This is a genomic window from Bordetella genomosp. 5 (assembly GCF_002261475.1).
GTDB lineage: Bacteria > Pseudomonadota > Gammaproteobacteria > Burkholderiales > Burkholderiaceae_B > Bordetella.
Map to the genome: position 1 here is coordinate 57,672 of NZ_NEVN01000002.1, position 111,695 is coordinate 169,366.

At 68.4% G+C, this 111,695-nt stretch carries 103 protein-coding genes and 3 pseudogenes (2 of these 106 cut by a window edge); 72 read left to right on the top strand and 34 right to left on the bottom strand.

Going from position 1 to position 111,695, the window contains the following annotated elements:
* The 4 genes from CEK29_RS03805 to CEK29_RS03820 form a co-directional block, all read left to right on the top strand.
* On the top strand, positions 1-1,044 hold the 3' end of the coding sequence (locus tag CEK29_RS03805) for a TonB-dependent siderophore receptor (protein ID WP_094857569.1). 1,068 nt of this gene lie to the left of the window's left edge; 1,044 of the gene's 2,112 nt are visible here — the last part of the coding sequence; the start codon falls outside the window, past its left edge; it ends in the stop codon at positions 1,042-1,044.
* A 292-nt stretch (positions 1,045-1,336) separates the two neighbouring features.
* The gene (locus tag CEK29_RS03810; protein ID WP_094803748.1) at positions 1,337-2,749 is read left to right on the top strand and encodes an APC family permease; all 1,413 of its coding nucleotides are present in this window, start codon (positions 1,337-1,339) and stop codon (positions 2,747-2,749) included.
* Positions 2,750-2,820: 71 nt separating this feature from the next.
* Entirely contained in the window at positions 2,821-3,657 is an 837-nt protein-coding gene (gene nadE / locus CEK29_RS03815) for an ammonia-dependent NAD(+) synthetase (protein WP_094857374.1), read from the top strand.
* A gap of 212 nt (positions 3,658-3,869) precedes the next feature.
* Positions 3,870-4,940 carry a LacI family DNA-binding transcriptional regulator gene (locus CEK29_RS03820; RefSeq protein WP_094857375.1) on the top strand — a complete coding sequence of 357 codons (1,071 nt, stop codon included), beginning with the start codon at positions 3,870-3,872 and terminating at the stop codon, positions 4,938-4,940.
* A gap of 10 nt (positions 4,941-4,950) precedes the next feature.
* Here the strand turns inward: CEK29_RS03820 and CEK29_RS03825 are convergent, their stop codons facing one another.
* The 4 genes from CEK29_RS03825 to CEK29_RS03840 form a co-directional block, all read right to left on the bottom strand.
* On the bottom strand, positions 4,951-6,024 hold the full coding sequence (locus CEK29_RS03825; RefSeq protein WP_094857376.1) for a lactonase family protein: 1,074 nt from the start codon (positions 6,022-6,024) through the stop codon (positions 4,951-4,953).
* A 115-nt stretch (positions 6,025-6,139) separates the two neighbouring features.
* The gene (locus tag CEK29_RS03830) at positions 6,140-6,622 is read right to left on the bottom strand and encodes a GlcG/HbpS family heme-binding protein (protein WP_094803740.1); all 483 of its coding nucleotides are present in this window, start codon (positions 6,620-6,622) and stop codon (positions 6,140-6,142) included.
* 88 nt (positions 6,623-6,710) lie between these two features.
* Positions 6,711-7,355 carry a response regulator transcription factor gene (locus tag CEK29_RS03835; RefSeq protein WP_432759258.1) on the bottom strand — a complete coding sequence of 215 codons (645 nt, stop codon included), beginning with the start codon at positions 7,353-7,355 and terminating at the stop codon, positions 6,711-6,713.
* The gene (locus CEK29_RS03840; protein WP_255176066.1) at positions 7,352-8,791 is read right to left on the bottom strand and encodes a sensor histidine kinase; all 1,440 of its coding nucleotides are present in this window, start codon (positions 8,789-8,791) and stop codon (positions 7,352-7,354) included. Before CEK29_RS03840 ends, CEK29_RS03835 begins: the two co-directional genes overlap by 4 nt.
* Positions 8,792-8,928: 137 nt before the next feature.
* Between CEK29_RS03840 and CEK29_RS03845 the strand changes: the two genes are divergently transcribed.
* From CEK29_RS03845 to CEK29_RS03865, 5 genes are all read left to right on the top strand, one after another.
* Entirely contained in the window at positions 8,929-9,330 is a 402-nt protein-coding gene (locus CEK29_RS03845) for a hypothetical protein (RefSeq protein ID WP_094803736.1), read from the top strand.
* A 140-nt stretch (positions 9,331-9,470) separates the two neighbouring features.
* A complete protein-coding gene (locus CEK29_RS03850) occupies positions 9,471-10,715 on the top strand; it encodes a Zn-dependent hydrolase (protein WP_094857378.1) in 1,245 nt (414 codons plus the stop codon).
* 59 nt (positions 10,716-10,774) lie between these two features.
* On the top strand, positions 10,775-11,725 hold the full coding sequence (locus tag CEK29_RS03855; RefSeq protein ID WP_217903859.1) for a LysR family transcriptional regulator: 951 nt from the start codon (positions 10,775-10,777) through the stop codon (positions 11,723-11,725).
* 355 nt (positions 11,726-12,080) lie between these two features.
* A complete protein-coding gene (locus CEK29_RS03860) occupies positions 12,081-12,551 on the top strand; it encodes a tripartite tricarboxylate transporter TctB family protein (protein WP_094803730.1) in 471 nt (156 codons plus the stop codon).
* A 3-nt stretch (positions 12,552-12,554) separates the two neighbouring features.
* Positions 12,555-14,084, top strand: a complete 1,530-nt coding sequence (locus CEK29_RS03865; RefSeq protein ID WP_094803728.1) for a tripartite tricarboxylate transporter permease — start codon at positions 12,555-12,557, stop codon at positions 14,082-14,084.
* 129 nt (positions 14,085-14,213) lie between these two features.
* Here CEK29_RS03865 and CEK29_RS23780 read toward each other — a convergent pair whose 3' ends face one another.
* Complete coding sequence (locus CEK29_RS23780; RefSeq protein ID WP_176456831.1) at positions 14,214-14,366, bottom strand: hypothetical protein; 153 nt, start codon at positions 14,364-14,366, stop codon at positions 14,214-14,216.
* Positions 14,367-14,695: 329 nt separating this feature from the next.
* On the opposite strand from CEK29_RS23780, the gene CEK29_RS03870 reads away from it, so the two are divergent.
* Together CEK29_RS03870 and CEK29_RS03875 are read left to right on the top strand one after the other, a co-directional pair.
* Positions 14,696-15,394, top strand: coding sequence for a LysE family translocator (locus CEK29_RS03870; RefSeq protein WP_094857380.1), 699 nt, complete (start codon positions 14,696-14,698; stop codon positions 15,392-15,394).
* 179 nt (positions 15,395-15,573) lie between these two features.
* Positions 15,574-16,761, top strand: coding sequence for a Fic family protein (locus CEK29_RS03875; protein WP_255176067.1), 1,188 nt, complete (start codon positions 15,574-15,576; stop codon positions 16,759-16,761).
* Positions 16,762-16,931: 170 nt separating this feature from the next.
* On the opposite strand, the gene hutG is transcribed toward CEK29_RS03875, so the two are convergent.
* Both hutG and CEK29_RS03885 read right to left on the bottom strand, forming a co-directional pair.
* Positions 16,932-17,726 (bottom strand): N-formylglutamate deformylase, encoded by a 795-nt coding sequence (gene hutG, locus CEK29_RS03880; RefSeq protein WP_094803724.1) that lies wholly within the window; start codon positions 17,724-17,726, stop codon positions 16,932-16,934.
* A 198-nt stretch (positions 17,727-17,924) separates the two neighbouring features.
* Positions 17,925-19,925, bottom strand: coding sequence for a BCCT family transporter (locus tag CEK29_RS03885; protein ID WP_094857381.1), 2,001 nt, complete (start codon positions 19,923-19,925; stop codon positions 17,925-17,927).
* Positions 19,926-20,151: 226 nt separating this feature from the next.
* Here CEK29_RS03885 and CEK29_RS03890 point away from each other — a divergent pair, with 226 nt between their 5' ends.
* Positions 20,152-20,457: a putative signal transducing protein gene (locus CEK29_RS03890; protein ID WP_094803720.1), complete on the top strand. Its 306-nt coding sequence runs from the start codon at positions 20,152-20,154 to the stop codon at positions 20,455-20,457.
* Positions 20,458-20,612: 155 nt separating this feature from the next.
* Here CEK29_RS03890 and CEK29_RS03895 read toward each other — a convergent pair whose 3' ends face one another.
* Positions 20,613-21,767 carry a metallophosphoesterase gene (locus CEK29_RS03895; RefSeq protein ID WP_094857382.1) on the bottom strand — a complete coding sequence of 385 codons (1,155 nt, stop codon included), beginning with the start codon at positions 21,765-21,767 and terminating at the stop codon, positions 20,613-20,615.
* A gap of 318 nt (positions 21,768-22,085) precedes the next feature.
* On the opposite strand from CEK29_RS03895, the gene CEK29_RS03900 reads away from it, so the two are divergent.
* The 4 genes and pseudogenes from CEK29_RS03900 to CEK29_RS03915 all read left to right on the top strand — a co-directional run.
* Positions 22,086-22,418: a YciI family protein gene (locus CEK29_RS03900; protein ID WP_094857383.1), complete on the top strand. Its 333-nt coding sequence runs from the start codon at positions 22,086-22,088 to the stop codon at positions 22,416-22,418.
* Positions 22,419-22,568: 150 nt separating this feature from the next.
* A pseudogene (locus CEK29_RS03905) lies at positions 22,569-22,928 on the top strand (YciI family protein); the annotation flags it as partial.
* A 270-nt stretch (positions 22,929-23,198) separates the two neighbouring features.
* Positions 23,199-23,609, top strand: a complete 411-nt coding sequence (locus CEK29_RS03910) for a VOC family protein (protein ID WP_094857385.1) — start codon at positions 23,199-23,201, stop codon at positions 23,607-23,609.
* 2 nt (positions 23,610-23,611) lie between these two features.
* Positions 23,612-24,868: pseudogene (locus CEK29_RS03915) on the top strand (RNA polymerase sigma factor); the annotation flags it as partial.
* 208 nt (positions 24,869-25,076) lie between these two features.
* On the opposite strand, the gene CEK29_RS03920 reads toward CEK29_RS03915, so the two are convergent.
* The 3 genes from CEK29_RS03920 to CEK29_RS03930 form a co-directional block, all read right to left on the bottom strand.
* A complete protein-coding gene (locus CEK29_RS03920) occupies positions 25,077-26,312 on the bottom strand; it encodes a D-alanyl-D-alanine carboxypeptidase family protein (RefSeq protein WP_094857387.1) in 1,236 nt (411 codons plus the stop codon).
* Positions 26,313-26,441: 129 nt separating this feature from the next.
* Entirely contained in the window at positions 26,442-28,022 is a 1,581-nt protein-coding gene (locus CEK29_RS03925; RefSeq protein ID WP_094857388.1) for a phospholipase D family protein, read from the bottom strand.
* A gap of 41 nt (positions 28,023-28,063) precedes the next feature.
* The gene (locus tag CEK29_RS03930; RefSeq protein ID WP_094857389.1) at positions 28,064-29,077 is read right to left on the bottom strand and encodes a hypothetical protein; all 1,014 of its coding nucleotides are present in this window, start codon (positions 29,075-29,077) and stop codon (positions 28,064-28,066) included.
* Between the two features lie 185 nt (positions 29,078-29,262).
* Here CEK29_RS03930 and CEK29_RS03935 point away from each other — a divergent pair, with 185 nt between their 5' ends.
* From CEK29_RS03935 to CEK29_RS03950, 4 genes are read left to right on the top strand one after another with little or no spacing between them, the layout of a single operon-like run.
* A complete protein-coding gene (locus CEK29_RS03935) occupies positions 29,263-29,739 on the top strand; it encodes a MarR family winged helix-turn-helix transcriptional regulator (RefSeq protein ID WP_094803702.1) in 477 nt (158 codons plus the stop codon).
* Positions 29,736-31,781 (top strand): FUSC family protein, encoded by a 2,046-nt coding sequence (locus tag CEK29_RS03940; protein WP_094857390.1) that lies wholly within the window; start codon positions 29,736-29,738, stop codon positions 31,779-31,781. The genes CEK29_RS03935 and CEK29_RS03940 overlap by 4 nt, the downstream gene beginning before the upstream one ends.
* A gap of 52 nt (positions 31,782-31,833) precedes the next feature.
* Positions 31,834-32,397 (top strand): helix-turn-helix domain-containing protein, encoded by a 564-nt coding sequence (locus CEK29_RS03945; RefSeq protein WP_094803698.1) that lies wholly within the window; start codon positions 31,834-31,836, stop codon positions 32,395-32,397.
* An 8-nt stretch (positions 32,398-32,405) separates the two neighbouring features.
* Positions 32,406-32,936 carry a GNAT family N-acetyltransferase gene (locus CEK29_RS03950; protein WP_094857391.1) on the top strand — a complete coding sequence of 177 codons (531 nt, stop codon included), beginning with the start codon at positions 32,406-32,408 and terminating at the stop codon, positions 32,934-32,936.
* Between the two features lie 13 nt (positions 32,937-32,949).
* On the opposite strand, the gene CEK29_RS03955 is transcribed toward CEK29_RS03950, so the two are convergent.
* Positions 32,950-33,336, bottom strand: a complete 387-nt coding sequence (locus tag CEK29_RS03955; RefSeq protein ID WP_249279191.1) for a hypothetical protein — start codon at positions 33,334-33,336, stop codon at positions 32,950-32,952.
* Positions 33,337-33,596: 260 nt separating this feature from the next.
* On the opposite strand from CEK29_RS03955, the gene CEK29_RS03960 reads away from it, so the two are divergent.
* A complete protein-coding gene (locus CEK29_RS03960; protein ID WP_094803694.1) occupies positions 33,597-34,502 on the top strand; it encodes a motility protein A in 906 nt (301 codons plus the stop codon).
* Positions 34,499-35,635 carry an OmpA family protein gene (locus CEK29_RS03965; RefSeq protein ID WP_141218301.1) on the top strand — a complete coding sequence of 379 codons (1,137 nt, stop codon included), beginning with the start codon at positions 34,499-34,501 and terminating at the stop codon, positions 35,633-35,635. Before CEK29_RS03960 ends, CEK29_RS03965 begins: the two co-directional genes overlap by 4 nt.
* A gap of 76 nt (positions 35,636-35,711) precedes the next feature.
* On the opposite strand, the gene CEK29_RS03970 is transcribed toward CEK29_RS03965, so the two are convergent.
* Entirely contained in the window at positions 35,712-36,341 is a 630-nt protein-coding gene (locus tag CEK29_RS03970) for a glutathione S-transferase family protein (protein ID WP_094857392.1), read from the bottom strand.
* Between the two features lie 284 nt (positions 36,342-36,625).
* Here CEK29_RS03970 and CEK29_RS03975 point away from each other — a divergent pair, with 284 nt between their 5' ends.
* Positions 36,626-37,231 (top strand): DUF4142 domain-containing protein, encoded by a 606-nt coding sequence (locus tag CEK29_RS03975; RefSeq protein WP_255176068.1) that lies wholly within the window; start codon positions 36,626-36,628, stop codon positions 37,229-37,231.
* Positions 37,232-37,359: 128 nt separating this feature from the next.
* Here CEK29_RS03975 and CEK29_RS03980 read toward each other — a convergent pair whose 3' ends face one another.
* Positions 37,360-38,238: an MBL fold metallo-hydrolase gene (locus CEK29_RS03980; protein ID WP_094857393.1), complete on the bottom strand. Its 879-nt coding sequence runs from the start codon at positions 38,236-38,238 to the stop codon at positions 37,360-37,362.
* A gap of 142 nt (positions 38,239-38,380) precedes the next feature.
* Entirely contained in the window at positions 38,381-38,584 is a 204-nt protein-coding gene (locus CEK29_RS23785; RefSeq protein WP_170948562.1) for a DUF3606 domain-containing protein, read from the bottom strand.
* A gap of 142 nt (positions 38,585-38,726) precedes the next feature.
* Here CEK29_RS23785 and galE point away from each other — a divergent pair, with 142 nt between their 5' ends.
* The 7 genes from galE (at position 38,727) to CEK29_RS23795 (ending at position 47,374) form a co-directional block, all read left to right on the top strand.
* A complete protein-coding gene (gene galE, locus CEK29_RS03990; protein WP_094857395.1) occupies positions 38,727-39,848 on the top strand; it encodes a UDP-glucose 4-epimerase GalE in 1,122 nt (373 codons plus the stop codon).
* Positions 39,845-42,202, top strand: coding sequence for a UDP-galactopyranose mutase (gene glf / locus CEK29_RS24175; protein WP_217903860.1), 2,358 nt, complete (start codon positions 39,845-39,847; stop codon positions 42,200-42,202). Before galE ends, glf begins: the two co-directional genes overlap by 4 nt.
* An 8-nt stretch (positions 42,203-42,210) precedes the next feature.
* The gene (locus tag CEK29_RS23790; protein ID WP_217903861.1) at positions 42,211-43,431 is read left to right on the top strand and encodes a beta-glucosidase; all 1,221 of its coding nucleotides are present in this window, start codon (positions 42,211-42,213) and stop codon (positions 43,429-43,431) included.
* A gap of 3 nt (positions 43,432-43,434) precedes the next feature.
* Complete coding sequence (locus CEK29_RS04005; protein WP_094857396.1) at positions 43,435-45,237, top strand: ABC transporter ATP-binding protein; 1,803 nt, start codon at positions 43,435-43,437, stop codon at positions 45,235-45,237.
* Positions 45,238-45,384: 147 nt separating this feature from the next.
* Positions 45,385-46,284, top strand: a complete 900-nt coding sequence (locus CEK29_RS04010) for a GntR family transcriptional regulator (RefSeq protein ID WP_094857397.1) — start codon at positions 45,385-45,387, stop codon at positions 46,282-46,284.
* A gap of 14 nt (positions 46,285-46,298) precedes the next feature.
* On the top strand, positions 46,299-47,048 hold the full coding sequence (locus tag CEK29_RS04015; protein WP_094857398.1) for an ABC transporter substrate-binding protein: 750 nt from the start codon (positions 46,299-46,301) through the stop codon (positions 47,046-47,048).
* 104 nt (positions 47,049-47,152) lie between these two features.
* Positions 47,153-47,374 (top strand): hypothetical protein, encoded by a 222-nt coding sequence (locus CEK29_RS23795; RefSeq protein ID WP_176456827.1) that lies wholly within the window; start codon positions 47,153-47,155, stop codon positions 47,372-47,374.
* A gap of 85 nt (positions 47,375-47,459) precedes the next feature.
* On the opposite strand, the gene CEK29_RS04025 is transcribed toward CEK29_RS23795, so the two are convergent.
* Positions 47,460-47,936 (bottom strand): Lrp/AsnC family transcriptional regulator, encoded by a 477-nt coding sequence (locus CEK29_RS04025; RefSeq protein WP_432759257.1) that lies wholly within the window; start codon positions 47,934-47,936, stop codon positions 47,460-47,462.
* 144 nt (positions 47,937-48,080) lie between these two features.
* Here CEK29_RS04025 and CEK29_RS04030 point away from each other — a divergent pair, with 144 nt between their 5' ends.
* The 4 genes from CEK29_RS04030 to CEK29_RS04045 all read left to right on the top strand — a co-directional run bounded on the left by CEK29_RS04030 (position 48,081) and on the right by CEK29_RS04045 (position 52,521).
* Positions 48,081-48,713: a LysE family translocator gene (locus CEK29_RS04030; protein ID WP_094803674.1), complete on the top strand. Its 633-nt coding sequence runs from the start codon at positions 48,081-48,083 to the stop codon at positions 48,711-48,713.
* A gap of 387 nt (positions 48,714-49,100) precedes the next feature.
* Positions 49,101-50,438 carry an MFS transporter gene (locus CEK29_RS04035; protein ID WP_176456832.1) on the top strand — a complete coding sequence of 446 codons (1,338 nt, stop codon included), beginning with the start codon at positions 49,101-49,103 and terminating at the stop codon, positions 50,436-50,438.
* 20 nt (positions 50,439-50,458) lie between these two features.
* Entirely contained in the window at positions 50,459-51,478 is a 1,020-nt protein-coding gene (locus CEK29_RS04040; protein ID WP_094803670.1) for a histone deacetylase family protein, read from the top strand.
* 125 nt (positions 51,479-51,603) lie between these two features.
* Positions 51,604-52,521, top strand: coding sequence for a LysR family transcriptional regulator (locus tag CEK29_RS04045; protein ID WP_170948569.1), 918 nt, complete (start codon positions 51,604-51,606; stop codon positions 52,519-52,521).
* Between the two features lie 58 nt (positions 52,522-52,579).
* Here the strand turns inward: CEK29_RS04045 and CEK29_RS04050 are convergent, their stop codons facing one another.
* On the bottom strand, positions 52,580-53,329 hold the full coding sequence (locus CEK29_RS04050) for a hypothetical protein (RefSeq protein ID WP_141217967.1): 750 nt from the start codon (positions 53,327-53,329) through the stop codon (positions 52,580-52,582).
* A 173-nt stretch (positions 53,330-53,502) separates the two neighbouring features.
* Here CEK29_RS04050 and CEK29_RS04055 point away from each other — a divergent pair, with 173 nt between their 5' ends.
* From CEK29_RS04055 to CEK29_RS04075, 5 genes are all read left to right on the top strand, one after another.
* The gene (locus CEK29_RS04055) at positions 53,503-55,119 is read left to right on the top strand and encodes an EAL domain-containing protein (protein WP_094803664.1); all 1,617 of its coding nucleotides are present in this window, start codon (positions 53,503-53,505) and stop codon (positions 55,117-55,119) included.
* 438 nt (positions 55,120-55,557) lie between these two features.
* A complete protein-coding gene (locus CEK29_RS04060; protein WP_094857400.1) occupies positions 55,558-56,166 on the top strand; it encodes a glutathione S-transferase in 609 nt (202 codons plus the stop codon).
* Positions 56,167-56,351: 185 nt separating this feature from the next.
* Positions 56,352-57,029 carry a CsgG/HfaB family protein gene (locus CEK29_RS04065; protein ID WP_094803660.1) on the top strand — a complete coding sequence of 226 codons (678 nt, stop codon included), beginning with the start codon at positions 56,352-56,354 and terminating at the stop codon, positions 57,027-57,029.
* Positions 57,030-57,039: 10 nt separating this feature from the next.
* Positions 57,040-57,513 carry a DUF4810 domain-containing protein gene (locus CEK29_RS04070; protein ID WP_094857401.1) on the top strand — a complete coding sequence of 158 codons (474 nt, stop codon included), beginning with the start codon at positions 57,040-57,042 and terminating at the stop codon, positions 57,511-57,513.
* A 10-nt stretch (positions 57,514-57,523) separates the two neighbouring features.
* Positions 57,524-58,177, top strand: coding sequence for a DUF799 domain-containing protein (locus CEK29_RS04075; RefSeq protein WP_094857402.1), 654 nt, complete (start codon positions 57,524-57,526; stop codon positions 58,175-58,177).
* Between the two features lie 109 nt (positions 58,178-58,286).
* On the opposite strand, the gene CEK29_RS04080 is transcribed toward CEK29_RS04075, so the two are convergent.
* Both CEK29_RS04080 and CEK29_RS04085 read right to left on the bottom strand, forming a co-directional pair.
* On the bottom strand, positions 58,287-59,345 hold the full coding sequence (locus tag CEK29_RS04080; RefSeq protein WP_094857403.1) for an NAD(P)H-dependent flavin oxidoreductase: 1,059 nt from the start codon (positions 59,343-59,345) through the stop codon (positions 58,287-58,289).
* 158 nt (positions 59,346-59,503) lie between these two features.
* A pseudogene (locus tag CEK29_RS04085) lies at positions 59,504-60,367 on the bottom strand (LysR family transcriptional regulator); the annotation flags it as partial.
* A gap of 222 nt (positions 60,368-60,589) precedes the next feature.
* Between CEK29_RS04085 and CEK29_RS04090 the strand changes: the two are divergent.
* Positions 60,590-61,540: an adenosine deaminase gene (locus CEK29_RS04090; protein WP_094803650.1), complete on the top strand. Its 951-nt coding sequence runs from the start codon at positions 60,590-60,592 to the stop codon at positions 61,538-61,540.
* A 16-nt stretch (positions 61,541-61,556) separates the two neighbouring features.
* Here the strand turns inward: CEK29_RS04090 and CEK29_RS04095 are convergent, their stop codons facing one another.
* The 3 genes from CEK29_RS04095 to CEK29_RS04105 are packed head-to-tail and all read right to left on the bottom strand — an operon-like array spanning position 61,557 to position 64,619.
* A complete protein-coding gene (locus tag CEK29_RS04095; RefSeq protein WP_094857405.1) occupies positions 61,557-62,747 on the bottom strand; it encodes a CaiB/BaiF CoA transferase family protein in 1,191 nt (396 codons plus the stop codon).
* Positions 62,744-63,619 carry an HpcH/HpaI aldolase/citrate lyase family protein gene (locus tag CEK29_RS04100; protein WP_094857406.1) on the bottom strand — a complete coding sequence of 292 codons (876 nt, stop codon included), beginning with the start codon at positions 63,617-63,619 and terminating at the stop codon, positions 62,744-62,746. Before CEK29_RS04100 ends, CEK29_RS04095 begins: the two co-directional genes overlap by 4 nt.
* 10 nt (positions 63,620-63,629) lie before the next feature.
* The gene (locus tag CEK29_RS04105; RefSeq protein WP_094857407.1) at positions 63,630-64,619 is read right to left on the bottom strand and encodes a tripartite tricarboxylate transporter substrate binding protein; all 990 of its coding nucleotides are present in this window, start codon (positions 64,617-64,619) and stop codon (positions 63,630-63,632) included.
* A 133-nt stretch (positions 64,620-64,752) separates the two neighbouring features.
* Between CEK29_RS04105 and CEK29_RS04110 the strand changes: the two genes are divergently transcribed.
* Positions 64,753-65,625 (top strand): LysR family transcriptional regulator, encoded by an 873-nt coding sequence (locus tag CEK29_RS04110; RefSeq protein WP_094803642.1) that lies wholly within the window; start codon positions 64,753-64,755, stop codon positions 65,623-65,625.
* A 46-nt stretch (positions 65,626-65,671) separates the two neighbouring features.
* Here the strand turns inward: CEK29_RS04110 and CEK29_RS04115 are convergent, their stop codons facing one another.
* A complete protein-coding gene (locus tag CEK29_RS04115) occupies positions 65,672-66,187 on the bottom strand; it encodes a cupin domain-containing protein (protein ID WP_094803640.1) in 516 nt (171 codons plus the stop codon).
* Positions 66,188-66,386: 199 nt separating this feature from the next.
* On the opposite strand from CEK29_RS04115, the gene CEK29_RS04120 reads away from it, so the two are divergent.
* The gene (locus CEK29_RS04120; RefSeq protein ID WP_094803638.1) at positions 66,387-67,889 is read left to right on the top strand and encodes an ABC transporter substrate-binding protein; all 1,503 of its coding nucleotides are present in this window, start codon (positions 66,387-66,389) and stop codon (positions 67,887-67,889) included.
* A gap of 20 nt (positions 67,890-67,909) precedes the next feature.
* Positions 67,910-69,709 (top strand): gamma-glutamyltransferase family protein, encoded by a 1,800-nt coding sequence (locus CEK29_RS04125; RefSeq protein WP_094803929.1) that lies wholly within the window; start codon positions 67,910-67,912, stop codon positions 69,707-69,709.
* Positions 69,710-69,819: 110 nt separating this feature from the next.
* On the opposite strand, the gene CEK29_RS04130 is transcribed toward CEK29_RS04125, so the two are convergent.
* Positions 69,820-70,539, bottom strand: a complete 720-nt coding sequence (locus tag CEK29_RS04130) for a helix-turn-helix domain-containing protein (protein WP_094803636.1) — start codon at positions 70,537-70,539, stop codon at positions 69,820-69,822.
* A gap of 132 nt (positions 70,540-70,671) precedes the next feature.
* Entirely contained in the window at positions 70,672-71,352 is a 681-nt protein-coding gene (gene ytfE / locus CEK29_RS04135) for an iron-sulfur cluster repair protein YtfE (RefSeq protein ID WP_094857408.1), read from the bottom strand.
* A gap of 189 nt (positions 71,353-71,541) precedes the next feature.
* On the opposite strand from ytfE, the gene norR reads away from it, so the two are divergent.
* The 4 genes from norR (at position 71,542) to CEK29_RS04155 (ending at position 77,207) form a co-directional block, all read left to right on the top strand.
* The gene (gene norR, locus CEK29_RS04140; protein WP_094857409.1) at positions 71,542-73,092 is read left to right on the top strand and encodes a nitric oxide reductase transcriptional regulator NorR; all 1,551 of its coding nucleotides are present in this window, start codon (positions 71,542-71,544) and stop codon (positions 73,090-73,092) included.
* 114 nt (positions 73,093-73,206) lie between these two features.
* A complete protein-coding gene (locus CEK29_RS04145; RefSeq protein ID WP_094803630.1) occupies positions 73,207-73,749 on the top strand; it encodes a sigma-70 family RNA polymerase sigma factor in 543 nt (180 codons plus the stop codon).
* Positions 73,746-74,699: a FecR domain-containing protein gene (locus tag CEK29_RS04150; protein WP_094857410.1), complete on the top strand. Its 954-nt coding sequence runs from the start codon at positions 73,746-73,748 to the stop codon at positions 74,697-74,699. Before CEK29_RS04145 ends, CEK29_RS04150 begins: the two co-directional genes overlap by 4 nt.
* Positions 74,700-74,801: 102 nt before the next feature.
* A complete protein-coding gene (locus CEK29_RS04155; RefSeq protein WP_094857411.1) occupies positions 74,802-77,207 on the top strand; it encodes a TonB-dependent receptor in 2,406 nt (801 codons plus the stop codon).
* A gap of 93 nt (positions 77,208-77,300) precedes the next feature.
* Here CEK29_RS04155 and CEK29_RS04160 read toward each other — a convergent pair whose 3' ends face one another.
* A complete protein-coding gene (locus CEK29_RS04160) occupies positions 77,301-77,747 on the bottom strand; it encodes a GNAT family N-acetyltransferase (protein WP_217903862.1) in 447 nt (148 codons plus the stop codon).
* A gap of 200 nt (positions 77,748-77,947) precedes the next feature.
* Between CEK29_RS04160 and CEK29_RS04165 the strand changes: the two genes are divergently transcribed.
* Positions 77,948-78,259 carry a hypothetical protein gene (locus tag CEK29_RS04165; RefSeq protein WP_094857412.1) on the top strand — a complete coding sequence of 104 codons (312 nt, stop codon included), beginning with the start codon at positions 77,948-77,950 and terminating at the stop codon, positions 78,257-78,259.
* A gap of 100 nt (positions 78,260-78,359) precedes the next feature.
* Here the strand turns inward: CEK29_RS04165 and CEK29_RS04170 are convergent, their stop codons facing one another.
* Positions 78,360-79,265 (bottom strand): LysR family transcriptional regulator, encoded by a 906-nt coding sequence (locus CEK29_RS04170; protein ID WP_094857413.1) that lies wholly within the window; start codon positions 79,263-79,265, stop codon positions 78,360-78,362.
* Positions 79,266-79,432: 167 nt separating this feature from the next.
* Between CEK29_RS04170 and CEK29_RS04175 the strand changes: the two genes are divergently transcribed.
* The 4 genes from CEK29_RS04175 to CEK29_RS04190 all read left to right on the top strand — a co-directional run bounded on the left by CEK29_RS04175 (position 79,433) and on the right by CEK29_RS04190 (position 81,479).
* Positions 79,433-79,837, top strand: coding sequence for a CidA/LrgA family protein (locus CEK29_RS04175; protein ID WP_094803618.1), 405 nt, complete (start codon positions 79,433-79,435; stop codon positions 79,835-79,837).
* Positions 79,827-80,519: an LrgB family protein gene (locus CEK29_RS04180; protein WP_094857414.1), complete on the top strand. Its 693-nt coding sequence runs from the start codon at positions 79,827-79,829 to the stop codon at positions 80,517-80,519. Before CEK29_RS04175 ends, CEK29_RS04180 begins: the two co-directional genes overlap by 11 nt.
* Before the next feature lie 94 nt (positions 80,520-80,613).
* Positions 80,614-81,168 (top strand): hypothetical protein, encoded by a 555-nt coding sequence (locus tag CEK29_RS04185; RefSeq protein WP_094857415.1) that lies wholly within the window; start codon positions 80,614-80,616, stop codon positions 81,166-81,168.
* A gap of 95 nt (positions 81,169-81,263) precedes the next feature.
* Entirely contained in the window at positions 81,264-81,479 is a 216-nt protein-coding gene (locus CEK29_RS04190) for a hypothetical protein (protein ID WP_094857416.1), read from the top strand.
* 3 nt (positions 81,480-81,482) lie between these two features.
* Here CEK29_RS04190 and CEK29_RS04195 read toward each other — a convergent pair whose 3' ends face one another.
* Complete coding sequence (locus CEK29_RS04195) at positions 81,483-82,220, bottom strand: ArsR/SmtB family transcription factor (RefSeq protein ID WP_094857417.1); 738 nt, start codon at positions 82,218-82,220, stop codon at positions 81,483-81,485.
* 78 nt (positions 82,221-82,298) lie between these two features.
* On the opposite strand from CEK29_RS04195, the gene CEK29_RS04200 reads away from it, so the two are divergent.
* The 12 genes from CEK29_RS04200 to CEK29_RS04255 all read left to right on the top strand — a co-directional run bounded on the left by CEK29_RS04200 (position 82,299) and on the right by CEK29_RS04255 (position 95,541).
* The gene (locus CEK29_RS04200) at positions 82,299-83,591 is read left to right on the top strand and encodes an MFS transporter (protein WP_094857418.1); all 1,293 of its coding nucleotides are present in this window, start codon (positions 82,299-82,301) and stop codon (positions 83,589-83,591) included.
* Between the two features lie 93 nt (positions 83,592-83,684).
* A complete protein-coding gene (locus tag CEK29_RS04205) occupies positions 83,685-84,377 on the top strand; it encodes an HAD family hydrolase (protein WP_094857574.1) in 693 nt (230 codons plus the stop codon).
* Between the two features lie 256 nt (positions 84,378-84,633).
* Positions 84,634-85,836 carry an ATP-binding protein gene (locus CEK29_RS04210; protein ID WP_094803607.1) on the top strand — a complete coding sequence of 401 codons (1,203 nt, stop codon included), beginning with the start codon at positions 84,634-84,636 and terminating at the stop codon, positions 85,834-85,836.
* 5 nt (positions 85,837-85,841) lie between these two features.
* A complete protein-coding gene (locus CEK29_RS04215; RefSeq protein WP_094857419.1) occupies positions 85,842-86,393 on the top strand; it encodes a response regulator transcription factor in 552 nt (183 codons plus the stop codon).
* A gap of 264 nt (positions 86,394-86,657) precedes the next feature.
* Positions 86,658-87,569, top strand: coding sequence for a ubiquinol oxidase subunit II (gene cyoA, locus CEK29_RS04220; RefSeq protein WP_094803603.1), 912 nt, complete (start codon positions 86,658-86,660; stop codon positions 87,567-87,569).
* Between the two features lie 3 nt (positions 87,570-87,572).
* Positions 87,573-89,549 (top strand): cytochrome o ubiquinol oxidase subunit I, encoded by a 1,977-nt coding sequence (cyoB, locus tag CEK29_RS04225; protein WP_094803601.1) that lies wholly within the window; start codon positions 87,573-87,575, stop codon positions 89,547-89,549.
* A gap of 6 nt (positions 89,550-89,555) precedes the next feature.
* Complete coding sequence (gene cyoC / locus CEK29_RS04230; protein WP_094803599.1) at positions 89,556-90,173, top strand: cytochrome o ubiquinol oxidase subunit III; 618 nt, start codon at positions 89,556-89,558, stop codon at positions 90,171-90,173.
* Positions 90,173-90,523 (top strand): cytochrome o ubiquinol oxidase subunit IV, encoded by a 351-nt coding sequence (cyoD, locus tag CEK29_RS04235; RefSeq protein ID WP_094803597.1) that lies wholly within the window; start codon positions 90,173-90,175, stop codon positions 90,521-90,523. The genes cyoC and cyoD overlap by 1 nt, the downstream gene beginning before the upstream one ends.
* 147 nt (positions 90,524-90,670) lie before the next feature.
* Entirely contained in the window at positions 90,671-91,570 is a 900-nt protein-coding gene (locus CEK29_RS04240; protein WP_255176069.1) for a DUF2325 domain-containing protein, read from the top strand.
* 134 nt (positions 91,571-91,704) lie between these two features.
* Positions 91,705-92,589: a pirin family protein gene (locus CEK29_RS04245; protein ID WP_094803595.1), complete on the top strand. Its 885-nt coding sequence runs from the start codon at positions 91,705-91,707 to the stop codon at positions 92,587-92,589.
* Between the two features lie 506 nt (positions 92,590-93,095).
* Positions 93,096-94,478, top strand: a complete 1,383-nt coding sequence (locus CEK29_RS04250; RefSeq protein WP_094857420.1) for a methyl-accepting chemotaxis protein — start codon at positions 93,096-93,098, stop codon at positions 94,476-94,478.
* A 343-nt stretch (positions 94,479-94,821) separates the two neighbouring features.
* Positions 94,822-95,541, top strand: a complete 720-nt coding sequence (locus CEK29_RS04255; protein ID WP_440588304.1) for a peptidoglycan DD-metalloendopeptidase family protein — start codon at positions 94,822-94,824, stop codon at positions 95,539-95,541.
* A gap of 28 nt (positions 95,542-95,569) precedes the next feature.
* Here CEK29_RS04255 and CEK29_RS04260 read toward each other — a convergent pair whose 3' ends face one another.
* Positions 95,570-96,043: a CopD family protein gene (locus CEK29_RS04260; RefSeq protein ID WP_094803589.1), complete on the bottom strand. Its 474-nt coding sequence runs from the start codon at positions 96,041-96,043 to the stop codon at positions 95,570-95,572.
* Between the two features lie 166 nt (positions 96,044-96,209).
* On the opposite strand from CEK29_RS04260, the gene CEK29_RS04265 reads away from it, so the two are divergent.
* From CEK29_RS04265 to CEK29_RS23800, 3 genes are all read left to right on the top strand, one after another.
* A complete protein-coding gene (locus CEK29_RS04265) occupies positions 96,210-96,692 on the top strand; it encodes a YajQ family cyclic di-GMP-binding protein (RefSeq protein ID WP_094803587.1) in 483 nt (160 codons plus the stop codon).
* Between the two features lie 158 nt (positions 96,693-96,850).
* Complete coding sequence (locus CEK29_RS04270; protein WP_094857421.1) at positions 96,851-97,930, top strand: DUF1963 domain-containing protein; 1,080 nt, start codon at positions 96,851-96,853, stop codon at positions 97,928-97,930.
* 104 nt (positions 97,931-98,034) lie between these two features.
* Positions 98,035-98,553 (top strand): anti-virulence regulator CigR family protein, encoded by a 519-nt coding sequence (locus CEK29_RS23800; protein ID WP_255176070.1) that lies wholly within the window; start codon positions 98,035-98,037, stop codon positions 98,551-98,553.
* Between the two features lie 12 nt (positions 98,554-98,565).
* On the opposite strand, the gene urtE is transcribed toward CEK29_RS23800, so the two are convergent.
* The 5 genes from urtE to urtA all read right to left on the bottom strand — a co-directional run bounded on the left by urtE (position 98,566) and on the right by urtA (position 104,230).
* The gene (urtE, locus tag CEK29_RS04285) at positions 98,566-99,264 is read right to left on the bottom strand and encodes an urea ABC transporter ATP-binding subunit UrtE (protein ID WP_094803581.1); all 699 of its coding nucleotides are present in this window, start codon (positions 99,262-99,264) and stop codon (positions 98,566-98,568) included.
* Between the two features lies 1 nt (position 99,265).
* Positions 99,266-100,108: an urea ABC transporter ATP-binding protein UrtD gene (gene urtD / locus CEK29_RS04290; protein ID WP_094803579.1), complete on the bottom strand. Its 843-nt coding sequence runs from the start codon at positions 100,106-100,108 to the stop codon at positions 99,266-99,268.
* Complete coding sequence (urtC, locus tag CEK29_RS04295) at positions 100,105-101,169, bottom strand: urea ABC transporter permease subunit UrtC (RefSeq protein WP_440588305.1); 1,065 nt, start codon at positions 101,167-101,169, stop codon at positions 100,105-100,107. Before urtC ends, urtD begins: the two co-directional genes overlap by 4 nt.
* Before the next feature lie 113 nt (positions 101,170-101,282).
* The gene (gene urtB / locus CEK29_RS04300; protein ID WP_094857577.1) at positions 101,283-102,878 is read right to left on the bottom strand and encodes an urea ABC transporter permease subunit UrtB; all 1,596 of its coding nucleotides are present in this window, start codon (positions 102,876-102,878) and stop codon (positions 101,283-101,285) included.
* A gap of 98 nt (positions 102,879-102,976) precedes the next feature.
* Positions 102,977-104,230 (bottom strand): urea ABC transporter substrate-binding protein, encoded by a 1,254-nt coding sequence (gene urtA, locus CEK29_RS04305; protein ID WP_094857425.1) that lies wholly within the window; start codon positions 104,228-104,230, stop codon positions 102,977-102,979.
* Positions 104,231-104,619: 389 nt separating this feature from the next.
* On the opposite strand from urtA, the gene atzF reads away from it, so the two are divergent.
* The 5 genes from atzF to CEK29_RS04330 all read left to right on the top strand — a co-directional run.
* Positions 104,620-106,467 (top strand): allophanate hydrolase, encoded by a 1,848-nt coding sequence (atzF, locus tag CEK29_RS04310; protein WP_094857426.1) that lies wholly within the window; start codon positions 104,620-104,622, stop codon positions 106,465-106,467.
* Positions 106,468-106,484: 17 nt separating this feature from the next.
* The gene (gene uca / locus CEK29_RS04315) at positions 106,485-110,123 is read left to right on the top strand and encodes an urea carboxylase (RefSeq protein WP_094857427.1); all 3,639 of its coding nucleotides are present in this window, start codon (positions 106,485-106,487) and stop codon (positions 110,121-110,123) included.
* Entirely contained in the window at positions 110,123-110,866 is a 744-nt protein-coding gene (locus CEK29_RS04320; protein ID WP_094803570.1) for a GntR family transcriptional regulator, read from the top strand. Before uca ends, CEK29_RS04320 begins: the two co-directional genes overlap by 1 nt.
* Before the next feature lie 170 nt (positions 110,867-111,036).
* On the top strand, positions 111,037-111,405 hold the full coding sequence (locus CEK29_RS04325; RefSeq protein ID WP_094803568.1) for a COG4315 family predicted lipoprotein: 369 nt from the start codon (positions 111,037-111,039) through the stop codon (positions 111,403-111,405).
* Positions 111,406-111,420: 15 nt separating this feature from the next.
* Positions 111,421-111,695, top strand: partial view of an RNA polymerase sigma factor gene (locus tag CEK29_RS04330; protein ID WP_094803566.1) — the 5' end (the start) only. Its footprint extends 295 nt past the window's final position; the window shows 275 of its 570 coding nt (coding positions 1-275); the start codon lies at positions 111,421-111,423; its stop codon lies off the right edge, out of view.

The following is a 111,695-nucleotide window of genomic DNA, read 5'->3' on the forward strand; positions in this document are numbered from 1 at the left end:
GGCAAGTTCGCGACCGGCGCGCTCACGCACGACGTCGTGCTCGGCGCCAGCTGGCAGAAACAGAAGAACGATTACTCGTCGAACGGCTTCTACGGCCTGGTCGGCAGCGGCAACCTGCATCGCCAGAATCCCTACGACTACTACGGCGTCGACGATATGCATCTGTATCGCGCCGCCGAGATCACCCAGAAGTCGGTGTTCGCCAGCGACACCATCGACCTCACGCACGGCTGGTCGTTCCTGGGCGGGGCGCGGCTGACGAACTACACGCAGCGCGGCTTCGGCGTCGATGGTGCGACCACGCAGGATTACGAGAAGAACGGCGTGGTCACGCCGACCCTGGCGCTGATGTACAAGGTCACGCCGCGCACCATGGTCTATGGCAGCTACATCGAGTCGCTCGAGCCCGGCACGGTGGTCGGCAATTTCTACGCCAACCAGGGCGAGGTGACCAAGCCGCTCAAAAGCCGTCAGTACGAGCTCGGGATCAAGACCGATCAGGATGGCTGGGCCGCCACCGCGGCGCTGTTCCGCATCGAGAAGAAGGCGGAGATCGATCAGGAGACGGGGGCGGCGCTGCCCACGCTCGTCCAGGACGGCAAATCGATTTACCAGGGCCTGGAACTCGGCGCCTCCACGCGGCTGGGCACGAACTGGAATCTGGGCGGCAGCCTGATGCTGCTGGACTCGGAGTACAAGCGCGCGGCGGCCAACGTGGGCAATCGGGTGGCGGGCGCGCCGAAGTTCATCGCCGCGGCCCAGGTGGCCTACAGCGTGCCCCAGGTGCAGGGTCTCAAGCTGCGCGCCGACGTGAAGTACACCGGCGCCACCATGCTCGACGCCGGCAACGACGTCGAGGTGGACAACTACACGCTGGTGAACATCGGCGCGACCTACGACACGCGGATCGCCGGCTACGACACCACCTGGCGCGCCGGCATCAACAACCTGTTCGACAAAAAGTACTGGCTATATCAATCGGCCAACTACGTGAAGGCGGGCGATCCGCGCACGTATATGGTCAGCGCCACGCTGCGCTTCTGAGCACCCGCGTCCGGCTTGATCCCGGCGAGCACGCGGCGTATGGTGAACAGGCAGTTGGCGCAGGAAGAATGGCCGGGTGCTCGCAGGTTTGCGACCACGCGCCAACGCCTTTTTGCGCGTTGGCGCAAGCGCTGCCCGGGCTGCCGCCACAAGCGGTAGCACTTCCAATGCCCGGCCAACAACTTAGACAGACTGTTGCATTCGCATTTGTAACTCAGCAACGCTTACCCCATAGACTTTTCCCACAGACCGCATCCAAGCGGTCGATACCAGGTTTCAGTGGAGAAGCGAAATGGCACATAACAACTCAATACAGACCGCCGCCCCTGCCAGCGGCGACGCGCCGCTCAAGCGCGTGATGGGACCCAAACTGCTGTTGCTGTTCATCGTGGGCGACATTCTCGGTACCGGCGTGTATGCGCTCACGGGCCAGGTGGCCGCCGAGGTCGGTGGCGCGGCCTGGCTGCCGTTTCTGGTGGCCTTCGGCGTGGCGCTGCTGACGGCGCTGTCGTACCTCGAGCTGGTCACGAAGTATCCCAAGGCCGCCGGCGCCGCGCTCTACGTGCACAAGGCGTTCGGCGTGCACTTCCTCACGTTCATCGTGTGTTTCACCGTCATGTGTTCGGGCCTGACCTCCGCGGCCACGGCGTCGCAGGCGTTCGCGGCCAATCTCTTTGCCGCCTTCGGCATGGAAGCCGAGAAGTGGTGGATCACCTTGGGCGCGCTCGGCTTCATGACGCTGGTGATGCTGATCAACTTCCGCGGCGCTTCCGAGAGCGTGAAGGCCAACGTGGTGCTCACGGTCATCGAGCTCACCGGTCTACTCATGGTGATCGTGCTGGGCTTCTACGCCATGTCGAACGGCCAGGCCGATTTCTCGCGCGTCGTGGCCTTCGAGACGCCCGAAGACAAGAGCGTGTTCCTGGCCGTGACCTCGGCCACCGCGCTGGCCTTCTTCGCCATGGTCGGGTTCGAAGACTCGGTCAACATGGCGGAAGAGACGCACGAACCCAACCGCATCTTCCCCAAAGTGATGCTGACGGGTCTGGGCATCACCGCGGTGATCTATGTGCTGGTGTCGATCTGCGCCGTGGCGCTGGTGCCGGTGGGCGAGCTGGCCAAGACCTCGACCCCGCTGGTGCTGGTGGTCAAGACCGCCGCGCCGGGCCTGCCCACCGAGTACATCATGCCGGTGATCTCGATGTTCGCCGTGGCCAACTCCGCGCTCATCAACATGATGATGGCGAGCCGTCTGCTCTACGGCATGTCGCGTCAGGGCGTACTGCCGTCGTTCCTCGCGCACGTGCACAAGCGCAACCAGACGCCCTGGACCGCCATCCTGTTCACCACCGCGATGGCCTTCGCGCTCATCATTCTGGTGTCGCTGAGCGACTCCGAAGCCATCCGCGCGCTGGGTGGCACGACGGCGCTGCTGCTGCTCGGCGTGTTCGCCTTCGTGAACGTGGCGGTGCTGGTGCTGCGCCGCCAGACCGTCAAGCACGAGCATTTCCGTATCAACCGTGCCGTGCCCATCGCGGGCGCCGCGTTCTGCCTGTTCCTGGTGCTCCCGGTCACTGGCCGCGACGTGATCCAGTATCAGGTGGCGGGCTGGCTGCTGCTGTTGGGCGTGGTACTTTGGGGTGTCACCTGGCTGGCCCACCGCAACAAGAAGATGCGGCTCGATCCGGCCGAAATCGAAACCTGAGAGGCGGCGCCGCCGCACTGACCGACGATGGCGTGGCGCAGGCCGCGCCATCGCGTTTTCCGGAGCAAGGCATGACACTGCAAGCGCAACAACATCAGATCGGCGCCGAGCTCGGCGTCGCCGCGCACTTCGACCCGGCCACCGAGATCGAGCGGCGCGTGGCCTTCCTGGCGGACTATCTCGTCAACACCGGCCTGCGCGCCTACGTGCTCGGCATCAGCGGCGGCGTGGATTCGCTGGTGGCCGGCCGGCTGGCGCAGCTCGCCGTGCAGCGGGTGCGCGAACGCGGCCACGACGCGACATTCATCGCGGTGCGTCTGCCCTATGGCAATCAGCGTGACGAGGCCGAGGCCGCGCGCGCGCTCGAATTCATTGCGCCCGACGAGTCGCTGCGCGTGGACATCGCGGGTCCGGTGGATGCGCAGCGCGAGGCATTGCGGGCCGCCGGCCTGCAATACCGCGACGAGGCCCAGGAAGACTTCGTGATCGGCAACGTCAAGGCGCGCCAGCGCATGATCGTGCAGTACGCGATCGCCGGCGCGCGGGGCGGCATCGTGATCGGCACCGACCACGCGGCCGAGGCGCTGATGGGCTTCTTCACGAAGTTCGGCGACGGAGCGGCCGACGTCGTGCCGCTCTCGGGACTCACCAAGCGCCGCGTGCGCGCGGTGGGCGCGGCGCTCGGCGCGCCCCAGGACCTCGTCATGAAGGTCCCGACCGCCGACCTCGAAACCCTCTCCCCGGGCCGCCCCGACGAAGACGCGTTCGGCATCACCTATGCCCAGATCGACGACTTCCTCGAAGGCAACGCGGTCGAGCAGGACGTGGCCGAACGGCTGGTTCAGGTCTACGCGAACACGGCGCACAAGCGCGCGCTGCCGGTGGCCCCGGCGTCGGATCCCGTCTGATCGGGCGCGCGGCGGCGGCTGCGGCGACGAGCGTCGCCGGGCCGCGGCAGGCCGCGCGCGGCCGACCCGATCCGCGCGACACGCGGACGATGCGCCGCGCGGCCGCACCGTGGCCATTTGCACGGTCCGCGCTGTAGTCGATTGCGCGCGCAACTGTTAGACTGCGGCCCCATCGGGGCGTCCGCAGCGGCGCCCGCTTCCTTTTGCACGAGATGAAAAACAGCAGAGGTAGTGGCTCCGTGACGGTCGACCACGTGGCCGCGCATGCGGGCGTGTCGATCAAGACGGTATCGCGCGTACTCAACAACGAAGCCAACATCAGCGCCAGGACGCGCGAACGGGTGCAGGCCTCGATGGCCGAGCTCAAGTATCACCCCAACCCTTCGGCACGACGCCTGGCGAGCAAGCGCTCGGACCTCATCGTGCTGCTCTACGACGATCCCAACGACAGCCATCTGGTGCAGCTGCAGCACGGCGCGCTCGATGCGTGCCGCCGCAGCTTCCACAGCCTGTTGCTGCATCCCGTCGATTATCGCTCGCCGACCCTGGCCGACGATGTGCTGCAGCTGGTGCGCCAACGTGCCTGCGCCGGCCTCGTGCTGACGGCGCCCGTATGCGATGTGCCGGCACTGGTGCGCGCGCTCGACGCGAGCGATGTGCCGTTCGCGCGGCTCGCACCCTTTACGCCGAGCGCCCGTGGCCACGCCGTGCGTGCGCCGGACCGCCTCGCCGCGCAGGCCATGACCGCGCATCTGCTCGGGCTGGGCCACCGGCGCATCGGCTTCGTGCGGGGCCACACCGACCATGGCGTCATGCACGAAAGGCTTCATGGCTATCGCGATGCGTTGGACGACGCGGGCGTGGCGGCGGACGAGTCCCTGATCGAGGCGGGGTCGAACACCTTCGAGTCCGGGGTGCAGGCCGGCCGCCGGCTGCTGGCCCGGGCGGCACGGCCCAGCGCCATTTTCGCGAGCAACGACGAGATGGCGGCGGGCGTGCTGTACGCCGCGCACGCGCTGGGCATCGACGTGCCCGCGGCGCTGTCCGTGGCGGGTTGCGACGACACGCCGATATCGCGCCAGACCTGGCCCGCGCTCTCGAGCGTGCGGCTGCCGGTGCGCGAAATGGCGCGCGCGGCCGTGGAGCAGCTCGTCGCGCGGGGCGCGCCGGTGCCGGCGGCCCGGCTCGACTACGCGCTGGTGCCGCGCGAATCCACCGCGCCCGCGGCGGCGCGGCGCTCGAGCCCGCCGGCCAGGACGTTCGCCGACGCGCTCGACGCTTAGGCTCGGGCGCTCAGCGCGAGGCGGGCAAGGGGCAGAGGCAGGCGGGCGAGGCCAGGTCGAGGCTTGCGCCCGCGCGCAGCTCGCCCTCGGCCCCCACCGCATGGACGACGATGCGATCGTCGTCCTGCAAGCCCGCCAGCAGAAACCGGCCATCCGGCGTGAGGGCGATATCGCGGGGCGTGCGGCCACCGGCGTCGTACCAGCGCGGCGCACCCGGCAGGCCGTCCTTGTCCAGAGGCCAGCACACGATCGTGTCGGCGCCCCGCACGCTGGCGTAGAGCCAGCGGCCGCCGGGGTGCAGACGCAGCGCGGCCGCCAGCGCCGATCCCTGCGCTGGTGCGGCGCCGTTCTTCCTGTCATTCGTGCCCGGCAAGGCCGGCACCGAGGCCAGCGCCTGTGCGCTCTCGCCGGCGAGGTCGTGCACCGCCAGGGTATTGTCCAGCTCGTTGATCACGTACAGCCGGGTTCCGTTCACGACCGCATGCCGCGGCCCGGCGCCGGGCGTCACCGCATACGCACGGCGCGGTGCGCCGTCGCCGTCGAGCGCGTGATGCGTGACGCGATCCGCGCCCAGATCGCAGGCCACGATGCCATCGCCCGCCGGGATCGCGCAATGCAGATGCGCCGCCTCCTGGCGGCTGCGTTCGGGGCCGCTGCCCAGCGCCTGATACTGCCAGGCGGGGCCGGCGGGCATGCCGTCAGCGTCGAGCCGCAGGCACAGCAGCTCGCCCGAGCCGTAATGCGAAATGCACAGCCGCCGCGCGGGGGCATGCAGCGAGACATGGCAGGGATCGGCGCCCGCCAGCGGCAAGCGTTGCAGCAGACGGGGCGCCGCTGCGCCGGCGTCGAGCGCATAGACGCCGAGTTCGGCGTCGCGGGCGCGTTCGCTCACGGCATAGAGCCGCGTGCCGGTGGGGTCGGCGCAGAGATAGGACGGGTTGGCGAGGCTGCCCTCGTGGCCGAGCGCGTGGGGCACGCCGTCACTGTCGATGGCGATCAGATGAATGCCGAGCCCGTGTCCCGCCACATGGGCGAGGTGCTGGGTATAGGTGCCCACGGCGAGGCGATGCGTGGCGGTCGTCATGGCGTCTCCGGAAGGGTCCGCGCGCGCCGCCTGCGGCAGCCGGGGCGGGGCGCACGATACGAGTGTGCCCCTTCAGCATGCCGCATGCCATAGCCCCGCGGGGCGGGCCGCCCGATTACTTGAAGCGCGCGGCGTTGTCCTGCAGCGCGGTATCGGCGCATTGCGCGTCGAAATGTCCGCCCGGGGCACCGGCCACGCCGATCGCGCCGATCACCGCGTCGCCCGCCTTGACCGGCACGCCGCCGCCCAGCAACAGGAAGCCGGGAATGTCGGTGAGGTTGGCCGCGCCGGGGTTCTTCTGCGCGTTCTCCATCATGGCGAGCGTGGGCGCCTTGGCCGAGGCCGAGGTGAACGCCTTGGCGCGGCTGGCTTCCACGGTGTGCGAGCCCGCGTTGTCTGCGCGCGACAGCGCCTTCAGCACGCCGGCGCGGTCCACCACCGCGGCGCTGACGTTGTAGCCCTTGGCCTGGCAGGCAGCGACGGCGGCGTCGGCAATGTGGCGGGCGTCTTCGAGCGAGATGTTTTTCTCGGTGAGTACGGCGGCGTGAGCGGTGCCGGAGAGCGCCAGGGCGGCGAGCAACAGAGAGCGTTTGAGCATGGAATTCGTCCTTGAAGAAAGAGATTCCAGCTTAGGCAAGCGGCCTCGAGGCCGGTATTCGCCCGGCTACGGATGGGCCTCCGTAGCGCTACGGAGGCGGCGCGGCGCCGTCGTCCAGCAAGAGCGCATATTGCCGGATCAGATGCGCCAGCGTGCTCACCTCGAGCTTGCCGAACACATTGGCGCGATAGGTCTCGACCGTGCGCGGCGAGAGCGCGAGGGCGCGCGCGATTTCCTTGTTGGCCCAGCCCTGCACGACATGCCGCGCCACCTCGTGCTCGCGGGACGAGAGGCGCTCGAGCCGTGCGCGCGCGGCCTGTGTCACGGCGGCGCGCTCGCGGCTGGCGACGTGGCCGCGCACGGCGGCCTGCACCGCATCCAGAAAGACGTCGTCGTCGACCGGCTTCTGCAGGAACTCGATCGCGCCGCCCTTGAACGCCCGGCGGCAGAGATCGACGTTGGCATGGCCGGTGAGCATGACCACGGGCAGATCGCAGTGCTCGGCCAGCCGTGCCAGCACATCGAGGCCGCTGATGCCCGGCATGCGGATATCGAGCACGACGCAGCCGATCGCCTGTGTCAGCGGCTGGGCCAGGAACGCCAGCGGATCCGCGTGGCTGCTGCTGCGCAGACCGACGCTGCGCAGCAGCAGCGCGAGCGCGTCGCGTACCGCGTCATCGTCGTCCACCAGATACACGACCGGGGCGAGGGGAGGGCTGGTATCGGGAATCAAGCGGCGCGCTCCAGGGGCAGGCTGAGTGTGAAGCAGGCGCCGCCTTCGGGCAGATTGCGGGCCTGCATGCGGCCGTCCATCGAGCCCGCGAGCGTGTCGCACAGGGTCAGCCCGAGGCCCATGCCGCTGTCGCGCGTGGTGTAGAAGGGCTCGAACAGGTGCGGCAGATGCTCCGGCGCGATGCCCGGACCGTTGTCGCTCACGCTGAAGTGGTAGTAGCCGTTTTCGCTGTGACCTCGGACGCGGATCCGGCGCGGCCCCGGCACGGCGGCGAGCGCGGTCAGGGCGTTGTTGACCAGGTTGTGCAGGATCTGCTCGACCGCCACCGGATCGCCGAGCGGCCGCGCGGCCGGGCTGTCGTTGGTCCAGTTCAGGGCCACTTCGTGCCGCGCCAGCTCGGGCTCGCTCAGAAAGCACAGGCTGGCCACGAGCGCGTCGGGCGCCAGCGGCACCCGCGTGGCGGCGTTGCCCGGGCCCACCATCGCGCGCAGGCGCTCGATGATGTCGGCCGCGCGCCGGGCCTGCTGCGCGCTCGCCCGCAGCGCCTGACGCACGGCGGGCAGTTCGTCGGGATCGTCGAGCAGGCGCTCGGCGGCGCGGTTCTGCGCCAGGATGGCCGTGAGCGGCTGGTTCAGCTCGTGCGCGATGCCGGCCGCCATTTCGCCCAGCGTGTTCAGCCGGGCCAGCGCGGCCATGCGGGCCTGTTCGGCCTGGCGCCGCGCCTGGCGCCGGCTGTGCTGCCAGTAGCGCGCGGCCGCCACGATGAGCCCGCTGGCGCCGAGCCAGACCGCCCATTCGAACCACGGCCAGTCGGCGGGCGCGAGGCGCCGCTGCGCCTGCATCAGGAAGGGCTGACTGGCCGAGCCCAGCGGCTTGCTCACCTGCAGCAGCGGCCCGATCGAGGAGGGCGCGCCGGGAGCGGTGTACAGCACCAGATCCGGTTCGTGCACGTCGAGCGTGAGGCGGCCCAGGGCGGGCGCGACGTCGGCGGTGGGCAACAGCCGGCGGGCGTCGATCCGCATGCTCCAGGACGACGGGGCCACCAGCCAATACTGCGCCGCGTCGATCGGCAAGGTCACGGCATGGCCGCGGGCGCGGGCTTGTGCCAGGGCCTGCCTCAGCCCGTCGGGCTCGGGCTCGCTGCCCTGCCAGCCTTGCGGCGAGAGCCAGCCGAGCGCCAGCAGCTCGGCGAGCGCCGGTTGCAGGCTCGGCAGGAGGCGGTCGGGCGCGGGCGGATGCGAGAGCGCCGCGAGGGTCGCGAGCACGGCCTCGTGCTGCACGGCTTTCTGGCTGAGCAGGCGATGGGCGATGCTGGCACCCTGGGCGAAGCGGTCGCGCTGCGCCACGTAGTCCTGGCGCGCCAGCCACAGGATGCCGGCCAGGTAGAGCAGCGCCCACGCACCGGCCGTGCGCCAGCGGATAGAGGGGAGGGTCACGATGGGGCCATTATCGCAGGCCCATCCCGCCGGGCGCCTCCGTAGCGCTACGGAGGCGGCTTGGATAAATGTGGGCCCACCCCTACACTTTGTGTTTTGGACGGCGCGTCCGTCCTCGCCTTCTTTGCATGCCGACCATGGATCTGCCGTTTCCGATACGCCAGGAGTGTCCGCCCGGCGCCTGTGATTGCGAGCGCGAGCGGCTGCTGGCCGAGCCCGGCGCCGACCTGCGCATCCTGCGGCTCACGCGCGACGAAGAAAAGCGGCTGATCCAGCGCATCGAGGCCGCCGATTCGCTCAGCGAGCTGCGCCGTCTGGGCGGCAAGATGGAAGCGCTGCTCGGCCTGGTGGTGCGCTTCGCGCCCGGGCCCAACGAAGTGCGCACGGTGCGCGGCATCGTGATCGACGTCGAGGCCTGTCCGGGCCTGTGCCGCAAGACCCGCCAGACCATCCCGGCGGCGATCCGCCGCTGCCTCGATGCGCGCCCCGAAATCGTCTACGAACTGCTCAACGAACACGATCTGCTGCGCGACGCCTGAGGCGCGCATGTGCTGCCGGTATGGCCTATGTGAAATATAGGCATGGCCTATTGGTGAATGGCACGTCCCACCCCTAGAATGCCCTGCACAGGCCGGGCATCTGTCCCGGCACGACAACCAGGAATACAAGGGGTTTTGCCATGACGCTGTCCGCCACCACGCGCATCAACATGCCGCGCTATCTCGAAACGCTCGACACCTCGTCGGGCATCGGCGTGGGGCGCGAAAACGGCCTGGCCCGCCTGGCCCTCACCGACGCCGACCGCGACATGCGCGATCAGTTCGTGCAATGGTGCCGCGATGCCGGCCTGACCGTGCGGGTGGACGCCGTGGGCAACATCTTCGGCCGCCGCGAAGGCCGCGAGGACCTGCCGCCCGTGATGATCGGCAGCCACCTCGACACCCAGGCCAACGGCGGACGCTTCGACGGCATCGTGGGCGTGCTGGGCGCGCTCGAAGTGGTGCGCACGCTCAACGATCTGGGCATCACCACGCGCCGCCCGATCGAGATCGTCGACTGGACCAACGAAGAGGGCAGCCGTTTCTCGCCGCCGATGATGGCCTCGGGCTGCTTCGTGGGCGCCTACGAGCTCGACTGGGCCTACGCGCGCCGCTCCGACGATGGCCCGACCTTCGGCGAAGAGCTCGAGCGCATCGGCTACAAGGGCGACACCCCGGTCGGTCAGTGCGACGTCGACGCCTATTTCGAACTGCACATCGAGCAGGGCGATCTGCTGGGCAAGGCCAACAAGCAGGTCGGCGTGGTCACGCATGGCTATAGCTCGCACGGCGTGCTGGTCGAGTTTCGCGGCGAGACCGCGCATGCCGGCCCCTGGCCGATGGCCAAGCGCCGCAACGCCCTGGTGGCCGCCGCGCGCATGCTGACCGAGGTGGACGACATCGGCTGGGAGTTCGTCGGTACGGGCGGCAAGGCCACGGCCTCGCGTCTCGTCGCCTGGCCCAACAAGGCGGGCATTCTGTCCGACTGGGCGGAGGCCATCGGCGACGTGCGCCACGAAAGCCCCGAGGCGGCCGAGGCGATGCGCGACAAGATGCTGCGCGGCGTGGCGCAGGCGGCCGCCAAGACGGGCTGCGACTATCGCATCCTCGACCAGTGGCAGTGGGGCGGCTACATCTTCGACGACGCCATGGTGGGCATCGTGCGCGACAAGGTGCAGGCGCTGGGTTACAGCACCGCGGATCTGCCCAGCCAGGCCGGCCACGACGCGTATTTCATGGCGCAGAAATTCCCCACCGCCATGATCTTCACGCCCTGCCGCGATGGCATCACGCACAACAACAACGAACTGGCGACGGCCGAGGACATCGAACCGGGTCTGAACGTGCTGCTGCACGCCGTGGTCGAGCGCGCGGACCGGGCTTGAGCGGCACGCGCGGTGGTCTAATGGCGGGCAGGCGCGGCCAGTCTGGCGGCGCCGCTTCTTTGCCCGCCACCATGGATCCCACGCTCAATTCACTCGACTGGAACCTGCTGCGCACGTTCTTCGTGATCGTGGAGGCGCGCAGCCTCACGCAGGCCGCGCACGAGCTGGGCATCCGGCAGCCCTCGGTCACGCAGGCACTCAAGCGGCTCGAAGAGAGCCTGGGCTGCACGCTCATCGTGCGCGGCAGCCGGCGCTTCGAGCTCACGCGCCACGGCGAAATTCTCTATCGCGAGTGCGAGGTCATGATGCGCAGCGCGGCGCGCATCGGCGAGAAGCTCGCCGGCGCGCAGGGCGACATCACCGGCCTCTTGAAGCTGATGTTCATCACGGCGGTTCAGTACGAGCCGCTGGACCAGGCGCTCGCCCGCTTTCGTCAGCGCCACCCGTCGGTCAACATCGAGATCGAGATCGTCAGCAGTCCGCAGGCGATCCGCGCTGTGTCGCAGCGCATCGCGCCGCTGGCGCTCTGCCTGCTGGCGCAACCGATCGCGGGGCTGCGCTGCCGCTTCCTCATGCGCGAGGAGTTTGGCATCTATTGCGGTCCGACCCATCCGTGGTTCGGCCGCGACGACATCACCCTGGAACAGCTGCGCCAGGAGCCGCTGGTCGCATTCTCCGCGAGCAAGAAGGGCGGCGTCATGGAGCCGCTGCTCGCCCTGGGCGACGGCGCGGGCCTGGCGCGCCGCATCACCGGCAGCAGCACCGACATCGGTGCGGTGCTGCGCATGATCGTCGCCGGCGTCGGCATCGGCGTGCTGCCGTGCGCGGCCGCCGCGGCCGACGAGCAGGCCGGGCGCCTGTGGCGCTTCTCGCCGGCGGAACTGGCGCTGGGCGCCGACCTCTATCTCATCACGCATCCGGCACTCGTGCCGGAGCCCGCCGAAGCGCGCTTTCTCGAGATTTTCGACGACTGCATCGCCGCCGCGGCGGGCGACCCCCACAGCGGCTGAGCGCGCCGATCAGCATGCGCTGCGCACAGCGCGCGGCGCGTAAAAAGAGCCTCTCAGAAAGTGTGCTACGCGCGCACGCCGTCGTGCGCGTGTCCGCACGCGCAGTCGCGCGCGCGCCTGTGCGCTATACCGATGGTTGTGCATGCAACCAAATTGAAAGCTTTGTATTTCGGTGCGCGTGAGGACTCAGGGATTTCCCCATTTTTCGGCCTTTTTTGTTTCTGTACGCCGTTTTTCTGCATCAGTGAAAGGCGATCGCAAGTTTGAGTTCTTAGACTGCCGCTTCAGTCGAAAGTCAGCTTCGCTTAAGACCTGCGTCAGATAGAAGCATCGCCAAAACAAGGAGATTCGGGGTATGCAGCCGGAAAAGGACGTCGTAAGACGCGAGTGGTGGGCCGGAGGGGCCATGGTCGTGCTGGGAGTGGCCGCGCTGGCCCAGGCAATGACCTACGAACTGGGTTCGCTGGCGCGCATGGGGCCGGGGCTGTTCCCCGCCATCCTCGGCGTGGTGCTGATCCTGCTGGGCGCGCTGATCGCCAAGCTGGCGACGTCGCCGTTGAACGCCGATGACGATCACGAGCCCGAGTCGGCGCCCGACTGGCGCGGCTGGGGTTGCATCGTGGGCGGCCTGCTCGCCTTCATCCTGGTGGGCAAGTACGGTGGCCTCGTGCCCGCCACGCTTGTCCTGGTATTCGTGTCCGCCCTGGGCGATCGTCAGCAGACGCTCAAAGGCGCTGCGATTCTGTCGGTCGCCGTCACCCTGATCGGCGTGGTCGTGTTCTCTTGGGGCTTGCAGCTGCAATTCCCGCTGTTCCGTTGGGGTTGAAGCATGGAAATCCTCAATAACCTGATGCATGGTTTCTCGGTCGCGTTCGCGCTCGAGAACCTGATGTGGGCCGCCTTCGGCGTGTTCATGGGCAACCTGATCGGCGTGCTGCCCGGCATGGGCGTGCTGGCCGCGATCTCGATCCTGCTGCCCCTCACCTACACGATGACCCCCACCGCCGCGCTGGTGATGCTCTCGGGCATCTACTACGGCTCGCAGTATGGCGGCGGCATCACCTCGATCATGCTGAACCTGCCGGGCACCGCCTCGCACGCCGTGGCGTGTCTGGACGGCAATCCGCTGGCACGCAATGGCAAGGCGGGCTCGGCCCTGTTCATGCTGATGTTCTCGTCGTTCTGCGGCGCGTCGGTCGGCATCCTGGCCATGATCCTGTTCTCGCCCATGCTGGTGGAAGTCGCCTTCCGCTTCGGCCCGGCCGAGTATTTCTCGATGATGGTGCTGGGCCTGCTGGCCGGTGCCACGCTGGCCAAGGGTTCCGCCGTCAAGGGCGTGGCCATGGTGGTGGTGGGTCTGCTGCTGGGCGTGGTTGGTACGGACGTCAACACCGGCACGATGCGCTTTCACTTCGGTATCCTCGAGCTTTCGGACGGCCTGCAGATCGTGGCGCTGGCGATGGGTCTGTTCGGTGTGGCCGACTTCCTGCGCAACATCAACAAGGTGGGTGGCGACAGCCGCGTGACCGGCACCAAGATCAGCATGAAGTCGATGCGGCCCGAGGCTGGCGACATCAAGCAATCGCGTGGCGCGCTGGTGCGCGGCACGGGTATCGGCGCGGCGTTCGGCATCCTGCCGGGCACGGGTCCGACGATCGCGTCGTTCATCTCCTACGCCGTCGAAAAGAAGGTCGCGAAAGAGCCGCGTCGCTTCGGCCGTGGCGCCATCGAAGGCATCGCCGGCCCCGAGGCCGCCACGAGCGCCTCGACGCAGACGAGCTTCATCCCCACGATGAGCCTGGGTATCCCGGGTGACCCCGTGATGGCCCTGATGCTGGGCGCGCTGATCATTCACGGCATTCAACCCGGTCCGCAGATGATGCTCGAGCATGCCGACATGTTCTGGGGCTTGATCGCGAGCTTCTGGGTCGGCAACGTCCTGCTCCTGCTGCTCAACCTCCCGCTCATCGGTATGTGGGTGCGCATGCTGACCGTGCCGTTCCGTGTCCTGTACCCGGCCGCGCTGTTCTTTGTCTGCGTCGGCGTCTACAGCACGAACAACAACTTGTTCGACGTGGGCATGGTGACCTTGTTCGGCGTGGCGGGCTACCTGCTCATGCGTTTGAAGTTCGAACCCGCGCCGCTGTTGCTGGGCTTCGTGCTCGGCCCCATGGTCGAAGAGAACTTCCGTCGTGCACTGCTGCTGTCGCGTGGTGAGATGTCGGTGTTCGTGACGCGGCCGATCAGCCTGGGCTTCATCCTGGCCTGCGTGGCGCTGATCGCGCTGCTGGTGGTGAGCGCGATGCGTCAACGCGCCAAGCGCGCCGAGATGCCTCAGCCGGCTTCGCACACGAGCTGATCCGCATCCGCTCCAACAAAAAGGCCGCGCCTCGCGAGAGGTGCGGCCTTTTTGTCTGGCTGCTGCGCGCTGCGCGAGACGCTCGGGGTCTTGCCGGCGGTATGACCGTGCGCAGTGCCCAACCCGGGCTCAGCCCGCGGCGCTGCGGTATTCGGCCGCGTCGAAGCGGACCTCGGGCGCGCGCTCGGCCGCCTCGCGGGACGCGTCGGCATCCGCCGGCGGCGCCGATACGCCAAGCAGGGACAACTCGGCGCGGACAAGACCTTCGATGAAACTGGACATGGATTTCCTCCTTGGGATGCGGGATCCCGAATCAATATTGCGTGAGCCGCCGGGCCCGGGGCGCGCGGTGGCAATGAACGTCCATGGTCCGCCCGGCGCGCCCGGGCCGTCCATTCGTTTGTCTCAATGGCGGCGATAGGCGAAAAACCCCTGTCGCGGACAGGGTCTGCGCTGGGCGCGCATGTCGCGTCCCGCAGCCGCGCACCGTGCCTCCGATCCGGGCCGTCATCGCCCGCAGCGGCATCGTCCTGGTGCCGCTGGCCCCGCCGTGCAGCACGCGGCGTCCTGTTCTAGACTGGCATCCCTCGATTCCGCATTGATGGCATCACATGGATTGGAATACCTGGCTGCTCTACGCGCTGGCGGTGTCCGGGCTGTCGCTCACCCCGGGGCCCAACAGCCTGCTCGTCATCGCGCACGGCGCGCTGCACGGGCGCGGCCCGACCCGCTGGACCATCGCGGGCGGAGCGGTGGGCTTCACCGGGCTGATCGCGCTGGCCATGGCCGGCATCGGCGCGCTGCTGCAGACCTCGCCGGGCGCGCTGACCGCGCTCAAGTTCGCGGGCGGCGCCTATCTGGTGTGGCTGGGCGTGCAGCTGTGGCGCGCGCCGCCGTTGGCGCTGGGGGCCGCGGTGCCGGCGCCCGACGCATCGGCGCCCGACGCATCGGCGCCAAGACCTTCCGATCCCGCCGCCTTGCGGGAGGGCCAGCCGGCCGCCCGGGCCAACGCGCCGAGTTCTCGCGCGCTGCTGTTCCGCCAGGGCCTGTTCGCGGCCGTCTCCAATCCCAAGGTGCTGCTGTTCTACGGCGCCTTCCTGCCGCAATTCATCTCGCCCGCGCGCAGCCTGTGGCTGCAGTTCGCCGTGATGGCGCTGACCTTCGTCGTGGCCGAGTGCGCCGTGGAATACGGCCTGGCGAGCCTGTCGCATCGCATCCGCCCCTGGCTGGAGCGCTCCGGCCGGCGCTTCAATCAAGTGTGCGGCGTGCTGTTCGCCGTGATTGGCGCCGCGTTGCCGTTCGCGCATTGAGGGCGTGTGCCAACAGGCGATCCTTCTGTTGTGCGTGCGAGGCAAATGCGTCGCCCCTCCCTAGCTTTGCAACCGGCATGCGATCCGGTCCGGTTTCTTCGTTTTTTTCGAAGAAGTTAATGATTTAAAAGAGAAAAGTCGAGCTCTCTATCCGGCATAGGTTCCGGTAGACTTCAGTCATGGACACGACGACCATGGGGCCGATGGTCCCCGATGAGACATGCCGGCTGCTTGACGATGACACTTTGCTACTTGTGGCAGAGGCTAATCGGCTGGCGAGCCGCCTGCATCCGATCTTACGAGACTCGATCGGTGATCTCGTACGCTCGATGAACTGCTATTACTCTAACTTGATAGAAGGGCACGACACGCATCCGCGCGACATCGACAGGGCCCTCGCCAACGATTTTTCCAATGAACCGAAAAAGCGGGACCTCCAGAAGGAAGCGGTCGCGCATATCCACGTTCAACGGCTGATTGATACGGGACAGGATCCCGACGCGTGGCCGGCGTCCGCGGCTTATGCTTCTTGGTTGCATGAAAAGTTTTGCTCGCGGCTACCGCCGGAGATGTTGTTCGTCGCCGATGACAGAACCGGGGCGCGTCTCGAGATTGTTCCCGGCCAATGGCGCAAGCGAGACGTCCAGGTCGGGCGGCACATTCCTCCTGCTGCCGCGGATATTCCACGTTTCATGTCGTACTTTGATAAAGCCTATGCATCGCCGCCGCTAAGCAGGTTCCGGCAAGTTCAAACTGTCGGTGCGGTTCATCATCGTTTCCTATGGATCCATCCATTCCTTGACGGTAATGGCAGGGTCGCGCGGCTGATGTCACACGCGTTGTTTAAGCGGCTGGGGGTTGGGACCAGTCTCTGGTCGGTGGCGAGGGGATTGGCGCGTGACGAGGAACGATACAAAGCGTTGCTTGCTCAGGCGGATCGACCTCGCCAAGGCGATCTAGATGGGCGGGGCAACCTGACTCAGCGCGGACTGATCGATTTCTGCGAATTCTTTCTTGATCGTTCTATTGATCAAATCCGATTCATGAGTGGTTTGCTCGAACCGGCGACGTTGCTTGCACGTATGGAAATCCATGTGGAGGAAGAGGTGCGAGCGAAGCGGCTGCTCCGTGGCAGCTTTTCCGTGCTGCGCGAAGCCGTTATGAGTGGCGAGGTCGAGCGCTCGAAGATTCCAGCGCTTACCGGCTACGAAGAACGCGGTGCGCGTAATGTCACTGCGAGGCTGGTTGATCGGGGCATGCTGTCTGCGGTCAGCCACCGTGCGCCACTGCGGTTGGCATTTTCCGCAGAAGTGGTGGAACGCTGGTTTCCAAACCTTTATCCCACCGGCGCGGGATCACGAAAATAATGGGGAAACCGGTCGAGCTCAGCGCCGGTTTTCGTCCATGTCATCTCATTTAACGGCGAGGGTGAAGCCCACGCTGCGATTAGCGAAGGCGCCACCGAAGGTCCGCCATGAGCCTGATCGCATGCGCCGCAGACCGCGTGTTAGCAATGTTGAGATTTTCGGCGCGGCTGTCAGCCTAGCGCGTCGAGCGCTGCCTTCACCATGCGGCCCACCAGGGGCTGCACGCGGCTTGCCAGGTCTTCGCGATAGCCGAAGGGATACGTTTCGTCCATGTAGGTGGACTGGCACATCTCGAGCTGGATCGCATGCACGCCCTGTTCGGGCGCGCCGTAGTGGCGCGTGATGTAGCCGCCCTTGAAACGGCCGTTGACCGCCCAGGTGTAATCGGCGTTGGCTTCGAGCTCGCGCTGCACGGCCTGCTGCGCGGCGAGCGCGCAGGTCTTGCCGTCGGACGTGCCGATGTTCAGGTCGGGCAGCTTGCCGTCGAACAGGCGCGGCAGCACGCTGGCGATGGAGTGCGCTTCCCAGAGCAGCACGCGGCCATGCTCGGCCTTGATGCGGGCGATCTCGCGCGTGAGCTGGTCGTGGTAGGGCTGCCAGTAAGTGGCGAGCCGTTCGGCCTGCGCGGCCGCGTCCGGCGCGGCGCCGTCGAGATACAGCGGTTCGCCGCGAAACGAGGCCGCCGGGCACAGGCCCGTCTTGGTCTGGCCCGGGTAGAGCGACTCGTCGTCGGGCGGGCGATTGAGGTCGATGACGTAACGCGAGTAGCGCGCGCCCAGCACCGAGGCGCCGAGCGCGTCGGCGAAGGCGTACAGACGGTCGAGATGCCAGTCGGTGTCGGCCACCGTGTGGGCGATGGGCGTCATGCTTGCGCGCAGGTCCGCCGGAATCTCCTGGCCCAGATGCGGGATCGAGATGAGCAGCGGCGCGCTGCCGCGCTTGAAATGGAAAGGCGTATCGGTCATGGTGCAACGGCCGCGCACCCGTGAGGGCGCGCGTTTTCAAGGCAGGTTCGGAGAGGGAATTGTAGCGAGGTGCGGCCGGCTAGGTGGGGCCGCCTAGGTGCGGCCGGCTAGGTGGGGCCGCCCAGGTGCGGCCGGCCAGGTGGGGCCGCCGACGCGTGGGTCGCGGCCGGCGGACCGGCCGGCGACCCGCGCGCCCGATCAGGAGGATCCGCCCGGCGAGCTTGCGCGGGAGGAACCGTAGGTGAGCGACAGATAGTGGCGATGACGCTCATACTGGTCGAGGATGTCGCCGATCACCTCGTCGCGGCTCCAGCCCATGATGTCGTAGTCCTGGCCGCCTTCGCCCAGATGCACCTCGGCGCGGAAGTAACGCCGGTCTTCTTCGTCGCGCGCTTCTTCCGGCGTGAGGCTGGGCCGGACTTCGGCCATCGGATACACCGTGTAGGAGAAGTCCAGATGCTCGCCGTGGCCCACGCGGAAGGTCAGCTGGCCCTCCGCGCCGTCTTCGAGCGCGGTCACATAGCCCTCGCGGGCCAGCGCGGCCGCCACGTCGTCCATCGCAGGACGCACCACGTCGCTGATGTAGCGCTGCACGTGCGCGCGCTTGGGCATCATGATCATGTTGCGCAGACGGCGCTGCCAGGGCTCGGCGCTGGCGCCGGCCGGCGGGCGGCTGACGGTGCGGTAGCGCAGGCCGCGCTTGGTGGTGTCATGATTGAGCGCGCGGAACAAGCCCCACAGCGATATCAGGATCACGACCGAGAATGGCAGCGCGCTCGCGACGGTGGCTGTCTGAAGCGCCTTCAGCCCGTCTGCCAGCAGCAGCGCGATCGCGACCAGGCCCATCAGGATCGACCAGAACACCCGTTGCCATACCGGTGCGTCGTCGGCGCCGCCGGAGGCCAGCATGTCCACCACCAGCGCCCCGGTGTCGGCCGAGGTGACGAAGAACACCAGCACCATCAGCACCGCGAAGCCCGACATCACGCGCGCCCACGGGAACTGCTCGAGGAACACGAAGAGCGCGAGCGTGGAGTCGTTCTTCACGGCCTCGCCCAGCTCCGTCGCCCCGTTGAAGAGGATGTGATAGATGGCCGTGTCGCCGAAGATCGTCATCCACAGCAGCGTGAAGCCGGTAGGGATGAGCAGCATGCCGCCCACGAACTGGCGAATCGTGCGGCCGCGCGAGATGCGCGCGATGAACACGCCGACGAACGGCGACCACGCGATCCACCAGCCCCAGTAGAACAGCGTCCAGCCGCCGATCCAGTCGGTGGGGTTGTAGGCATACAGATTGAACGTGCGCGACACCAGACCCGACAGGTACACGCCGATGTTCTCGACGAAGGTCTGCAACAGGAAGATGGTGGGGCCCACCACCGCCACGAAGGTCAGCAGCAGCACGGCCAGCAACATGTTGCCTTCCGACAGATAGCGGATGCCCTTGTCGAGACCGCTCGCGGCCGACAGGGTGGCGAGGCCGCAGGCCAGCACGATCAGGCCGATCTGCACCAGGATGCTGTTGGGCACGTCGAACAGATAGTTGAGCCCGGCATTCATCTGCGCCACGCCCAGACCGAGCGACGTGGCCACCCCGAGCACCGTGCCGATCACGGCGAAGATGTCGACCGCATGGCCGATCGGGCCATGGATGCGATCGCCCAGCAAAGGATAAAAGGCCGAGCGCAGCGTGAGCGGCAGCCCATGGCGATAACCGAAGTAGGCGAGCACCAGCGCCACGCTGGCGTAGATCGCCCAGCCATGCAGGCCCCAATGGAAGAAGGTGATGGACAGCGCATCGCGCGCGGCCTCGGGCGTGCCGCCCGCGCCGAAGGGCGGATCCAGGAAGTGCATGACCGGCTCGGCCACGCCGAAGAACATCAGGCCGATGCCCATGCCGGCCGCGAACAGCATCGAGTACCAGGTGAGGTCGCGGTAATCGGGCTCGCTGTGGTCGGGACCGAGCTTGATGTCGCCGAAGCGGCTGAACGTGACGTACAGCATGCACAGCAGCACGATCGCCACCGCCAGCATGTAGAACCAGCTGGCGTTCGTGAAAATCCAGTCCTGCATGGCGCCGAACAGGCTCTGGGCCGCGCCGGGAGCGGTCGCGGCGAAGATGACCAGCGCCACGATGAAGGCGCCGGAGGTGTAGAACACCGGTTTGTTGACCTGCATTCGGAACTTGCTTTTATTCATTGTTTCTCCAGCCGGTGCACGCGCCCGGGGCGGGGCGGGCCCACTATTAATACCTGAGTGTGCCGCAGCCCGCAAACATCGGGGGGGTGTTTCAGGGCCGTGCCGTGCGGGTTCGGGCGCCTGCCGGGGCCGCGTGCACGCAGGCGAGGCAGTCGCGGCGGCCGGGGCTTGCCAGCACGGCGCGGGCAGGCCAACATCGCGGTGTCGATGCCGGGAAGGAGCCCTCATGATCAAGCTTGCGCGCGCGCCCAGCCTGCTGCTGGCGCAGCATTGGGTCAACCTGCTCGAACAGGCCCGCATCCCCTGCGAGCTGCACAACCAGTATCTGCAGGGCGCGCTGGGCGACATCCCGGTCGATCAATGCGGCCCGGAGGTGTGGATCGAGCGCGAACGCGACCTGCCCGAGGCGCAGGCGCTGATCCAGGGCGGTGCGCCGCCCGGCAGCCAGCCGTGGCACTGCACCGAATGCGGCGAGCCCCTCGAGGCGCAGTTCACCTTGTGCTGGCAGTGCGGCAGCCCGCGGCCAGGCTGATCTTCACGGATGGTTACGCGCCGCGGCAGCCCGAAGTCGGCAGCCCGAAGCCCGCAGCCCGCAGCCCGAGGTCTGAAGCTCCGCGCCCGAAGTCCGGGGTCCGCAGCCCGAGCTCAGCAGCTCCAAGCCAGCTCAGCCGGCGCAGCCCCTGCCGCTCAGGCGCGGCGCAGGCGCAACCGCGTGATCTCGGACGGCGCGCCCAGGCGCTTGGGCGGTCCCCAGTAGCCCGTGCCGCGGCTGATATACAGCCACATGCGCCCATGACGATGCAGGCCGGCCACATACGGCTGTTGCAGCCGAACGAAGAACCGCCAGGGCAGGAACTGCCCGCCATGCGTATGGCCGGATAGTTGCAGGTCGTAACCGGCCGGCTCGGCCGCGGCCGCGCTGCGTGGCTGGTGCGCGAGCAGGATGCGCAGGCTGCCCGCGGGCGCGTCCGCGACGGCCCGCACCGGGTTGCTGCGCTGATGCGGATCGAAGGCGCCCGCGCTGTAGTCGGTGACGCCTGCCAGCGCGATGCCGGCCTCGCCGGTGCGCAGCATCACGTGTTCGTTCTGCAGCACGTTCAGGCCGATGCGGCGGAACTCGGTCACCCACTGCGCGGCGCCCGAATAGTATTCGTGGTTGCCGGTCACCAGGAACACGCCCTGACGTGCCCGCAAGCGGCCGAGCGGGGCGGTGTGTTCGCGCAGTTGCGCCACGTTGCCATCGACCACGTCGCCGGTGATCGCGATCAGGTCGGGCGCGAGCGCATTGCTGGCTTCGACGATGGCGTCGACGTAGCCGCGCTTGATCGTGGGTCCGACATGAATGTCGCTCAGTTGCACGATGGTGTAGCCCTCGAGGGCGGGCGGCAGGTCGGCGATCGGAATATCGACGTCCACGACCGGTGCGCGCCGGCGTGCGTTCCAGAAGCCGACGGCGCTCGCCAGCAGCGCGAACGCCGGCACCGCGATGGCACTCGCCGCGCGCAGCGGCGCCCAGGGGAGGGTGAGGCCCCCCAGCGAGGCGAGCCAGAGCACCAGCAGCACCGCGTCGCGCAGCACCGTGAGCACGAAGAGCGACGAGAAGAATCCCATGGCCGTGAGCCCGGCCCATGCCAGGCGGTCGCCCCAGGGCTGGCGCCCGGAGGAGCGGCTCAGCATGCCGAGCGGGATGAGCACGCAGCTCGCCACGAGCAGCAGCGCTGCCGCCAGACCGCCCGCCAGCGGCAGGCCCGCGTCGGGAATCAGCCGCAGGCCGACATAGACATGGGCCAGCACGCCGAGCGTGATGAAACGGATGAAAAAGGACGACTGTCGCAGAGCCAAGGCGAATCTCTCTTGAGGGGCGTCCCGCGATGATACGGTGCCCCCACGCTGCGCGGTGCTTCGCCCGCTTGCTGCCCCCCGAGGGGGCGCGCCCACCTCGGGGCGGCCCAGCGGCGGGCGGGTGCCCCCACGCTGCGCGGTGCTTCGCCCGCTTGCTGCCCCCCGAGGGGGCCGCCCACCTCGGGGCGGCCCAGCGGCGGGCGGGTGCCCCCACGCTGCGCGGTGCTTCGCACGCTTGCTGCCCCCACACTTCACACACTTCGCTCCTATACTGGCGCGATTCGTGGTCCTGTGTCGGACGCGCTGCCAGGAGTTGCCATGTCGTATGCCTTGCTGATCGTCGAACCCGTGGGGCAGCGTGCCACGCGCTCCGCTGCCGAGGGGCAGGCCCTCTACGACAGCATGCTGGCGTTTGCCGCCGGCTTGCGCGAGCGCGGGATTCTGCGCGAAGCGCAGTCGCTGCTGGCCCAGGACCAGGCCGTGCGCGTGCAGGTGCGCGAGGGCCAGTCGGCCGAGCTCAAGGAAATGGTGGGTGGCTTTTTCCTGATCGACTGCGAGACCGACGTCGAGGCGCTCGAGATCGCCCGGGCCTGTCCCGCCGCTCAGTGGTGCACGGTCGAAGTGCGCAAGCTCGGTCCCTGCTTCATGTAAGGAAGAGGCGCCGCCGGCAGTGCGGGCAGGCGCGTTTTTCTAGGTGTTTTCCCTGGTTGGTGCGAATTCCTGTCGATCCGGGGCGTGCTGTGCCGTCGTGTCGATACAGGCCGGTGCGCATGCGCCACCGGCGAACCCAGGAGAGATGCGATGCGTTTCATGATCATCATCAGGGCCAACGCGCTGAGCGAGTCCGGCGCCATGCCCGAGCCCGAGCTCATGGCGGCGATGGGGGCGTTTCACGAAGAGCTCGCCCGCGCCGGCGTGCTGCTCGACGCCATGGGCCTGCAACCCAGCAGCAAGGGCTGGCGGGTGCGACACGAGGCGGGGCAGGTCAGCGTGACCGATGGCCCCTTTGCCGAAACCAAGGAGTTGATCGCGGGCTTCACCCTGATCCAGGTGCGTGACCGCGACGAGGCGCTGGCCTGGGCGCGGCGCTATCCCGCGCCCTTTGGCGCGGACCGCGAGGGCGAGATCGAGGTGCGCCAGGTCTACGAGATGACGGACTTTCCACCGCCCGCGGGCCAGGAGCCGGGCACGGTGGCCGCAGCGGACACGGCAGACACAGCGAACACAGCGAACACAACGAACACAGCGAACGCGGCGGATACAGCGAACACAGCGAACGCGGCGGATACCGCGGACACCGCCGACACAGCCACAGCGGCCGCAGCCCGCGCCCCGACCCGCGCCCCGGCGTAACGCATCTTTCCCGCGCCCGGGTGCGTGCGCGTCCGGGCAACGCAGCGGGCCGCTCGCCGCGGCCACTCAGGAGTCATCATGCACAAACAACTCTTCGTCAATCTTCCGGTCGCCGACCTGCCGCGCTCGCAGGCATTTTTCACCGCGCTCGGCCTGTCGTTCAATCCGCAGTTCACCAACGAGCAGGCCGCCTGCCTCGTGATCGGCGAAAACCTCTACGCCATGTTGCTGGTGCCCGACTACTTCCAGAGCTTCTCGGGCCGGCCGGTGGCCGACGCCCGCGCGGCCACCGAAGTAATGGTTGCGGTGTCGTGCGAGAGCCGTGACGAGGTCGACGAGATCGTCCGGCGTGCGCTGGCGGCGGGCGGCACCGCGCCGCGCCAGCCGCAGGATTACGGCTTCATGTACTCGCACAGCTTCGACGATCCCGACGGTCATATCTGGGAGTTCTTCCATATGGACCCCAACGCGGTCGCGCCGGCGGCGTAACGATGGCCGGGCATGATGCCGTTCGCCGCGAGATCGAGGCCGTCTGGCGCATCGAGTCGGCCAAGGTGGTGGCGTATGCCGCCCGCCATCTGCGCGACCTGGCGCTGGCCGAAGAGGCCGCGCAGGACGCGCTGGTGGCGGCGCTGGAGCACTGGCCGGCGCGCGGCGTGCCGGCCAACCCCGGAGCCTGGCTCATGACCGCCGCTCGCCATCGTGCGCTCGACATGCTGCGCCAGGCGGCCACGCAGGCGCGTGGCGGCGAGGCCCTGGCCCGCGAGATCGAAGTGATGCAGGCCCATGTCGAACCCGATGTGGCGGACGCCGTGGACGCGCGCCGCGCCGACGATATCGGCGACGATCTGCTGCGGCTCATCTTCACGGCCTGCCATCCGGTGTTGCCGTCCGATGCCCGCGTGGCCCTCACGCTGCGCCTGCTTGGCGGCCTGTCGACGGCGGAGATCGCGCGCGCCTTTCTACAGTCCGAGAGCACCGTGGCGCAGCGCATCGTGCGCGCCAAGCGCAGCCTCAGCCAGGCGGGGGTGCCCTTCGAGGTGCCGCGTGCGCGCGAGCGGGCCGAGCGCCTGGACGCGGTGCTGGAGGTGATCTACCTGATCTTCAACGAGGGTCATGCGGCCACGGCCGGCGACGACTGGACGCGCCCCGATCTCTGCCAGGAAGCCTTGCGGCTTGCCCGCGTGCTCGCGGGGCTCATGCCCGACGAAGGCGAGGCGCACGGCCTGGCTGCGCTGCTGGAGCTGCAGGCGTCGCGCCTGCCCGCGCGGATCGACGCGCAGGGCCAGCCGGTGCTGTTGCTGGCGCAGGACCGCGGCCGCTGGGACCGCCTGCTGATCCGGCGCGGGCTGGCGGCGCTGGTGCGCGCGCAGGCGTGCGGCGCGCTCGGACCCTACGGACTGCAAGCCGCGCTGGCGGCCTGTCATGCCCGCGCGGCCCGGGCCGAGGACACCGATTGGCGCGCGATCGTCGCGCTCTACGACGCCCTGTACGCGCGGATGCCCACGCCGGTCGTGGCGTTGAACCGGGCCGTCGCGCTCGGCATGGATCAGGGGCCCGCGGCCGCGCTGCCGCTGGTCGAGGCCTTGCAGGCCGAGCCGACGCTGGCGCGCTATCCCTGGCTCTGGAGCGCGCGCGCCGATCTGCTCGAACGCCTGGGCCGATACGCGGAGGCCGAGACCGCCTTTCTGCAGGCGGCCGCGCTGACACGCAACACGCGCGAAGCCGCGTTGCTGACGGCGCGTGCACGGGCAGCGCGGCTTGCCGCCACGCCGGCGAGCGCCGTATCGACGGCCGCCGCACCGACGGCCGCCGTATCGACGGCCGCCGCAACCGTGGCCGCCGCAACCGCGTCCCGCCGCTCACCGCGGCCCAAATGAAACCGGCCGTGCATGCCGTCCGGTGGAACGACACGCACGGCCGCGAAGCGCGTACGGGGCAGGAGGCGCGCGGCGATCAGCTCGCGTCGTCGCGCCACCAGAGCCGCACGCTGTCCCACGCGCGGCCCACGAAGCCGGCCTCGGGCACGGGCTGCTGCGCCACCATCGGCACCTGCAGCGCGGGCTTGCCGTCGACCGAGATCTGCACCACGCCCACTTGCTGTTGCGCCGTGATCGGCGCGATCAGGGGCTGTGCCGGTTGCATCGCGCGCTCGACCCGCGCGCCCGCCGGCGTCGTGAGGTAGACGTCGCGCGCGTAGCCGACCGGCACGGCCTCGGCCTGGCCCTTCCAGACCTGCTGTTCGCCCGCGCTTTCGCCCGCCTGATAAAGCCGCACGGTGCGAAACGCGCCGTAGCCCCATTCGAGCAGCGTGCGCGCCTCTTGCGTACGCACCTTGTCTGAGGCCGTGCCGATCACCACGGCGATCAGTCGCCGCTGCAGCCCGCCCTCGTTGCGCGAGGCGGAGCCGATGAGGCAATAGCCGGCCGACTCGGTGTGGCCGGTCTTCATGCCGTCGACGCTGGGGTCCTGCCACAACAGCCGATTGCGGTTGGTCTGGCGGATCTTGTTGTACGTGAATTCGCGCGTGGTGTCGTAGCGCCTTGCCGTCTGGCCGAAGTCGCGCGACATGCGCGCGGCCAGCGTGCCGAGATCGGCGGCGGTGGAGTAGGTGAGCGCGTCGGGCAGACCGCTCGGGCTGTTGAAATGCGTGTCGGCCAGCCCGAGCGCCTGAGCCTGCGTGTTCATGCGCGCCACGAAGGCCTCCACGGAGCCGCTCACGGTCTCGGCCAGCGCCACCGCGGCGTCGTTACCCGACTGCACCATGAGCCCGTAGAGCAGGGCGTCCACGGTCACCTGATTGCCGGGCTCCAGGAACATGCGCGAGCTGCCGGGCGCCACTTTCCAGGCGCGCGTCGAGATGGTGACCTGTTGCTGCAGCGTGATTTCCTTGGCGGCGAGCGCCTGGAACACCACGTACGCCGTCATGATCTTGGTGAGCGACGCCGGTTCGATGCGCGTGCGTGCGTTCTGTCCGCCCAGCACCTGGCCGCTCGTGGCGTCGAGCACCAGCCAGGCGCGCGCGGTCAGCGCGGGCGCCGTCACGGCATGCGACTGCGCGGCGGAAGCGGGCGCGGCGAGCGCGAGGGGAGAGGCGGCGGGCGCGGTGCTGGCGTGCGCGGCCGGCAGGCTGCACACGAGTGTCAGGCAGGCCGTCAGGGCCATGCGAGACGCGGGGGAGGGCTTGAACATCGGGAACGACTTTCCTGTCTTGATTCGGGCGGCAATCGGGCGCGCCCGCGCGCCGGAAGTCCGGCGGGGCGGCGCCGCAACCTTAGCACGACGTTCGCCGGACGCCGGCACGCAGGCGCCGCGCGGATCTCAGAGCAGGTGTTCGATGGGCAGCAGCGACACGAACCACACGGACACGCGCTGCCACCAGCGCGTGCCCGGCTCGGTGTCGTGCCGGATCGTGCGGCCGTCGCGTTGTTCGAGCCAGTAAAGACGGTCTTTGTCGTCCAGGCAGACGCGGTAGGCGGTGCGCGGAATCCCGTCCAGGAAGACGTCGTCGATGCGGCGGGCCAGCACGGGGCTGTCGATCACGAAGCCGAGCTCGGTGTTGAGATTGGCCGAGCGCGGATCGAAGTTGAACGACCCCACGAACACGCGCTCGTTGTCCACCGAGAATGTCTTGGCATGCAGGCTCGACCCCGAACTGCCCGATCCGCTGAAGCCGCCGGACCCCTTGCTGCGCTCGGGCGTGTCGGCGGCGGCGCGCATTTCCCAGAGCTCGATGCCACCGCGCAGCAGATCCTTGCGCCGCTTCGCATAGCCCGAGTGCACGACGGCCACGTCGGTGGCTTCGAGCGCATTGGTCAGTACCCGAACCTCCACGCCGCGTTGCGCCATCTCGACCAGCGCCCGCGTGCCGGTCTCGGTGGGCACGAAGTAGGGCGAGACCAGATCCAGCACCTTGTCGGGGGTGCCGACGATGCGTTCGAGTTGATGCGTGAGCGCGGCTTCCGGCGGGGCCTGGTCGAGCACCTTGGCCGGGTCATCGCTCACCATGCGCGTGGGCGCCCATTCGAGCGACAGCTGGCTGTCCATCAGCTGCCGCATGAAGTTGGAGTCGCGCAGCGCATGCGCATAGGCCGCGGCGCGCGGGTCGGCCTCGATCACGCCGGCCTGGCTGGCCAGCTGGTCGAGCGCGTTCGCCGGGGCCGGGCGCAGCAGCCGATCGACGGGATAAGCCGAGTCGCTGTTCCAGTACAGGTCGAAATCCCTGGACACCTCGGGCACGACCGGGCCCACGGCGAGCACATCGAGATCGGCGAACAGCACGTCGTCGGTGGCACCGAAGTATTCATCGCCGATATTGCGCCCGCCGATGATGGTGGCCTGATTGTCGGCGGTGAACGACTTGTTGTGCATGCGCCGGTTCAGGCGCTTGAAATCAGTGATGAACCCGATGAACTTGGGCCGCCGCAGCACGAAGGGATTGAACAGCCGCACCTCGATATTCGGATGGGCGTCGAGTGCGGCCAGCACCGTGTCCAGGCCGGCGGTGCCGTTGTCGTCGAGCAGCAGGCGCACCCGCACGCCGCGATCGGCGGCCACGTGCAGGGCCTCGAGCAGCATGGTGCCCGTCATGTCGCTGCGCCAGATGTAGTACTGCACATCCAGCGTCCGGCGCGCGGCGTTCGCCAGCAGCATGCGCGCCGCAAAGGCATCCTGCGCGTCGGCCAGGGCATGGATGCCGGATTTCCCGGGATGCTGTTGCGCCATCGGCGTGAGGACGCGGCCCAGCGGCGTGTCGCGGGCCTCGTTGATGTCGAGTGCGTGGGACACGCTGCGGTTCTCCAGGGAAGGCAGGGTGCAGCCCGCGAGCAGGCTCACGCACAGGGCGAGAGAGGCGGTGAGCCGTGTGGCGGACCGTCGAAGCAGTTGGGGCACCCATGTCATGACCCTATTGTGCCCGATGGCCGCGCGCACCGCGGCGGGGCTCAGGGCTGCGGCCAGGCCTGGGCCGACGCCAGCCGCTGCAGCGCGGCGGCGCGCTGCGCCTGGCTGGCCTCGCCCAGTTTGCCGAGCTGCTCGCGCCAATCGAGATACAGCGTCTGCGCAAATTCATCCTGAAACCGCAGCGCCTGCCGATCGTCGAGGCGCCAGCGATCCTGGCTGCGATCGACGAGCGCCGCCACGGCCTGGGCCATCTCGAAGTAGCGTGCATCGGCCTGCCAGCTGGCCTGGATCGCGTCGCGCTGGTAGGCCGCCTGGGCCGTCAGCGTATCGCGCAGCCGGGCGCGTTCGGCGCGCGGCAGGCGCAACGCCTCGGGCATGGCGATGCCGTCTTCGAGCTCGCGCAGGCCCCGGTCGCGGTGCCGCAGGGCGAGCGCGCTCGCGGCGCGCAATTGGCGATTGGCATGCGCGGCCCCACCCGGCGCGGCCAGGCGCACCGCGCTGAGGCTCTCTTCCAGATCGAGTTCGTCGAGCTCGCGGGCATAGTCGCGATGCCGCTCGACCGCGCGGCCGATCACCGTTTTGACGAGGCGCTCGTATTCGCCATACATGCCGGTCGCCTGCGGCTGCGTCTCGATCTCTGGCAATTGCTGCCAGTCGGTCGTGTGCGCGGCCGTTTCCAGGCGCAGCTGACTCAGCTTGAGCGCTTCGCCGTAGATCTCCCGCTGGCGCCGTCCGTCCACGCCCGCGACCAGGTCGTACAGGCAGACACACAGCAGGAGCAGACAGGCCGCCAGCGCGATCCGGTATTGCGCGCGCGGCGCGCGCAGACGTTGCCAGGCGAAGGCGGCGATCAGCACCACGAGCACGATGAAGGCCTGGCTGCACACCGCCACGAAGGCTTGCAGCGGGCTGCGACTGCGGAACATCGCCTCGGCGGCGGCCACCACCACCAGGCCCAGCGCCACCGCGTGGGTGGCCTGGCGCATGAGGGGGCCGGGATCGGCCCAGCGATCCATCGGGGCGGCACGGAAGAAAGACAACAAGCGCTTGTACAACCGCGACTCCGGCCCAGGCAATGTTATGGCTAACGACTAAATGTAATAACAAGATACACGAGTGGATGGTCGCAATCCAGCGAATAACGGTGACAGCGCCCAAACTCCGTCTCACGGCGCATATTGCTGTCATGCTAATATTTAGCATTCTAAATAAATGGCCGCGGATGTCTGGCGGCGTTTCCATGACCCGCTCTCGTCCTCCCGCTTCGATCGGCCGCCTTCTCGTGGTGGGCGGCCGCCAATGGCGCAAACGCATCGATCAGGCGCTGCAGGCCCAGGGGCTGTCGCAGGCGACCGCCTGGCCGCTGCTGGTATTGCGCACTCACGGCGAGCCGCTGCGACAGGGCGTGCTGGCTGAAGAAATCGGCATCGAAGGCGCCTCGCTGGTGCGGGTGATCGACGCGCTCGAGGCCGCCGGTCTGATCGAACGCCTGCCCGACCCGCACGACCGGCGCGCGCGTTGCGTCGGCCTGAGCGCGGCAGGCGCGGGCAAGGCCGAGGAAATCGCGCGCATCGTCGATCGCGTGCGTGAAGAGGTGGTGGCGGGTCTGCCCGAGGCCGATCTGGCGGTGGCCGAACGCGTGCTGCGTGCCCTGCACGAACGCCTGGATCAGCTCAATCAATCCACGCCGGCGCCCTCGCCGGAGCCCCGCTCGTGATCCGCCAGGCTTTCACCTACCGTCCGAGCGTGGCCGATGCGATCTTCTCGGTGAAGAATTTCATCGCCGCCATGCTGGCGCTGTACCTGTCGCTGCAGCTCGATTTCCAGCGGCCGGGCTGGGCCATGGCCACGGCCTACATCATCGCGCACCCGCTGTCGGGCGCGCTCACCTCCAAGGCCATTTATCGCGTGGTCGGCACCGTGTTCGGCGCGGCGGTGGCCGTGCTGCTCGTGCCCCTGCTCGTCAACGCGCCGGTGCTGCTGTCGGCCACGCTCGCCCTCTGGGTGGGGCTGTGCCTGTACATCTCGATGCTGGATCGCCTGCCGCGCAGTTATATCTTCATGCTGGCCGGGTACACGGCGGCCATCGTGGGGTTCTCGAGCGTGTCGGAGCCCCTGGCCGTGTTCGATACGGCGCTGGCGCGCTGCGAAGAAATCACGCTCGGCATCCTGTGCGCGACGCTGGTGAGCCATCTCATTCTGCCGCGCCACGTGGGCGGCCTGATTTCACAGCGCATCGACGCCTGGCTGCGCGACTCGGCCACGCTGCTGGAAGACAGCCTGCGCGGCCCGGAAGGCGTGCGGCGCCTGCCCAAGGATCTGCATCGTCTGGCCGCGGGCGTGGCCGAGCTGCGCACGCTGGCCGTGCATCTGGCTTACGAAAAGCCGCAACTGCGCGGCGGCGAGGCCCTGCTGCGCGAGTTGCACGATCGCATGGCGCTGATGCTGCCGATCATCGGCGCGATCGCCGACCGCGTGAATGCCTTGCGCAGGCTCGAAGGCGACCCCGCCGACATGCGCGCCCTGCAAGAGGCGCTCGGGCGCTGGTTGCACCCGGCCTCGGCCGAGGAGGGCGAGGCGGCGCTGCTGGCGCTGCAGGCCCAAATCGAAGCCCTGCGCGCGCACGGCGGCCCGGCGCTGCCGGCCGCATCCGCCTGGCCGGCCATCCTGCGCGCGAGCCTCGCGCTCAGGCTCGACCGGTTGATCGCCTTGCGAACCGACGCGCACGACCTGTGGCGGCACCTGCGGCGCGGACGGCGGCCGCGCCAGCCCCTGCGGCGTTCGCGGCCCGCCGGCGAATTGCGCGACCATGGCGTGGCCCTGCGCTGCGGGGCCGCCGCCACGCTGTCGGTGGGCGTGTGCGCGCTGCTCTGGATCGGCCTGGGCTGGCCGTCGGGCGTGATGGCCGTGCAGATGGCCTCCGTCGGATCGTGCATCCTCTCGTTCATGGACGACCCCGTGCCGGCGCTCAAGGCGTTTCTGCAATGCACGGTGCTGTCTGCCATCGTGGTGGCCGTCTATCTCTTCGGTATCCTGCCCGCACTCACGCACTTCCCGATGCTGGTGCTGGCGCTGGCCGTGTTTCTGATCCCGATCGGGATGATGCAGGCGTCCATGGCGCACTTCGGCATCGCGCTGCCCATGATCGCCAACAGCATCCTGCTGCTCAATCTGCACAATGTGCAGAACGAGGCCTTCGACGTGTATGTAAACGGCGCCATCGCGTCGGTGATCGGTTTCGTGGTGCCCACGCTCGTGATCGGTTTCGTGCGCGCCATGAATCCGGACACCAGCGTGCGGCGCCTGATGGCGGGCGGCTGGGCCGAGATCGCCGACATCGCGCGTGGCCGCCGCCAGGTGTCGCGCGATCAGCTCGCGCGGCGCATGTACGACCGCGTCGCGATGATGGCGCCGAGAGCGGGCGCCGCCGCGCCCGCCGTTCGCGCCAAGGCCCTGCGCGCCAGTTTCGAGTTCGGTGCTGCCGTGAACCTTGCCGAGCTGCAACGACTGCGCGCGCAACTGCCGCTCGAAGGCAGGGCGCTGCTGGACGATCTGCTGGGTGCGCTGGCACGCCTCTTCGAGGCCCGGCGCCGGCGCCGCGAGACGGGCGAGGCCGCCGAGCATGCGTTGCGCCGCCTGGATGCCGCGCTCACGCGCGTGCGGCAGGATCCGCCGGCCGGCCATCGCCTGGAACTGCTCGCCGCGCTTTCCGGCCTGCGGCTCGCCTTCTTCGGCAACGCCCAGCCGTATCGCGGATAGCGGCTCGCGAATTCGCTGGCGGGTTTTCCGAATATGGGAAATAATCCCGTTTATGGAAAACGCAAACGAAGACATCAGCGCGGCGCTTGCCGCCCGGCTGCGCGGCCTGCGCGCCGAACAGGGCTGGTCGCTCGACCAGCTGGCCGAGGCGAGCGGCTTGAGCCGGGCCACGCTGTCGCGTATCGAAAACGCCGAAGTCAGTCCCACCGCGCAGGCGCTGGGCCGACTGTGCGCCGCCTTCGGTCTGCCCATGTCGCGCCTGCTGCGCATGGTCGAGAGCGGGTTTGCGCCGCTGATCAGGCGCGACGAACAACCCGTCTGGCACGACGCCGCCACCGCCTTCGAGCGGCGCTCCGTGTCGCCGCCGGCGCAACCGCTGGCGGGCGAGGTGCTGGGCTGCGTCTTGGGACCGGGCCAGCGCATCGAGTATGCCGCCTCGCCGCGCCCAGGCATGGAACATCATCTACTGCTGGTCGAAGGCGCGTTGCGCGTCGAGATCGAAGGCCGGCCGCACGAGCTCGCCCCGGGCGACTGCCTGCGATATCAGCTGCACGGCACGAGCGCGTTCCAGACCTCGGCCGATCAGGCCGCCCGCTATTTCCTGTTCATCGTCTGAGCCACCCCATGACCGTCACGATCGAAACCGTCACGCCCCGTACCCTGGGCGATCTGCTCCCCGCGCTTGCTCAGGTGCTGCATGCCTGCGTCTCACAGGGCGCCAGCGTGGGCTTCGTCGCGCCATTTACGGCGGCCGACAGCGAGGCCTGGTGGCGCAGGCGCATCGCGCCCGCGCTGGAGGAGGGCGGCCTCGTGCTGCTGGCGGCGCGGCAGGGCGGGGAGGTGGTGGGTACGGTGCAGCTCGATTGCGATACGCCGGCCAACCAGCCGCATCGCGCCGAGGTGCGCAAGCTGCTGGTGCATCCGCGCGCGCGGCGCGCGGGCGTCGCGCGGCAACTGATGGTCGCCATCGAGGCGAGCGCGCGCGAACGGGGCCGCACGTTGCTCACGCTCGACACCCGCAGCGGCGATCACGCCGAACCGCTTTATCTGGGAATGGGCTATGTGGTGGCCGGGCGCATCCCCGGTTATGCCCGGGCGAGCGACGCGGATCGGCTCGACGCGACCACCATCATGTACAAAGAATTGCCGGCGTGAGCCGGCCCGGGGCTCAGCCCAGCGGTTTCAGTCCCACGCTGTAGGCGGGGGCGTTGCCGCGCGCGGCGGCCTTGATCTTGAGCATCGAGCCGCCGGGGGTGTACTCGAACTCCTGGTAGCTGATCTCGAACCACTGGTGAAAGCTGGTGCGCTGGAATTCCGGCACCCAGACGCGGGCCTTGCGCGGGTCGCAATGAAACTCGACCTCGGTGTGCTCGATGTTGAGCGGACGCGCCGTACCCAGGCGATAGCTCGCCCGCACCTCGGCACGCTGCACGGTGCCGGGCTCCCACTGCAGCCCGACCAGGGCCATGAATTGCTCGATCGCCGCCGCGTCGTAGAACGAATTGGGCGAGCGGCCGCCGCCCTTGGGGGCGGGCTTCTGTTTGTTTCTGCTCATAGGCGCAACTTTACCGCAGCCCGGCCCCGAGCCCGAGCGGCGCGGCCGGCTCGAATTGCGTCCCTTTTATTGAGCTGAAACACAAAGCGCGCGCCAGGCCGCTTTTTTTGCCTTTATCCGGCCGTTTGGCCCGCGCCGGCGCCGCCTAGAATCCTTCCCATCCTGCCCGGGGTGCGCGAGCACGCCACCCCGCCGCGCCGGGGCCGTCGCGCCCCTGCCGCGCTCTCGTGTACCGCATTCTTAGTAGGGGCAAGCACCCAATGAATCCCTCGACCCTGATCGGCGCCATCGCTGGCGTCATCACGCTGATCCTGGTGGTGGCGCTGTCCGCCACGTCGCCGTCCATCTACTTCAACGCGCCGGGCCTGGCGATCGTGCTGGGTGGCACCGCCGCCGCCGTGTTCATGGCCTACCCGCTGCGCGAGGTGGTGCGGGTGTTCGGGCTCGTGGGCACCGTGTTCCGTCATGACAAGCTCGACACCCAGCGCGATATCGACGAACTCGTGTCGCTGGCCCAGCTGTGGATGAACAACGATGTGCGCAAGGTCGAAGAGGCGCTGAAGAAGGTCTCGAATCCGTTCCTGCGCACCGGCGTGCAGCTCATCATCGATAACACGCCCGAAGATCAGATCATCGAACTGCTGCAATGGCGCATTGCCCGCCTGCGTGCGCGCGAACAGGCCGAAGCGCAGATGTTCCGCGTGATGGCGGGTTTCGCGCCAGCCTTCGGCATGCTGGGCACGCTGGTGGGCCTGGTCAACATGATGTCGGTGCTCGGCACCGGCACGATGCAGCAGATCGGCGAGCAACTGGCCGTGGGCCTCATCACCACCTTCTACGGCATCCTGCTGTCGAACCTGGTGTTCAAGCCGATCGCCGTCAAGCTCGAGCGCCGCACGGCGCAACGCGTCGAGCTGATGAACATGGTGCTGCAGGGCGTGGCGATGATGTGCGAACGCCGTGGCCCCGCCGTCGTGCGCGAAACCCTCAACTCCTTCGTCGCGCACGTCGATGACGAAATCTACGACGGCGGCAGCGAAGCCGTCGCCAAGGCCGCCGCGGCCAAGATGGCGAAGTCCGCCAAGCCCGCGCGCGGTCCGCTGCGCATGCCGCCCGTGTTGAGCGGCGTGCGTGCCGCCAGCCCGTCCACCGCGGCGCGCAAATGAGCCTCGCGATCTCCTCAACGCTGGCTGATCGCATCGAAGCGGCCAGAAAGCGCCAGGAAGCGCAGGAGCGCGAACGCGCCGGCAAGATCGCGCGCGCGGCCGGCACGGCTCGTTTCGAGCGCTGGCACGTGCCGGAGGACCAGGACCACGAGTCCGAGGGCTGGTTGCTCACCTATCTGGATCTGATCACGCTGCTGCTGGCGCTCTTCGTCGTGCTGCTGGCGGTGGCGCGCATGAGCGGCTCGCCGCTCACGCCCACCCCGACCGAGATTACGCTGGTCGGCTCGGTCGATGCAGCCCTGGGCGCGCCGATGCCGGCGGCCGGCACCGAGCCCGGCGCGGGCCAGGCGCAGCGCTGGATCGGCCTGCCCGCCATCGCCGAAGACCAGCCGTTCCTGGTGTTCGACGCCTACGCGCCCGCCGCGCCGGTTGCGCCTGTCGCGGCGGAGCCCGAGCCCACGGAGCCGGCGCTGGTGCTGCCGACCAAGGACCAGCTGGGCCTGGACGACCTGGGCAAGTCGATCGACGTGATCGTCAACGACAAGACCATCAGCTTCCGCATCAGCAACGAATTGCTGTTCCCGTCGGGTCAGGCCACGCTCAGCCCGGGCGGCCTGGATGTGATCAAGAAAGTGGCAGAGGTGCTGAATCGTTCGGCTTACCCCGTGTCGGTCGAAGGGCATAGCGACAACGTGCCGATCCAGACGCGCCAGTTCCCGTCCAACTGGGAGCTCTCGAGCAGCCGCGCCACGAGTGTGTTGCGCGAGCTGGTGCGCGATGGCGTGGACGGTGGTCGTCTGCGTGCGGTGGGCTATGCGGACACGCGTCCGCTGGAGCAGGGCAACGCCCCGGCCGCCCGCGCGGCCAACCGTCGCGTGGAGCTGATCATGGAAATCACGCCGCCCGCGAAACCGGTCGAAGGCACGCCGCCCGGAGCGGTTGCGCCTGCGGCTGCGGCCGTTGGGCCATCGGCTGCCGCAGCGCCGGCCGCCGCAGCACCGGCTGCCGCAGCACCGGCTGCCGCAGCACCGGCTGCCGCAGCCCCGGCTGCCGCAGCCCCTGCGGAGCCCGCCGCCGTCGCCCAGCCCGTCTCCGACACGGTGTCCTCACCCTTGCCCGCCACCGCCCGCTGAGCGGGCTGGCGCGCCGAGGCGCGTACTCACGCCGTCTCCTGCGCGATCCCGCAGGCATCGCGGCTGTCACGTCGTCTCACGGCAGACCGTTGTTGCCGTGCGCCTGAAAACCAGGCCGCGAGTGCAGGCGGTCGAAGTAGGCGCGTACCGCCGGCAGGTCTGGCGCCGCGAACGGGGTGCCGAACCAACGATTCACCGACAACCCGACCGGAATGTCGGCGAGCGTGAAGGCCGGCCCCGCCACATAGCCGCCGGTGTCCGCCAATCGCGCCTCCAGCACCCGCATCAGCCGTGTCCAGTCCGCAATCGAGCGCGCGATCGCATCGGGTTGCTGGTGGTCGGGATGCTGGCGCACCAGTCCCATGAATGCCGTGCGCCACGCGCCGTTCAGGTCGCTCGCCTGCCAGTCGATCCATTGATCGCAGCGGGCACGGGCGCGGGGCTCGGCGGGGTAGAGAGACGGGGTGGACCCGCCATACTGGTTGGCCAGATACCGGATGATGCTGTTGGACTCCCACAGCGTGAAGTCGTCATCGCGCAGCACCGGCACCAGCGCATTCGGATTGAGCGCGACGAACTCCGGCTCGCTGGTGGGCCGAAAGCCCGCGCCCCAGTCTTCTCGTTCGTAAGGCAGGCCGAGCTCGTCGCAGGCCCACAGCACCTTGCGCACGTTGATGGAAGACGCCTTGCCGAGTATCTGAATCATGATCGCCAAAGAATGCGCGCGGTCATCCGCGCGCAGTCAGTCTAGCGCCAGGCCCGCCACCGCGGCACTGACAGCACGGGCGAAAAGCAGCCATAACAGATGAGAAGGGCGCATGTCGCCGCCGCCCGTGCTCCCGCCGCGGTGGCGGGGGTTCGCAGGGGGTTACTGCTGCAGCGCGTCAATGCGCGGTCGCCGGGGCGCGGCACGAAAGTTGCGGATGAAGCCCATGCCGATCCGGCCGAAAGATGTCGGCGGTATCCAACCAAGTCGATCAGGAGATGCGCATGAACACGATCATGAAACGTGCCGGGCTGGCCCTTGGGCTGAGCTTGGGGGTGGCTTTCGGCGCCTACGCCCAGACCAATGCCAACACCAACGCCAATACCAATACCCCGGGTCCGCAACCCACGCCGTCCGTGACGCCCGCCAAATCCGATAGCAAGCTGGATAGCGCCGACCGCGATTTTCTGGAAAATGCCGCCCAGAGCGGCCACATGGAGATCGCCGGCAGCAAGATGGCGCTCGAAAAGGCCCGTAATCAGGAAGTGAAGTCGTACGCGCAGATGATGATCGACGATCACACCAAGGTCGGCGAGCAGCTGAACACCCTGGCCAAGAGCAAGGGCTACGAGCCGCCCACCGAGCCGTCGATGATGATGCAGGCCAAGCTCAAGACGCTGGGCATGCGTGACGAAGGCTTCGACAAGGCCTACCTCGAAAGCGTGGGCATCGACGCGCACGAAGACGCCATCAAGCTGTTCGAAAAGGCCTCGCAGGAAGCCAAGGACGCCGATGTGAAGAAGTTTGCGGCCGACACCCTGCCGGCTCTGAAGCAGCACCGTGACAAGGCCAAGGCCCTGCATCAAGCGGTGGCTGGCGAGAAGAAGTAATACCGACGCCGTGCGGTCCGCGCTCGCGGGCCACACGACGCAGGCAGCACGTGGGACCCCACAGGGCCTGGCGCGATATGCGCCGGGCCCTGCCTGCTTGGAGCAGTCTTGAATACCGGTCCGGACCGTCAGACCGGTAAGGGTGACAGCCTGCCCGCCGGCATGGTCGCGGGCCGCCCCGCGCGGCGTTCGAATTCCGCGGTGTCGTGCGCACAGGTGATGCGCACGGTGTCGGGACGCGTTTGCGCGAGCTCGCGCAGGCGCCGCTGATTGGCGAGCCGCGCGCCGCGATCGTGCTCCAGCATCCATTGATAGAACCGCAGGCCGGGTGGGCAGCCATAGCGCGGGCGCATTTCGCGTTCGTGGAAATAGGCATCGCCTGCCATCAGATACCACCCCTCGCCGTCTTTCAACGCCACTCCCGCGTGTCCGAGCGTGTGGCCGCGCAACGGGATCATGGCGATGTCGGGGGGCAGGCCGACCAGCGGCCTTGCCTTGGCGAAGCCGTACCAGTTTTCTCCCGCGGCGGGCGCATACAGGCGCCAGCGCGCCCGCGACGACGACCATTGCGCCGGACGGAAGCGTTGCCGATCCATCCAGCCGCGCTGGCGCGTCGCCACGTCGGCCTCTTCCTGCATCAGATGCACCGTGGCGTTGGGAAAATCATCGAGCCCGCCCGCATGGTCGAAGTCCAGGTGCGTGAGCACGATGTGCCGGACGTCCGACGGCGCAAAGCCCAGTGCGCTGATCTGCCGGGCCGCCGTCATGGACTCGCGCCACGCGGGGCTGACCAGGGCCAGGAAGAATGCGCTGAGCCGCTCGCGCGGCGCGCGCACGTCGGACAGGCCCAATCCGGTGTCGACCAGCGCGAGTTCGCCGTTGTCGAGCTCGGCCAGCACGCAGTGGCAGCAGAGTCGCCCTCGCGGCGCCAGCCAGGATGAGCGGCCATCCATGAGCCGTCCGCCTGCCGGGCAGGTCGAAATGCAGTTCAGATGATGCAGTTTCAAGGACATTCTCCGCTGGCTCGGCATCGCTCACGCGACGCCGCGGGGGATTCGGCGCGCCCCGGCAGTTTTTTCCTGCCGCTGGCACAAATTGCCGCGGTGCCGCGCGCCGAGCGGCGAGGCGCCGCGCGGCGCACGGCGCGGGTCAGCTGGTGCGCCCGCTGGCCGGCGTGGCCAGGTAATCGCGCACGGCCACCCACTCGGTGCCGACTTCGTGAATCGCCTGTTCGAGCTGGTCCTGCGTCACGCCCAGGCGCTCGCGCCAGGCGTTGAGCTGGTCGTTGTCCTGCACGTCGAGCTGGTCGGTGCCGTCAGGGGCGGAGGATTCCACGGTGGGAAAGGTAGGCATCGTCATCTCCTGTGAGTCGTGGTGAAAGCCGTGCAAGCGCAGCAATCGCCATGCCGACGCCCCTGCCGCGTTCGTAAGCGGGAACGCTCGTTGCGTGATGGTCGGCTCCACCGGCACCGCCGGCAGCTCCAGGAGCAGTGCCATGCGTCACACCATTATGGTCACCGGCGGCGCCGGTTACATCGGCAGTCATGTGTTGGTGAGCCTGCTGCGGGCCGGCTACGACGCCATCGCCGTCGACGACCTCAGCAACGGCAGCCGCGAGGCGGTGGAGCGTGCCGCCACGCTTGCCGGCCGGCCCATTCCGCTCGAGATCGCCGACATCGCCGAAGAGGGGGCGGTCGACGCGCTGCTGCACAAGTATGAGAACGCGGGCCATCCGATCATGGGCGCCATCCATCTCGCGGGCCGCAAGGCCGTGGGCGAATCCGTCGCGCATCCGCTGCGTTATTACGACGCGAACGTGTGCGCGAGCGTGCGCCTGCTGCGCGCGCTGCAGCAGCACGGCGTGCGCAGCCTGGTCTTCAGTTCGTCAGCCACGGTGTACGGCAATCCGGCGCACGTGCCGGTGACCGAATCGCATCCTTCGCAGCCGCTCAATCCCTACGGCCGCACCAAACACATGATCGAACAGATGCTGGTCGATCAGGCCAACGCCGATCCCGACTTCGGCGTCGCCGTGCTGCGGTACTTCAATCCGATCGGCGCGCATCCCAGCGGCGACATCGGCGAGTGGCCGCGAGGCACGCCCGCCAACGTCTTTCCGTACATCACGCAGGTGGCCGCCGGCCGCCGCGAATATCTCTCCATCTTCGGCAGCAACTACGACACGCGCGATGGCACCGGCGTGCGGGACTACCTGCACGTGATGGATCTCGCCGAGGGCCATGTGATGGCGCTCGAGCATGTGCTGCAGTCTCCGGGCGTGCTGACGTTGAACCTGGGCACCGGGCAGGGCGCGAGTGTGCTGGAGCTCGTCCACACCTTCGAGCGTGTGACGGGCGTGCGGATTCCGGTGAAGTTCGCCGAACGCCGGGCCGGCGATGTCGATTCGATCTGGGCCGATGCCGGACAGGCCGCGCGCGTGTTGGGCTGGAAGGCGCAGCGTTCGATCGAGCAGATGTGCGAAGACGGCTGGAACTGGCAGCGCAGGCATCCCGATGGCTATCCCCAGCCCGCCGGCGCCGGTCTGGCCGGGGACCTGCCGATCCCGGTGTTTCCCTTGCTGTCCACGATGGCCGTCACGGCCCGGAGCGTGAAATGAAAAACCAACTCGATGGCATGACGCGCCCCGCGCCGCAGTCCCTGGCCGATGGGCAGGAGCGCGCCACCGGTCAGGGCGGATCCAGGCCGGCGCTGGTGTGCTTCTCGCACCTGCGCTGGGAGTTCGTGTTCCAGCGGCCGCAGCATCTGATGTCGCGCTGGGCGCGTGAACATGTCGTGTTCTTCATCGAAGAGCCGATCTGGGAGTCCGCGGGAGAGCCTTGGCTCGACGTGCAGGCGTCGAACGAAGGCGTCCTCGTCGTGAAGCCGCATGTGCCGCAGGAGCATGCCGAGGAAACGCAGCGCACGCTGATCAACGCCCTGCTGCAGTCGCGAGGCGTGCATCAGCCGGTGGTGTGGTACTACACGCCGATGAGCCTGGGCCTGGCGCGCGATATCGACGCGAGCCTGGTGGTGTACGACTGCATGGACGAGCTGTCGGCCTTTCGCGGCGCGCCGCCCGACCTCGTGCGCAAAGAGCAGGAGCTGATGGCCCTGGCCGACGTGGTCTTCACCGGCGGGCATAGCCTCTATCTCGCCAAGCGCAAGTTGCACCCGAATGTGCACGCCTTTCCGAGCAGCGTGGACATCGATCATTTCAGGTCGGCCCGAACCACGGCACTCACGCCCGCGGATCAGGCCGGCATCCCCGAACCGCGGATGGGCTTCTTCGGTGTGATCGACGAGCGCTTCGACGCCGAGCTCATGGGCAAGGTGGCGCGCCGCCGCCCCGACTGGCACTTCGTGCTGCTCGGGCCGGTGGTGAAGATCGATCCCGCGTCGTTGCCGAGCGCGCCCAATCTGCATTATCTCGGCGCGCGCAGCTATGCCGATCTGCCGGCCTACCTGGCGGGCTGGCAGGTGGCGCTCATGCCGTTCGCGCTGAACGAGTCCACGCGATACATCAGCCCCACCAAAACGCCGGAGTATCTCGCCGGTGGCCGGCCGGTGGTCTCCACGCCCATCGTGGATGTGGTGCGCGGCTATGCGGGCTCGGGCGTCGTTCATATCGCCGCCGACGCCGACGCGTTCGTCGACGCGGCCGCCGAGGCCCTCGCGGCGATGGACCACCCCGAGCGCGTGCAGGAGCGCGCCGACCGGGCACTGAATGGCATGTCGTGGGAGTCCACCTGGCAGGGCATGGCCGAGGTGATGGCGCGAGCGCGTGCGAGCCGGGTCCGCCACCCGGACACCCGCCGGGCGGGCGCGGGCCGAGGCCGCGGCTTCGACTACCTGGTGGTGGGCGCCGGCTTCGCGGGCGCCGTGCTGGCCGAGCGGCTCGCCGCGGGCAGCGGCAAGCGCGTGCTGGTGGTGGACCGCCGCCCGCACATCGGCGGCAATGCCTACGACTTTCATAACGACGCGGGTGTGCTCGTGCACAAGTACGGTCCGCACATCTTTCACACCAACGCCGAGAAGGTCGTGGCCTACCTGTCGCGCTTCACCTCGTGGCGGCCTTATGAGCACAAGGTGCTGGCGAGCGTGGATGGCATGCTGGTGCCGATGCCCATCAATCTCACGACGCTGGCGCGGCTGTATGGGCGGGCGTTCGATCCCGACGAGGCCGCCCGTTTCCTGAGCGAGCAGGCCGAGGCAGTCGAATCGGTGACCACGTCCGAAGATATCGTCGTCTCGCAGATCGGCCGCGCGCTGTACGAGAAGTTCTTTCGCGGCTACACCCGCAAGCAGTGGGGCCTGGACCCGTCGGAGCTCGACAAGTCCGTGGCCGCGCGCGTACCGACGCGCCTGTCGCTGGACGACCGCTACTTCACCGACACCTTTCAGCAGATGCCGGCCGAAGGCTACACGCGGATGTTCGAGCGCATGCTGGATCATCCCAACATCGAGATCGAGCTGGGCATGGACTACGACACCGCGAACGCGCGCTTTCGCTACGACGAGCTGGTGTACACCGGGCCGATCGATCAGTTCTTCGGCTACCGGTACGGCCGCCTGCCATATCGCTCGCTGCGCTTCGAACACGAAACGCTCGATCGCGCCTGGCTGCAGCCGGTCGGGGTGGTCAATTATCCCGACGAAGCGGTGCCCTACACCCGGATCACCGAGTACAAGCATCTCACCGGACAGCAGCATGCCAGGACGGCGGTGACATACGAGTTCCCGTCGGACACCGGCGATCCTTACTATCCCGTGCCCCGGCCGGAGAACGCCGCGCTCTACAAACGCTATCAGGCGCTCGCCGACGCGACCCCCGGCGTGCATTTCGTCGGAAGGCTCGCGACCTACCGTTACTACAACATGGACCAGGTCGTTGCGCAGGCGCTCAGTACCTACACGAGCATCGCGGAGGGCGAGGTGGAGGCGGGCGACGTGTCGCGGCCCGCGGCGGCGTGAGACGCCGCATGCGAACGCCATTCTTCAGCTTCATGCAGGGGGGCTTCGAATGCTCATGCCATCGCTTCCCTGATGGCCGGCAACTCGACCTCATTGCCTCCACGCACCACGACCTCCACGCGATGCGGGACTACGCCGCCGCGGCACATCACGGCCTGCGCACGGTGCGTGACGGGGTGCGCTGGCATCGCGTCGCGGCGACGCCCGGCGCCTATGACTGGCGCAGTCTGTTGCCGCAGGTGGCCGCCGCGAACGCGAATGGCGTGCAGGTGATCTGGGATCTGTGCCACTACGGCTGGCCCCACTGGCTCGACATCTGGTCGCCGCGGTTCCCGGAGGCGTTCGCGCGCTTCGCGGGCGCCACGGCGCGGCTGCTGCGCGAAGAGTCCGCGCTGCAGCCGATGTACTGCCCGATCAACGAGATGTCGTACTGGAGCTGGGCGGCGGGCGACATGGCGCACTTCGGCCCGATGGCCTACGGACGGGGGCGGGAGCTCAAGCGCCAGCTGGCGCGTGCCGCGATCCAGGCCAGCGCCGCGATTCAGGAAGTGGATCCGGGCGCGCGCCTCATCACGGCGGAACCCCTGATCGCGGTGCATCCGGGCCTCGAAGATGATCCCGCGGCGGGCGGCCCCGCGGCGGGCGATCCCGCGGCGGGCGATCCCGCGGCGGGCGACCCCGCGGCGGCGCACGAGGCGAACCAGGCGCAATTCGAGGCCTGGGACATGGTGGCGGGCCGCTCGGACCCGGATCTTGGCGGGCACGAGAAGCTGCTCGACGTGGTCGCCGTGAATTTCTATCCGCACAACCAGTGGCGCCTGAACGGGCCGACCGTCTGGCCAGGCGAAGCGGGCTACCGGCCGCTGCGTGCGTTGTTGCAGCAGGTGCATGATCGCTACGATCGGCCGGTGCTGTTGGCCGAGACCGGCGCGGAGGGCGACGCGCGCGCTCCCTGGCTCGCCTACGTGGCCGACGAAGTGGTGGCGGCGCTGGGCGCGGACGTGCCGGTGGCGGGCATCTGCCTGTATCCGGTCACGGACTACCCCGGCTGGGAAGACGATCGCCACTGCCCGACCGGTCTGTTGGGGCTGGCGGACGGCGGCGGCGAGCGGCAGGTGCATCCTGCCTTGTCGCTCGAGCTGCGCCGGCAGACGGAGCGCTTCCGCTTGCTGCGCCGGCGCGATGTGAACAGGGCCGCGCCGGACCTGGCTGGCCTGCTGCGAGCCTGAGCCATGCAGCCGCTTCTGAACGGACCGGCGGCGCCGGGACCGGCGGCCTTCCTGATGCGTTATGTGCGTGCCCGGCCCGTGTGGTTCGGCGTGCTGGCCGCCGTGGTGGTGTGCGCCGGCATCTGCGCCGTGGTGGTCCAGTACGCGATGAAGCTCATCGTCGACGCCATGTCGGCCAGCACGCCTGCGGTGCCGGTGTGGCACGCGCTCGCGCTGTTCCTCGGCATGATCGCGCTTGAATCCGTGCTCTGGCGCAGCAGCGGCTGGCTCGGTTGCCGCGCGATCGTGCAGGCGTGCGCGGACCTGCGCGCGGAGCTGTTTTCGCACTTGACGCACCATTCGGCGAGTTACTTTCACCGCCACCATTCGGGGGCGCTGGGCAACCGCATCTCCACGACGGCGGCGTCGGCGGGCGCGATCTATGGCGCGATGACCTGGAACATCGTGCCGCCCTGCGTGGACTTCATCGGCGCGGTGGTCGTGCTCACGCTGGTCGACGGGACCATGGCGCTGGCGCTGCTCGGCTTCGTTGCGCTGACGGCGTCGGTCATCCTGATCTTCGGTGTACGCGGGCGGGCGCTGCACCGGCTCTACGGTGAACAGGCCGCGCGCGTGGGCGGCGAGCTCGTCGACACGCTGTCGAACATGTGGGCCGTGCAGGCGTTCGCGGCGCAGCAGCGCGAGCGTGCCCGGCTCGAAGAGAAGCTCGGCCTGGAAGCGCGCGCGCAGCGGCGCAGCTGGATGCACGTGGAGAAAGCGCGGGTGCTGCACGACCTGCTGCTGTGGTTCATGGCCAGTGGCATGTTGATCTGGGTGCTGCGCGCGTGGCAGGCAGGCGCCGCGACGCCGGGCGATGTGGTGCTGGTGAGCGCGCTGACCTTTCGTATCCTGCACGGCTCACGCGACCTTGCGCTGGCGCTCGTCGGCACTTCTCAGCATGTCGGCGTGATCGCGGAGACGCTGGACGTGATTGCGCAGCCGCACGAAACGGCGGACCTGCCCGGCGCACGCGTGTTGCATTGTGGTCAGGGCGAGATCGCCCTGCAGGGCCTGCGCTACCGCTATCCCGGCAAGGGGCCCGCGCTCGACGGCATCGACCTGCGCATTCCGGCCGGGCAGAAAATCGGCATCGTCGGCGAATCGGGCGCGGGCAAGTCGACGCTGCTGTGGCTGTTGCAGCGGGGCGACTGGCCGACGGCCGGCAGCATCATGATCGACGGACAGGATATCCGCGACGTCACGGCGCAGAGCCTGCGCGAGGTTGTCGCCGTGGTGCCGCAGGACATCAGCCTGTTTGGCCGCTCGATCATGGAGAACATCCGCTACGGGCAGCCGTCGGCCAGCGACGAAGCGGTGCGGCGGGCGGCGCGGCACGCGCATTGCGACGCCTTCATCGCGGCCCTGCCGCAGGGGTACGACACCATGGTGGGCGAACGGGGCGCGCAGCTCTCGGGCGGCCAGCGCCAGCGCATCGGCATCGCGCGCGCCTTCCTGAAAGACGCGCCGATTCTGCTGCTGGACGAGGCGACCTCGGCGCTCGACAGCCATTCCGAATTACTCATCAAAGAGGGGCTGGCGGATCTCATGCGCAACCGCACCGTGGTTGCCGTCGCGCATCGGCTGTCCACGCTCACGCGCTACGACCGCGTCGTGGTGATGGAGGACGGGCGTATCGTGGAAGACGGCACGCTGAACGATCTGTTGCGCGTCCAGGGGCCATTCCGGCGGCTGTGGGACCTGCAGGCGGGCGAGGTCGGCGACGCCGTGCCCCGGACGTCCGATGGCGGGCTCCGGCCCGGCGCCTGAACGCGTCGGGTTCGACCCAACACTGTTTGAATCAAACGCTTGTCTGCACGGCGCCAAGGATCGCGGGTATTCTGGCGGGCGCATGGCGTGGCGGCGCGTGTGGCGCCGCTTTCGCCTTTCGTTCTCTTCGTATCGAGACCTCGAATCATGTCCGGCCCCAACGCCGTCCTGAACCGTATCGTCGAGCTGCTGCGTCAAGATCAGATCGCGGTCGGCACGCACCTCGCCGCCCAGCAACTGGCCGACCGCCTGCGCGTGTCGCGCTCGCCGGTGAACCAGGCGCTTGCCCGATTGCATGAGCAGGGGCTGTTGCGGCATCTGCCCAATCGTGGCTATTTTCTGGCCCAGCCGCTGGACGCGCTGAGCGCGCGCCAGACCCACCGCCTGGAGCTTACGCAGGTCGATGACGTCACGCGGGTGTACTTTCAGGTGGCCGAGGATCTGCTGCGCGGCGAGCTGCCGCTGACGTGTACCGAAAGCGCGTTGCGGGCCCGCTACGGCCTGACGCCCGCGCAACTGACGGCGCTGCTCACGCGCATTGCGCAGGAAGGCTGGATCGAGCGCACGCCCGGCTACGGCTGGGTGTTCTCCGAGATGCTGACGACCCCCGACAGCCTGCTGCAGTCGTATCGCCTGCGGCTGGCGCTCGAACCGGCGGCATTGCTGGAGCCGGGGTATTACATCGCGCCCGAGGTATTGGCCGAGTGCCGGGCCGCCGAGGAGCGCCTGCTCGCCGGCGGCATCGAGACCGACAGCCCCGATCAGCTGCACGAACGGGGCGTGCGGTTTCACGAGGCGCTCGTCGAAGGCAGCAACAATCCCTTTTTCATCGACACCATCCGCCGCGTGAACCGCGTGCGCCGATTGTTGTCGTATCGTTCCATGCAGGACCGCGAGCGCTACGTCGAGCATTGCCGGCAGCATCTGCAGATCCTCGATCTGCTGGAGGCGGGCCATCAGCGCGAGGCCGCGCAGGCGCTCGCGCGTCACCTGGGCCGTACCCTCGACAATCTCGCTGGCATCCGGCCCTTGCTCGCTTCACCTTAATCCAAGGAGATTCCATGTCCGACGCCACCTCCGTGCCTCCCTCGCTGCGCGAGGCCTTCGCGCCGGCCGGGCGCCTGCGTGCCTCGATCAATGTCGGCAACCCGATTCTCGCGCACGGCGACACCGCCAGCGGGCAGGCCGGTGGCGTGTCGGTCGACCTCGCGGGCGAACTCGCGCGCCGGCTCGGCGTGCCGCTGGATCTCGTCGTGTTCGCATCGGCAGGAGAATCGGTCCAGGCCGTCGAGCAGGGCCAGGCCGATATCGGCTTCTTCGCCATCGATCCCAAGCGCGGCGAGCACATCGCCTTCACCGGCGCATATGTCGTGATCGAAGGCGCCTACCTGGTGCGCGACGATTCCCCCATCCGCGCACGCGACGAGGTCGACGCCCCGGGAAATCGCGTGACGGTCGGCAAGGGCAGCGCCTATGACCTATACCTGAGCCGCGAGCTCAAGCAGGCCACGATCGAGCGTGCGCCCACCTCGCCCACCGTGGTGCAGACCTTCCTCGACGGGGGCTTCGAGGTCGCCGCCGGCGTGAAGCAGCAGTTGCAGGCCGACGCCGCGCGTCTGGGCGGATTGCGTCTGCTCGATGGGCATTTCATGCTGATCCGCCAGGCGATGGGCGTGCCCAAATCGCGCGGCGCGGACGCCGCCGCTTACCTGGCCGCGTTTGTCGAATCGATGAAGTCCTCCGGCTTCGTGGCGCAGGCGTTGCAGCGCCACGGCATCGAAGGCGCGGCCGTGGCGGAGCCGGGCGTCTGAGCAGCGCCTACGCGGTTGGCACGCGTGGCGCTCAGGCGCACAATGGCTGCAAGACAGAATGGTGTTGCGGCGCGCCCGCCGGCAGCGCCGATCAGGAGACTCCCATGCGTGCACCCACCGCTTTCGCCACACGTTTTCAAGCTGTCCCGGGCCACCCGGCCCGGGGCCGTACGTACACCTGGCTGGCCCTGCTGGCCGCCGCGCTGATGCTCTCCGGCTGCGCCGGCATGGGCGAGGGCGGCCCGCCGCATCCGGGCGCGGTCAATCCCTATAGCAGCGGCGGCTTCCACGACGCCGGCCCCAACTATCCCGACACCGGGATCTGAGCGCGGCGCTGCGTCGGCGTGTGGCCTGCAACGTCGGGCGTGGCTCCCGGCCTGAGTGGCCGGGCGCGGCTCGTGGCGGCCGGTGTCAACGCACCGGCAGGCCCACGTCGCGCTTGACCTCCTGCAGCGACAGCATCGATTCCACCGATGTCACGCCCGGCAGGGCGCGCAGCACGTCGCGCACGAACACGCCGTAGGTCTCGAGATCGCGCGCCACGATCTGCACGAGATAATCCGCGCTGCCCGAGATGTTGTGGCAGGCCACGATCTGCGGCAGCGCCAGCACCTCGCGCTCGAAGCGGTCGGACACGGTCCGGTCGTGCGTATTGAAGCGGATCTGCGCGAACGCGATCACGCCCAGATCCAGCGCCTTGCGCGACAGCACCGCGCGATACCCCTCGATATAGCCCTCCTGCTCCAGCCGTTTGAGGCGGCGCGCGCAGGGCGTTTCGCTCAGGTTCACCTGCTCGGCCAGGCGGCTGATCGGAAGGCGTCCGTCGCGCTGCAGCGCGGCCAGAATGGCGCGATCGACGCGGTCCAGCGTATTCAAGGGGCTATTCATGCGTAAAGCGAAGTTTGTTGGCGGAATCCCCCAATATTCTACGCACGCTGAGCCGAAATTGCCGTGAATCGGCCGGGGGTCTGGCGCATCATGGCGTCCGGTACAACCCCGTCTCAGCCGGGCCCGCGCGGCCCCACCGTTCTCATGATCACGCTCTCCACGCTCACGGTTTTCGTCGGCACCCTGGCCCTCGTCTATGCCATGCCGGGGCCCGACATGGCGCTGGTCTTGCAGTCCAGTCTCACGCGCGGGGTGCGCCAGGGGCTGGCCACCGGGGCGGGGCTGGCGCTCGCCCGCGCCGTGCAGGTCACGCTGTCCGCCTGCGGCCTGGCTGCGCTGCTGCGCAGCGCGCCCTGGCTCTACGAGACCGTGCGCATCGTGGGGGCGCTCTATCTGATCTACATCGCGGTGCAGATTTTCCGGGCGCCGCTGTTCCGGCTCGAAACGGCCTCCGCGGCCATCGGGCGGCTGCCGGGCGCATGGCGCGCCGCCATGCTGCGCGGCTTCATGGGCAATCTGCTCAATCCCAAGGCGCTGTTGTTCTGCTCGGTGCTGCTGCCGCAGTTCATCGATCCGCTGGGCGGGCCGGTGTGGTCGCAGATGCTGGCGCTGGGCACGCTGCTGGTGGCGGTCGGCGTGGTGTTCGACATCGCGCTCACCTTCGGCGCGGCCGGGCTGTCGGGCTGGTTGCGGCGGCATCCGCGAGCCCAGACGGTGCAGCGCTGGACCTTTTCCGGCGTGCTCGTCGCGTTCGCGCTCAAGCTTTCCGCGTCTTGATGTCGGGCTGACGTCGCCCCCTCCTGAACGGCGTCCGGCGCGCGAGCCGGCCACACTGCTGCGTCCCCGACCGCCCCGGGCACCCCCGTGGTTTCCCTAGGATAGCGGCCCCAAAAGGGCGGCGCGGGCGGCAATTGCCGGCCCGGTATCGGGTCGCCTGCGCTCGGGTCCGCGCCCGGACAATTTGCGCCAAACCATTGAATAAAAAGAACAATTCTGCGGTTTCGCTCGCGATTTGCGCCTGCCCGCCGCAGTGCGCAAGCGGCGTGCCATAAGTTGAGCGAATGTAGAAAATAAATAATTAGAATTTTTCTTATGACTTGCGCCAGACGTATAAAGGCGGCGTCCTGGCACATCCGGCCGGTCCGAACTCAATTCGAGAGAGTCATGCAGGGGAATACCAAAACGAACACGCAGCGGCATCAACCGGTGCGCGCGTCCGTCGCAGCCTTTGTCGGCACCATGATCGAGTGGTACGACTTTTATATCTACGCCACCGCCGCCGCGCTGGTCTTCGGCAAGCTGTTCTTCCCGTCGGCCGACGGCTTCTACGGCACGTTGGCGGCCTTCGGCACGTTCGCCGTGGGCTTCTTCGCCCGGCCGCTGGGCGGCGCGGTGTTCGGCCACATCGGTGACCGCATCGGCCGCAAGAAGTCGCTGGTGATCACGCTGCTCATGATGGGCACGGTCACGGTGCTGATCGGCCTGTTGCCGACCTACGCGTCGATCGGCTTCTGGGCGCCGGTCTTGCTGGTGGTGCTGCGCTTCATCCAGGGTATCGCCGTCGGTGGCGAATGGGGCGGCGCCGTGCTGATGGCCGGCGAGCACTCGCCCGACGAGAACAAGCGCACGTTCTTCGCCTCGTTTGCCCAGCTGGGCAGCCCGGCCGGCCTGATTCTGTCGATGGTGATGTTCAAGATCGTCACGTCGATGGACGACGCGGCGTTCATGGACTGGGGCTGGCGCGTGCCGTTCCTGTTCAGCGCCGCGCTGCTGGTGGTGGGCTTCGCGATCCGCATGGGCGTGAACGAATCGCCCGACTTCCTGGCCGAGCAAGAGCGCAAGGCCAAGGACAAGGCAGCGCGTGCGGCCTCGGCGCCGGTCGAAGATAAGGCGCCGCTGCTCGAAGTGCTGCGCGGCGCGCCGGGCCTGCTGGCCCTGGCCGTGGGCGCCAACGTGCTGGGCATCGCGGGCTTCTATTTCACCAACACCTTCATGCTGGCCTACACGACGCAATACGTTGGCCTGAGCCGCGGGGTGATCCTGGATTGCCTGCTGGTCGTGTCGATCATGCAGTTCATCATCACGCCGCTGTCGGCCTACATCGCATCGCGCATCGGCTATCGCCGCTTCCTGCTGCTGACCTCGTTCGTGTCGATCTTCACGCCGTACGCGATGTTCAACCTGGTCGACCAGGGCACGCTGCTGAGCCTCACGCTCGGCGTGGGCGTGGCCGTGTTGTTCATGGGCGCCTACTATGCGGTGATCGCGGGCTACGTGAGCGACACGTTCCCCACCCGGATCCGCTACACCGGCATCTCGATGGCCTATCAGATCTCGGGCGCGATCTTCGGCGGTCTCACGCCGATCGTGGGCACCATTCTGGCCCAGCAATTCAAGGGTCAATGGTGGCCGCTGGCCCTGCTGTTCAGCGCGATCTCGCTGCTGTCCATGCTGTCGGTCATGTTCCTGTCGCAACGCCGTCCGGGCGTCGCGGCCCACTGAAACAAGGGGAAAAAAGCCACATGAAAGCGTTTTTTCACGACGATCAGAAACTGCACCACCCGCAGACCTATTTTTCGCGCGGCATGATGCGTAAGCCGCAGGAAGTGCCCTCGCGCCTGGATGCGCTGGTGGACGCGGCGCGCGCGCTCAAGTTCGACGTGCGCCAGCCCACCGATGCCGGCGCGGGCGCGATCTCGGCCGTGCATTCGCTCGACTACCTGCGCTTTCTGCAAAGCGCGCACGAGCAATGGAAGGCCTTGCCCGACGACTGGGGCAATGAGGTGGTCTCGAACGTGTTCGTGCGCGAGCGCAACGCGTTGCGCGGCGTGCTGGCGCAGGCCGCGCGCTATCTGGCCGACGGCAGCTGCCCGGTCGGCCCGCACACCTTCCAGTCGGCCTACTGGTCGGCGCAGAGCGCCATCGCCGGCGCGCAGGCGCTGCTCGACGGCGACGCGCACGCCTACGCCATCTGCCGTCCGCCCGGGCACCACGCCCGTCGCGACGCCGCCGGCGGCTTCTGCTATCTGAACAACGCCGCCATCGCGGCGCAGATGCTGCGCGCCAAGTATGGCCGCGTGGCGATCCTCGATACCGATATGCACCACGGCCAGGGCATCCAGGAGATCTTCTACGAGCGCAGCGACGTGCTGTACGTGTCGATCCACGGCGATCCCGAGAACTTCTATCCCGTCGTGGCGGGCTACGAAGACGAGCGCGGCGAGGGTGAGGGCCATGGCTACAACATCAACCTACCCATGCCGCATGGCTCGCCCGAGTCGGTGTTCTTCGACAAGATGACGCAGGCGCAGCGCGCCATCGAGTTGTTCCAGCCCGATGCGCTGGTGCTGTCGCTGGGCTTCGACGTGTTCGAGAAAGACCCCCAGGCCATGGTGGCGGTCAGCTCCGACGGCTTCGAGCGTCTGGGCCGTGCCGTGGGCGCTTTCAAGCTGCCCACCCTCATCGTGCAAGAGGGCGGCTACTATATCGAAGGTCTGGAGAACAACGCCGAGCGTTTCTTCGGCGGTCTGGCCGGCGCCTGAGCGCTCGCGCGACCGCACCGGAAAAGGCGGCTTCGGCCGCCTTTTTTTGGTCCTCGTCCGTCATGTCTGCCTCTTTGCCGTCCAAACCTGTCCTCACGCCGTATACGCCGCTCGCGCCCGAGCGCATGGACTGGAACCTGCTGCGCACCTTCATGTTCGTCGTGCAGGAGCGCGGCGTCGGCCGCGCGGCCACGGCGCTGCACCTGAGCCAGCCCGCCGTGAGCCAGGCGCTCAAGCGCCTCGAAGACGCCGTGGGCGGGGTGCTGCTGCATCGGCGCAATGGCGAGTTCCGCCTCACGGGCCTGGGCGAAGAGATCTATGCGCTGGCGCGCGAGATGTACGGCATGGTGGCGCGCATCGATGGCGCGGCCGCCGACGACGAGGGCGAGGTGGCCGGCACGCTGCGCCTGCTGGTCATGAGCAAGATCCAGAGCCCGGCCTACGATGATTTCCTGGCGCAGTTCCACCGGCGCTACCCCAAGGTCGAGTTCTACGTCGACGTGATGCAGAGCGCGGCCATTCTGGATTCGCTCGCCAAGCGCGTGCCGGCGCTCGGCATCTGCCTGTGCCGCAAGGCGATCGAGAATCTCGAACGGCGGCTGTTCCTGCAGCATCGCTATGCGGTCGTGTGCGGCCGCCATCATCCGCTGTTCTCGCGCCGGCATGTGCGCATCGAAGACCTGCTCGACCAGAATTTCGTGTGCTTCGCCAGCGACCAGCTCGGCGACACGCTGTCGCCGCTCACGATCTTCCGCGATCAGCAGGGCTTCAGCGGCCGTATCGTGGGCACCTCGCCGCACATCGAAGAGATCCGCCGCATGGTGGTCGCGGGGGTGGGGCTGAGCTTTCTGCCCGAACACATGATCCGTCAGGACGTGGTGGCGGGCGAACTGCGGCGCCTGCCGCCGGAGCACAGCGTCGCCGAGATCGACGTGTTCCTCACCTGGCACAAGCAGCGCAAGCTCTCCACGGTGGAGCGCGTGTTCCTGGCCGCGATGGAGCGCTTTCTGCGGCGCACGCCGCTCGAGATGCGGATCGGCTGACGCCGGCGGCGCCGAGGCACCCCGTCTCGGGCGGGCGGATTCCCGCTATGCGGGATGCTCAGCGCGGCGCCGGACGACGGATGATGAACCAGAGCCCGAGCAGGGCGGTACCGGCTGCGAGCAAGAGATAGGCGGCGAGATAGACCGGCCGGGCGCGCTGGGCCAGCGGGCTCGTCTGCAGCGCCGTCCAGTCGGGCGGCAGGGGCAGCCCTTGCGGCGCCACGATATACGAGAACGTCAGCAGCAACGCGCCCAGCGCCAGCACGAAGGCGGCGCTGCGGCCCAGCACGGCGATGCGCGGGCCCTTGGGCGGCGGCGCCACCACTTTTCTGGTCGTTTTTTTGGGCGTCGCGCGGGCGGCTTTGGCCTGGGTCTTCTCGAGTTCCAGTTCCCCTTGCGTCGCGGTCTTGCGGGCCGGCGCCGGCTTGGCGCCGTCCTCGCCGGCACGGTGGCGCAGGCGGGCAAGCGCCGGCGCGTAGGCCAGCAATCCCACGGCGGCGATCGCGCCGAGCACGGCGCCGGCCGGCAGGTGTTCGCCGCCGCCCAGCCAGGCGCGGTCGCCCGGCGCCAGCCATTCGCCGAGCGCGCCGTGCAGCCACGTACCGCTGAAATAGATCAGCGCGAGCGCGGCGGCTACGAGAATGAAAATCAGGACGCCGCTGCCGATCGCCTGATGGCGCTCGTCGTCGACGCGGCCGAAGAGGGCGCGCACGGCGCGCAGGCCCAGCGCGGCCGCACCCAGCAGCAGCAGCACCGCCGCCAGGGTGACCGAGAGTCCGAACAGAAAACGTGCCAATACCAAAGCCATGGTCGCAGCGAAAGAATTGCGAACGCCGGCGACGTTAACACGATCGTGGTTGTCGCGGGGCGGCCACGGTCGCACCGCATGAGCGGTGGCCGTGCTAGCCTTGTGGCCGGGCGTTACCGGGACGCCATGCGTGTCATGCGTGTCCGATCCAATAACCGCCTCCGAGGCCGCCTTTGCCCGAAAGCCCCATCCGCTACCGCAGCTCATTCGTCAGTCTGGTGTTGCTTATCCTGGCTGCGCTGGTACCGGTGCTGCTGGCCGTGTTGTTGAGCTGGGTCGAGGCCCGCAGGCACGAGCACGCCGATGCCGCGGTGGCCGCCAATGTGGTGCGCAATCAGGTCGACACCATCCTCGACAAGGCGCGCCAGATGATCGACCAGCTGGTGCCGCTCACCGCGTTGTCGTGTCCGGCGGCGCTGCCCGAATTGCGCCGCATGAGCACCGCCGAGCCGTATTTCCGCTCGCTGATGCTGCTGCAGAACGACCGAGCCTACTGTTCGGCCTCCGCCGGCATGATCGATCTGCCCTTGAGCGACTGGCCGATCGAACGCATGCCGGGCCAATGGATGGCCCTGGTGCCCGGCACCGCGCTCTCGCCCAATCGTCCCGCGCTGCTGGTCGCCGAGCCGGCGCTCAACGGCCGCGCCGTCGTCACCATCATCGATGGTCAGTATCTGCTGGACCTGCTGCGTTCGGTGGCCCCGCTCGGTGAATACCGCATCGAACTGCGCCTGGGCGAGGGCATGACGCTCTCTGGCTCGGCGCGCGGGCCCGCGGTAGCCAGCCAGGCCGACGTGCTGCTCTACCAGGAACGCGCCCGCGGCAAATACACCGAGACCTCGATCGCCATCTGGACGCCCGAGAAAAAGCTGCGCGACACGTGGCGCGAGGCGCTGTGGCGTTTCGTGCCCGTGGGCGGCATCATCGGCGCGCTGCTCGTGTGGCTGTGCTACCGGCTGCAGCAGAGCGAAAGCCCGGCGCGCGTGCGCATCGCCCGCGCGATCCGCGCCGGCGAGTTCCACATGCATTACCAGCCCATCTACGGCCTGGCCAGCGGCAAATGCGAAGGCGTCGAGGCGCTGGTGCGCTGGTCGCGCCCCGGCGAGAACATGCGGCCCGACGTGTTCATTCCGATGGCAGAGGCCGAAGGCATGATCATCCCGCTCACGCAGCACATCTTCGGGCTGGTCGCGGCCGATCTGCAGCAATGGGACACCCCGCCGGGCTTCCGGGTCGCGGTCAACCTGCACGCCTCGCATCTCTCCGATCCGGTGCTGCTCGACGACGTGCGCACCTTTCTCGAGTCCGTGTCCGCCACGCAGCCCACGCTCGTGCTCGAGATCACCGAGCGCAGCCTGGTCGACGACGCCGGCCGCGCGCGTCACCACATCGAGGTGCTGCGCAGCGAAGGCGTGCGCGTCGCGATCGACGATTTCGGCACCGGCTACTGCTCGCTCACGTATCTCGAGCGCTTCCCGGTCGACTATCTTAAGGTCGATATCGGTTTCGTGCGCGCCATCGAACGCGAAGACGACGACGCGCCGGTGCTCGACGCCATCATCAGCCTCGCGCACCGGCTCAATCTGGGTCTGGTGGCCGAGGGCGTGGAGATCGTCGCGCAGTTCAACTATCTGCGCGCCCGCGGCGTGGCGTCGATCCAGGGCTTTCTGTATTCGCGCCCGATGCCGGCCGAAGACTTCGCCCTCTGGTACCCCGATTTCGGTCAGCAGCCGCCGCCCGGCGTGGCCGTGGCCGAACCCGACCCCCAGGCCCCGCCGCGGCACGGCTGAGTCCGGCACGGCGTCTCTTCGGGGCGCCGTGATCGGAACCGGGCCATGCTCGGGGGCCCGCGGCCCGGCTCAGTCCGGCACGGCGTCGGTTCGTGGCGTCGTGATCGGGGCCCGGCCTTGCTGCGAGGCGCGCGGCAGCGCCGATCGCTCGCCCGCCCATCCCTCGTTGACGTTCTCCTGAATCCGCTCGGGCCGTCGCGCCGCGCGCGCATCGGCGCGCGTCGATGCACCATCGTGTCGCGTGTGGCGCGTCGCGTGTATGGTGGGGGAGGGCGAGCGGCGCGCGGCGAGCGGCGCGCGGCGAGCGAAACATCGATCGGGGTCTTGGCCCGCGCTGCCGCGCGGCTTACGATGCGCGCAGACACTGCGCGTCACGCATCCATTCCGGCGCGGCCGGCGTCCCGCGATCCCGCTGTCCCATCATCGAAGGAGCATTGCATGAAGATCTATTTCTCGCCCGCCTCGCCCTATGTGCGCAAATGCCTGGTCGTGGCGCACGAGCTTGGTCTGGCCGACCGCATCGAGAAGCTGCCTGCGGCGGCCAATCCGGTGACCCGCGATCAGACCGTGGTGGCGAGCAATCCGCTGGGCAAGGTGCCGACCTTCCTGACCGACGCCAACGAGGCGCTGTACGACAGCCGCGTGATCTGCGAATACCTCGATGCCGAGGCGGGCGGCAAGCTGTTTCCGCGCGAGGGCAGTGCGCGCTGGCAGGCCCTGACGCAGCAGTCGCTGGGTGACGGCCTGCTCGATGCCGCGCTGCTGGCGCGCTACGAGACCGCGTTGCGTCCGGCGGAGCTGCGTTGGGAAGGGTGGCTCAAGGGCCAGATGGAGAAACTCGCGAGCAGTCTCGCGCGTATCGAGCAGCAGGCCGACAGCCTGGGCGATCGCGTCGACATCGGCACGATCACGTTCGGCTGCGCGCTCGGTTATCTGGATTTCCGCTATGCCGATTACGGCTGGCGCGCCTCGTACCCCAAGACCGCCGCCTGGTTCGACCGCTTCAATGCCCGGCCGTCGATGCAAGCCACGCTGCCGCACGCCTGATCCGATCCGCGCTCGGCCGCCCGCCCACGCAGGGCGCGCGGCCGCTGCGGCGCATAGCCCCGCAGAAGCCGCTGTTTTTCGGATAAATCTGATCGTTTGTGATGTGCCCGTCTGCCTAGAATCGCCCCTCCAATCACCTGGACAGAGGGAGCGGCCGCGTCGTTTCGCGCGCGCGGCAGTCAAACATGAAGCAGACCGTTATCCAGACCGGCGCGCTGGCGCTGATGGCAATGGTATTGGTGGGCTGCGCCACCGAGCGCACCCAGGCGCTGGCGGTTCCTGCCTCGGTCGCGGCCACCAAGGCCTACCAAGGCCCCCGTAGCGCGATCTCCGTAGGCAAGTTCGAAAACCGCAGCAACTATCTGCGCGGCGTGTTCTCCGATGGTGTCGATCGCCTGGGCGGTCAGGCCAAGACGATTCTCATCAGCCATTTGCAACGCACCCATCGCTTTCAGGTGATGGATCGCGAAAATCTGACCGAGATCGCCCAGGAAGCCGGCTTCAACAAGCAGGCCGCGCAGGTCCAGGGCGCGCGCTATGTCGTCACCGGCGATGTCACGGCATTCGGCCGCAAGGTCACGGGCGATCAGCAGCTCTTCGGCATTCTGGGTCGCGGCAAGGAGCAGGTCGCCTACGCCAAGGTCGACGTCAACGTGGTCGATGTCACGACATCCGAAGTCGTCTATTCGGCGTCCGGGGCAGGCGAAGTGGCGCTGAGCAATCGCGAAATCGTCGGCTTCGGCGGCACCGCGGGCTACGACTCCACCCTGAACGGCAAGGTGCTGGATCTGGCGATCCGCGAAGCGGTCGACCGGCTGGTCGACGGCATCGAGCAGGGTGCCTGGCAGCCGGTCTCGCGCTGAGGATCCCGTCATGCATACCTCTCCCACGATTTCCCGGCGCTCGCGTCTCGCCCCGGTACTGATCATCACGGGTCTGCTGGCCGCGTGCGCTCAAGAGCCCAAGACGCTCTACACCTGGCAGGCCTATCAACCCAACGTGTACGCCTATCTCAAGGATGACGGCGCCGACTACCTCGAGCAGATCGCCGCCTTCGAGCGCAACATCGAAACGGCGCGCACGTCGAACCAGACCTTGCCTCCCGGCTTTCGCGCGCATCTCGGCCTGCTTTATCTCAAGACGGGCGACCCGGACAAGGGCATGGCGCAGCTCGAAGCCGAGCAGGCCGCTTTCCCGGAGGCCGCGCCGTTCATGGCGTACCTGATGCGCAATGCGAAGCCGCGCGCAGCTGCGTCGGGCGCCGGTGCGCCGGGCGCCGGTGCGCCCGGTCGCGAGATGCCGCCAGCCAAAACGCAGGCCGCGCCCGCCGCGCCCATCGCCCAATAAGGATCCCGACATGATGCGTCTTTTTTCCCGCCTGATCGTGCTGGCGAGCGCGGCCCTGCTTGTGGGCTGCGTGGGCCCGCAGCACAAAGATGTCGACTACACGGCCTTTCGCGCAAGCAAGCCCGCGTCCATCCTCGTCCTGCCGCCGCTCAACGCCTCGGTCGAGCCGGCCGCGACGGCAGCGGTGCTGTCGTTGGCAACGCGGCCGCTGGCCGAATCGGGCTACTACGTGGTGCCGGTTGCCGTGATGGACGAGACGTTCAAGCAGAACGGTCTGGACAGCGCCGATGACGCGCACGCCGTCCCACACGAACGTCTGCGCGAGATCTTCGGTGCCGACGCCGCGCTGTACCTGACGGTCAAAGACTACGGCGCGCGCTATCAGGTGGTGCAAAGCACGGTCACGGTGGCGATCGATGCGCACCTGATCGACCTGCGCAATGGCGCGAGGCTCTGGGACGGCAGCAAGCAGATCGCCACGAGGCCGTCGCAGAACAGCGGCAGCCTCCTCGGCATGATGGTGCAGGCCGTGGTCGATCAGGTCGCCAACAACCTGCAGGACCGCAGCTATGACGTGGCGGAGATCGCGAATCGCAGCCTGCTGAGCGCAGGCCCCGGCGGCATGTTGTACGGCCCGCGGTCGCCGCATTACGCGAGCCAGTAAAAGCACAGGGGCCGCGCCGCACGCGTCTCGGCGCGGCACCACCCCGGGATATGAAAACGGGCTGCCCTCGGGCAGCCTGCTTCTTTGGGGCGCGCGGCGCGTAATGCGTTCAGGCGGCCGCTTCCAGCTCCTGCTTGAGCTGGGCGATCAGCTCGCCAGCAGGCAGGGCACGCGCCCGGGCCGCATTGCGGCCGGCCCATTGGGCCGCGTAGTCGGCGCTGCCGCCCGCCTTGGCGGCCGCATGCAGCGCCTTGCCCGCGTCGTAGGCGGTGGGGTAGTCGGGGATGGGCGGACGATCGGGCGCTTCGCCGAGCGCGGTCAGGACATTGGCGATGCCACGGGCCGGCCGGCCCGAGATGGCGCTGGTCAGCACGGTGCGTACGTCGGGTCGGGCCAGCGCGCTGCGGTAGGCGGCGTCCGCCGACGATTCGGGGCAGCCGACGAAGGCCGTGCCCATCTGCGCGAGCTCGGCACCCGCGGCCAGCGCGGCCGCGATATCGCGCCCGTCCATGATGCCGCCGGCCGCCACGATCGGCAGCGCCACCTGTTCACGGATCTCGCGCACCAGCGCGAGGGTTTCCAGTTGCGCATCGGGGGCACGCGGATCGAACACGCCGCGGTGGCCGCCCGCCTCGATGCCCTGCGCCACGATCACGTCCACGCCCGCGGCCTCGATCGCCAGGGCCTCGGAGGTGGAGGTCGCGCTCGCCATCAGCAGAATGCCCGCCTCCTTGAGCGCGGCGATGCGATCCGCGCCGGGCAGGCCGAAATGAAAGCCCACGGCCGCGGGGCGCGCCTGCACCAGCACGTCGAGCATGGCGCTGTCGGTAACGAACGTGCCATAGATCTCGCGCAGCGCGGCGGGGGGCGCGGCGCCGAACTTCTCGAACTGGGGCTGCAGGTATTGCAGCCAGCGTGCATCGCGCGCCGGGTCGGCCTGCGCCGGCGCATGGCAGAACACGTTCACGCCGAACGGGCGATCGGTGAGCGCGCGCGTCTGTTCGATGGCCTGGCGTGCGCCGCTGGCGTCCATCGCGCCCACGGCCAGAAAGCCCAGGGCACCGGCATTGCAGGCCGCCGCCACCAGCGCGGGCGGCGCGACGCCCGCCATGGGCGCCTGAATGAGGGGAAGACTCAGGCCGAAACGTTGCACGAGCGAGCGGTTCATTTGGGTGTCTCCTGGGAGGGGATGGCGTTCGCGCGACGCGCGGGCGCCCGTCGCGAGGGTGTGGTGTCCTGTCGCGCGACGGCGGACGTCGCGGTGCCGGGCGCCGATGCGCCGGGCGTCGCCACGCCGGGCGTCGCCACGCCGGGCGTCGCTACGCCGAGCACCTCCACGAGCGCGCGGCTGGCCGCGGTGTCGAAGCCGCGGCGCTGCACGAGGTAGCTGTGCACGGGCCGTAGCGGTTGCACGCGGGCCGATGCGGCTTCGGGCAACAGGTCGATGACCGACTGCGGCATGATGCTCAGGGCCTGGCCGGCCAGCACGCAGGCCAGCATGGCGTGATAGGAGCCCGGCTCGACCATGCGCAGGTGGGTGGCGGCCTCGCCCAGCCAGTCCTCGGCGCAGGCGCGATACGTGCAGCCGCGCGGGAAGGCGGCCATGCTGCCCACGCGCAGGTCGTCGGGCCCGCGCACGCGCGCATGGCCGGGCGGCAGCACCAGCATCAGCTTCTCGGTCCAGAGCCAGGTACCCGACAGCCCCTGCGCGAGCGCATCGAGCGACAGCATGCTGGCCGGTCCTTCGCCGGGATGCGCCACCACGGCGCAATCGAGCTCGTGCCCGAGCACCGCCGCGATCAGCGCGCCGGTGGTGCCGCCGCGCAGCGACAGGGCCACCTCGGGCCATTGCGCATGAAAGCGCGCCAGCGGACCCGGCAGGCGGCTCGCGGCCGCGGCCTCCATGGCACCCAGGCGCAGCGGCCCGGTGGGCGTGTCGTCGCGCATGACCTGACGGGTTTCCTGGGCGAGCGCGCTCAGGCGTTGCGCATAGGGCAGCAGCCGTTCGCCCGCGGGCGTGAGCTGCATGCGGCGGTTGTCGCGCGTGAAGAGGGTGCAGCCGAGCGCGGCTTCGAGCTGCTGGATGCGCGTGGTGATGTTGGATTGCGCGCGGCCGAGCGCGCCGGCGGCACGCGTGACGCTCTGCTCGCGCGCCACGGTCAGAAAGATATCGAGTTCGGCCAGTTCCATGGCAGTGCGGGGCCCGTGGTCGCCCGGTCGGTGTGGAACGCCAAGCTTACCACTCAATCTCAAATGAAGATCAAAGATAAAGTTATCATCTCGATAAGAGAATGAATGGCTTGGCTCGAGTAGTACTCTGCGGCGCCTCCCGGAGGCCCCGCCGACCTCGCCGCGGCCGGCCCGAGGGCGGGACGTAAAATGGCGCGATCTCCTGATTTCGCGGAATTTCTCATGTACGACTGGCTCAACCGCCTGCCCAAGGCCGAATTGCACATGCACCTCGAGGGCTCGCTCGAGCCCGAGTTGCTGTTCGCGCTGGCCCAGCGCAACGGCATCACGCTGCCCTGGCCCGACATTGACAGCCTGCGCGCGGCCTACGATTACCGCGATCTGCAGGAATTCCTGGATCTGTACTACCAGGGCGCGCAGGTGCTGCAGACCGAACAGGACTTCTATGACCTGACCTGGGCGTATCTGCAAAAGTGCGCCGAACAGAATGTGGTGCACACCGAGCCGTTCTTCGATCCGCAGACGCACACCGACCGCGGCGTGCCGTTCGAGGTCGTGATCAACGGCATCGGCCAGGCCTTGGCCGATGGCCGCCGACAGCTGGGCGTGCAGAGCGGCCTGATCCTCAGTTTTCTGCGCCACCTGCCCGAAGAGGCCGCCATGCGCACCTTCGAGCAGGCGCTGCCGTATCGCGATGCCTTCATCGCGGTGGGCCTGGACAGCAGCGAGAAGGGCTTCCCGCCGCGCCTGTTCGAACGGGTGTTCGCGCGGGCGCGCGCCGAGGGCTTTCCGGCCGTCGCGCACGCCGGCGAGGAAGGCCCGCCCGAGTACATCTGGGAAGCGCTCGATCTGCTCAAGGTCAGCCGCATCGACCATGGCGTGCGGGCGTCAGAGGATCCGCGCCTGATCCAGCATCTGATCGATACACAGATGCCGCTCACCGTCTGTCCTCTGTCGAACACGCGGCTCAAGGTCTTCGAGCACATGTCCGACCACAACATCCTCGAGCTGCTCGAACAGGGTGTGATGGTGACGGTCAACTCCGACGACCCGTCGTATTTCGGCGGCTACGTGACGGAGAACTTCCTGGCCCTGCACGAACACGCCGGCATGACCCGGGAACAGGCGCAACGCCTGGCCGACAACAGCATGCAGGCGCGGCTGCTGAAGTAGGCCTGGCGGGCGGCGTTCAACCCAGCGCGCCTGATTCGCGCAACGACGCGATGTCGTCCGCGCTGAGCCCCATCTCCTGCAACAGCGCGTCGCTGTGCTCGCCGAGCAGCGGCGCGGCGGTGGGCCCGGGCATGCCGCTGCGGCCGAACTTCACCGCATGCTGGAAGCCGCGATAGCGGCCCGCGCGCGGATGCTCGTACTCGGTGATGAGGCCTTCGGCTTGCACCTGCTCGAAGTCGAACATGTCTTCGACCGTGCGCGCGGCCGCGCAGGGCACCTCGTCGCCGAAACAGATCTCCCACTCGCGCGCCGTCTTGCGGGCCAGCGCCTCGCGCAGGCGCGGCACGATCTCGTCCTGATGCTGGGCGCGCTTGCGCACGCTGTCGTAGCGCGGATCCTGGGCCAGGGCCTGCAGGCCGGTGCGTTCGCACAGGGCCATCCAGAAGTGCGGCGTGTTGGCCGATAGATACAGATAGCCCTCCGCCGTGGGGTGGATGCCGGTGATGCCGCCGGAGCGCATGTCGCGGCCCACCTCGCGCGGCTCGTCGTCGGCCCAGACCAGCCGCGCCGACTGCAGCGCCAGCGCACTGCGCAGCAACGAGACGCCCACATACTGGCCGGCTCCGCTCGTGGCGCGCTCGACCAGCGCACTGGCCACGCCCGCGGCGACCAGGGCCGACGCGTAGTAGTCCACCACGGAGCCGTACAGCAGCTGCGGCGCCGCGCCGGCGGGCGCCTGCATCGTCGCCATGCCGGTGAGGGTCTGCAGCACCTGGTCGTAGCCCGCCTTGTCCTTGAGCGGACCGTCCTCGCCATAGCCCGTTACGGCGCAGTACACGAGATGCGGGTGCGCGGGCTGCAGCTGTTCGTAGCCGATGCCCAGGCGCTCGGGTACGCCCGGCCGGAGGTTGTGCACCAACACGTCGGCGTCCCGCAGCAGCATGCCGAGCACGGCCTGCGCACCGGGCCGCTTGAGATCGAGCACCAAGCCACGCTTGCCCCGGTTCACGCCCAGAAACGCACGGCTCTCGCTGGGCAGGGTCGAGGGATACTTGCGCAGATTGTCGCCATCGGGCGGCTCGATCTTGATCACGTCGGCGCCCTGGTCCGCCAGCAGCGCGCAGCCGTAGGGGCCGGCGATGTAGGCGCTCAGATCCAGGACGCGGATGCCGGCGAGCGGGCCGCGTGCCCGCGGCGTGGCGCTCATGCCGCCTCCTGCGGGCGCAGGCCCAGCCGGCGCGCCAGCGCCATGATCTGCTCGGCACGCCGGATGAAGGGCGCGTCGATCATCTTGCCGTCCACTACGAAGGCGCCGGCGCCCGCGGTCTCGGCGGCGGGCAGCGCCGCGAGCACGCGCTCGGCATGCGCGATCTCGGCATCCGACGGGCGAAACGCGGCATTGGCCAGCTCGACCTGGCTGGGGTGGATGCAGCTCTTTCCGGCCAGGCCCAGCCGGCGTGCCAAGGCGGCTTCGTCGGTATAGCCCGCGGTGTCGGCGATGTCGGCAAAGGCGCCGTCGTAGGCCGCGATGCCGGCTTCGCCGGCGGCCAGCGCGAGTTGCAGCATCACGATGCTGAGCGCCGCGGTTTCACGGCGCGCGATGCCCAGGGGTTCGAACAGATCGCCCAGACCGAGCTGCAGCCCGCGCACGCGCGGATGGGCCTGCGCGAGGTCCGCGGCCAGGCGCAGCGCGCGCGCCGACTCGATGTTCAGCAGAATGCCGGGACCCGACGTGATCCCGGCGGCCCGTTCCGCCGCTTCGAGGGCGGCCCCGAACGCGGCCACCTGTTCGACACTCTCCGCTTTGGGCAGATTGACCATGCCGAGTGCCGGTTGCATCACGGCCCGGAGATCGTCCTGCCACCAGGGCGTGTCCATGGCGTTGATGCGCACGATCAGCGTCTTGGCCGGCCGCGCCGGCTGCCGCGCAAGCCATTCGGCCACCGCGGCGCGGGCCATGTCTTTGCTGGCGGGCACCACGGCGTCTTCGAGGTCGAACGACAGCGCATCGGCCGCGCCGGCCATGGCCTTGTCGAATAAGGCCGGGCGGGAGCCCGGCACGAACAGCTTGCTGCGCATGGCGGCTCCTTTATTGCGCGGTGATGTTGCGTTCGCGGGCCAGCACCGTCCACTTGCGCGCATCGCTCGCGACGAGCTGGGTGAAGCGTGCGACGTCGTAGTCGAGCGCCACGGCGCTTTCTTCGGCGAACATCTGCTTGAGTTTCGGACCCGACGTGACGCTGCGCACGGCCTGGTTGTAGACCTCGAGCAGGGCAGGGGGCGTCTGCGCCGGCGCGAGCACGCCCCACCACAGCTGCACGGCGTAGTCCGGCACGGTCTCGGCCACGGTGGGCAGATCGGGATAGAACGGCGAACGCTTGGGCGAGGTCACGGCCAGCACGCGGATGCGCTGGCCGCGCAGCATGGCCGACACCGAGGTGAAGCTCGCGATCACGAAATCCACCCGTCCGCCCGCCAGATCGTTCATCGCGGGCGACATGCCTTTGTAGGGCACGTGCGTGAACTGCACGCCGGCCGCGCCCGCCAGCATCTCGCTCGCCATCTGATTGACGGAGCCGAGTCCCGCGCTGCCATAGTTGAGTTTGCCGGGCTCTTTGCGCGCGGCGTCGAGCAGGTCTTTCAGGCTGCGATGCGGCGAGTCCGCGGCCACCACCACCGCCATGGGGCTGTCGGCCAGGGCCGCCACCGGCGCGAAGCTCTGCGGCACCTGATATTTGAGGTGCGGCTGCACCGCGGCGTTGGTCGTGAGCGTGGACGACGACAGCATGAGCACCGAACCGTCGGCCGGTGCCCGCGCAACGAACTCGGAGCCGATCGCGCCGCCCGCGCCGGGGCGATTCTCGACCACCACGGTGGTGTTCAGCTTGCTGCCCAGGCCTTCGGCCACCACGCGCGCGAACACGTCGTTGCTGCCGCCGGGTGGGAACGGCACGACCATGGTGATCTGCTTCGGAACCGCCGGGCCCTGGGCGTGGGCGGTCGGGCCGGCCAGCACGGCGCAGGCGGTGAGGGCGAGCGCGGCCAATGCCGCGCCTCGTTGAGGCAGGGGGCGATTCATGCGTGTCTCCGTCCGATGTGGCGATTCGCGCCGCCGGTCGGCGACGCGTCGTCTTGTGATGTGCGGACCATGCTATGACTGGGCTAGCATGAGGGCCAGTGATGTTTCCTCAATCGATTGGTTGAAAAATCTCATGAAGATCGAATGCTTTCATACGCTCGACGCCGTCCTGCGCGGCGGCAGTTTCGCGGCGGCGGCCAGCGCAATGAATCTGTCGCCCAGTGCCGTCAGCCTGCAAATGAAGCAGCTCGAGTCGCATCTGGGGCAGGCCTTGTTCGACCGGTCGGCGCTGCAGGTCCGGCCCACCGCGCTGGCCCATGAGGTGAACGCGCTGTTCAAGGATCCGCTGGGCCGGCTGGCGGTGCTGCGGCAGCGCCACACGCCCGCCGTCGAAGGGGCGCTGCGGCTCGGCATCATCGAGCCGCTGCAAGTCACCCTGCTGCCCGCGCTTCTGCTGCGGGTGCGCGCTCAGTACCCGCAGCTGGACGTGCGTCCGATCCGTGGGCGCGTGGCCGACCTCACGGAGCAGTTGCGCGGGGGACAGCTGGATGCGGCCGTGGTGGTGCGGCCCGAACACGGCGGTTCGAGCCGGCTGGCCTGGACGCCGCTCTACCGCGAAACGCTGGTCGCCATCGCGCCGCCCGATGCCCGGGAGACGCGCCTGGACGAGCTCTTCGCCAGGCACGAATGGATTCGTTTCGACAAGAGCACGGTCGGCGGGCGGCTGGCCGCGCGCGTGGTGGCCGAGCATGCGCCGCACGCCCGCTGCCGCATCGATCTGCAGTCGCTGGCGGCCATCACCGCGCTGGTGTCGGCGGGCCTGGGCGCTTCCATCCTGCCCGAGATCGGACCGAACCTGATGAACGTGCATCCGGTGCGGGTGCTCTCGCTCGGCAAGCGTGCGCCGCATCGGCAGATCGCGCTCGTCTGCCGGCGCGCGGACCAGGATCTGCGCACCATCGAGGCGCTCAAGGCGTGCCTGCTGCAGGTCGGGCGTCCGGCCTGAATCCTCCGGCGCCGCGTGGCGGCGTGGCCGCTTTCGGGGGGGCGGTTCAGCCGCGCGGCGCCAGCCGGTGAATCAGCGCCGCGTGTTCCGGGTGAGCCCGCGCCAGCGCCGCGGGATCGGCCAGCTCGAACTCGCTGAACTCGAACCCCGGGGCGACCGTGCAGCCCGCCAACGCATAGGCAGCCGAGGCGTCCGGCGCGTTTGGCGCCAGTTCCGCCGCGAACCAGCAGCCACCCGGCACCATGGCCTGGAACACGGCGTCCGGCCGATCCAGCGGATTGCCCAGACGATGCGTGGTCAGCGCGCCGTCGGCGCCCAGCACGTGCACCAGCAGGCCGTGCCCCGCATGGAAATGCCAGATTTCGTCGCTATGGATGCGGTGCCAGGCCGACCAGGCGCCGTCGCTGAGCAGATACAGAATGGCCGTGGAGGCATCGCGCACTTCGCCATCGGTCCGCGTCACCCGAGCGGCGGCGCGGTAAGTCTCGCGGAAGTGGCCACCCTCGGGGTGCGGCTGCAGGCCGAGGCGGTCGATCAGAAGGGCGGGGGCGTGGTCGGTCATGGCATGGACAAAGCCGGGGGGAATGTCCAGCGTAACCGCATCGCGTCAGGGGCTCAAACCGCGCCCGCCGCTCGCCCGCTGCGCGCGCCGCTGCGCACGCCGCTGGCGGGTCCGGCGCAAATGTGATGAGATTACGGCCCTGGCCGCGCGGCCTGGATGCGCGGCACGCCCAAACTGAAATATTCGGGGGAACCACCACATGCGCAAACTCTGCATCGCGCTGGCCACGGCCGGCATGCTGGCCAGCGGCCTCGCCGCGGCCCAATCCACGCTTCGTATCGGCCTGCAGGACGATCCCGACGTGCTCGACCCGGCCCGCGCCCGCACCTTCGTGGGCCGTATCGTCTTCGCGTCGCTCTGCGACCGCCTGGTCGACATCACGCCCGACCTGAAGTTCGTGCCGCAGCTGGCCGAGTCCTGGGAAACCGGCGCCGACGGCAAGACGCTCACGTTCAAGCTGCGCGCCAACGCGCTCTACCACGACGGCACGCCCGTCGATGCCGCCTCCGTGAAGGCCAACCTCGAGCGCGCGATCAGCCTGCCCGACAGCAACCGCAAGAGCGAGCTGTCCAGCGTGGCGAGCGTGGCCGCGCCCGATGCGCGGACCGTGGTGCTCACGCTCAAGGCGCCGGATGCTTCGTTGCTCTCGCAACTGTCCGACCGCGCCGGCATGATGATCTCGCCCGCGTCGTTCGACAAAGACCCCGGCAGCAAGCCGGTGTGTTCGGGTCCGTACCAGTTCAAGGAGCGCGTGCAGAACGACCGCATCGTGCTCGAGAAATTCCCCAAGTATTGGGACGCCGGCAGCTATCACTTCGATCGCGTGGTGTTCACCCCGATCCCCGACGCCACGGTGCGCCTGAACAACCTGCGCTCGGGCGGGCTCGACATCGTCGAACGCATCGCGCCCAGCGATGCCAAGGCGGTGAAAGAAGACCGCAACCTCACGCTCGCCGCCGTCACCGGCCTGGGCTTCCAGTCGTTTGCCGTCAACATCGGCAACGGCGATCGTGCCAGCACGCCGCTGGCCAAAGACAAGCGCGTGCGCCAGGCGCTGGAGCTGGCCATCGATCGCGATGTTATCAACCAGGTGGTGGGCGAGGGCATGTTCCAGCCCGCGCACCAGCCTTTCCCGCCGGCCAGCTTTGCCTATGACAAGAGCGTGGAGCATGCCGGCCGCGATCCCAAGAAGGCGCAGGCGCTGCTGAAAGAGGCGGGTTTCGAGCGCGTGAAGTTCGAGCTCACCTACGGCAACAACACCACCATGCAACAGGTGTACGAGCTGATCCAGGCCATGGCGGCCGAGGCCGGTTTCGACATCTCGCTGCGTCCGCTCGAATTCGCGGCGCTGCAGTCGGCGCTGTCGCGCGGTGATTTCGAAGTGGGCCAGACCGGCTGGTCGGGCCGCGTGGACCCGAGCGGCAACATCCATCAGTACGTCAGCTGCAAGGGCAACCTGAACGACGGCCGCTTCTGCGATCCCGAGATCGACAAGCTGCTCGACGAGGCGCGCTCGATCTCCGACGAAGGCAAGCGCCGCGCGCTGTATTCGCAGGTGCTCCAGAAGATGACCGTCGAGCGTCCGCAGATCTACCTCTACTACCTGCCGTGGGTGTTCGGCGTGCAGAAGAAGGTCGAGGGTTTCGTCGCGTATCCCGACGGCCTGATCCGCCTGAAGGATGTGAAGGTGGCCAAAAAATGACGATCCAGTCCGGACATCGCATGTTCACCACGCGGCCGGAAATCCTGGGCACCTTCGGCGTGGTCACGTCCACGCACTGGCTCGCGAGCCAGGCCGGCATGAGCCTGCTCGAACGCGGCGGCAACGCGTTCGACGCGGCCGTGGCGGCCGGCTTCGTGCTGCAGGTCGTCGAGCCCCACCTGGTGGGGCCGGCGGGTGAAGTGCCCATCGTGTTCCATTCGGTCCGCACGGGCCGCACCGAGATGCTGTGCGGCCAGGGTCCCACGCCGGCGGGCGCCACGTTGGCGCATTACCAGTCGCTCGGGCTGGACCTTATCCCCGGCAACGGCCTGTTGCCGGCCGTGATTCCGGGCGCGTTCGATGCCTGGATGCTGATGCTGCGCGACCACGGCACGCTCAGCGTGCGTGACGCGCTCGAGCCGGCGATCTATTACGCGGAACATGGTCACGCGCTGATGCCGCGCATCAGCAACACCATCGCGAGCCTCAAGGATTTCTTCGAGGCGCACTGGCCCACGACCGCCGAGGTCTATCTGCCGGGGGGCGCGGTGCCCGAGGCGCGCAAGCTGTTCCGCAATCCGCGGCTGGCGCAGACCTGGCGGCGCGTGCTGAGCGAGGCCGAGGCGGTGGGAGGCGACCGCGAGCGCCAGATCGATGCCGCGCGCGATGCCTTCTACCGCGGCTTTGTCGCCGAAGAAATCGATCGCTACGCGCGCAACACCGAGGTCATGGACGAAAGCGGGCGCGCGCACCGCGGTGTGCTCACGGCCGCCGACATGGCGGGCTGGTCCGCCACCTACGAAACGCCGCTCACGTACGACTATCACGGCTACACCGTCGCCAAGGCCGGCGCCTGGAGCCAGGGGCCGGTATTTCTGCAGACGCTGGCGCTTCTCAAAGGCACCGATCTCGGCGCGACGGGCCCGGCCAGTGCCGAGTTCGTGCATCGCGTCACCGAGGCCATGAAGCTGGCGTTCGCCGATCGCGAGGCTTACTACGGCGACCCGGCCTTCGTCGACGTGCCGCTCGAGGCGCTGCTTTCCGATGCGTACAACGCCGAGCGGCGCGCGCTGCTGGGCGAGACGGCGTCGCACGCATTGCAGCCCGGCATCGTGCCCGGCTTCGAGGCGCAGGTGGCGCGCGTGATGGATACCCTGGCGCGGCTGTCCAAGGTAACGCAGATCGGTGCGGCCTCGAACGAGCCGACCATGGCCGACATGCGCGCCTCCGCCAAGCGCGGCGACACGACGCACGTCGACGTGATCGACCGTTGGGGCAATATGGTGTCCGCCACGCCGTCGGGGGGCTGGTTCCAGTCGTCGCCGGTGATCCCGGGCCTGGGCTTCGGCCTGAACACGCGTGCGCAGATGTTCTGGCTGGTGCCCGATCTGCCGTGCACGCTGGCGCCGGGCAAGCGTCCGCGCACCACGCTCACGCCGTCGCTCGCGTTGCGCGATGGCGCGCCCTACATGGTGTTCGGCACGCCGGGCGGCGATCAGCAGGAGCAATGGCAGTTGCAGCTGTTCCTGCGCCACGTCCACCACGGCCTGAATCTGCAGGAGGCCATCGACCTGCCGATGTCGCACACGATGCACTTCCCGACCTCGTTCTATCCGCGCGACCGCAAGCCCGGCCATCTGGCCGTGGAGAGCTCGTTCGGGGCCGACGTGATCGCGGATCTGCGCGCGCGCGGGCACCACATCGAAGAGGTACCCGAATGGACCGTCGGCCGCCTCACCGCGGCCAGCCGCGATCCCGACGGCCTGCTCCATGCGGCCGCCACGCCGCGCCTGATGCAGGCGTACGCGGTCGGCCGTTGAGGCCTCGTTGAATCGGCGGATGGGCGAGGGATCGCCTGTCCGCCCGTTTGGGCGCATGACGCAGTGCGGTGCCTTCAGGGCCGCCTCGTGCGCTCAAGGCTGCGCGGGTTTCAGTGGCAATCCGCGTGATACAGCCGGCGCATGGCCGCCAGATCCAGCAGCTTCACGTGCCGCTGGCGAATCGCCAGCAGGCCGGCGTCCGCCAGGCGCGAGAACAGGCGGCTCACCGTCTCGAGCGTCAGGCCCAGATAGCTGCCGATATCCTCGCGCGTCATGCGCATGTTGAATTCCGAGGCCGAGTAGCCGCGCGCTTCCATGCGTTGCGACAGGTCGATCAGAAAGGCGGCCAGCCGCTCCTCCGCGCGCATCGATCCCAGGCGCACCATCATGGTCTGGTCCTGCGTCAGCTCCTTGCCCAGCGCGCGCAGAAAGCGCAGTTGCAGGGCGGGCATCTCCGTCGCGAGCGCCTGCAGGTCGGCCAGCCGGATCACGCACACCTCGCTGTCTTCGAGCGCCGTGGTATCCGCGGTGTGATGCAGATCGGCCAACCCGTCCAGCCCCAACAATTCGCCCGGCAGATGAAAGCCCATGACCTGGGCGTGTCCCTCCGACGTGGAAAGGTGCGTCTTGAAGGTGCCGATGCGCACGACGTACACCTCGTTCATCGGGTCGCCCGTGCGATACAGCGCCTGGCCTTTCTCCACGCGCCGTCGCTCGTGCACCAGCGCTTCGACCTGGCGCAGATCCTGCGTCGAAGGCAGGTCGGGAAGCAGGCCCGCCGTGTGCAGGCAGCGCGGCGTGACGTCATCGAACGGGAGAGGGGACAGCATGATCGTTCCTTCGAGGGCGGGCGCGCCAGGCGCGCCCTGGTTATCTGTCGCGTGCGGTGCGTGTGCCGGCACGCGGGTCTCGGTGCGCGGCCGCCGTTGCCGGCGCCGCGCACCCGCCGGTCACGGGCTCGCTCAGTGCGCGGCCTGCGTGGCCGGCTGCAGCGCGTTCTCGAACAGCACGTTGTTCTCCAGATGAATGTGTTCCATCAGGTCTTCGCGGAAGGCGCGCAGGCCGAGATACAGCGCGCGCCAGGTGTTGCAGGCGGCGCGCGGCAGCGTGATGCCGTCGGTCAGCGCCTCCATGCGGCGCAGCTCCTCGCCGCAATCGTCGTGCTCCATGCGCATCACGGCGATCGGCGCGCCGGCCATGATGCCCATGCCGCGCGAGAGCATGGGGAACAGCACCTGTTCCTCTTTCTGCATGTGGCTTTCGAGCTCCTGCTGCATGTCGCGCAGCAGGTCGGCCAGGCCGACCGGGCATTCGGGCCGGTCGCCGTGGACTTCTTCCACACGGCGGGCCAGCCGGATCAGCTCGGGCAACTGCTCGCGATGCTTGTCGTGAAAGCGCACCAGGATGTAGTCGATCAGCTCCGAGGCGCTCGCGCGGCTCCAGTCGTGTTGCGGCGGCGGCGTTTCCGCCAGCGCCTGCAGGCGCGCCTCGATGACGCCGGCATCCACGCCCAGGGTGTGGGCGGCTTCGCGCAGCGTGTGCTTGCCGCCGCAGCAGAAGTCGAGCTTGTAGTCGTGAAACACGCGGGTGGCGCCTGGAATGCGGCGGGCCAGTTCGCCCAGCGATCGGTCTTGCATGCTCATGGTGTGCTCCTTGGTGAGGGGATACCTTGAACAAAGCGAAATCCGTGCCAGTTCACGATCGCCATGAAATCAATGGCTTAGTTCGATGCAGGGTGTTTTTTACCCGGTCTGGTTCGGGTGTTTTTCACCATGCAGGGTTATATTGACCCGATCGAGGCATGGTGCCTGCCAATCCGGGTGAACCCAACCATGATGACCGAACTGCTCCTGGCCGATTTCGTGGCCGACCTGCCGCCGGGCGTGCGCCTGCAACGGCTGGTGGTGAGCCTGCGGGCGCACTTTCGCGCCGGGGCCTGTGCCCTGCTGCGCCTCGAGGGCGAACATCTCAAGCCACTCGCGGTCGATGGCCTGGCCGACGACGCGCTCGGCCGCCGGTTCGTCGTGGCGCAGCACCCCCGCCTTTCCGCGATCCTGGCGCAGCAGGGCGTGACGCGCTTTCCGGCCGATAGCGGTCTGCCCGATCCCTACGATGGTCTGATCGAGCATCACGAGGGCGAGCCGCTCTCGGTCCACGATTGCATGGGCGCGAGTCTGTACGTCGAGGGCCGGCTGGCCGGCGCGCTCACGCTCGACGCCCTCGATGCCGGCGCGTTCGCGCCCGGCGCGCGCGAGGAGCTCGAAGCGCTGCTGCCCGCCGTCGAGGCCGCGCTGCGCGTCAGCCGCCTCGAAGAAGAGATTCGTGCGCTGCGCCTGGCCCGCGCCAAGGAGCCCGCGCTGCATATCGTGCGCGGCGACGAGGAAATCATCGGTGCGAGCGAGGCCATCACCGCGTTGCTGCACGAGATCGCGGTGGTCGCGGATTCGGAGCTGCCGGTGCTGTTGCTGGGCGAGACGGGCGTGGGCAAGGAGCTGTTCGCGCACCGGCTGCATCGGCTCTCGCGCCGGCGCGCCAAGCCGCTCATCCATGTCAATTGCGCCGCGCTGCCCGAGTCGCTGGCCGAAAGCGAATTGTTCGGTCATGCCAAGGGCGCCTTCTCGGGCGCGAGCAGCGAGCGGCCCGGCCGCTTCGAGGCGGCGCACGGCGGCACGCTGTTTCTCGATGAGGTGGGCGAACTGCCGCTGGCGATCCAGGCCAAGCTTCTGCGCACGCTGCAGAACGGCGAAATCCAGCGGCTGGGATCGGACGTGCCGCGTCAGGTCGACGTGCGCGTGATCGCGGCCACCAATCGCAATCTGCGCGAGCACGTGCGCGATGGCACGTTTCGCGCCGATCTCTACCACCGGCTCTCGGTCTATCCGATCGCGATTCCGCCGCTGCGCGAGCGCGGGGGCGACGTGCTGCTGCTGGCCGGCCGCTTTCTTGAACTGAACCGCGCCCGGCTCGGATTGCGCGCACTGCGCCTGTCGCACGATGCCGAGCAGGCCTTGCGCCGCTACGCGTGGCCGGGCAACGTGCGCGAGCTCGAACACGAGATCAGCCGCGCCGCGCTCAAGCGCGTGAGCCGGGGCACCGGCCGCAACGAGATCGTCACGCTCGAGGCGGAGCTGTTCGATCTGGATGGCATGGGGCAGGCCGCGCCGCCCGCCCGCGTGGTGCCGGACGGCGTCACGGCGCCAGCGACTTCGGGCGCGCCTGCCGTGCGGCTGCGCGACGCGGTCGAGGCGTGCGAGCGCGCGTGCGTCCGGGAAGCGCTTGCCGCGCACGAGGGCAACTGGAGCCGCGCCGCGCGCCAACTCGGCGTGGATCCCAGCAATCTGCACAAGCTGGCCCGCCGGCTCGGGATCGCGCGCGAGGACTGAGCCGGCGCGTTCGTCAGCGTCCCCGTTTGATGCGGGTCACGCCCCGTCGGAGTTAACGTAGAATGCGAACCATTCTTGATGACTGCGGGCGTCCGAGCCTGCTGCGGGACCTCCATGCACGGCCCAGCTTCCCCTGTCAGTTCCTCCCCGTCTCATGAGATCGACCGGCTTTATCGCGAGCACCACGGCTGGTTGGCCGGCTGGCTGCGCGGCAAGCTGGGCAACGCCGGTGACGCGGCCGACCTCGCGCAGGACACGTTCGTCAGGGTGCTGCAGGCCCGCCGCCGTGCGACACAGGAAGAGGTGCGTGGCGGCGATGCGTCCGGCGGGTCGCGCGCGCTGCTGGTGCACATCGCCAAGGGCCTGATGGTCGACCATTGGCGCCGTCAGACCGTCGAACGCGCGTACCTCGATGCCTTGGCGGCCCTGCCGGCGCCGCAGGCGCCGTCGCCGGAGTGCCGCGCACTCATTCTCGAAACCCTGATTCGTATCGACGCCGCGCTCGAAGCCTTGCCGGCGCGCACGCGCGAGATCTTCCTGCTCGCGCAGTTCGACGGGCTCAAGTACGAAGCCATCGCCAGCCGTTTATCGGTGTCGCTGGCCACCGTCAAACGTCATATGCAGACGGGCTTCGTCGCCTGCCTGGCGGTCGCATGAGCGCGGCGGCCGGCGTGTCGGATGCCGTGCTGCGTCAGGCCGCCGAATGGCTGGTGCAACTGCAATGCGGCGAATTGCATGGCGAGCAGGCGCGTGCGTTCGAGGCGTGGCGCGCCGCCGACCCCGCGCATGCGCAGGCCTGGAGCCGCGCGCAGGGCCTGCTGGCGCAGTTCGAGCAAGTGCCCGCACCGGTGCTGCGCGACGCGGCGCGGCTGCGCTCGGAGCGGCGCCGGCTGCTGCGCGGTCTGGCGTGGCTCGCCGTGGCGGCGCCCGCCGGGTGGGCGGGCAGCCGGCTGGTGCCGTGGCAGGCGTGGTCCGCCGATCTGCGCACCGCGACCGGCGAGATCCGCAGCGTGGCGCTCACCGACGGTACCGAGCTGGTGCTGGGCACGGCCACCGCGCTCGACGTGCGTTATGGGCCCGACGAACGCCTGCTCTGGCTGCGTGCCGGCGAAATCATGATCCAGACCGCGCCGGACCCCGCGGGTCGGCCCTTCGTGGTGCGCACCGCGCAGGGCAGGCTGCGGGCGCTGGGCACCCGGTTCACGGTGCGCGGCGATGGCGCCAGGACCTGGGTGGCGGTGTTCGACGGGGCTGTGGAAGTCAGCCCGACGCAGGGCGCGCCGCATGTGTTGCAGGCCGGCGAGGCGCTGGATCTGGATGACACCGGCGCCGGCCGCGTAGCGGCTGCCGACGAGGCGGCAGCGGCCTGGACGCGCGGCATGCTGGCGGTGCACGACCGCCCGTTAGGCGAGGTGGTGGCCGAGCTGGCGCGCTACCGCCCCGGCGTCCTGCGCTGCGATCCGGCGATCGCGGACCTGCCGGTGTCCGGTGCGTTCCCGTTGCGCGATACCGACGCGAGCCTGGCCCTGCTCGCACAGACGCTGCCGCTGCGGGTGGTGCGCATCACCCCCTACTGGGTGACGGTGCGACCCGTGCGCGGCGCGTGAGCCTTTTTTCGATCTCGTCCGGTATGCAAGGAAATCACCGGCTGCGCGCGTCTGGCGCGCGCGCCGATTTCCCACGGATTCTCTGCTGACGGATCGCGCACCATGAAAGGCCCTGCCGCTGTATTTCCCCTGGACGCCCTGCGTTCGAGTCTGCTCGCGCTCGCTATCGCCACTGCCCTGACCCCCGGGGTTCAGGCCCAGACAACGGCCGCGCCCGCGGCGCGCCAGGCCTACCACGTGCCCGCCGGATCGCTGGGCCAGGCCCTGGCGCGGTTCGCCGCGGCGACCGGCACGCCGCTGTCGTTCGATCCCGCCGTCGTCGCGGGGCGGCGCAGCGCCGGGCTGGACGGCGTGTACGGGGTGCAGGACGGCTTTGCCGCGCTGCTGGCGGGCAGCGGTTTCGTGCTCGCGCCTTCGGGTTCGGGCTACACGCTGCGGCCCGTGCCACGCGAAGGCGAGGCGGCCGTCCTGCCGACGGTGACCGTGGCGGGCAGTACGCCCGGCGCGCTGCCCGAGCTCTTCACCGGCGCGCAGGCCGCGCGGGGCGGCCGGGTGGGCCTGCTGGGCAATCGCGACGTGATGGACACGCCGTTCAACCAGACCACCTACACGGCCCAGATGCTGGCCGATCGGCAGGCCACCACGCTGGGCGAGGCGCTCAATGCCGACCCCTCGGTACGCTTCACCGGCCAGATCGGCGGCATCACCGATTCGTTCTATATCCGCGGCTTTCCGATCGGCGAAGGCAATCTCGGCGAGATCGCGTTCGACGGCGTCTATGGCATCGCGCCCAACTATCACGTCTTCACCGACTACATCGAGCGCGTCGACGTGCTCAAGGGCCCCGGCGCGCTGCTGTACGGCATGTCGCCCAACAGCGGCGTGGGCGGTGTGGTCAACATGGTGCCCAAGCGCTCGTTGCCGGACGATCTGAGCCGCGTGACCGCCGACTACCTGTCGCAAGGGCAGTGGGGCGGCCGGGTCGATCTGAGCCGGCGTTTCGGCGACGACCGCGAATGGGGCGTGCGGCTGAACGGCATGCACCGGCAGGGCGCCACGCCGCTGGACAATCAGCGTTCCCGCACCGACCTGGGGGCGCTTGCCCTGGATTACCGTGGTGCGCGCCTGCGCGCCACGCTCGACGTCATCTTGCAGAACGAAAAGATCGACGCGCCGACGCGGCCGATGCTGGTGGCGGGCGGCCTGCAGGTGCCCGAGGCGCCGGACGGCCGCCGCAACGTCACGCAGCCGTGGGGCTGGTGGACGTCGGACAGCCAATCGGCGCTGTTGCGGCTGGAGTACGACGTGACCGACGCGTTGACCGTGTTCGCCGATGCCGGCGGCTCCACGATCGATATCGCGCGCCTGAGCGACCAGACGCCGCAGATCTTCAGCGCGCGCGGCGATACCGTGGCCACGCCCAGCTACTTCAAGTTCGAGGTGGATCGGGCAACCTACAACGCCGGTGCCCGCGCGCGCTTCGACACCGGGCCAGTGAGCCATAACCTGTCGGTGCAGGGTTCGCTGTACGACGACCAGGTGGCACAGGCCAGCCGCGCGGGCACGCCGGTCTTTTCCAATATCTACGAGCCGATCAGCCGGCCGCGCCAGTCGATCGCGGCTCCTGCGCTAGTGCCGAAGGTGTCGTCGTCGCAGCTGGGCGGCATTGCCCTGGCCGACACGCTCGGCGTGCTCGACGATCGCGTGCAGCTCACGCTGGGGCTGCGTCATCAGCGCATCGAGTCGAGCAATTTCGCGGCGACCGGCGCGCGCACGGTGCATTACGAGAAAAGCGCGACGACGCCGCTGGCGGGTCTGGTGCTCAAGCCCTGGAGCAATGTGTCGCTGTATGCGAACTACATCGAAGGCCTGAGCAAGGGCGATATCGCGCCCGCCACCGCCAGTAATGCGGGCGAGGTCTTCGCGCCTTATAAGTCGCGTCAACGCGAGGTCGGCATCAAGGTCGACTTCGACGATGCCGTGGTCAGCCTGTCGGCGTTCAACCTGAGCAAGCCCAGCGGCCAGCTCAGCAACGGCGTGTATGCCGCCGACAGCGAGCAGCGCAACCGCGGCCTGGAGCTCAACGTGATGGGCGAAGTCGCGCCGGGCGTGCGCCTGCTGGGCGGCGTGACCTGGCTCGACGCCGAGCTCACGCGCACCAGCAATCCGCTGACGCAGGGCAACCGCCCGGTCGGCGTGCCGCGCCGCATGGCGAGCCTGGGCGCGCAATGGGATCTGCCCTGGGTGCAAGGGCTGACGCTGCTGGGCAACGTGGTGTACACGGGGCAGGAGTACGTGAACCAGGCGAATACGCAGTCGGTGCCGTCGTGGACCACGGTCGACGTCGGTGCACGCTACCGCCTGCGCGTGCAGGATCGCGACGTGACGCTGCGCGCCACGGTGGCCAACGTGTTCAATCGAGGCTACTGGTCCGGCGTGGCGTCGTACAGCACGATCTCGCAGGGGGCGCCGCGTACGTTCATGCTGTCGGCGTCGGTCGACTTCTGAGCGCGGGGCATGCGGGGGGCTGCGCTCGCCGCGGCGGTGTGAGGCGCCGGGCCTCCCGGCCCGGCGTTGCCCTTGGCCAGGCCGCGTGAGGCCTCAGCCGGCGCGCCAGCCGTAGTACACGTCCAGGGCGTCGGCGTGTTCTTCGACGAAGCCGCATGCGAGATAGAAGGCATTGGCCCGGCTGCCGCGCAGGGCGTTCAGGCGCAGCGGCAAACCCGCCATCCGCGCCTGTGCCTGCAACGCCTGCATCACGCTGCGGCCATGCCCCTGGCCGCAGTGTCGCGGCCACAGATAGAAGTGCTTGAGGTGCAGCGCGTCGTCTTCGGGTTGCAGCACATAAAAGCCGATGCGTTCGGCCGGCGTTTCGATGTGGCGCGCATACTCGGGCACGAAGCCCTCGATCAGCCGCCGGCGCGCGCGCTCCGGGTCGAAACGGCCCAGCGCCTCCAGACTCTCCCGCATCGCCGCCACGCGCAGCTCGGCCAGCGCGGGGAGGTCATCGAGCGAGACGGGCGCGTAGTGCAGAGCAACGTGGGACATGATGAGGGCGACGGACGGGTGAGGCGCCGAACGTGGCGCGGCAGCTCTTTTTACCGCGTCGGTCCGGCCATGGAAAGCGCGGCCATGGCATCGCCCGCCCCGTCACCGGCACGAGGGCAGGCACCCCGCTTTGCGATGTGCGTATCGCATAAGCGCAGCGTCAGGGCCAGAATGACTCATCGAGTCCGGGACCCATTGCCATGCCTTTGCCCCAAGGCTATCTCCAGATGATCGCGGCGCATCTGAACGCGCCGTATGGTGCGATTCTGACGGCGGCGGACGTGCGGGACGCGCTGCGTGCCGGCACGTTGCATGGCCTCGCGATCAGCGCCCTTGGCAAGGAATTGATTGCGAGCATGTATGTCGAGCTGCAGCCCGAGATCATCGGTTGCGCAAGCTACGAGGCGGGCGTCAACCTCGAAGAGGCGCAATCGCTGTATGCGCATGTCCGCAGCGAATGGGCCGTACCTCGCGTGGCAATGTGGGAAGAGGCACTGGCGGGAGTGCTGTGATGGCGATCTCCGACGCCGCTATCGCGGAACACCGCGCGCAAGGGCCGTGGCGCGAGCTGGAGCCTTTTATCGCGCACTGAGCGGCACATCCGATCGACACTCAGGCTGACGCGGCGGCGCCGCTGCCTTCGCCGTACACCTCGCGCGCGAGCGTGAGCCAGGCCTGGGCGGCGTGCGACAGATAGCCTTCCGCGCGCCAGATCAGCATCATCTCCCATAGCGCATCGCGCGGATCGAGCGGCACCTGCCGCACGCCGGGCTGGCGCCGTTCGCGCGCCACGAGCTGCGGCAGAAAGCCCACTCCCATGCCCGACGCGACCAGCGCGCTGATGAAGTCCGTCTGGCCGCTGCGCGCGGCCACCGTGGGCGTGAAGCCGGCGCGCTCGCAGGCGGCGAGCAGCACATGGTTGAGCGCGAAGCCCGACTCGAACAGGATGAAAGGCGTGTCGCGCAGCTGCGCGAGACGCAGACGCCGGCTGCGGGCGAGCGGGTGGTCGGGCGGCAGCAGCACCACCATGGGCTCGCGCGCCACGGCCTGAAAGGCAAATTGCGGCGGAATGGGCGCGATTGTCGCGCCGAGCTCGATGTCGCCGCTGCTCACCATGTCTTCGAGACGGCGGCTGCCGTGCTCCGACAGATGGATCTCCACGCCCGGATAGCGGCGGCGAAAGCGCGCGAACAGCGGCGCGAACAGCAGATTGCTGCCCAGCGTGGGCAGGCCCAGACGCAAGGTGCCGCGCCGCAGCCCGCGCAGCTCCTGCAGCTCCGCGATCAGGTCGTCGCGTCCGGTCAGCATCGTCTGTGCGCGGCCGTACACGATCTCGCCGGCCGGCGTGAGGCGGGGCGGCTGGGCCTGACGGTCCAGTAGCGGCATGCCGATCTCGTCCTCGAGCTGGCGCACGGCCTTGCTCACCGTGGGCTGCGTGGCATGGATCGCGCGGGCGGCCTGCGAGAAACCGCCTTGCTTGACCACTTCGACAAAGGCTCTGAGGGCGCGCAGATCCATGAGGCAAACCTTGAGTGAGGGGCTGATTCCCGGCTATTCCAATTTTGAATGGCTCGGATTCTGAGAATTCATTTTATCTATGCCGCCCACAGGCGTACAACAGGGGCTGCGGCGCTTTCCATGCCGGCATAGAAACCGGCCAGCACGCATTGTCTGGAGTTTTTGTTGTGAAGTTGTCCCGTCATCGGATTCTGGCGCGCAGCGCGTGGCGCCGCAGCCGTGCGCTGCAGATCGGCCTGATCGCGGTCTTCGCCGCGGCGGGCCAGTGGGCCGCGACCGCGCTGGCCCTGCCCATCCCCGGGGGTGTGATCGGTCTGGCGCTCGTGCTCGTGCTGCTCGGCACGGGGTGGTTGCGCCCCACGCACATCCGCCGTGGCGCCAGCTGGCTGCTGGCCGAAATGCTGCTGTTCTTCGTGCCGGCCGTGATGTGCCTGCTCGACCACGGCGAGCTGCTCGGTCTGTTGGGCCTGAAGATCGCCGCGATCATCGTGCTGGGCACCTTGCTGGTCATGGGCAGCACGGCGCTGGTGATCGACCTCTGCTATCGCTGGATGAACCGCCATGCATCCTGACCTGAGCCTGTTCTTCTGGCCGGTCGCGACGGTGCTGGCCTACCTTTGCGCGCGCACCGTGTACCGGCGGCTGGGCTATTGGTGGACATCGACGCTGGTGCTGGCGCCGGCGCTGCTGCTCGCGCTGGCCGTCTGGCTGCACGCGGGCTACCGCGACTACATGAGCGGCAGCCACTGGCTGATGGCGATGCTCAGTCCGGTGATCGTGTCGTTCGCGCTGCCGCTGTATCAAGAGCGTGCGCTGATCCGCCGCTACTGGCCCATCCTGCTGGTGGGCGTGGTGGTCGGCAGCACCATCGCGGGCTTCTCGGCCTGGCTGCTGGCGAGTTGGCTGCACCTGCCCGACGACGTGCGCCTGAGCCTCGTGCCCCGGTCCGTCGCCACGCCGTTCGCCATGACGGTGTCCGGCAATCTGGGCGGCATCCCCGATCTCACGGCCGTGTTCGTGATCCTGACCGGCGTCTGCGGCGCGGCCATGGGCCAGGTCGTGCGGCGCGCGCTGCCGCTGCGCTCATCGCTCGCGCGCGGCGCGTTGTTCGGCATGGGCGCGCACGGCGCCGGCGTGGCCAAGGCGCGCGAGCTCGCCGCCGATGAAGGCTCGATCGCCGGGCTCGTGATGGTGTTGGCCGGCCTGGCCAACGTGCTGGTGACACCGGGCATCGCGTTCCTGCTGACGGCTTGAAGCCATGTCGCCGCGGCAGGCTTAACGAGGGCCGGCGCGCGGTGTACAGTGGGTCATCCCGCCCCGCGGGCCACTCCTGTCGAAGAGGTGCAACATGGTCGTATCGGTCGGTCGTGCAGCAGCAAGGCAAGGATTCCGCCGTTTCCCCGCGTTCTCATCGGCCTGGGCCGCGCTGGCCCTGGCGGCCGCGCTCGGCGCGGGCATCGCGCCACGGGCGCAGGCCGCCGGCGATCTGGGCTCGGCCAAGACCCTCGTGGCCAAGCACAAGCTCGGCGCCGGCATGAAAGTCATGGCGTTCGCCGCCGCCGCCCGCACCGACACCTACGCGAATCTGGTCAAGGCCGCGGGCCCCGACCGCGCGCAGGCGGCCGTCGTCGAGCAGCTCAACGCGCTCGAACCCAAATATCAGCCCGCGTGGGACGCCAATCTGGCGCAGGCCTACACCCGCCATTTCAGTACCGCCGAGCTCAAGTCGATCGCCGCCAAGGGCACCGACTCACCGGATGCCGGCAAGTTCGCCGAACGCGGCAACAGCGTGGGCGCCGACATGATGCAGTTGTCGGCGCCGTTGCTCTCCGAGATGGTGACCGAGGCCCTGGTACGCGCCGCCGCCCAGCTGCAGCAGCAGGGCGGCGTGAAGAAACCCTGAAGCACGGCGCGCGCTGGCGCGGCCTGCCCGCATGCCAGCGCCGGGGTGCGCCCCTCACCGGGCGGCCGGCAGGCGGCCGCTCCAGGAGTCATGTCATGGAATGGAAGGTTTACAAGAGCGGTTGGATTGGCGAGCGCAACTTCGAGGTCCAGACCTGCGAAGACGAAGACGGATATATGTCACGCGCAACCATTCTCGGCTTCCCGCCGCTCGAAGTGCTGGATCAACCTTTTCCGAACGAAGATCTGGCCGTCAAGGCAGCACTCAAGCGCCTCGCCGAAGAGTTCGACGAAGAGCCGCGGTTCGAGTGATCGCTAGGCGGCGCGGGCGGCCGCGCCCGTGGCCGCCCGCGCCGGCTCGTGTTCGATCAACACACCGAATGCCGCGCCGAGCTGACGCGCGCCGTTGCGCGACACCCGCAGCGCGCGCGAGTCCAGTTCGCGCGTGACCCAGCCGCGCGACAGCAGCAGCTGCAGCAGGCCCGCGCCCAGCGCGCCGCCCAGATGCGGCCGGCGCACGCTCCAGTCCATGCACGCACAGGCCTGACGGCGGCGCTTGCGCGCCATCGTGTCGAGATCCAGGCCCAGGTCGCGCAGCCGCTGCGCGCCGACCGCGGTCACGAGATAACTGCCATCGCCTTCGGCAAGCCAGCCCTGCGCCCACATCGCGTCGTGCAGGCTCACGGCCACCGTGCCCGCCATGTGGTCATAGCAGGTGCGCGCATGCAGCAGGTGTTGCGGCGTGGACGGCACGAACGGCGTGCGCGGCACGCCGGCCACCACGAGCAAGGCCTCCAGCGCGCTGGCCACTTCCGGGGCGGCCAGCTGGAAATAGCGGTGCTTGCCCTGCACCGTGAGCGAGACGAGCCCCTGGTCGCGCAGCCGCTGAAAGTGGCTGCTGGCCGTGGACGCGCCGATGCCGGCCACCACGGCGAGCTCGGTGGCGGTGCGGGCGCAACCATCGAGCAGGCAGCAGAGCATGCGTGCCCGCGCGGGGTCGGCGATGGCCGCGGCCACCTGGGCGATGCGTTCGTCGGCAGGAAGTGCATCCATGGTTCGCTCCAGGTCGAAGTGTGCATGTGATAGCCGCAGGATACTGCGCGCATCTCATCTCTCACAAGGACTTCGGCCATGGATCCGAGCGCCATTCCCGCCACCGCCGCGCGCGCGCCGCGCCGCTTTTTCGGCCCCACGGTGCTGGCCGCCACCTTCGTGCTGGCGGTGTTCGGCTGGGGTGTCGGCTTTTACGGCCCGCCCGTGTATCTGCAGTCGGTGGTGGCGCGCACCGGCTGGAGCGTTACGCTGGTCTCGGCGATGGTGACGCTGCATTTTCTGGCGGGGGCGCTGGTCGTGGCGCGGCTGCCTCGCCTGTATCGCCGCTTCGGCGTGCCCACGGTCACGCTGACCGGGGCGGTGTTGCTGGCGGTCGGCGTGACGGGTTGGGGGCTGGCCGCGTCGCCCGCCGCGCTGGCCGTGGCCGCGCTCGCCAGCGGCGTGGGCTGGGTGGCGCTCGGCGCCGCGGCCGTGAATGCGCTGATCTCGCCCTGGTTCGCCGCGCGCCGCCCCTGGGCGCTGGGCGTGGCCTATAACGGCGCGAGCGTCGGCGGCATCATCTTCGCGCCGCTGTGGGTGGCGCTGATCGCGCAGCTCGGTCTGGCCGGCGCCGGCCTGGCGGTCGGCCTGACCATGGTGGCCGTGATCGCATTGTTGGCCCGTCGGGTGTTCCGCCACACGCCGGCCAGCCTGGGCCAGGAGGCCGATGGCGGCGCCATGCCACGCGGACCGGGCGGCGCGGCAGCGACGCCGGACGCACGCACGTCACCCGCCAGCCGCGCGCCGCTGACCTCGCCCTGGCGCGAGCGACGCTTCCTCACGCTCTCGCTCGGCATGGCGCTGGGCCTGTTCGCGCAGATCGGCCTGATCGCGCAACTCTATGGATGGCTGGCCTTGCGCATCGGTAACGATCGCGCCGGCTGGCTGATGGGGGCGGCCACGGCGGCGGCCATCGCCGGGCGCATGGTGGCCGCGCGGCTGCTCGGGCCCGGCGCCGATCGCCGCAACGTGGCCTGCGCCGCCTATGCAGTCCAGGCGTTCGGCGTGGCGCTGCTCGTGGCCTGCGCGTGGGGCGTGCTCGCTCATCCCGCCTGGCTCGTGACGGGGGTGCTGCTGTTCGGTTCGGGCATCGGCAACGCGACCTCCCTGCCGCCGCTGATTGCGCAGACGGAGTTCACGCCGGCCGACGCGGCGCGAGCGGTGCCGCTCATCGTGGCGGTGTCGCAGGGCGCCTACGCGTTCGCGCCCGCCGTGTTCGGCCTGGGCATCGGGCTGCTCGCCCCGGGGGGCTGGTTGCTGTGCGCCATGCTGCTGCAGGCGCTGTCGATTGCCTTGTTCGCCTCGGGCCGGCAGCGGCCCGCGCGGGCCTGACGGAAGGCCGGACCCATCCAGGCCGGACAGAACAGCACGATGCGGTGCAGTATGCTCTGGCCTTCCGTTTTCGACTTCCTGCCTGTTCAGCCCATGTCCCATTTTCCTTTCGATGCCGTGTTGTTCGACTGCGATGGCGTGCTCGTGGATTCCGAGCCCATCACCAACCGCGTGCTGTCCCAGATGCTGGGCGAGCAGGGCTGGCGCATCACGCCCGAAGAAACCATGCGGATCTTCACGGGCAAGGCGGTGCGCGATGAACTGCCGCTGATCGAGGAACGCACAGGCAAGCGTCTGACCGACGACTGGATTCTCGAGTTTCGCGCGCGCCGCAACGCCGCGCTCGATAGTGAACTGAACGAGATCCCCGGTGCGCCGGCCGCGGCCAAGCGTCTGCACGAGCAACTGGACGGCCGCATCGCGGTCGCGTCCGGTGCCGATCGCAAAAAGGTCGAGCTGCAACTGGCCAAGGTGGATCTGGCCGATACGTTTGCCGGCCGGGTCTTCAGCGGCCAGGAAATGCCGCGCAGCAAGCCGTTCCCCGACGTGTATCTCGAAGCCGCCCGCGCTCTCGGCGTGGACCCGACGCGCTGCGCCGTGATCGAGGACACGGTCACGGGCGCCACGGCCGGCGTCGCGGCGGGCGCGACGGTGTTCGGTTACAGCCCCGACGCGCTCGGTCACAGCGCCGCGGACGCGCTGCGCGCCGTCGGCGTGGCGCACGTCTTCACCAGTATGGACGATCTGTTCGGCCTGCTGCGCGACTGGCAACCGGCCCGGGCCTGAGCGGCCGCCGAGCCGAGGCCGGCGTCCCGGCCGTAACCCCAGTCGCGTGCAGCCATCGCGCGGGCGCGCGCGCGGCCGGGTGCGTCCCAAAAAAACTTGGGTCGGACGGATTCACCTACAATGGGCGCTCGCCACCGTTATCGACGCGATGCCCGCTGTTGCGTGCATTTTCGCAATCGGCCCGCATCGCGCCGGGTCCCGCCACGCGGGGCCGTCAGGCCGGATGCGCTCGTGTCCCCGCCTTCACCCCGGTCTTATGCTCGGTAGTTCCGCGATCTCGTTCCTGCGTACCCTGTGCAGTCTGCGCTGGCTGGCCATTGCCGGGCAGGCCGTCACGGTGCTGGTGGCGAGCGACCTGCTGGGCCTGCCGTTGCCGTTGCAGCCGCTCTGGCTCGGCGTCGGCGCGCTGATCACCTTCAATATCTACGCCAGCCTGCGCCTGCGCCGCACGCTCGACCTCTCTTATGGCACGGCGTTCGCCCACCTGTTGGTCGACATGGTGGTGCTGGCCTGGATGGTGGGCTGGAGCGGCGGGCTGACCAATCCGTTCGGCACGATGTTCCTCGTGCTGATCGCGCTGGCCGCCTTCGCGCTGCCGCGCAACTGGGCCTTCGCGGCGGCGCTGGCGAGCCTGACCGGCTACACGGCGGCGGCGGTGTTCGGCCAGCCGCTGGCCGGCACGCCCAATACCTATTTGCTGCTGCTCTATGGTCTGGGCGCCAACTTCCTGATCTCGGCGGCCGTGGTGCTGTATTTCTCGACCCGCCTGGCGAGCGACCTGCGCGTGCGTGAGCGCGAGCTGGCCCTGCTGCGCGAGCGCTTCACACGCAACGAGGGCATCGTCGCGCTCGCCACCCACGCGGCCGCCATGGCGCACGAGCTCAACACGCCCCTGGCGACCATGACGCTGCTGGCCGACGAAATCGCCGCCGAGGTCGAGGAACCCGAGGTGCGCGCGGACGTCGAAACCCTGCGCGAGCTGCTCACGCTGTGCCGCGAGCGCATCCGCAATCTGGCCGTGCCCACGGAGGTCGATCTGGTGCGCGTGGTGGGGCAGTGGCGCCTGGTGCGTCCGACCATCGATCTGCGTCGCACCGGTACCCTGCCGCCGACGTTGCGCGTCGAGCCCTCGATCGCGCACCTGCTGCAGGCGCTGCTCAACAACGCGGCCGACGCGGGCGAGCAGGCGGGCGATCCGCGCATCGATCTGCATCTGGAATACCGCGATGGCGCGCTCAAGGGCGAGGTGCGCGACCATGGCCGGGGCTTCGACCCCGACCACACCGTGCTGCCGGCCACCACGCTGTTCCACAGCGGGAAGCCGGATGGCCTCGGGGTAGGATTGGCACTGTCCCATGCGACAGTAGAACAACTGGGCGGAGAAATGACGATCACGGCTGCCGAAGGCGGCGGCGCGTGCATCCGTTTCTACCTGCCCCTCGAAGGTTCGGGAACTTAGACGAGATGGATCCCTCTGAATACGGTCTGTTGATCGACGACGACGAGCTGTACGTGCGCACGTTGCAACGCAGCCTGGCGCGCCGTGGCCTCGAAACCCGCGTGGCGTGCGACATCGCCGAGGCGCTCGAGGTCGCCGAAGAGATCCGTCCGGCCTTCGCGCTGGTGGATCTGCGGCTCGGCGAAGATTCCGGTCTGACGCTGATCCGCCCGTTGCGCGCCCTGCGGCCCGACATGCGCATCCTGCTGGTCACGGGCTACGCCAGCGTGGCCACGGCGGTCGAGGCGATCAAGCGGGGCGCCGACGACTATCTGCCCAAGCCGGCGACGGCGCCGATGATCCTGCGTACGCTCGGGCTGATGAAGCCAGAAACCGTTACGATTGAATCGACCATGACGCCATTGCACCGCCTAGAATGGGAGCACATCCAGCAGGCGCTGCATGAGTCCGGCGGCAACGTGTCCGCCGCGGCGCGACTGCTGGGCATGCACCGGCGCACGCTGCAGCGCAAGCTGATGAAAAAGCCCGGTCCCGAGCGCGAGTCCGTTCTCGACTGACTTTGCCGGATCGCGGCGCCAGGCCAACACCGTTTGTGCCGGCGGTCAGCGAGGGTGCGACATATTGCCGCACCCCGCACGCTCCCTACCGACCCGTCGGCTCGGGGCGGGCCCGCAAAATGCACCGTTTTGGTGCCCCATCCCATGATGCAGTGCGACGATCCGTCGCACCTGCCGCGCGATCTCCCTGGATACCATTCGAAAGTTTGCTGGTTTGCTGCGTCCGCGGTGAGCCCTCCTTTCCATCCATATCCAAGGCTGTACGTGAAACACCCCCACCTTGCGAATCTTGCGCGCGCCCTGGGCGTCGGCGCTGTCCTGCTGCTTCTCGGCGGCTGTTCGATGGAAGTCCTTTCTCCCAAGGGAGACATCGGCGTCCAGGAACGGAACCTGATCCTCATCGCGCTTGGTTTGATGCTGCTGGTCGTCGTGCCGGTCATCATCATGACGATCGTGTTCGCGTGGAAGTACCGCGCGTCGAACACGTCCGCGACCTACGATCCGAAGTGGTCGCACTCGACCAAGATCGAAATCGTCGTCTGGACGGTGCCGGTCATCATCGTGTCGATCCTGGCGTTCTTCACCTGGAAGTCGTCGCACGAACTCGACCCCTATCGTCCGCTCGTCTCCGACGTGAAGCCGATCAACATCGAAGTCGTGTCGCTGGACTGGAAGTGGCTGTTCATCTACCCGGACTACGACATCGCGACCGTCAACGAGATCGCGTTCCCCGTCGACACCCCGGTGAACTTCCGCATCACCTCGGCTTCGGTGATGAACACGTTCTTCATTCCGCAGCTCGGCAGCATGATCTATTCGATGGCCGGCATGGAAACGAAGCTGCATCTCAACGCGTTCGAGATCGGTTCGTACTTCGGCGTGTCGGGTAACTACAGCGGCGGCGGCTTCTCGGGCATGCGTTTCACGGCCCACGCCACCACCCCGCAGGATTTCGAAGCGTGGATCCAGAAGGCCAAGGCGTCCAACACGCCCATGACGCCCGATGTCTACGCAGCGCTGGCCAAGCCCAGCCAGAAGAATCCGGTGCAACTGTTTTCGAGCGCGCCCGTCGGCATGTTCGACAACATCGTGCACAACCAAATGACCCGGATCGCCGGCGTGGACTCTGCCACGTGCACGGCTACGTCCAACAATCTGATCGCCGCTGCGGAGTAATTGATGTTTGGGAAACTCTCCTTGGAGGCCATCCCGTTCCATGACCCCATCGTCATGGTTACGCTGGCCGCCGTAATACTGGGTGGTATTGCGCTGCTGGGCGCGATCACCTTCATGGGCAAGTGGAAGTACCTGTGGACCGAATGGCTCACGACGGTCGACCACAAGCGTATTGGTGTGATGTACATCCTGGTCGCGCTCGTCATGCTGCTGCGCGGCTTCGCCGACGCCATCATGATGCGTACGCAGCTGGCCGTGGCCTCTGCCGACTCCCCGGGCTTCCTGCCCCCGCATCACTACGATCAGATCTTCACCGCCCACGGCGTCATCATGATTTTCTTCATGGCGATGCCCCTCATCACGGGCCTGATGAACCTGGTCGTGCCGCTGCAGATCGGTGCGCGCGACGTTGCGTTCCCGTTCCTGAACTCGCTGAGCTTCTGGCTGTTCTTCGCCGGCGTCGTGCTGATCATGCTGTCGCTGTTCGTGGGCGAATTCGCCGCGACCGGCTGGCTGGCATATCCGCCGCTGTCGGGCCTGGACTACAGTCCAAGCGTGGGGGTGGATTACTACATCTGGGCGCTGCAGATATCAGGGCTCGGTACCACGCTGTCGGGTGTGAACTTCGTCGTCACGATCCTGCGCATGCGCGCTCCCGGCATGTCGCTGATGAAGATGCCCGTGTTCACCTGGACCTCCCTGGTGACCAACGTGCTGATCGTCGCCGCCTTCCCGGTGCTGGCCGCCACGCTGGCGCTGCTGACCGCCGACCGCTATCTGGGCACGCACTTCTTCACGAATGACGGTGGCGGCAATGCCATGATGTTCGTGAACCTGATCTGGATCTGGGGCCACCCCGAGGTGTACATCCTGATCCTGCCGTGCTTTGGCGCGTACTCGGAAATCGTCGCGACCTTCTCGCGCAAGACGCTGTTCGGCTACAAGTCGATGGTCTACGCGACCGCCGCCATCGGCGTGCTGTCGTTCCTGGTCTGGCTGCACCACTTCTTCACGATGGGTGCGGGCGCCAACGTCAACGCGTTCTTCGGTATCGCCACAATGATCATCTCCGTCCCGACCGGGGTGAAGATCTTCAACTGGCTGTTCACGATGTACCGCGGCCGCGTGCTGTTCTCGGTGCCGATCCTCTGGACCCTGGGCTTCATCATCACCTTCGTGATCGGTGGCATGACCGGTGTGCTGATGGCCATCCCCGCGGTGTCCTTCGTGCTGCACAACAGCCTGTTCCTGATCGCCCACTTCCACAACGTCATCATCGGCGGCGTGGTGTTCGGTTGTATCGCCGCGATCGTGTACTGGTGGCCCAAGGCCTTCGGCTTCACGCTCAACGAAAAGCTCGGCCGCTACTCGTTCTGGTGCTGGCTGGTCGGCTTCTACGTGGCCTTCATGCCGCTGTACGTGCTGGGCTTCAAGGGCATGACCCGTCGCCTGAACAGCTACGACAATCCGGAATGGCAGCCTTACCTGATCGTCGCCCTGGTCGGTGCCGTTCTGATCGCCCTGGGTATCTGGTTCTTCCTGATGCAGATCGTCGTCTCGATCCGCGACCGCAAGAAGAACGTCGACGTGACCGGCGATCCCTGGGATGGCCGTACGCTGGAATGGTCGATCGCTTCGCCGGCTCCGTTCTACAACTTCGCCGTCGTGCCGCACGTCGACTCGCTCGATCAGCACTGGGAAGACAAGGAAAACGGCGTCGCCTACAAGCGCCCGGCCAAGTACGAAGACATCCACATGCCGCGTAATACCGGTGCTGGCGTGTTCATGGGCGCCTTCGGCCTGGTCATGTGCTTCGCGCTGATCTGGCACATCTGGTGGCTCGCCATCGTGGGTCTGGTCGGCATGGTCGGCTCGTTCATCCGCCGCGCCTACGACCGCGATGTCGATTACTGGGTCCCCGCCGCCGAAGTCGAGCGGATCGAAAACGCCCATTTCAACGCCATGCAAAAGGCCGCCTGATCCATCATGACCAACGCTGTTGCCACTCACTCCCACGGTGCCCACGACCACGGTCATGAGCACCACGACGATGGATCCAAGACCGTTTTCGGTTTCTGGGTCTATCTGATGAGCGACCTGCTGATCTTCTCGGTCCTGTTCGCTACCTTCGCCGTGCTGTCCAACGCCACCGCTGGTGGCCCGCACGGCCGTGACCTCTTCGACCTGTCCTTCGTGCTGGTCGAAACCATGCTGCTGCTCGTGTCGAGCTTCACGTTCGGCGTGGCGATGCTCAACCTTTACGCGGGTAACCGCGGCAAGGTCATCGCCTGGCTGTGGATCACGTTCCTGTTCGGAGCGGGCTTCATCGCCATGGAAATCTATGAGTTCATGCACCTGATCCACCTGGACGCCGGTCCGGGCCGCAGTGCCTACCTGTCGGCGTTCTTCACGCTGATCGGCACCCACGGCCTGCACGTCACGGCCGGCCTGATCTGGATCCTGGTCATGATCGACATGGTCCGTCGCTACGGCCTGGATTCGATCAACAAGCGTCGTCTGGCGTGCCTGAGCCTGTTCTGGCACTTCCTGGACATCGTCTGGATCTGCGTTTTCACTTTCGTCTACCTGATGGGGGCCCTGTAATGTCGAGTCATGACGTTGCGGCCGATCACGGCCACACCAGCCACGGCAGCCTGAAGTCGTACATCATCGGCTTCATCCTGTCGATCATCCTCACCCTCGGTGCGTTCTATCTCGTGATGGACGGCGGCTTCAGCCGCGCCGTCGCGCTGATCGGCATCCTGGTCATGTGCGTGGCACAGTTGCTCGTGCAACTGGTGTTCTTCATGCACATGGGCACCAAGCCGGGCGGCGAGCGCGACAACCTCAGCACCTTCCTGTTCACCGTGATGATCATCGCGATCATCGTCGGCGGCTCGGTCTGGGTTCTGCACAACATGAACGCCAACATGCTGCACCCGATGCCCAACTGATCGGACTGCATGCACGGGAAAACGGCAGCGCGCGAGCGTTGCCGTTTTTTTTTGCCCGGCGGCCGTGCGGTGTCGTCGTGCGGTTGGTAATAAAAATCATTCCTATCTATAATGGCGGTCCGCGCGTTGTTTCCCCGGAGTTGCGCCATGCCTGTCCTCGACGATTACGAACACCTCAAGCGCGAGCACGCCGCGCTGCTCGCCAGCTATGGCCGCGTTCAGGCCCGCTGCTCGGCGATGCTGAACGCACAGGCGCGCCGGATCGAGGCCTTGCAGGCCGAGACGATGCAGCTGCGCGCCGAGGTCATCATGCGCGACACCCGGCTCGCCTGGGCCGGCGCCGATCGGCAGGCGCTCGAAGCGGCCGTGCCGGGGCTGGCCCGGCGGGTCACGCTGGCGCGTCAGGTGGAGTATCTCGCTGGCCGCGTGCAATCGCTGGTGCGCGCGCGGCAGGCGCCGACCCTGGCCATGCCCGCGGTGCGCGTGAGCCGGGGGACGGCGGGCGCGGCTTGGACGGCCGCGGGCTTGCGTGCCGCCGGTTCGCCGGGCGCCGGATCGCCGGGCGCCGGATCGCCCGCCGCCGGATCGCCCGCCGCCGGTACGCCCGCCGCCGGTTCGCCGGCCGCCGGATCGCTTCCCGTCAGCAAATCCGTGTTGTGCATCGGGGGAGACGAAGGCACCACGCGGCTCGCGCGGGTGCTGGCCGAGCTGAGCGGCGCGCGGTTCCTGGCGATCGAAGGCGACGGGCGCGAGCACGCCGACCGGCCCCGCGACCCGGATGCCGGCGCGACCGGCGTGCCCCGCTCACCGGACGCGGTGCGAGACGATGCCCGGGCGCCTTCTGCGGAACACGACCTCGAGGCTTGCCTCGACGCCGCCGACCTCGTCATCTGCCAGACCGGCTGCGTGAGCCACGGCGACTTCTGGCGCGTGCAGGATCACTGCAAGCGGCACGGCAAGCAGTGCCTGCTGGTCGATGATCCCACGGCCCTCGACGACACCCGGCAGGTCGTCCGCCTGCATCCGGCGCGGGCCCGGTCCGAGTAGGCCCTTGCGCCGCCAGTGTTCCATATGTGGGACGCTGCGACCGGTTTTGGGGGGCTACCGGCCGGAGCGCGCCGGCTTTATCGTTGATCCATGAACCACTGGACCCGTGCAGCGCACGGTCAGGAGCAACGATCATGAAGAAAGTATTGGGTACCTTCAGCGCGCCCCGCGCGCATTGGGTGGGCGACGGATTCCCCGTGCGTTCGCTGTTTTCGTATCAAACCCTGGGCCGTCAACTGAGCCCGTTCCTGCTGCTCGACTATGCCGGGCCGGCGCGTTTCGAGCCCGCGGATCAGCCGCGCGGTGTGGGCGTGCATCCGCATCGCGGCTTCGAGACCGTCACCATCGTGTATGACGGCGAGGTCTCGCATCGCGACTCGACCGGCGAGGGCGGCACGATCGGCCCGGGCGACGTGCAATGGATGACCGCCGCCAGCGGCATCCTGCACGAAGAGTTTCATTCGCCCGCGTTCACCGAGCGCGGCGGTCCGCTCGAAATGGTGCAGCTGTGGGTGAACCTGCCGGCGCGTGACAAGCGTGCCGCGCCGGGCTACCAGAGCATCACGGCGGACGAGATTCCGTCGGTCGCACTGCCGGACGGGGCGGGCACGCTGCGCCTCATCGCGGGTGAGCTCGACGGCACGCGCGGCGCCGCGCGCACCTTCACGCCGCTCAACGTCTGGGATGCGCGGCTGAACGCGGGCGGGGTGGCGCGGCTGCCGGTACCGGCGGGCCACAACACCGCGGTCGTGGTGTTGCGGGGCACGGTGCTGCTCAATCGCGAGCATGTGCTGCGCGACGCCCAGGTGGCCGTGCTGGAAGGCGCGGGCGAAGGGATCGAGCTGGAAGCCAACAACGACGCCCTGGTGCTGATCCTGAGCGGCGAGCCCATCGATGAGCCCATCGTCGGTCACGGTCCGTTCGTCATGAACACGCAGCAGGAGATCGTGGAGGCCATGCGCGACTTCAACGAAGGTCGTTTCGGCGACATGCGCGAAACGGTGGAAGCCGCGCACTGATTGCCCGGACTCGGGTCAGTGCAAAGCCGGTGGGCCAGAGCCCGCCGGTTTTTTTTATGCGTCGGGAATAATGATACTGGCGTCTCAAAGATAATGAATTTTCTCGACGGTTTTATTGCGGAATATTTCTTTTCGGCGCGTCGCGCGAGCCGGATTTGTGCATGTCATTATTTACGCCTGCAATGCAGCGCAAATTAATTCTGTTTGTCGGCGTTTACCCCCATACAGAATGCGGCGCGGGCCGTCGTTAATTGCGCGTATTAATCAGGGATGCCGCATCCGACGCGTTCATGCCAGTTGATGAGCGCGCGTGTTGCCGCAGGCCGTTATCAGTGGAAAGAACGACCCGGACCCCGTCGCAGCACGGAAGTTCGCACCAAGAGACGCCATGAGGCGTCCATCGGGCCCAGGGTTGCACGCGAAAGTGGTTGTTGGCGAGAGGCGCCGGCGCAACCAGCCTCGCCCTCGGAGTCCGAATTGCGGAGTTCCTGGCACGGGAGAACACGATGCAATACTTTTCACTAGGCAGTCTGTTTCATTTAGGGCGGGATAAACGCGTCGACCTGCTCGGTCAGATCGGCGCATTGCACAAGGCCCAGGCCGTGATCGAGTTCGATCTGCAGGGTCATGTGCTGATGGCAAACCAGAATTTCCTGGATTTTTTCGGTTATCGGCTCGATGAAGTGCAGGGCCGGCATCACGGCATGTTCGTCGACCCCGCGGAACGCGAGTCGCCTGAATACGCGGCATTCTGGAAAAAGCTTTCGCAGGGCAATTTCGACGCGGGCCGGTATAAGCGATATACCAAAGATGGCCGCGAGGTTTGGCTGCAGGCCAGCTACAACCCGATTCACGATTCGCACGGTGAACCCTGGAAGGTGGTGAAGTACGCCACCGACATCACCGAGCAACAGGCGCGCAATGCCGATCTCGAAGGCAAGATGGCGGCCATCGAGAAAGTCCAGGCCGTGATCGAGTTCGAGCTCGACGGCACCATCATCGACGCGAACGATCTGTTCCTGGGTGCCATGGGCTACCGCCGCGAAGAGATCGTGGGCCAACACCACAGCATGTTCGTCCAGCCCGAAGAGCGCCGCAGTTCGGCCTATACCGAATTCTGGCGCCGGCTCGGCGCCGGCCAGCACGAGACGGGCCAGTATCTGCGCATCGGCAAGGGTGGCCGCAATGTGTGGATCGAGGCGAGCTACAACCCGATCCTCGACCCCGAAGGCCGTCCGTTCAAGGTCGTGAAGTACGCGACCGACATCACGCGCCGCTTCACGGCCGCGCAGACACTGCGCACCGCGGTCGATGGCCTGACCGAGAACGCCGGCCGGGCCGCGCAGGCCAACGAGCTGGCGCAGGCCGCCTGCCAGGTGGCCGAGGAGGGCGGGCGCACGGTCGAGGACGTGGTGCGCACGATGGAGGCCATCACGGCCAGCTCGCGCAAGATCTCGGACATCATCGGCGTGATGGACGGCGTCGCCTTCCAGACGAATATTCTGGCGCTGAACGCGGCGGTCGAAGCCGCGCGCGCCGGAGCCCACGGCCGCGGCTTTGCGGTGGTGGCGGCCGAGGTGCGCAGCCTGGCGCAGAGCAGCGCGGCGGCGGCCAAGGAAATCAAGGCGCTCATCACGGCGTCGGTCGCGCAGATCGAGCGCGGCGCGGCCCAGGTCCAGTCCGCCGGCAGCACGATGGAGGAGATCGTGTCCTCCTCGCATCGGGTCACCGAGATCATGGCCGAGGTCGTGGAAGTCTCGCTGGCGCAATCCGCCACGCTGGCGGACGTGACCGACGATCTGACCCACAGCGATGTGGTCGTGGTGCCGCCGCGGCGGGAAACCTCGGCCGTCGTCCTGCAGATGCCGCGCCGCGTCGCAGCGCGCTAGCGTCGCGGCAGGTTCGTACCGTTGTTCCGTGCGGGGGCACGGTCGGCGCGGGCGGCTTGCCCGCGCCGTCTTTTTCCCGTCGAGCCCGCCACGCGGGATGTGGCCGCCTGCCGCGCGACGGGCGCAGGGGCCGCGCATCGCCTTGCCCGAGCGCAATCGGCTGCAACAAGGCTGCGAAAAGTGTGGTGCCTTGTCGTAATGAGGGCGGCATTTCTTGGTACCCTTCCGGGGTCGTCCAACCCAAACCGCCGTCGTTTTGTCCGTTTCGAGCCGCTCCGTACCCAGGTTTCACCCCGCCACCCTGTGCGCCCAGGCCGGCCGTCGCCTGCACGCCATCCTGTGCGTGAGCCGCCAGAGGCTGGGGCGCGCGTCGCGTCTCGCGGGTTGCCTGGCGCTCAGCCTCGTGCTCGCGGCTTGCGCCTCCACGCCCGCCAGTACGCCGTCGGGCCACTATCGGGTGCAGTCGGGCGACACGCTCTACAGCATCGCGCGCCGGTTCGACCAGAACGTCTCCGATCTGGTGCGCTGGAACAAACTCCCCAACGCCAACCGGATCGAGCGCGGCCAGTTGTTGCGCGTGCAGTCACCGACCGGCGGCGCGTCGCAGGGCGGCAAGAGCACCGGTAGCGCCAAGCCCGCGCCCCGTTCGACGCCCAAGCCCAAGCCCACGCCGCGCCCGTCCGGCGGCCCCGTGACCGGCATCGCATTGATCTGGCCCGCGCAGGGCAAGCTGATCGGCACCTACGGCGGCGCCTCGAGCGGGCTCACCATCAGCAACAGCGCCGGCACGCCGGTCGTGGCCGCGGCCGCTGGCACGGTGGCTTATGCGGCCGCCGGCCTGCGCGGCTACGGCAACATGGTGATCGTGCGGCATGGCAATGGGTCGTTCCTGACGATCTATGCCCACAACCGCAAGCTGCTCGTGCGGCAGGGCCAGACGGTCAAGCAAGGGCAGACCATCGCCGAGATGGGCGACACCGATCGCGCCAGCCCCGCGCTCTATTTCGAGCTGCGGCGCGACGGCAAGGCCGTCAATCCCACGGGCGTGCTGCCCAAGCGTTGAGCGCAGGGCCGCATGGGCCCCGCGAGACTCAGCCGCGCCAGGCGAACACCGCGACGATGATGATCGCGCCCAGCACGATGTTGGTCGTGACGCCATGCCGGATGCCGGTGAGCGCGCGTGCCGCGGCCGGCCAGTCCTGGGCCTGTACGGCGCCGTTAAGACGCGGATAGAGCGCGTAGCGGATGTAGGCGTAGATCACGCTCATCACAATCCCCAGGCCGGCCATCAGGTGCCACGAGCCCGGTACGATCATGACGCCGCCCGTGGCCGCGACGGTGCGGGCCGTGGAAAACAGCATCCAGGCGCCCGACAGCAGCAGGAACAGCACGGCCGGCAACACGGCACCCAGAAAGCGGCGCAGCACGTCCCGCATCAGCGTGAGGCGTTGGGGCGCGTCCTGACCGGCGAGGGCAGGACGCAGAAAACAGTGCGCGAACACCATGCCACCCACCCACAGAACCACGGCCAGCACGTGCAGGGCCTTGACGATGCCATAAAGCATGAAACACCTCGCCTGAAGAAGAGGGGGCGGCGCCCGGCCTCGGAAGAGGCATGATAGCCGGGTGGCGAATGCCGGCGCGCGCGTTTCGTCTTAAACTGCCGGCTGTACCGGCGGGGCGGACCCTGGCAGGTCCGGCCCTGTGTTTCCTATTCTGTGGGGTTTTTTGATGCCTAGCTTTGACGTCGTTTCCGAAGTCGATAAACACGAACTCAGCAATGCGGTCGATCAGGCCAACCGCGAGCTGGCCACGCGCTTCGATTTCAAGGGCACCGATGCCAAGTTCGAACTCGATGACTCGGTCATCACGCAGGTCGCGCCCAGCGCCTTCCAGCTCAAGCAGATGATCGAAATCCTGCGCGGCCGCCTGTCGGCGCGCGGCATCGATGTGCGCTGCATGGACGTGGCGGATCCGCTCGAGAATCTCGGCGGCGCCCGTCAGAAGATCACCATCAAGCAGGGGATCGAGCAGGCGGTCTCCAAGAAGCTGATCGCCGCCATCAAGGCCGCCAAGCTCAAGGTCGAAACCCAGATCAACGGCGAGAAGCTGCGCGTCACCGGCAAGAAGCGCGACGACCTCCAGACCGCGATCGCGCTGCTGAAGAAGACCGACGTCGAGCTGCCGCTGCAGTTCGACAACTTCCGCGACTGAGTCCGCGCGGCGCTGCCTCGGGCGGGGCGGGCGTCTGCCCGCGCCTATGGGCTTGGGGCCTGCGGGCCTGCGGGCCGCCCGACCCCGGCGCCGCCTCCGCGGCGGCTCGTCGTGACGCGCCGCACGCCCGATTCCGCATCCCACCGACGAGGGCTCGCATGTTCGATTCTCCCCAGGACGCTCAGCAGGCGTTCGACGCTTTCTTCGAACCGCATCAGGCCGCGCAAGTGGTGCAGGCGCTGGTGCCTGTCATCGGCCTGCAGCCCGTGTCGCCAGCGGTTGCGCCCGCAACCGCCGCCGGCGAGACGCTGGGTGCCAGCCGGTTCGGCGGTGTCCCGGATCTGCCCGCGGGCGCTGCCTGGCCGGTGCCTCCCGCACCCGCCAACGCGGACGAGATCGCGGGCCGCGGCAACAGCGCGGCCGGCGCCGAAATGCGCGACCACCTGAGCCGCAACCTGCCCTACGCGTTCATGGGTCAGATCGACCTGGAAGAGGCGCATCGCCTCGGGCCGGTGGCGCAGGCCCTGCCGCCGAATGGGCGCCTGCTGTTCTTCTACGATCTCTCCGTGGGGCCCTGGGAGTCCGGGTCGCGCGTGGCGCATGTGGTCTGGGACAACTCGCCACGGCAGGCGCTGGTGCCTTTGGCTATGCCGCCCGCCCTGGCCGAAGCCGCCGAGCAGGAGCGCCGCGAACGCGAGGCCATCCGCAAGCAATTCAAGCAGCCGGCGTCCAACACGCCGATGGGTACCAATTACGGCACCGCGCCGCAGTCCCTCGAACTGAAAGCCGCCGTGGGCGTGCCCGATCCGGCCTCGCTGGAGATGGCGGCCGTGCCCGCGCTGCAGGCGCGCTATCACGGCAAGTCCGGCGACGCAGCGGCCGAGGCGTTCGCCGAGGCCTACGACGAGATGCGCGAAGACCTGAACCAGGACTACCCCACGCCCGGCTGGCGCCGCCATCAACTGCTGGGCAGCCCCCTGCCCGAGCAGGACGACCCGCGCTATCAGGCGGTGGTGGTGACCGAATACGGCGTGGAATTTCTCGGGCGCGAGGCGTGGCAGCGCGAGCGCGAACGCATCATGGCGCTCGCCGGCCAATGGCGCCTGCTGCTGCAGGTCGACCTGTCGGCCTGGTATGCGGATCCGCTGACCGAAGGCACGGTGTATTTCGTGATCCGCACCGACGACCTCGCCGCGCGCCGCTTCGACCGCGTGGTGGCGGTGTATCAGCAGACCTGACATCGATTGTTGCAGCGGGAGGGGACTTCGTCACAAAGGATGAGGTCTCGTCGCCCGCGGCCGAGGCATAATCGACGGGCCGGTCCACGTTCATGGGAGTCATCATGCGACTTTCTCGCCAACCCCTCATCGCCGCCCTGTTGCTGGCGGCCACCGTCACGATCGTTCACGCGGCGCCGCCCGAAGGCAAGGGCCCCGGCCAGAACCAGGGCCAGGGCAATGGCAAGGGCCAGGGCAATGGCAAAGGCCAGGGCAACGATAAAGGCCCGGGCAATGGCAAGGGCAACGGCAACGGCAACGGCCAGGGCAACAAGAAATCGGGCCGCGACGACGGCGTCAGCGTCAATCTGCGCCATGCCGGCATCACGGTCGGCGTGGCACGCGACTACGCCGTGCAATATGGCGTCACCGGCATGGCGGGTCTGCCGCCCGGCATCCAGAAAAACCTCGCCCGCGGCAAACCGCTGCCGCCGGGGATCGCCAAGAAGATGGTGCCCGGCGGCATGCTCGCGCATCTGCCCGTGTATCCCGGCTACGAATGGCGCATCGCCGGCAGCGACCTGATCCTGGTGGCGATCGCGGGCGGCATCATCGCCGACGTGCTGTTCGACGTCTTCCGCTGAGCGCGCGCGGCGCTACACCGACAGGTGGCGCCGCACGTGGTCGCCATCGATCTCGCCGCGATCGCCCGCGGCCACCACTTCACCGCGCGACAGCACCACGAAGGTGTCGGCGAGCTCGCGCGCGAAGTCGAAATACTGCTCGCACAGCACGATGCCCATGTCGCCGCGCTGGCGCAGCAGGTGAATGACGCGCGCGATGTCCTTGATGATCGAGGGCTGGATGCCTTCGGTGGGCTCGTCGAAGATGATCAGCCTGGGCTCGGCCACCAGCGCGCGCGCGATCGCGAGCTGTTGCTGCTGGCCGCCCGAGAGGTCGCCGCCGCGGCGCTTGAGCATGCTCTTGAGCACCGGGAACAGCTCATAGATGTCGCCCTGGATGCGCCGCGCCCGCGCGGCCGGCTTGGTGGCCATGCCCATCAGAATGTTTTCTTCGACGGTCAGGCGCGCGAAGATGTCGCGGCCCTGCGGCACGTAGGCCATGCCCAGCGCCGCGCGCTTGTGTGGCGCGAGCCGGGTGATGTCCACGCCATCCAGCCGCACGGCGCCGCGCGCGACCGGCAGCACGCCCATCAGACATTTGAGCAGCGTGGTTTTGCCCACGCCGTTGCGGCCCAGCAGCGCCAGGCACTGGCCCCGCGTCACATCGAGCGAGATGCCGCGCAGTGTGTGGCTGCCGCCGTAATACTGATTGATGTTTTCGGCTGCGAGCATGTCAGCGTCCCAGATAGACTTCGATCACGCGCGGGTGGTTCTGCACCGCCTGCATCGATCCTTCGGCCAGCACCGAGCCCTCGTGCAGCACGGTGACCTTGTCGCCCGCGATCTGGTTCACGAAGTCCATGTCGTGCTCGACCACCATGAGTGAGTGCCGCCCGCGCAGCTCGTTGAGCAGCTCGCCGGTGCGCGCGGTCTCGGCATCGGTCATGCCCGCGACCGGCTCGTCCAGCAACAGGAGCTTGGGCTCCTGCATCAGCAGCATGCCGATCTCCAGCCATTGCTTCTGGCCGTGCGACAGCAGGCCCGCCGGGCGCGCCGCCTGATCGCGCAGACGGATCAGGTCCAGGGTGGCGGCGATGCGGTCGGTCTGCTCGCTGTTCAGCCGGGCGAACAACACCGGGCGCACGCGCTTGTCGGTCTTCATGGCCAGTTCGAGGTTCTCGAACACGCTGTGCTGTTCGAACACGGTGGGGCGCTGAAACTTGCGGCCGATCCCGGCGTCGGCGATCGCGGCTTCCGAGAGCGTGGTCAGATCGATGTTCTGGCCGAAGAAGGCCGTGCCGCTGGTCGGGCGCGTCTTGCCGGTGATGACGTCCATCATGGTCGTCTTGCCGGCGCCATTGGGGCCGATGATGCAGCGCAGCTCGCCCACGCCGATATCCAGCGTGAGCGCGTTGAGCGCCTTGAAACCGTCGAAGCTCACCGTGATGTCGTCGAGATACAGGATCGCGCCGTGACTGGTATCCACGCCCTTGGGGCTGACGCGGCCATAGCTGGCCTCGCCGCCCGGGCCGCCCTGCAGGCTGTCGCCGGCCAGGGGAGAGGTTGCGGTGTTCATGCCTGTTGCTCCCGTACCGTGTTGCGTGCCGTGGCGGCGCGCGTGCGCTTCATCTGCATCAGGCGCCGCACCAGTCCGACGATGCCTTGCGGCAGGAACAGCGTGACCAGCACGAAGATCAGGCCGAGCGCATAGAGCCAGAACTCCGGCACGACGCTGGTGAACCAGGTCTTCAGGCCGTTGATCGCGCCCGCGCCCACGATCGGCCCGATCAGCGTGCCGCGCCCGCCGGTGGCCACCCAGATCACCATCTCGATCGAGGTCTCGGTGGACATTTCGCTGGGGTTGATGATGCCGACCTGCGGCACGTAGAGCGCGCCCGCGATGCCGCACAGCACGGCCGACAAGGTCCACACGAACAGCTTGAAGCCGAGGGGCTCGTAGCCCAGGAAGCGCAGCCGGCTTTCGGCATCGCGTACCGCCGTGAGCACGCGGCCCAGGCGCGACTGCGTGACCGCGCGCGCCAGGATCAGCGCGCCGAACAGCGCCGCGAGCGTGATCCAGTAAAGCGCGGCCCGCGTGCCGGGCGCCGTGATGTCGAAGCCCAGGATGCGCTTGAAGTCGGTGAAGCCGTTGTTGCCGCCGAAGCCGGTGTCGTTGCGAAAGAACAGCAGCATGGCGGCGTAGGTGAGCGCCTGCGTGATGATGGAGAAGTACACGCCCTTGATGCGCGAGCGGAACGCGAAGTAGCCGAACACGAAGGCCAGCACCCCGGGCACCAGCAGCACCAGCAGCCAGGCGTACCAGAAGTGGTCCGTGAACGACCAGTACCACGGATACTCCTTCCAGTTGAGGAACACCATGAAGTCGGGCAGGTCGCTCTGGTAGGCGCCATCGCGGCCGATCGAACGCATGAGGTACATGCCGTGGGCGTAGCCGCCCAGCGCGAAGAAGAGGCCGTGGCCGAGCGAGAGGATGCCGGCGTAGCCCCAGACCAGATCGAGCGCCAGCGCGGCGAGCGCGTAGCACATGAACTTGCCCAGCAAGGCCACCGCATAGGCCGATACGTGCAGCGGATGGCCGGGCGCGAAGAAGAGGTTAAGCGCGGGCAGCAGCGCCATGAACACCAGGATCGCGAGCAGCGCACGCCAGGCGCGCGGCGAGAACAGTCGGTGATGCGAGAGCGCGGCGAGGTCGGAGTGCGAACCGGGCGCGTGCGAAGGGATCGTCGGGGTCATTCGGCGCTCCGGCCCCGGGGGGCGAACAGGCCTTGCGGGCGTTTTTGCACGAACAGCACGATCAGGACCAGGATGGTGATCTTGGCCATGACCGCGCCGGCGTGGGGTTCCAGCAGTTTGTTCACGCCGCCCAGGCCCAGCGCCGCGATCACGGTGCCGGCGAGCTGGCCGACGCCGCCGAGCACCACCACCATGAAGGAGTCGACGATATAGGCGCGGCCGAGGTCGGGCCCGACGTTGCCGAGCTGGGACAGCGCGACGCCCGCGAGCCCCGCGATGCCCGAGCCCAGGCCGAACGCCAGCATGTCGATGCGGCCCGTGGGCACGCCCACGCAGTCCGCCATGCGGCGGTTCTGCGTGATGGCGCGCACGAAGAGACCCAGGCGCGTGTGATTGAGCAGCAGCCACACGAGGAACACGACCAGCAGCGCGAACACGATGATGACGATGCGGTTGTAAGTGAGCACCAGACTGCCCAGCACCGTCACGCCGCCACTCATCCAGCTGGGATTGCTGACCTCGACGTTCTGCGCGCCGAACAGCGTGCGCACGGTCTGCATCAGGATCAGGCTGATGCCCCAGGTCGCCAGCAGGGTTTCAAGCGGACGGCCGTAGAGCCAGCGGATCACGGTGCGCTCGAGCGCCATCCCGACCAGCGCGGCCGTCACGAACGCGACGGGCAGGGCGGCCAGCACATACCAGTCCATCCAGCCCGGCAGCCAGGCACGGAACGCGAGCTGCACCAGGTAGGTGGCATAGGCGCCGATCATGAGCAGCTCGCCGTGCGCCATGTTGATGATGCCCATGAGCCCGAACGTGATCGCCAGCCCGATCGCGGCGAGCAGCAGCACGCTGCCCAGGCTCAGTCCGTAGAACAGATTGCCTGCCCACTCCACCGTCGCGGCGTGGCGGTCGATGGCGCGCATGGCGGCGGCGGCCGCCTCGCGCACGGACGTGTCGGGCTCGGCGTAGGTTCCGTCCGGACGCGCCGTGGCAAGCTCGGCGAGCAGCGGCCGGAACGAGGCGTTGCGGGCGCGGCCCAGCAGCTCCACCGCATGACGGCGCACCGCGGCATCGGGGCTGGCGAGCTCGAGTTTGGCCTGCGCCAGCTCGAGCGCGGCGCGCACCTCGGGATGCTGTTCGCGATCGAGCGCCTGCGCGATCAAGGGCAGACGGCTCGCGTCCGTGCCCTGTTGCAGGCGGCGCGCGGCGGCCAGCCGCTCGGCGGGATCGGCCGCATGCAGTTGCGAGCCGGCCAGGGCCGATTGGATGGCGCGGCGGATACGGTTGTTGATCGAAATGCTCTGTGCGTCGGCCGGCATGGCGAGACGCTCGCCGGTGGCGGGATCCTCGGCCTGCGCCGGCGTGGCGGCGTCGGCGAGCAGCACGCGCCCGGCCGGCGTGGCGTAGAGGCGATCGTCGCCCAGCGCCTGCAGCACGGCGGCGGCGCCCGGCTCGGGCAGCGCGCCGAGCGCGGCGATGGCGCTCAGGCGCGCCTCGCTGTCGTCGCCCGCCAGCGGCGCGAGCAGCGCCGGGTCCAGGCCGGCGGCCTGCGCCCGGCCCGCACCCGCGCTCGCGCCCAGGGTCAGCATCAGTCCCAGCAGGCAGGCCAGAAGCCAGTGCTGCGGCAAAAGGAGTCTTCCAGGTCTGTGCATCTGCTGCCCTCGGATCGGCGCGGGTGGGGAGGGCCTTACAGCCCTTGCTTGCCTTCGTTGCCCGGAATGAACGGGCTCCAGGGTTGGGCGCGGATCGGACCCTTGCTCTTCCAGACCACGTTGAACTGGCCATCGGCCTTGATCTCGCCGATGTAGACCGGCTTGTGCAGGTGATGGTTGGTCTTGTCCATCTCGATCGTGTAGCCGTCGGGCGCGTTGAACTTCTGGCCGCCCATGGCCGCGATCACCTTGTCGACGTCGGTGGTCTTGGCCTGCTCGACCGCCTGCTTCCACATATGGATGCCGACGTAGGTGGCTTCCATCGGATCGTTGGTCACGGCCGTCGCGGCATTGGGCAGGTTCTTGGCCTTGGCGTAGGCCTTCCATTTTTCGACGAAGGCGGCGTTGGCCGGGTTCTTGATCGACTGGAAGTAGTTCCAGGCCGCCAGATGGCCCACCAGCGGTTTCGTGTCCACGCCGCGGAGCTCTTCTTCGCCCACCGAGAAGGCGACCACCGGCACGTCGGTGGCCTTGAGCCCGGCGTTGCCGAGCTCTTTGTAGAACGGCACGTTGGAGTCGCCGTTGATGGTGGAAATGACGGCCGTCTTGCCGCCCGTGGAGAACTTCTTGATGTTGGCGACGATGGTCTGGTAGTCGGCGTGGCCGAACGGCGTGTAGACCTCTTCGATATCGCTGTCCTTCACGCCCTTGGAATGCAGGAAGGCGCGCAGGATCTTGTTGGTGGTGCGCGGGTATACGTAGTCGGTGCCGAGCAGCACGAAGCGCTTGGCGCCGCCGCCGTCTTCGCTCATCAGGTATTCGACCGCGGGAATCGCCTGCTGGTTGGGCGCGGCGCCGGTGTAGAACACGTTCTTCTCGAGCTCTTCGCCTTCGTACTGCACGGGGTAGAACAGCAGGCCGTTGAGCTCCTTGAACACCGGCAGCACAGACTTGCGCGACACCGAGGTCCAGCAGCCGAACACCACCGCGACCTTGTCCTGCGACAGCAGCTGGCGCGACTTCTCGGCGAACAGCGGCCAGTTCGATGCGGGGTCGACCACCACCGCTTCGAGCTTCTTGCCCATCACGCCGCCCGTCGCATTGATCTCGTCGATCGTCATCAGCGCGACGTCCTTGAGCGAGGTCTCGGAGATCGCCATCGTGCCGGAGAGCGAATGCAGGATGCCGACCTTGATGGTGTCTTCGGCGGCCATGAGCGGCGGCATCCAGCCCGAGAGCGCCAGCAGGCTGGCGGCGGTGAGAGACTTGAGTACGTATCTGCGTTGCATGGTGACTCCTGTAGCTGAAAGCCGGGATCGCCGGCGGGTTTTTCTGGACTACGTAAGACCAACACCTTCCACCACGCTTCAAGCAATACCCATGCCAGGTCCGGCCGGGCGAATGGCGTCATTGAGCGGCGGGTGGCAATACGTTGAATGGCGCATCGGGGGCGCGGCGCACGCTGGTGCGGCGTGCACGAAAGCGGTGCGTGATCGGCGCGATGCTGGTGCGCGAGGTCGGCGCACGAACCGCCTCGCGCGCATGCGCGCGAGCGCACGCGCGAGGGCGCAAAGCCCTTGTTTCATAGGGCCGCGCGCATGCCGATGCGTTCGTCGGCGCAAAGATGGCATGCACTTTGCTTGGGTATCCGTACTTGTATACAAGAGAGGATCCCAGCATGCCCGCCGTCGCCCAGCCTCAACTTTCTTCCGTCCTGGGATGGACGCTCGCCGATTGGCAGCGTGCCTACCGCGAGCAGGGCGCCCGCCCTGCCGAGCTGCTGGCGGCCTACGTGGCCGGACCGGATACGCCCGCCGATAACGCATGGATCGCGCGTCTGGACGACGCCGGCCTGGCGCGGCAGCTCGGCGAACTCGAAGCCCTGCTCGCCGCCGCGGGCGGCGACCTCGCGCGCCTGCCGCTCTACGGCGTGCCCTTCGCCGTCAAAGACAACATCGACGCCCGCGGCTGGCCCACGACCGCAGCCTGCCCGGCGTTCGCTTACTCGCCGGACGCCGATGCCACCGTCGTGGCGCGTCTGCGCGCCGCCGGCGCCGTGCTGGTGGGCAAGACCAATCTCGATCAGTTCGCCACCGGTCTGGTCGGCACGCGCTCGCCGCACGGCGCCGTGCCCAACAGCTTCGATCCCGCTTATGTGAGCGGCGGCTCGAGCTCCGGCTCCGCCGTGGTCGTGGCCCGAGGCCTGGTGCCGTTCTCGCTCGGCACCGATACCGCGGGCTCGGGCCGCGTGCCCGCCGGTTTCAACAACATCGTCGGCCTCAAGCCCACCCGCGGCTGGCTCAGCAACCGCGGCGTCGTGCCCGCCTGCCGCACGCTGGATTGCGTGTCGGTGTTTGCGCTGACCGTCGCGGACGCGGCTGCCGTGGCCGAGGTCGCCGGCGGCTATGACGCGGGCGACGCGTATGCGCGCGCCGAACCGCCCGCCGCGCGCGCGGCCTGGCACACGCCGCCGCGCCTCGCCGTGCCCGATACGCTCGAGTTTTTCGGCGACGCCCAGGCACAGGCCTGCTTCGAGGCCGCGCTGGCCGCACTGCGCGAGCAGGGCGTGACGATCGAGACCATCGACTACGCACCTTTCGCGGAGCTGGCAGCGCTGCTCTATCAGGGCCCGTGGGTGGCCGAGCGCTTCGCGGCAGTGCAGTCGCTGTGGCGCGACACCCCCGACGCGCTCGACCCGGTCGTGCGCGGCATCGTGGAGCAGGCCGCCAACTTCGATGCCACGCAGACCTTCCAGGCCGAGTACCGACGCGCCGAGCTGGCGCGGCAGATCCAGCAGACGCTCGCCGACTTCGATGCGCTGGTGGTGCCGACCTCGCCGTCCATCTACACCATCGCGCAGTTGCGCGACGAACCCGTGCTGTTGAATTCGCGGCTGGGCACCTACACCAACTTTGCCAACTTCGCCGACCTCTCCGCGCTCGCGCTTCCCGCGGGCATGCGGGGCGATGGCCTGCCGGCCGGCATCACATTGATCGGCGCCGCCTGGCAGGACCGGGCGCTGGCCGCCTTCGGTGCGCGCTGGCAGGCGCAGGCGGGGCTGCCGTTGGGCGCCACGGGGCGGGCCTTGCCTGCGTCGTACGAGGCGGCCGTCAAACCGGTTGAGCCCGCAACCAATACGATCCGTGTCGCGGTGGTCGGCGCCCACCTCACCGGCATGCCGCTGAACCATCAACTGAGCTCGCGTGGCGCGCGTCTGATCGAGCAGACGCACACGGCCGCCGGCTACCGGCTCTACGCGCTGGCCAACACCACGCCGCCCAAGCCGGGTCTCGTGCGCGTGGCCGAGGGCGGCGCGCCCATCATCGTGGAGCTGTGGGACGTGCCGTCGGCGCTGTTCGGCAGCTTCGTGGCCGAGATCCCGGCGCCGCTGGGGATCGGCACGCTCGAACTGGCCGATGGCCGTTCGGTGAAGGGATTCATCTGCGAACCGTGCGGGCTGGAAGGCGCGCGGGACATCACGTCGTTCGGTGGCTGGCGCGCCTTTCTGGCCGCGCAGGCCCGCTAAGCACAGGAGAGCGGTTCATGTTCGATACGGTTCTGATCGCCAATCGGGGCGAAATCGCGCTGCGGGCCATCCGCACGCTCAAGCGTCTGGGCATACGCAGCGTGGCGGTGTACGCCGATCCTGATCGCGACGCCGCGCATGTGCGCGAGGCGGACGTGGCGGTGGCGCTGGGCGGCGAGAAGGCGGCCGACAGCTATCTGCGCATCGACCGGCTGCTGGAGGCCGCGCGGCAGACCGGCGCGCAGGCGGTGTTCCCGGGGTATGGGTTCTTGTCGGAGAGCGCCGAGTTCGCCGCGGCCTGCGAGGACGCGGGCATCGCGTTCGTGGGACCTACGCCGCAGCAGATCAATGAGTTCGGACTGAAACACCGCGCCCGCGAACTGGCGGCGCTGGCGGGCGTGCCGATGACGCCCGGCACGGGCCTGCTGGCCAGCCTGGGTCAGGCGCTCACCGAGGCCGAGCGCATCGGCTATCCGGTCATGCTCAAGAGCACGGCGGGCGGTGGCGGCATCGGTCTTTCGCGCTGTGCGAACGAGGCCGAGCTGACGGCGGCCTACGAAGGCGTGCAGCGGCTGGGCGAGCACTTCTTCCGCGATGGCGGGGTGTTCATCGAGCGCTACGTCGATCAGGCCCGTCACGTCGAGGTGCAGATTTTCGGGGATGGGCGCGGCCGGGTGGTCGCGCTCGGCGAACGCGACTGCTCGGTGCAGCGCCGCAACCAGAAGGTGATCGAGGAAACGCCCGCGCCGCATCTGCCCGCGGCCACGCGCGCCGCGCTGCTCGAGGCTGCGGTGCGGCTCGGCGAGTCGGTGCACTACCGCTCGGCCGGCACGGTGGAGTTCATCTACGATGCCACGCGCGATCAGTTTTATTTCCTGGAGGTCAACACCCGTCTGCAGGTCGAGCATCCGGTGACCGAAATGGTGACCGGCCTGGACCTCGTGGCGTGCATGCTGCAGGTCGCCGCGGGCGACGCGCTCGACTGGGACGCCATGGCGCGCGCGCCGCAGGGCGCCTCGATCGAGGTGCGCCTGTATGCCGAAGATCCGCTCAAGCAGTTCCAGCCCTCGCCGGGCGTGCTGACCGAAGTGGCGTTTCCGCCCGATGTGCGCGTGGATGGCTGGATCGCCACCGGCACCGAGGTGCCGGCGTTCTACGATCCGCTGCTGGCCAAGCTGATCGTGCACGGGTCCGATCGGGCGCAGGCGCTTGCCCGCTTGTCGGATGCGCTCGCGCACACGCGCCTGCACGGCATCGCGACCAATCTCGACTATCTGCGGCAGATCGTGGCAGACGCGGCCTTCGCCGAGGGCAGGATCACGACGCGCTTCCTGGAGTCGTTCGCCTACCGGCCCGCAGCGCTCGAGGTGCTCGAGCCGGGCACCTACACCAGCGTGCAGGACTACCCCGGCCGGGTGGGTTACTGGGACATCGGCGTGCCGCCGTCGGGCCCGATGGACGACTACGCGTTCCGCATCGCCAATCGCATCGTGGGCAACGCGGCCGAGGCGGCCGGACTCGAAGCCACGCTGGTCGGACCCACGCTGCGCTTTCATGGCGACGCGGTGATCGCGCTGACCGGCGCGCAGTGCCACGCCACGCTGGATGGCGCGCCCGTGCCGCAGTGGGCGCCGGTGACGGTGCGCTCGGGGCAGGTGCTGGCCATCGGCAAGGTGCTGACGGGCTGCCGCGTCTACCTCGCCGTGCGCGAGGGCATCGATGTGCCGGTCTATCTGGGCAGCCGCGCCACGTTTGCCCTGGGTCAGTTCGGCGGTCATGCCGGCCGGGTGCTGCGGGTGGGCGACATGTTGCCGCTGGGCCAGCCCGGGCTGGCGGCGTCGACCACGGCGCCGGCCTGCGATCCGCCCGCCGCCGCGGATCCGGCGCTGGTGCCCGAGTACGGCGCCCGCTGGGAGATCGGCGTGTTGTACGGCCCCCATGGCGCGCCGGATTTCTTCCTGCCCGAGGCCGTCGAGACCTTCTTCTCGAGCGACTACGAGGTGCACTACAACTCGAACCGGCTGGGCGTGCGGCTGATCGGCCCCAAGCCCGCCTGGGCACGCGAGAACGGCGGCGAGGCGGGGCTGCATCCGTCCAATATCCACGACTGCGAATACGCCATCGGCAGCATCAACTTCACCGGTGACAGCCCGGTGATTCTCACGCGTGACGGTCCGAGCCTGGGCGGTTTCGTGTGCCCCGCCACGATTGCGCAGGCCGAGTTGTGGAAGGTCGGTCAGGTCAAGCCGGGCGACCGGATTCGCTTCGTCCGCATCGATTACGATCAGGCCGTGGCGCTGCAGACGGCACAGGAGCGGAGCATCGCCGCGCTCGCGCCCGTCGCGCCGGCCTTGCCGGCGGTGCAGCGCGTGCCCGAAGGCACGGTATCGGAAACGGTCATCGCCGCCTTGCCGGCCGAGGGCAGCCGGCCCGCCGTGGCCTATCGGCAGGCGGGCGACGGCTATCTGCTGCTCGAGTATGGCGACAACGTGCTGGACCTGGCGCTGCGCATGCGCATTCATCTGTTGATGGAGGCGCTGGCGCAAGAGCCCGTGGCCGGCGTGCGCGAGCTCTCGCCGGGCGTGCGTTCGCTGCAGATCCGCTACGACAGCCGCGAAATCTCGCAGGCGCGCCTGATCGAGGCCTTGCTCGCCATCGAGGCGCGCCTGCCGGATGTGGCCACGCTCAAGGTGCCGACGCGCGTGGTCTACCTGCCGATGGCGTTCGAGGACTCCGCCACGCTGGGCGCGGTGCAGCGCTACCAGGAGACCGTGCGCGCCCAGGCGCCCTGGCTGCCCAACAATGTGGACTTCATCCAGCGCATCAATGGTCTGGAGACGCGCGAGGACGTCGAGCGCATCGTGTTCGACGCCAGCTACCTGATCATGGGCCTGGGCGACGTCTATCTGGGCGCGCCGTGCGCGGTGCCCATCGATCCGCGGCACCGGCTGCTCACCTCGAAGTACAACCCGGCGCGCACCTTCACCGCCGAGGGCACGGTGGGCATCGGCGGCGTCTACATGTGCATCTACGGCATGGATTCGCCGGGCGGCTATCAGCTGGTGGGACGCACGCTGCCGATCTGGAACAAGTTCCTGAAGAATCCGGTGTTCCAGGAAGGCAAGCCGTGGCTGCTGCGCTTCTTCGATCAGGTGCGCTTCTATCCGGTCAGCGAGGCCGAGCTCGACACGCTGCGCGCGGACTTTCGCGAGGGCCGCGCCACGGTGCGCATCGAGGAAGAATTGTTCGACTTCGCGGCACACCGGGCCTTCCTGGCGCGGGAGGCCGACAGCATCGCCGCGTTCCAGGCCCGCCAGAAGACCGCGTTCGATGCCGAGGTCGTGCTCTGGAAGGAGGACGACACCCCGATGGCGCCCGCGCTCGCCGCCGATGAGCAGGATGCACCGCTGGGCGAGGGCGAGCGTCTGGTCGCCGCCGATATGTGCGGCAGCGTCTGGAAGATTCCGGTGCAGGTGGGCCAGACGGTCGAGGCGGGCGAAACGCTGGTCGTGGTCGAGGCCATGAAAATGGAGCTGGCGGTGGCCGCGCCGGTCTCCGGTGTGGTGAGCGCGATCCGTTGCGCGCCGGGGCGACAGGTCAACAGCGGCGACCCGCTCGTGGTGCTGGCCGAAACCGTGGCGGCCACGGTGCCGTGATGCGGGCGGCCGTCCAGATCGGGCCGGCGCTCAGCCAGGTACAGACCGCGTCGGCCACGCTGGCCGATGTGGTCTACGAGCGCATCAAGGAAGACCTGTTCGAGTTCCGTCTGCTGCCCGGCGATCATTTCACCGAGGCCGACCTGGTGGCGCGCCTCGGCGTGAGCCGCACGCCGCTGCGGCTGGCGCTGGCCCGGCTGCAGCGCGACGGGTTTTTGATCGCGCGGCCGCGCAGTGGCTGGCAGGTCCACCCGATCGATTTCGAGCGCTTCGAGGCGCTCTACGATGTCCGCATCGTGCTGGAGCTGGCGGCGGTGGACCGCCTGGTGTCGCGCGAGGCGCTCGATCCGTCGGGCATCCTCGGCGCGCTGCAGGACGTGTGGCTGGTGCCGGACGACCAGCGCATCCGCGATGGCCGTCTGGTCGGGCAGCTCGACGAAGCGTTTCATTGCGCGCTGGTTGCCGCCGCGGGCAACCCCGAGATGGCGGCGATCCACCGCGAAGTGACCGAGAAGATCCGCATCATCCGGCGGCTGGACTTCACCCAGGGGTTCCGGGTGGATGCCACCTACGACGAGCATGCCGCCATCCTGCGGGCCATCCTGGCGCGCCGGGGCACGGACGTACGCCAGATGCTGCGGGCGCACATCGAGCTCTCCAAGGCCGAGGTGCGCAAAATCACGCTGCACCGGCTCTACGAGGCGCGGGGCACGGCCGGGGCGCGGGACGGCGTGCGCGGGTAGCGCGCCGGGCGGCCGGGGCGGTGTCGCGGCTGGCCCCCGCAAGATCAGGTGTCAGACTACATTTTTCGGGTGGACACACAAAAAGCGTGAAATCGCGGCCGGATTGGAATAAACCGGTAGAGGCCGTCGTCTGTACGGTTGCGGTACCCCACTTTCCCTGGAGGATGACCATGACCCCGCGCAAACTCGCATTCGTTTCCACGCTCGTACTGGCCCTGTCGGCCACCGCTCACGCCCAGGCGCCCGCCAAGACCGAAGGCGGCATGCTGGTCGACGGCAAAGGCATGACGCTCTACACCTTCGACAAGGACGCCGGCGGCAAGAGCGCCTGCAACGACCAGTGCGCGAAAGCCTGGCCGCCCCTGATGGCCGATGCCGGCGCCAAGGCGCAGGGCGACTGGAGCGTGATCAAGCGCGACGACGGCTCCAGCCAGTGGGCCTACAAGGGCAAGCCGCTGTATCTGTATGCCAAGGACGCCAAGCCGGGCGACAAGACCGGCGACAAGTTCCGCGACGTCTGGCACATCGTCAAGCCCTGATACGTACGGGCGCCGATGCCTGGTGACATCGAGGCCCGGATCGTGGCCTGCATCCCCAGCCTGCGTCGCTATGCGCGCGGGCTGACGGGTGACCGCGACCGCGCCGACGATCTGGTGCAGGACACGCTCGAGCGTGCCTGGAGCCGCTACTCGCGCTGGCAACAGCGCGGGGAGCTGCGCGCCTGGATGTTCGGCATCATGCACAACCATTTCGTCGACGGCTTGCGCGCGCGCCAGCGCGGGCTCGAAGTGGTGGCGGAGGACGGCGAGCTGCCGGACGTGCCGGTGCG

Excerpts from the sequence above, each read along its gene's own strand:
- cyoB (WP_094803601.1), top strand. The coding sequence starts at position 87,573 with ATGTTTGGGAAACTCTCCTTGGAGGCCATCCCGTTCCATGACCCCATC.
- CEK29_RS04165 (WP_094857412.1), top strand. The coding sequence starts at position 77,948 with ATGCCTTTGCCCCAAGGCTATCTCCAGATGATCGCGGCGCATCTGAAC.
- CEK29_RS03830 (WP_094803740.1), bottom strand. The coding sequence starts at position 6,622 with ATGCTCAAACGCTCTCTGTTGCTCGCCGCCCTGGCGCTCTCCGGCACC.
- CEK29_RS03890 (WP_094803720.1), top strand. The coding sequence starts at position 20,152 with ATGATCAAGCTTGCGCGCGCGCCCAGCCTGCTGCTGGCGCAGCATTGG.
- CEK29_RS04110 (WP_094803642.1), top strand. The coding sequence starts at position 64,753 with ATGAAGATCGAATGCTTTCATACGCTCGACGCCGTCCTGCGCGGCGGC.
- CEK29_RS03960 (WP_094803694.1), top strand. The coding sequence starts at position 33,597 with ATGAATCCCTCGACCCTGATCGGCGCCATCGCTGGCGTCATCACGCTG.
- CEK29_RS04025 (WP_432759257.1), bottom strand. The coding sequence starts at position 47,936 with ATGAATAGCCCCTTGAATACGCTGGACCGCGTCGATCGCGCCATTCTG.
- CEK29_RS23785 (WP_170948562.1), bottom strand. The coding sequence starts at position 38,584 with ATGCCTACCTTTCCCACCGTGGAATCCTCCGCCCCTGACGGCACCGAC.
- CEK29_RS04250 (WP_094857420.1), top strand. The coding sequence starts at position 93,096 with ATGCAATACTTTTCACTAGGCAGTCTGTTTCATTTAGGGCGGGATAAA.
- CEK29_RS03920 (WP_094857387.1), bottom strand. The coding sequence starts at position 26,312 with ATGTTCAAGCCCTCCCCCGCGTCTCGCATGGCCCTGACGGCCTGCCTG.
- CEK29_RS03810 (WP_094803748.1), top strand. The coding sequence starts at position 1,337 with ATGGCACATAACAACTCAATACAGACCGCCGCCCCTGCCAGCGGCGAC.
- CEK29_RS04065 (WP_094803660.1), top strand. The coding sequence starts at position 56,352 with ATGAAGCAGACCGTTATCCAGACCGGCGCGCTGGCGCTGATGGCAATG.
- CEK29_RS03970 (WP_094857392.1), bottom strand. The coding sequence starts at position 36,341 with ATGATTCAGATACTCGGCAAGGCGTCTTCCATCAACGTGCGCAAGGTG.
- CEK29_RS04070 (WP_094857401.1), top strand. The coding sequence starts at position 57,040 with ATGCATACCTCTCCCACGATTTCCCGGCGCTCGCGTCTCGCCCCGGTA.
- urtA (WP_094857425.1), bottom strand. The coding sequence starts at position 104,230 with ATGCAACGCAGATACGTACTCAAGTCTCTCACCGCCGCCAGCCTGCTG.
- CEK29_RS03820 (WP_094857375.1), top strand. The coding sequence starts at position 3,870 with ATGAAAAACAGCAGAGGTAGTGGCTCCGTGACGGTCGACCACGTGGCC.
- CEK29_RS03845 (WP_094803736.1), top strand. The coding sequence starts at position 8,929 with ATGGATCTGCCGTTTCCGATACGCCAGGAGTGTCCGCCCGGCGCCTGT.
- CEK29_RS04115 (WP_094803640.1), bottom strand. The coding sequence starts at position 66,187 with ATGACCGACCACGCCCCCGCCCTTCTGATCGACCGCCTCGGCCTGCAG.
- CEK29_RS04265 (WP_094803587.1), top strand. The coding sequence starts at position 96,210 with ATGCCTAGCTTTGACGTCGTTTCCGAAGTCGATAAACACGAACTCAGC.
- atzF (WP_094857426.1), top strand. The coding sequence starts at position 104,620 with ATGCCCGCCGTCGCCCAGCCTCAACTTTCTTCCGTCCTGGGATGGACG.
- CEK29_RS04130 (WP_094803636.1), bottom strand. The coding sequence starts at position 70,539 with ATGCTGTCCCCTCTCCCGTTCGATGACGTCACGCCGCGCTGCCTGCAC.
- CEK29_RS04190 (WP_094857416.1), top strand. The coding sequence starts at position 81,264 with ATGGAATGGAAGGTTTACAAGAGCGGTTGGATTGGCGAGCGCAACTTC.
- CEK29_RS03825 (WP_094857376.1), bottom strand. The coding sequence starts at position 6,024 with ATGACGACCGCCACGCATCGCCTCGCCGTGGGCACCTATACCCAGCAC.
- CEK29_RS04080 (WP_094857403.1), bottom strand. The coding sequence starts at position 59,345 with ATGAACCGCTCGCTCGTGCAACGTTTCGGCCTGAGTCTTCCCCTCATT.
- CEK29_RS04210 (WP_094803607.1), top strand. The coding sequence starts at position 84,634 with ATGCTCGGTAGTTCCGCGATCTCGTTCCTGCGTACCCTGTGCAGTCTG.
- galE (WP_094857395.1), top strand. The coding sequence starts at position 38,727 with ATGCGTCACACCATTATGGTCACCGGCGGCGCCGGTTACATCGGCAGT.
- hutG (WP_094803724.1), bottom strand. The coding sequence starts at position 17,726 with ATGACCGATACGCCTTTCCATTTCAAGCGCGGCAGCGCGCCGCTGCTC.
- CEK29_RS03885 (WP_094857381.1), bottom strand. The coding sequence starts at position 19,925 with ATGAATAAAAGCAAGTTCCGAATGCAGGTCAACAAACCGGTGTTCTAC.
- CEK29_RS04180 (WP_094857414.1), top strand. The coding sequence starts at position 79,827 with ATGCATCCTGACCTGAGCCTGTTCTTCTGGCCGGTCGCGACGGTGCTG.
- CEK29_RS04200 (WP_094857418.1), top strand. The coding sequence starts at position 82,299 with ATGGATCCGAGCGCCATTCCCGCCACCGCCGCGCGCGCGCCGCGCCGC.
- CEK29_RS04185 (WP_094857415.1), top strand. The coding sequence starts at position 80,614 with ATGGTCGTATCGGTCGGTCGTGCAGCAGCAAGGCAAGGATTCCGCCGT.
- CEK29_RS04240 (WP_255176069.1), top strand. The coding sequence starts at position 90,671 with ATGCCTGTCCTCGACGATTACGAACACCTCAAGCGCGAGCACGCCGCG.
- CEK29_RS04035 (WP_176456832.1), top strand. The coding sequence starts at position 49,101 with ATGCAGGGGAATACCAAAACGAACACGCAGCGGCATCAACCGGTGCGC.
- CEK29_RS03850 (WP_094857378.1), top strand. The coding sequence starts at position 9,471 with ATGACGCTGTCCGCCACCACGCGCATCAACATGCCGCGCTATCTCGAA.
- CEK29_RS03910 (WP_094857385.1), top strand. The coding sequence starts at position 23,199 with ATGCACAAACAACTCTTCGTCAATCTTCCGGTCGCCGACCTGCCGCGC.
- CEK29_RS04205 (WP_094857574.1), top strand. The coding sequence starts at position 83,685 with ATGTCCCATTTTCCTTTCGATGCCGTGTTGTTCGACTGCGATGGCGTG.
- CEK29_RS03865 (WP_094803728.1), top strand. The coding sequence starts at position 12,555 with ATGGAAATCCTCAATAACCTGATGCATGGTTTCTCGGTCGCGTTCGCG.
- CEK29_RS04015 (WP_094857398.1), top strand. The coding sequence starts at position 46,299 with ATGTCCGACGCCACCTCCGTGCCTCCCTCGCTGCGCGAGGCCTTCGCG.
- CEK29_RS04010 (WP_094857397.1), top strand. The coding sequence starts at position 45,385 with ATGTCCGGCCCCAACGCCGTCCTGAACCGTATCGTCGAGCTGCTGCGT.
- cyoC (WP_094803599.1), top strand. The coding sequence starts at position 89,556 with ATGACCAACGCTGTTGCCACTCACTCCCACGGTGCCCACGACCACGGT.
- CEK29_RS04155 (WP_094857411.1), top strand. The coding sequence starts at position 74,802 with ATGAAAGGCCCTGCCGCTGTATTTCCCCTGGACGCCCTGCGTTCGAGT.
- CEK29_RS04005 (WP_094857396.1), top strand. The coding sequence starts at position 43,435 with ATGCAGCCGCTTCTGAACGGACCGGCGGCGCCGGGACCGGCGGCCTTC.
- ytfE (WP_094857408.1), bottom strand. The coding sequence starts at position 71,352 with ATGAGCATGCAAGACCGATCGCTGGGCGAACTGGCCCGCCGCATTCCA.
- CEK29_RS03965 (WP_141218301.1), top strand. The coding sequence starts at position 34,499 with ATGAGCCTCGCGATCTCCTCAACGCTGGCTGATCGCATCGAAGCGGCC.
- CEK29_RS04245 (WP_094803595.1), top strand. The coding sequence starts at position 91,705 with ATGAAGAAAGTATTGGGTACCTTCAGCGCGCCCCGCGCGCATTGGGTG.
- CEK29_RS04040 (WP_094803670.1), top strand. The coding sequence starts at position 50,459 with ATGAAAGCGTTTTTTCACGACGATCAGAAACTGCACCACCCGCAGACC.
- CEK29_RS03870 (WP_094857380.1), top strand. The coding sequence starts at position 14,696 with ATGGATTGGAATACCTGGCTGCTCTACGCGCTGGCGGTGTCCGGGCTG.
- CEK29_RS03860 (WP_094803730.1), top strand. The coding sequence starts at position 12,081 with ATGCAGCCGGAAAAGGACGTCGTAAGACGCGAGTGGTGGGCCGGAGGG.
- uca (WP_094857427.1), top strand. The coding sequence starts at position 106,485 with ATGTTCGATACGGTTCTGATCGCCAATCGGGGCGAAATCGCGCTGCGG.
- CEK29_RS03955 (WP_249279191.1), bottom strand. The coding sequence starts at position 33,336 with ATGAGCAGAAACAAACAGAAGCCCGCCCCCAAGGGCGGCGGCCGCTCG.
- CEK29_RS03945 (WP_094803698.1), top strand. The coding sequence starts at position 31,834 with ATGGAAAACGCAAACGAAGACATCAGCGCGGCGCTTGCCGCCCGGCTG.
- norR (WP_094857409.1), top strand. The coding sequence starts at position 71,542 with ATGATGACCGAACTGCTCCTGGCCGATTTCGTGGCCGACCTGCCGCCG.
- CEK29_RS04050 (WP_141217967.1), bottom strand. The coding sequence starts at position 53,329 with ATGGCTTTGGTATTGGCACGTTTTCTGTTCGGACTCTCGGTCACCCTG.
- CEK29_RS04030 (WP_094803674.1), top strand. The coding sequence starts at position 48,081 with ATGATCACGCTCTCCACGCTCACGGTTTTCGTCGGCACCCTGGCCCTC.
- CEK29_RS23790 (WP_217903861.1), top strand. The coding sequence starts at position 42,211 with ATGCGAACGCCATTCTTCAGCTTCATGCAGGGGGGCTTCGAATGCTCA.
- CEK29_RS23795 (WP_176456827.1), top strand. The coding sequence starts at position 47,153 with ATGCGTGCACCCACCGCTTTCGCCACACGTTTTCAAGCTGTCCCGGGC.
- urtE (WP_094803581.1), bottom strand. The coding sequence starts at position 99,264 with ATGCTCGCAGCCGAAAACATCAATCAGTATTACGGCGGCAGCCACACA.
- glf (WP_217903860.1), top strand. The coding sequence starts at position 39,845 with ATGAAAAACCAACTCGATGGCATGACGCGCCCCGCGCCGCAGTCCCTG.
- CEK29_RS04060 (WP_094857400.1), top strand. The coding sequence starts at position 55,558 with ATGAAGATCTATTTCTCGCCCGCCTCGCCCTATGTGCGCAAATGCCTG.
- CEK29_RS04160 (WP_217903862.1), bottom strand. The coding sequence starts at position 77,747 with ATGTCCCACGTTGCTCTGCACTACGCGCCCGTCTCGCTCGATGACCTC.
- CEK29_RS04090 (WP_094803650.1), top strand. The coding sequence starts at position 60,590 with ATGTACGACTGGCTCAACCGCCTGCCCAAGGCCGAATTGCACATGCAC.
- CEK29_RS03975 (WP_255176068.1), top strand. The coding sequence starts at position 36,626 with ATGAACACGATCATGAAACGTGCCGGGCTGGCCCTTGGGCTGAGCTTG.
- nadE (WP_094857374.1), top strand. The coding sequence starts at position 2,821 with ATGACACTGCAAGCGCAACAACATCAGATCGGCGCCGAGCTCGGCGTC.
- CEK29_RS04095 (WP_094857405.1), bottom strand. The coding sequence starts at position 62,747 with ATGAGCGCCACGCCGCGGGCACGCGGCCCGCTCGCCGGCATCCGCGTC.
- CEK29_RS04145 (WP_094803630.1), top strand. The coding sequence starts at position 73,207 with ATGCACGGCCCAGCTTCCCCTGTCAGTTCCTCCCCGTCTCATGAGATC.
- CEK29_RS03900 (WP_094857383.1), top strand. The coding sequence starts at position 22,086 with ATGTCGTATGCCTTGCTGATCGTCGAACCCGTGGGGCAGCGTGCCACG.
- CEK29_RS03925 (WP_094857388.1), bottom strand. The coding sequence starts at position 28,022 with ATGACATGGGTGCCCCAACTGCTTCGACGGTCCGCCACACGGCTCACC.
- CEK29_RS03875 (WP_255176067.1), top strand. The coding sequence starts at position 15,574 with ATGGACACGACGACCATGGGGCCGATGGTCCCCGATGAGACATGCCGG.
- CEK29_RS04170 (WP_094857413.1), bottom strand. The coding sequence starts at position 79,265 with ATGGATCTGCGCGCCCTCAGAGCCTTTGTCGAAGTGGTCAAGCAAGGC.
- CEK29_RS23780 (WP_176456831.1), bottom strand. The coding sequence starts at position 14,366 with ATGTCCAGTTTCATCGAAGGTCTTGTCCGCGCCGAGTTGTCCCTGCTT.
- CEK29_RS04045 (WP_170948569.1), top strand. The coding sequence starts at position 51,604 with ATGGACTGGAACCTGCTGCGCACCTTCATGTTCGTCGTGCAGGAGCGC.
- CEK29_RS04215 (WP_094857419.1), top strand. The coding sequence starts at position 85,842 with ATGGATCCCTCTGAATACGGTCTGTTGATCGACGACGACGAGCTGTAC.
- CEK29_RS03950 (WP_094857391.1), top strand. The coding sequence starts at position 32,406 with ATGACCGTCACGATCGAAACCGTCACGCCCCGTACCCTGGGCGATCTG.
- CEK29_RS23800 (WP_255176070.1), top strand. The coding sequence starts at position 98,035 with ATGCGACTTTCTCGCCAACCCCTCATCGCCGCCCTGTTGCTGGCGGCC.
- CEK29_RS03935 (WP_094803702.1), top strand. The coding sequence starts at position 29,263 with ATGACCCGCTCTCGTCCTCCCGCTTCGATCGGCCGCCTTCTCGTGGTG.
- urtB (WP_094857577.1), bottom strand. The coding sequence starts at position 102,878 with ATGCTGACCCTGGGCGCGAGCGCGGGTGCGGGCCGGGCGCAGGCCGCC.
- CEK29_RS04105 (WP_094857407.1), bottom strand. The coding sequence starts at position 64,619 with ATGAATCGCCCCCTGCCTCAACGAGGCGCGGCATTGGCCGCGCTCGCC.
- CEK29_RS04195 (WP_094857417.1), bottom strand. The coding sequence starts at position 82,220 with ATGGATGCACTTCCTGCCGACGAACGCATCGCCCAGGTGGCCGCGGCC.
- CEK29_RS04260 (WP_094803589.1), bottom strand. The coding sequence starts at position 96,043 with ATGCTTTATGGCATCGTCAAGGCCCTGCACGTGCTGGCCGTGGTTCTG.
- CEK29_RS04120 (WP_094803638.1), top strand. The coding sequence starts at position 66,387 with ATGCGCAAACTCTGCATCGCGCTGGCCACGGCCGGCATGCTGGCCAGC.
- urtC (WP_440588305.1), bottom strand. The coding sequence starts at position 101,169 with ATGGCGCTGCTGCCCGCGCTTAACCTCTTCTTCGCGCCCGGCCATCCG.
- CEK29_RS04075 (WP_094857402.1), top strand. The coding sequence starts at position 57,524 with ATGATGCGTCTTTTTTCCCGCCTGATCGTGCTGGCGAGCGCGGCCCTG.
- CEK29_RS04100 (WP_094857406.1), bottom strand. The coding sequence starts at position 63,619 with ATGCGCAGCAAGCTGTTCGTGCCGGGCTCCCGCCCGGCCTTATTCGAC.
- CEK29_RS04150 (WP_094857410.1), top strand. The coding sequence starts at position 73,746 with ATGAGCGCGGCGGCCGGCGTGTCGGATGCCGTGCTGCGTCAGGCCGCC.
- CEK29_RS04270 (WP_094857421.1), top strand. The coding sequence starts at position 96,851 with ATGTTCGATTCTCCCCAGGACGCTCAGCAGGCGTTCGACGCTTTCTTC.
- CEK29_RS04125 (WP_094803929.1), top strand. The coding sequence starts at position 67,910 with ATGTTCACCACGCGGCCGGAAATCCTGGGCACCTTCGGCGTGGTCACG.
- urtD (WP_094803579.1), bottom strand. The coding sequence starts at position 100,108 with ATGAACACCGCAACCTCTCCCCTGGCCGGCGACAGCCTGCAGGGCGGC.
- CEK29_RS04325 (WP_094803568.1), top strand. The coding sequence starts at position 111,037 with ATGACCCCGCGCAAACTCGCATTCGTTTCCACGCTCGTACTGGCCCTG.
- cyoD (WP_094803597.1), top strand. The coding sequence starts at position 90,173 with ATGTCGAGTCATGACGTTGCGGCCGATCACGGCCACACCAGCCACGGC.
- CEK29_RS04320 (WP_094803570.1), top strand. The coding sequence starts at position 110,123 with ATGCGGGCGGCCGTCCAGATCGGGCCGGCGCTCAGCCAGGTACAGACC.